The 115,343-nt window shown below is 36.8% G+C and carries 117 protein-coding genes (1 of these 117 running past the window's edge); 50 read left to right on the forward strand and 67 right to left on the reverse strand.

Annotated features, from left to right (window positions below; genetic code table 11):
* The first annotated feature begins 204 nt into the window (after positions 1-204).
* From IO90_RS04255 to IO90_RS04265, 3 genes are all read left to right on the forward strand, one after another.
* Positions 205-1,074, forward strand: coding sequence for a sugar phosphate isomerase/epimerase family protein (locus IO90_RS04255; RefSeq protein ID WP_228374645.1), 870 nt, complete (start codon positions 205-207; stop codon positions 1,072-1,074).
* A gap of 165 nt (positions 1,075-1,239) precedes the next feature.
* Positions 1,240-2,124 (forward strand): FkbM family methyltransferase, encoded by an 885-nt coding sequence (locus IO90_RS04260; RefSeq protein WP_051878274.1) that lies wholly within the window; start codon positions 1,240-1,242, stop codon positions 2,122-2,124.
* A 3-nt stretch (positions 2,125-2,127) separates the two neighbouring features.
* The gene (locus IO90_RS04265) at positions 2,128-3,606 is read left to right on the forward strand and encodes a lipopolysaccharide biosynthesis protein (RefSeq protein ID WP_034964324.1); all 1,479 of its coding nucleotides are present in this window, start codon (positions 2,128-2,130) and stop codon (positions 3,604-3,606) included.
* Between the two features lie 9 nt (positions 3,607-3,615).
* Here the strand turns inward: IO90_RS04265 and IO90_RS04270 are convergent, their stop codons facing one another.
* From IO90_RS04270 to IO90_RS04340, 15 genes are all read right to left on the reverse strand, one after another.
* Positions 3,616-4,236, reverse strand: coding sequence for a hypothetical protein (locus tag IO90_RS04270; protein ID WP_131450817.1), 621 nt, complete (start codon positions 4,234-4,236; stop codon positions 3,616-3,618).
* Between the two features lie 134 nt (positions 4,237-4,370).
* Positions 4,371-5,090, reverse strand: a complete 720-nt coding sequence (locus tag IO90_RS04275) for a hypothetical protein (RefSeq protein ID WP_034964329.1) — start codon at positions 5,088-5,090, stop codon at positions 4,371-4,373.
* 345 nt (positions 5,091-5,435) lie between these two features.
* On the reverse strand, positions 5,436-6,050 hold the full coding sequence (locus IO90_RS04280; protein WP_034964331.1) for a hypothetical protein: 615 nt from the start codon (positions 6,048-6,050) through the stop codon (positions 5,436-5,438).
* Between the two features lie 715 nt (positions 6,051-6,765).
* Entirely contained in the window at positions 6,766-7,167 is a 402-nt protein-coding gene (locus IO90_RS04285; protein WP_034964334.1) for an SMI1/KNR4 family protein, read from the reverse strand.
* A gap of 427 nt (positions 7,168-7,594) precedes the next feature.
* Positions 7,595-8,569: an aldo/keto reductase gene (locus IO90_RS04290; protein WP_034964337.1), complete on the reverse strand. Its 975-nt coding sequence runs from the start codon at positions 8,567-8,569 to the stop codon at positions 7,595-7,597.
* A 79-nt stretch (positions 8,570-8,648) separates the two neighbouring features.
* Positions 8,649-9,218: a Crp/Fnr family transcriptional regulator gene (locus IO90_RS04295; protein ID WP_034964341.1), complete on the reverse strand. Its 570-nt coding sequence runs from the start codon at positions 9,216-9,218 to the stop codon at positions 8,649-8,651.
* A 210-nt stretch (positions 9,219-9,428) separates the two neighbouring features.
* Entirely contained in the window at positions 9,429-9,875 is a 447-nt protein-coding gene (locus IO90_RS04300; protein ID WP_034964343.1) for an SMI1/KNR4 family protein, read from the reverse strand.
* A 218-nt stretch (positions 9,876-10,093) separates the two neighbouring features.
* The gene (locus IO90_RS18280; protein WP_051878275.1) at positions 10,094-10,684 is read right to left on the reverse strand and encodes a DUF6624 domain-containing protein; all 591 of its coding nucleotides are present in this window, start codon (positions 10,682-10,684) and stop codon (positions 10,094-10,096) included.
* A 173-nt stretch (positions 10,685-10,857) separates the two neighbouring features.
* Positions 10,858-11,457: a hypothetical protein gene (locus tag IO90_RS18745; protein ID WP_051878279.1), complete on the reverse strand. Its 600-nt coding sequence runs from the start codon at positions 11,455-11,457 to the stop codon at positions 10,858-10,860.
* A 161-nt stretch (positions 11,458-11,618) separates the two neighbouring features.
* Positions 11,619-12,476 carry a hypothetical protein gene (locus IO90_RS04315; RefSeq protein WP_165570237.1) on the reverse strand — a complete coding sequence of 286 codons (858 nt, stop codon included), beginning with the start codon at positions 12,474-12,476 and terminating at the stop codon, positions 11,619-11,621.
* Positions 12,442-13,095 (reverse strand): formylglycine-generating enzyme family protein, encoded by a 654-nt coding sequence (locus IO90_RS04320; RefSeq protein ID WP_228374646.1) that lies wholly within the window; start codon positions 13,093-13,095, stop codon positions 12,442-12,444. Before IO90_RS04320 ends, IO90_RS04315 begins: the two co-directional genes overlap by 35 nt.
* A gap of 62 nt (positions 13,096-13,157) precedes the next feature.
* Positions 13,158-13,493, reverse strand: a complete 336-nt coding sequence (locus IO90_RS04325) for a DUF4180 domain-containing protein (RefSeq protein WP_034964350.1) — start codon at positions 13,491-13,493, stop codon at positions 13,158-13,160.
* A 622-nt stretch (positions 13,494-14,115) separates the two neighbouring features.
* On the reverse strand, positions 14,116-14,820 hold the full coding sequence (locus IO90_RS04330) for a DUF6966 domain-containing protein (protein ID WP_131450818.1): 705 nt from the start codon (positions 14,818-14,820) through the stop codon (positions 14,116-14,118).
* 151 nt (positions 14,821-14,971) lie between these two features.
* Positions 14,972-15,850, reverse strand: coding sequence for a leucine-rich repeat domain-containing protein (locus IO90_RS04335; RefSeq protein ID WP_034964355.1), 879 nt, complete (start codon positions 15,848-15,850; stop codon positions 14,972-14,974).
* A 163-nt stretch (positions 15,851-16,013) separates the two neighbouring features.
* Positions 16,014-16,568, reverse strand: coding sequence for a DUF6985 domain-containing protein (locus IO90_RS04340; RefSeq protein ID WP_034964357.1), 555 nt, complete (start codon positions 16,566-16,568; stop codon positions 16,014-16,016).
* Positions 16,569-16,770: 202 nt separating this feature from the next.
* On the opposite strand from IO90_RS04340, the gene IO90_RS04345 reads away from it, so the two are divergent.
* The 13 genes from IO90_RS04345 (at position 16,771) to IO90_RS04400 (ending at position 28,088) form a co-directional block, all read left to right on the forward strand.
* Positions 16,771-17,838 (forward strand): tyrosine-type recombinase/integrase, encoded by a 1,068-nt coding sequence (locus IO90_RS04345; protein ID WP_034964361.1) that lies wholly within the window; start codon positions 16,771-16,773, stop codon positions 17,836-17,838.
* Positions 17,839-17,970: 132 nt separating this feature from the next.
* Positions 17,971-18,129, forward strand: coding sequence for a hypothetical protein (locus IO90_RS18945; protein ID WP_165570238.1), 159 nt, complete (start codon positions 17,971-17,973; stop codon positions 18,127-18,129).
* A gap of 235 nt (positions 18,130-18,364) precedes the next feature.
* On the forward strand, positions 18,365-20,314 hold the full coding sequence (gene glgB, locus IO90_RS04350; RefSeq protein WP_034964363.1) for a 1,4-alpha-glucan branching protein GlgB: 1,950 nt from the start codon (positions 18,365-18,367) through the stop codon (positions 20,312-20,314).
* Between the two features lie 130 nt (positions 20,315-20,444).
* A complete protein-coding gene (locus tag IO90_RS04355; protein WP_051878282.1) occupies positions 20,445-21,851 on the forward strand; it encodes a glycogen synthase in 1,407 nt (468 codons plus the stop codon).
* Positions 21,852-21,938: 87 nt separating this feature from the next.
* Positions 21,939-23,207, forward strand: a complete 1,269-nt coding sequence (locus IO90_RS04360; protein ID WP_034964366.1) for a glucose-1-phosphate adenylyltransferase — start codon at positions 21,939-21,941, stop codon at positions 23,205-23,207.
* 96 nt (positions 23,208-23,303) lie between these two features.
* On the forward strand, positions 23,304-24,065 hold the full coding sequence (locus IO90_RS04365; RefSeq protein WP_034964367.1) for a DUF3108 domain-containing protein: 762 nt from the start codon (positions 23,304-23,306) through the stop codon (positions 24,063-24,065).
* A 124-nt stretch (positions 24,066-24,189) separates the two neighbouring features.
* Positions 24,190-24,603: an SRPBCC domain-containing protein gene (locus IO90_RS04370; protein ID WP_034964368.1), complete on the forward strand. Its 414-nt coding sequence runs from the start codon at positions 24,190-24,192 to the stop codon at positions 24,601-24,603.
* A gap of 53 nt (positions 24,604-24,656) precedes the next feature.
* Positions 24,657-25,508 carry a VOC family protein gene (locus IO90_RS04375; protein WP_034964370.1) on the forward strand — a complete coding sequence of 284 codons (852 nt, stop codon included), beginning with the start codon at positions 24,657-24,659 and terminating at the stop codon, positions 25,506-25,508.
* Positions 25,509-25,519: 11 nt separating this feature from the next.
* Positions 25,520-25,960 (forward strand): SRPBCC family protein, encoded by a 441-nt coding sequence (locus IO90_RS04380; protein WP_034964372.1) that lies wholly within the window; start codon positions 25,520-25,522, stop codon positions 25,958-25,960.
* Positions 25,961-25,965: 5 nt separating this feature from the next.
* On the forward strand, positions 25,966-26,490 hold the full coding sequence (locus tag IO90_RS04385; protein ID WP_034964374.1) for a hypothetical protein: 525 nt from the start codon (positions 25,966-25,968) through the stop codon (positions 26,488-26,490).
* 38 nt (positions 26,491-26,528) lie between these two features.
* Positions 26,529-26,975, forward strand: a complete 447-nt coding sequence (locus tag IO90_RS04390) for a VOC family protein (protein ID WP_034964375.1) — start codon at positions 26,529-26,531, stop codon at positions 26,973-26,975.
* A 159-nt stretch (positions 26,976-27,134) separates the two neighbouring features.
* Complete coding sequence (locus tag IO90_RS04395) at positions 27,135-27,572, forward strand: VOC family protein (protein WP_034964376.1); 438 nt, start codon at positions 27,135-27,137, stop codon at positions 27,570-27,572.
* Positions 27,573-27,644: 72 nt separating this feature from the next.
* Complete coding sequence (locus tag IO90_RS04400; RefSeq protein WP_034964377.1) at positions 27,645-28,088, forward strand: SRPBCC domain-containing protein; 444 nt, start codon at positions 27,645-27,647, stop codon at positions 28,086-28,088.
* A gap of 274 nt (positions 28,089-28,362) precedes the next feature.
* On the opposite strand, the gene IO90_RS04405 is transcribed toward IO90_RS04400, so the two are convergent.
* Together IO90_RS04405 and IO90_RS04410 are read right to left on the reverse strand one after the other, a co-directional pair.
* A complete protein-coding gene (locus tag IO90_RS04405; RefSeq protein WP_034964378.1) occupies positions 28,363-28,644 on the reverse strand; it encodes a hypothetical protein in 282 nt (93 codons plus the stop codon).
* Between the two features lie 205 nt (positions 28,645-28,849).
* A complete protein-coding gene (locus IO90_RS04410) occupies positions 28,850-30,457 on the reverse strand; it encodes a S8/S53 family peptidase (RefSeq protein WP_034964380.1) in 1,608 nt (535 codons plus the stop codon).
* Positions 30,458-30,601: 144 nt separating this feature from the next.
* On the opposite strand from IO90_RS04410, the gene IO90_RS04415 reads away from it, so the two are divergent.
* The 3 genes from IO90_RS04415 to galE are packed head-to-tail and all read left to right on the forward strand — an operon-like array spanning position 30,602 to position 33,309.
* Positions 30,602-31,738 carry a DegT/DnrJ/EryC1/StrS family aminotransferase gene (locus tag IO90_RS04415; RefSeq protein WP_034964382.1) on the forward strand — a complete coding sequence of 379 codons (1,137 nt, stop codon included), beginning with the start codon at positions 30,602-30,604 and terminating at the stop codon, positions 31,736-31,738.
* 29 nt (positions 31,739-31,767) lie between these two features.
* Complete coding sequence (locus tag IO90_RS04420) at positions 31,768-32,289, forward strand: hypothetical protein (RefSeq protein WP_034964384.1); 522 nt, start codon at positions 31,768-31,770, stop codon at positions 32,287-32,289.
* On the forward strand, positions 32,290-33,309 hold the full coding sequence (gene galE / locus IO90_RS04425) for a UDP-glucose 4-epimerase GalE (protein WP_034964385.1): 1,020 nt from the start codon (positions 32,290-32,292) through the stop codon (positions 33,307-33,309).
* Between the two features lie 95 nt (positions 33,310-33,404).
* On the opposite strand, the gene IO90_RS04430 is transcribed toward galE, so the two are convergent.
* From IO90_RS04430 to IO90_RS04455, 6 genes are all read right to left on the reverse strand, one after another.
* The gene (locus IO90_RS04430; RefSeq protein ID WP_034964387.1) at positions 33,405-34,058 is read right to left on the reverse strand and encodes an NAD(P)H-binding protein; all 654 of its coding nucleotides are present in this window, start codon (positions 34,056-34,058) and stop codon (positions 33,405-33,407) included.
* A 42-nt stretch (positions 34,059-34,100) separates the two neighbouring features.
* Positions 34,101-34,610: an isopentenyl-diphosphate Delta-isomerase gene (gene idi / locus IO90_RS04435; protein ID WP_034964389.1), complete on the reverse strand. Its 510-nt coding sequence runs from the start codon at positions 34,608-34,610 to the stop codon at positions 34,101-34,103.
* 293 nt (positions 34,611-34,903) lie between these two features.
* Entirely contained in the window at positions 34,904-35,677 is a 774-nt protein-coding gene (gene rsmA / locus IO90_RS04440) for a 16S rRNA (adenine(1518)-N(6)/adenine(1519)-N(6))-dimethyltransferase RsmA (RefSeq protein WP_034964390.1), read from the reverse strand.
* A gap of 175 nt (positions 35,678-35,852) precedes the next feature.
* Positions 35,853-36,977: a lactonase family protein gene (locus IO90_RS04445; RefSeq protein WP_034964392.1), complete on the reverse strand. Its 1,125-nt coding sequence runs from the start codon at positions 36,975-36,977 to the stop codon at positions 35,853-35,855.
* Between the two features lie 64 nt (positions 36,978-37,041).
* A complete protein-coding gene (locus IO90_RS04450) occupies positions 37,042-39,357 on the reverse strand; it encodes a DUF5686 family protein (RefSeq protein ID WP_051878284.1) in 2,316 nt (771 codons plus the stop codon).
* Positions 39,358-39,414: 57 nt separating this feature from the next.
* Positions 39,415-40,527, reverse strand: a complete 1,113-nt coding sequence (locus IO90_RS04455; RefSeq protein WP_034964394.1) for a lactonase family protein — start codon at positions 40,525-40,527, stop codon at positions 39,415-39,417.
* A gap of 156 nt (positions 40,528-40,683) precedes the next feature.
* Between IO90_RS04455 and IO90_RS04460 the strand changes: the two genes are divergently transcribed.
* Complete coding sequence (locus IO90_RS04460; protein ID WP_034964746.1) at positions 40,684-41,328, forward strand: uracil-DNA glycosylase; 645 nt, start codon at positions 40,684-40,686, stop codon at positions 41,326-41,328.
* 190 nt (positions 41,329-41,518) lie between these two features.
* On the opposite strand, the gene IO90_RS04465 is transcribed toward IO90_RS04460, so the two are convergent.
* On the reverse strand, positions 41,519-41,941 hold the full coding sequence (locus IO90_RS04465; RefSeq protein WP_131450819.1) for a hypothetical protein: 423 nt from the start codon (positions 41,939-41,941) through the stop codon (positions 41,519-41,521).
* Positions 41,942-41,949: 8 nt separating this feature from the next.
* Positions 41,950-42,438, reverse strand: coding sequence for a DUF456 domain-containing protein (locus IO90_RS04470; protein WP_034964400.1), 489 nt, complete (start codon positions 42,436-42,438; stop codon positions 41,950-41,952).
* A gap of 83 nt (positions 42,439-42,521) precedes the next feature.
* Between IO90_RS04470 and IO90_RS04475 the strand changes: the two genes are divergently transcribed.
* The 9 genes from IO90_RS04475 (at position 42,522) to IO90_RS04515 (ending at position 54,505) form a co-directional block, all read left to right on the forward strand.
* Positions 42,522-43,781 carry a mechanosensitive ion channel family protein gene (locus IO90_RS04475; RefSeq protein ID WP_034964402.1) on the forward strand — a complete coding sequence of 420 codons (1,260 nt, stop codon included), beginning with the start codon at positions 42,522-42,524 and terminating at the stop codon, positions 43,779-43,781.
* A 29-nt stretch (positions 43,782-43,810) separates the two neighbouring features.
* Positions 43,811-44,530, forward strand: coding sequence for a pyridoxine 5'-phosphate synthase (locus IO90_RS04480; protein WP_034964403.1), 720 nt, complete (start codon positions 43,811-43,813; stop codon positions 44,528-44,530).
* A gap of 338 nt (positions 44,531-44,868) precedes the next feature.
* Complete coding sequence (locus tag IO90_RS04485) at positions 44,869-45,645, forward strand: alpha/beta fold hydrolase (protein ID WP_034964404.1); 777 nt, start codon at positions 44,869-44,871, stop codon at positions 45,643-45,645.
* Positions 45,646-45,718: 73 nt separating this feature from the next.
* On the forward strand, positions 45,719-46,660 hold the full coding sequence (locus IO90_RS18290) for an alpha/beta hydrolase (RefSeq protein ID WP_051878286.1): 942 nt from the start codon (positions 45,719-45,721) through the stop codon (positions 46,658-46,660).
* A 71-nt stretch (positions 46,661-46,731) separates the two neighbouring features.
* Positions 46,732-46,992 carry a hypothetical protein gene (locus IO90_RS04495; protein WP_034964407.1) on the forward strand — a complete coding sequence of 87 codons (261 nt, stop codon included), beginning with the start codon at positions 46,732-46,734 and terminating at the stop codon, positions 46,990-46,992.
* Positions 46,989-47,999 carry an NAD-dependent epimerase/dehydratase family protein gene (locus IO90_RS04500; RefSeq protein WP_034964409.1) on the forward strand — a complete coding sequence of 337 codons (1,011 nt, stop codon included), beginning with the start codon at positions 46,989-46,991 and terminating at the stop codon, positions 47,997-47,999. The genes IO90_RS04495 and IO90_RS04500 overlap by 4 nt, the downstream gene beginning before the upstream one ends.
* The gene (locus tag IO90_RS04505; RefSeq protein WP_034964411.1) at positions 47,999-49,759 is read left to right on the forward strand and encodes an AMP-dependent synthetase/ligase; all 1,761 of its coding nucleotides are present in this window, start codon (positions 47,999-48,001) and stop codon (positions 49,757-49,759) included. Before IO90_RS04500 ends, IO90_RS04505 begins: the two co-directional genes overlap by 1 nt.
* Positions 49,760-49,893: 134 nt before the next feature.
* A complete protein-coding gene (gene gcvP / locus IO90_RS04510; RefSeq protein ID WP_034964412.1) occupies positions 49,894-52,752 on the forward strand; it encodes an aminomethyl-transferring glycine dehydrogenase in 2,859 nt (952 codons plus the stop codon).
* 331 nt (positions 52,753-53,083) lie between these two features.
* Positions 53,084-54,505, forward strand: a complete 1,422-nt coding sequence (locus IO90_RS04515; RefSeq protein WP_034964414.1) for an OmpA family protein — start codon at positions 53,084-53,086, stop codon at positions 54,503-54,505.
* A 67-nt stretch (positions 54,506-54,572) separates the two neighbouring features.
* On the opposite strand, the gene IO90_RS04520 is transcribed toward IO90_RS04515, so the two are convergent.
* From IO90_RS04520 to IO90_RS04585, 14 genes are all read right to left on the reverse strand, one after another.
* Positions 54,573-55,691 (reverse strand): prolyl oligopeptidase family serine peptidase, encoded by a 1,119-nt coding sequence (locus IO90_RS04520; protein WP_034964416.1) that lies wholly within the window; start codon positions 55,689-55,691, stop codon positions 54,573-54,575.
* A 62-nt stretch (positions 55,692-55,753) separates the two neighbouring features.
* Entirely contained in the window at positions 55,754-56,566 is an 813-nt protein-coding gene (locus tag IO90_RS04525; protein WP_034964418.1) for a helix-turn-helix domain-containing protein, read from the reverse strand.
* 148 nt (positions 56,567-56,714) lie between these two features.
* The gene (locus IO90_RS04530) at positions 56,715-57,143 is read right to left on the reverse strand and encodes a YdeI/OmpD-associated family protein (protein WP_316931168.1); all 429 of its coding nucleotides are present in this window, start codon (positions 57,141-57,143) and stop codon (positions 56,715-56,717) included.
* Between the two features lie 170 nt (positions 57,144-57,313).
* Positions 57,314-57,643, reverse strand: coding sequence for a DMT family transporter (locus IO90_RS04535; RefSeq protein WP_034964422.1), 330 nt, complete (start codon positions 57,641-57,643; stop codon positions 57,314-57,316).
* Positions 57,644-57,650: 7 nt separating this feature from the next.
* Positions 57,651-58,307, reverse strand: a complete 657-nt coding sequence (locus IO90_RS04540; protein ID WP_034964424.1) for a hypothetical protein — start codon at positions 58,305-58,307, stop codon at positions 57,651-57,653.
* A 91-nt stretch (positions 58,308-58,398) separates the two neighbouring features.
* Complete coding sequence (locus IO90_RS04545) at positions 58,399-58,710, reverse strand: putative quinol monooxygenase (protein ID WP_034964426.1); 312 nt, start codon at positions 58,708-58,710, stop codon at positions 58,399-58,401.
* Positions 58,711-58,712: 2 nt separating this feature from the next.
* The gene (locus tag IO90_RS04550) at positions 58,713-59,390 is read right to left on the reverse strand and encodes a type 1 glutamine amidotransferase domain-containing protein (RefSeq protein WP_034964428.1); all 678 of its coding nucleotides are present in this window, start codon (positions 59,388-59,390) and stop codon (positions 58,713-58,715) included.
* A 128-nt stretch (positions 59,391-59,518) separates the two neighbouring features.
* Positions 59,519-60,082: a Crp/Fnr family transcriptional regulator gene (locus tag IO90_RS04555; RefSeq protein ID WP_034964430.1), complete on the reverse strand. Its 564-nt coding sequence runs from the start codon at positions 60,080-60,082 to the stop codon at positions 59,519-59,521.
* 12 nt (positions 60,083-60,094) lie between these two features.
* Entirely contained in the window at positions 60,095-60,676 is a 582-nt protein-coding gene (locus tag IO90_RS04560; protein WP_034964431.1) for a TIGR00730 family Rossman fold protein, read from the reverse strand.
* A gap of 13 nt (positions 60,677-60,689) precedes the next feature.
* Positions 60,690-61,289 carry a DUF6624 domain-containing protein gene (locus IO90_RS04565; protein ID WP_034964434.1) on the reverse strand — a complete coding sequence of 200 codons (600 nt, stop codon included), beginning with the start codon at positions 61,287-61,289 and terminating at the stop codon, positions 60,690-60,692.
* Positions 61,290-61,401: 112 nt separating this feature from the next.
* On the reverse strand, positions 61,402-61,728 hold the full coding sequence (locus IO90_RS04570; protein WP_034964438.1) for a DMT family transporter: 327 nt from the start codon (positions 61,726-61,728) through the stop codon (positions 61,402-61,404).
* A 6-nt stretch (positions 61,729-61,734) separates the two neighbouring features.
* Complete coding sequence (locus tag IO90_RS04575) at positions 61,735-62,598, reverse strand: SDR family oxidoreductase (RefSeq protein ID WP_034964441.1); 864 nt, start codon at positions 62,596-62,598, stop codon at positions 61,735-61,737.
* Between the two features lie 71 nt (positions 62,599-62,669).
* Positions 62,670-63,230 (reverse strand): Crp/Fnr family transcriptional regulator, encoded by a 561-nt coding sequence (locus IO90_RS04580; protein ID WP_034964445.1) that lies wholly within the window; start codon positions 63,228-63,230, stop codon positions 62,670-62,672.
* 89 nt (positions 63,231-63,319) lie between these two features.
* Entirely contained in the window at positions 63,320-64,645 is a 1,326-nt protein-coding gene (locus IO90_RS04585; RefSeq protein ID WP_034964448.1) for an alpha-amylase family glycosyl hydrolase, read from the reverse strand.
* A gap of 256 nt (positions 64,646-64,901) precedes the next feature.
* On the opposite strand from IO90_RS04585, the gene IO90_RS04590 reads away from it, so the two are divergent.
* Positions 64,902-65,672, forward strand: a complete 771-nt coding sequence (locus IO90_RS04590) for a glycosyltransferase family 32 protein (RefSeq protein WP_034964450.1) — start codon at positions 64,902-64,904, stop codon at positions 65,670-65,672.
* Between the two features lie 43 nt (positions 65,673-65,715).
* Here IO90_RS04590 and IO90_RS04595 read toward each other — a convergent pair whose 3' ends face one another.
* The 14 genes from IO90_RS04595 to IO90_RS04655 all read right to left on the reverse strand — a co-directional run bounded on the left by IO90_RS04595 (position 65,716) and on the right by IO90_RS04655 (position 77,578).
* Positions 65,716-66,261, reverse strand: a complete 546-nt coding sequence (locus IO90_RS04595; RefSeq protein ID WP_117596577.1) for an FG-GAP repeat protein — start codon at positions 66,259-66,261, stop codon at positions 65,716-65,718.
* A 13-nt stretch (positions 66,262-66,274) separates the two neighbouring features.
* A complete protein-coding gene (locus IO90_RS04600) occupies positions 66,275-66,838 on the reverse strand; it encodes a hypothetical protein (RefSeq protein WP_034964452.1) in 564 nt (187 codons plus the stop codon).
* A gap of 136 nt (positions 66,839-66,974) precedes the next feature.
* Complete coding sequence (locus tag IO90_RS18295; protein ID WP_131450820.1) at positions 66,975-68,027, reverse strand: T9SS type A sorting domain-containing protein; 1,053 nt, start codon at positions 68,025-68,027, stop codon at positions 66,975-66,977.
* A 231-nt stretch (positions 68,028-68,258) separates the two neighbouring features.
* Positions 68,259-69,794: a tetratricopeptide repeat protein gene (locus tag IO90_RS04610; RefSeq protein WP_034964453.1), complete on the reverse strand. Its 1,536-nt coding sequence runs from the start codon at positions 69,792-69,794 to the stop codon at positions 68,259-68,261.
* Between the two features lie 144 nt (positions 69,795-69,938).
* Entirely contained in the window at positions 69,939-70,538 is a 600-nt protein-coding gene (locus tag IO90_RS04615) for a hypothetical protein (protein ID WP_034964455.1), read from the reverse strand.
* On the reverse strand, positions 70,535-70,702 hold the full coding sequence (locus IO90_RS18950) for a hypothetical protein (protein ID WP_165570239.1): 168 nt from the start codon (positions 70,700-70,702) through the stop codon (positions 70,535-70,537). The genes IO90_RS04615 and IO90_RS18950 overlap by 4 nt, the downstream gene beginning before the upstream one ends.
* Positions 70,703-70,744: 42 nt before the next feature.
* Positions 70,745-71,551 (reverse strand): hypothetical protein, encoded by an 807-nt coding sequence (locus IO90_RS04620; protein ID WP_034964456.1) that lies wholly within the window; start codon positions 71,549-71,551, stop codon positions 70,745-70,747.
* A 28-nt stretch (positions 71,552-71,579) separates the two neighbouring features.
* The gene (locus tag IO90_RS04625; RefSeq protein ID WP_034964457.1) at positions 71,580-72,245 is read right to left on the reverse strand and encodes a hypothetical protein; all 666 of its coding nucleotides are present in this window, start codon (positions 72,243-72,245) and stop codon (positions 71,580-71,582) included.
* A 90-nt stretch (positions 72,246-72,335) separates the two neighbouring features.
* The gene (locus IO90_RS04630; protein WP_034964458.1) at positions 72,336-73,265 is read right to left on the reverse strand and encodes a hypothetical protein; all 930 of its coding nucleotides are present in this window, start codon (positions 73,263-73,265) and stop codon (positions 72,336-72,338) included.
* A 9-nt stretch (positions 73,266-73,274) separates the two neighbouring features.
* The gene (locus IO90_RS04635) at positions 73,275-74,072 is read right to left on the reverse strand and encodes a hypothetical protein (protein ID WP_131450821.1); all 798 of its coding nucleotides are present in this window, start codon (positions 74,070-74,072) and stop codon (positions 73,275-73,277) included.
* A 15-nt stretch (positions 74,073-74,087) separates the two neighbouring features.
* Positions 74,088-74,675 carry a hypothetical protein gene (locus tag IO90_RS04640; protein ID WP_131450822.1) on the reverse strand — a complete coding sequence of 196 codons (588 nt, stop codon included), beginning with the start codon at positions 74,673-74,675 and terminating at the stop codon, positions 74,088-74,090.
* 97 nt (positions 74,676-74,772) lie between these two features.
* On the reverse strand, positions 74,773-75,441 hold the full coding sequence (locus tag IO90_RS04645) for a DUF2461 domain-containing protein (RefSeq protein ID WP_034964465.1): 669 nt from the start codon (positions 75,439-75,441) through the stop codon (positions 74,773-74,775).
* A gap of 353 nt (positions 75,442-75,794) precedes the next feature.
* On the reverse strand, positions 75,795-76,715 hold the full coding sequence (locus tag IO90_RS04650; protein ID WP_034964467.1) for a T9SS type A sorting domain-containing protein: 921 nt from the start codon (positions 76,713-76,715) through the stop codon (positions 75,795-75,797).
* A gap of 128 nt (positions 76,716-76,843) precedes the next feature.
* On the reverse strand, positions 76,844-77,578 hold the full coding sequence (locus IO90_RS04655; protein WP_034964469.1) for a DNA-formamidopyrimidine glycosylase family protein: 735 nt from the start codon (positions 77,576-77,578) through the stop codon (positions 76,844-76,846).
* 71 nt (positions 77,579-77,649) lie between these two features.
* Between IO90_RS04655 and dgt the strand changes: the two genes are divergently transcribed.
* The 3 genes from dgt to IO90_RS04670 all read left to right on the forward strand — a co-directional run bounded on the left by dgt (position 77,650) and on the right by IO90_RS04670 (position 79,566).
* Positions 77,650-79,008 (forward strand): dGTP triphosphohydrolase, encoded by a 1,359-nt coding sequence (gene dgt, locus IO90_RS04660; protein WP_034964471.1) that lies wholly within the window; start codon positions 77,650-77,652, stop codon positions 79,006-79,008.
* An 88-nt stretch (positions 79,009-79,096) separates the two neighbouring features.
* Positions 79,097-79,315 (forward strand): DUF2683 family protein, encoded by a 219-nt coding sequence (locus IO90_RS04665; protein ID WP_034964474.1) that lies wholly within the window; start codon positions 79,097-79,099, stop codon positions 79,313-79,315.
* Entirely contained in the window at positions 79,306-79,566 is a 261-nt protein-coding gene (locus IO90_RS04670) for a Txe/YoeB family addiction module toxin (RefSeq protein ID WP_034964477.1), read from the forward strand. Before IO90_RS04665 ends, IO90_RS04670 begins: the two co-directional genes overlap by 10 nt.
* A gap of 46 nt (positions 79,567-79,612) precedes the next feature.
* Here the strand turns inward: IO90_RS04670 and lipB are convergent, their stop codons facing one another.
* From lipB to IO90_RS04690, 4 genes are all read right to left on the reverse strand, one after another.
* Positions 79,613-80,326, reverse strand: coding sequence for a lipoyl(octanoyl) transferase LipB (gene lipB, locus IO90_RS04675; protein WP_034964478.1), 714 nt, complete (start codon positions 80,324-80,326; stop codon positions 79,613-79,615).
* Positions 80,327-80,435: 109 nt separating this feature from the next.
* A complete protein-coding gene (locus IO90_RS04680; protein ID WP_034964481.1) occupies positions 80,436-81,716 on the reverse strand; it encodes a T9SS type A sorting domain-containing protein in 1,281 nt (426 codons plus the stop codon).
* Between the two features lie 221 nt (positions 81,717-81,937).
* Entirely contained in the window at positions 81,938-82,723 is a 786-nt protein-coding gene (locus tag IO90_RS04685) for a T9SS type A sorting domain-containing protein (RefSeq protein ID WP_034964483.1), read from the reverse strand.
* A 224-nt stretch (positions 82,724-82,947) separates the two neighbouring features.
* The gene (locus IO90_RS04690) at positions 82,948-83,733 is read right to left on the reverse strand and encodes a T9SS type A sorting domain-containing protein (protein ID WP_034964485.1); all 786 of its coding nucleotides are present in this window, start codon (positions 83,731-83,733) and stop codon (positions 82,948-82,950) included.
* A gap of 109 nt (positions 83,734-83,842) precedes the next feature.
* On the opposite strand from IO90_RS04690, the gene IO90_RS04695 reads away from it, so the two are divergent.
* The 8 genes from IO90_RS04695 to IO90_RS04730 all read left to right on the forward strand — a co-directional run bounded on the left by IO90_RS04695 (position 83,843) and on the right by IO90_RS04730 (position 92,918).
* Entirely contained in the window at positions 83,843-85,975 is a 2,133-nt protein-coding gene (locus IO90_RS04695) for a TonB-dependent receptor plug domain-containing protein (protein WP_034964488.1), read from the forward strand.
* Positions 85,976-85,980: 5 nt separating this feature from the next.
* Positions 85,981-87,066: an HmuY family protein gene (locus IO90_RS04700; protein ID WP_034964490.1), complete on the forward strand. Its 1,086-nt coding sequence runs from the start codon at positions 85,981-85,983 to the stop codon at positions 87,064-87,066.
* Between the two features lie 137 nt (positions 87,067-87,203).
* Positions 87,204-88,085, forward strand: a complete 882-nt coding sequence (locus IO90_RS04705) for a hemin ABC transporter substrate-binding protein (protein ID WP_034964492.1) — start codon at positions 87,204-87,206, stop codon at positions 88,083-88,085.
* Between the two features lie 85 nt (positions 88,086-88,170).
* Complete coding sequence (locus IO90_RS04710) at positions 88,171-89,211, forward strand: FecCD family ABC transporter permease (protein WP_034964495.1); 1,041 nt, start codon at positions 88,171-88,173, stop codon at positions 89,209-89,211.
* Positions 89,208-89,984 (forward strand): heme ABC transporter ATP-binding protein, encoded by a 777-nt coding sequence (locus tag IO90_RS04715; protein ID WP_034964498.1) that lies wholly within the window; start codon positions 89,208-89,210, stop codon positions 89,982-89,984. Before IO90_RS04710 ends, IO90_RS04715 begins: the two co-directional genes overlap by 4 nt.
* Before the next feature lie 199 nt (positions 89,985-90,183).
* A complete protein-coding gene (locus IO90_RS04720; protein ID WP_034964500.1) occupies positions 90,184-90,828 on the forward strand; it encodes a class I SAM-dependent methyltransferase in 645 nt (214 codons plus the stop codon).
* Positions 90,829-90,945: 117 nt separating this feature from the next.
* Positions 90,946-91,968: a hemin-degrading factor gene (locus IO90_RS04725; protein ID WP_034964501.1), complete on the forward strand. Its 1,023-nt coding sequence runs from the start codon at positions 90,946-90,948 to the stop codon at positions 91,966-91,968.
* A gap of 77 nt (positions 91,969-92,045) precedes the next feature.
* The gene (locus IO90_RS04730; protein ID WP_034964504.1) at positions 92,046-92,918 is read left to right on the forward strand and encodes a ChaN family lipoprotein; all 873 of its coding nucleotides are present in this window, start codon (positions 92,046-92,048) and stop codon (positions 92,916-92,918) included.
* Here IO90_RS04730 and IO90_RS04735 read toward each other — a convergent pair.
* Entirely contained in the window at positions 92,915-93,493 is a 579-nt protein-coding gene (locus IO90_RS04735; protein ID WP_034964506.1) for a hypothetical protein, read from the reverse strand. The genes IO90_RS04730 and IO90_RS04735 overlap by 4 nt on opposite strands.
* Before the next feature lie 111 nt (positions 93,494-93,604).
* Between IO90_RS04735 and IO90_RS04740 the strand changes: the two genes are divergently transcribed.
* The 3 genes from IO90_RS04740 to kbl all read left to right on the forward strand — a co-directional run bounded on the left by IO90_RS04740 (position 93,605) and on the right by kbl (position 97,063).
* Positions 93,605-94,282: a response regulator transcription factor gene (locus tag IO90_RS04740; RefSeq protein ID WP_034964508.1), complete on the forward strand. Its 678-nt coding sequence runs from the start codon at positions 93,605-93,607 to the stop codon at positions 94,280-94,282.
* Between the two features lie 126 nt (positions 94,283-94,408).
* Positions 94,409-95,773, forward strand: coding sequence for an ATP-binding protein (locus tag IO90_RS04745; protein ID WP_034964511.1), 1,365 nt, complete (start codon positions 94,409-94,411; stop codon positions 95,771-95,773).
* A 93-nt stretch (positions 95,774-95,866) separates the two neighbouring features.
* A complete protein-coding gene (gene kbl, locus IO90_RS04750; protein WP_034964514.1) occupies positions 95,867-97,063 on the forward strand; it encodes a glycine C-acetyltransferase in 1,197 nt (398 codons plus the stop codon).
* 188 nt (positions 97,064-97,251) lie between these two features.
* Here the strand turns inward: kbl and rplS are convergent, their stop codons facing one another.
* Both rplS and IO90_RS04760 read right to left on the reverse strand, forming a co-directional pair.
* The gene (gene rplS, locus IO90_RS04755) at positions 97,252-97,611 is read right to left on the reverse strand and encodes a 50S ribosomal protein L19 (protein WP_028123220.1); all 360 of its coding nucleotides are present in this window, start codon (positions 97,609-97,611) and stop codon (positions 97,252-97,254) included.
* Positions 97,612-97,830: 219 nt separating this feature from the next.
* On the reverse strand, positions 97,831-98,265 hold the full coding sequence (locus IO90_RS04760; RefSeq protein WP_051878291.1) for an FKBP-type peptidyl-prolyl cis-trans isomerase: 435 nt from the start codon (positions 98,263-98,265) through the stop codon (positions 97,831-97,833).
* Between the two features lie 601 nt (positions 98,266-98,866).
* Between IO90_RS04760 and IO90_RS04765 the strand changes: the two genes are divergently transcribed.
* From IO90_RS04765 to IO90_RS04780, 4 genes are all read left to right on the forward strand, one after another.
* Complete coding sequence (locus IO90_RS04765) at positions 98,867-99,295, forward strand: Fur family transcriptional regulator (RefSeq protein WP_410492584.1); 429 nt, start codon at positions 98,867-98,869, stop codon at positions 99,293-99,295.
* 149 nt (positions 99,296-99,444) lie between these two features.
* Positions 99,445-101,382 carry a heavy metal translocating P-type ATPase gene (locus IO90_RS04770; RefSeq protein ID WP_034964516.1) on the forward strand — a complete coding sequence of 646 codons (1,938 nt, stop codon included), beginning with the start codon at positions 99,445-99,447 and terminating at the stop codon, positions 101,380-101,382.
* An 81-nt stretch (positions 101,383-101,463) separates the two neighbouring features.
* Positions 101,464-103,932, forward strand: coding sequence for a hypothetical protein (locus IO90_RS04775; RefSeq protein WP_051878294.1), 2,469 nt, complete (start codon positions 101,464-101,466; stop codon positions 103,930-103,932).
* Between the two features lie 101 nt (positions 103,933-104,033).
* A complete protein-coding gene (locus IO90_RS04780) occupies positions 104,034-104,333 on the forward strand; it encodes an MGMT family protein (RefSeq protein WP_034964518.1) in 300 nt (99 codons plus the stop codon).
* Between the two features lie 114 nt (positions 104,334-104,447).
* Here IO90_RS04780 and IO90_RS04785 read toward each other — a convergent pair whose 3' ends face one another.
* The 7 genes from IO90_RS04785 to IO90_RS04815 all read right to left on the reverse strand — a co-directional run bounded on the left by IO90_RS04785 (position 104,448) and on the right by IO90_RS04815 (position 111,426).
* Positions 104,448-106,958: a M1 family metallopeptidase gene (locus IO90_RS04785; RefSeq protein WP_034964519.1), complete on the reverse strand. Its 2,511-nt coding sequence runs from the start codon at positions 106,956-106,958 to the stop codon at positions 104,448-104,450.
* Between the two features lie 94 nt (positions 106,959-107,052).
* Positions 107,053-107,847 carry a thymidylate synthase gene (locus tag IO90_RS04790; protein WP_034964521.1) on the reverse strand — a complete coding sequence of 265 codons (795 nt, stop codon included), beginning with the start codon at positions 107,845-107,847 and terminating at the stop codon, positions 107,053-107,055.
* 62 nt (positions 107,848-107,909) lie between these two features.
* Positions 107,910-108,350 (reverse strand): hypothetical protein, encoded by a 441-nt coding sequence (locus tag IO90_RS04795; protein WP_034964522.1) that lies wholly within the window; start codon positions 108,348-108,350, stop codon positions 107,910-107,912.
* Positions 108,351-108,474: 124 nt separating this feature from the next.
* Entirely contained in the window at positions 108,475-109,899 is a 1,425-nt protein-coding gene (locus tag IO90_RS04800; RefSeq protein ID WP_034964523.1) for a CCA tRNA nucleotidyltransferase, read from the reverse strand.
* A gap of 74 nt (positions 109,900-109,973) precedes the next feature.
* Positions 109,974-110,381 carry a type II toxin-antitoxin system VapC family toxin gene (locus IO90_RS04805; protein ID WP_034964525.1) on the reverse strand — a complete coding sequence of 136 codons (408 nt, stop codon included), beginning with the start codon at positions 110,379-110,381 and terminating at the stop codon, positions 109,974-109,976.
* Positions 110,381-110,620 carry a DUF6364 family protein gene (locus tag IO90_RS04810; RefSeq protein WP_034964526.1) on the reverse strand — a complete coding sequence of 80 codons (240 nt, stop codon included), beginning with the start codon at positions 110,618-110,620 and terminating at the stop codon, positions 110,381-110,383. Before IO90_RS04810 ends, IO90_RS04805 begins: the two co-directional genes overlap by 1 nt.
* Positions 110,621-110,871: 251 nt before the next feature.
* Positions 110,872-111,426, reverse strand: coding sequence for an L-threonylcarbamoyladenylate synthase (locus IO90_RS04815; protein ID WP_034964527.1), 555 nt, complete (start codon positions 111,424-111,426; stop codon positions 110,872-110,874).
* A gap of 285 nt (positions 111,427-111,711) precedes the next feature.
* Between IO90_RS04815 and IO90_RS04820 the strand changes: the two genes are divergently transcribed.
* Together IO90_RS04820 and IO90_RS04825 are read left to right on the forward strand one after the other, a co-directional pair.
* Entirely contained in the window at positions 111,712-114,276 is a 2,565-nt protein-coding gene (locus IO90_RS04820; protein WP_081871774.1) for a TonB-dependent receptor domain-containing protein, read from the forward strand.
* Between the two features lie 39 nt (positions 114,277-114,315).
* On the forward strand, positions 114,316-115,343 hold the 5' portion of the coding sequence (locus IO90_RS04825) for a hypothetical protein (RefSeq protein ID WP_034964528.1). The gene runs 142 nt beyond the window's last position; the window shows 1,028 of its 1,170 coding nt (coding positions 1-1,028); its start codon is at positions 114,316-114,318; its stop codon lies off the right edge, out of view.

Here is a 115,343-nt window from a genome sequence, read left to right on the forward strand (position 1 = left end):
AGAGCCTGTTTAAAAATGATTAAAAAATAAAATTTTCAAAGCATTTTTCTTTTCCCCAACCCTAAAGGGTGGAAAAACGCCTTGAAAATTTCATCAAAATTACTCCCTTTAGGGTCGGGGAAATAATTTTGATGAAATTTAAACAGGTTCTAAGTTGATTAATACTTCGAAAAATATAAATACCTTTAATCAAATTTAAAATCGATGATGAACCGAAAAGATTTTATCGCCTTATCTTCGTTGGGATTTTTAGGATTGTATGCTTGTGGAACTTCAAATATGATGAACATTAGAAAACCTTTAGCTATCCAATTGTACACGGTTCGGGATGCGATTTCTGATAACTTGGAAAAAGCGTTGGAAAAGTTAGCCGAGTTGGGATTTAATCAAGTCGAAATTTATGGTTACGACGGAACTTTCTTCGGGAAAACCAGAACGGAATTTCAATCGATTTTGAAAAATGTCGGTTTGGAAGTCATCAGCTCGCATCACACGACGGGAATTGTTCATAGTACTAAAGGAACTTTGCTAAACGATTGGGAAAAATCTGTGGAGGATTTGCATTTCATCGGGTCAAAATATATGGTTTGCTCTTATCTTTTCGAGGAAGAAAGGACTTTGGAACATTATAAAAAACTGCCCAAATTGCTCAATCAATCTGGCGAAATAACCAAGAAAGCAGGAATCGAGTTTGCGTATCACAACCACGATTTTGAATTTGAAAAGTTTGATGAAATAACTTTTTATGATTTCATTTTAGATAATACGTCTCCTGATTTGGTCAAAATGGAACTCGACCTTTATTGGATAGCGAAAGCGGGTTTGAATCCGCTTACATATTTTGAAAAATATCCCAAAAGATTTCCACTGTGGCACGTGAAGGATTTGAAAGCTGGAACCAAAGATTTTACCGAAATTGGAAACGGAACGATTGATTTCAAAACAATTTTTGAAGTGAGAGAAAAAGCTGGACTGAAACATTGGTTTTTAGAACAGGATTCCAGCGATAAGGATATGTTTGAAAGCTTGAAAATCAGTACAGATTACATTGCAAAAAATAATTTTTTTAAATAAACCTTTTGCTGAGCGAAAGCGCCCTTGCGAACTTTAAAATGTTTTCAATATTGACAAAAAAATCTTAGCGCCTTTGCGTTTAAAAATACATTATTTTAACAAAATTTTATGATTTGTAAAATAAATCCCTTTTCTTTGCCGTTCATTTCTTTATGAAACAACTTTATGAGCGTTTACAGTAAGCTTGCTGAGAATCTACAATACATTTCGCCAACCTTCTACAAAAGCCGATTTTTCAAAAAACTGAAAGGTCTGGATGCTCATAATCTGTTGGCAAGAAGAGTGGAACCTGAGTTTCTTTGGATTAAAAATATTCTTTCGAAAGATGCTGTTTTTATGGATGTTGGAGCCAATGTCGGCGCCTATCTTTTCACTTTGGAAAACCACTTGAAACCAGAAAATATTTACGCTTTCGAACCCAATCCGCAGTTGTTCAAAAGATTGGGGAGATTGTTCCCGAAAGTGAATTTGTCGTCGGTTGCCTTGTCTGATATTTCAACAATCGCAGAGTTCAAAATTCCTGTCATCGATGGTGAAAAAATCCATACGAGAGGGACTTTGCAGACTTCCATCAAAGAGAAAAATGAAGAACAGATGATTCTTCAAAAAGTAGAGGTGAAGCCTTTGGATGACTTGGTCTTCGACGAAGTTTATATTGAGCGAAGTCGAAATGCTCAGACTGACAAATTGAATTTTCAACAACTCGATTTTATTAAAATTGATGTGGAAGGCAATGAGATGCAAACCTTGCGTGGCGCGAAAAAAACGATTGAGAAGTTCAAACCGATTTTGATGGTGGAAATGGAACAACGCCATCACGACGACAATCTATGGACTTTGATTTCCGAAATTGCAGAGTGGGGATATTCAGTCAGTTATCTCGACAGAGAATCTCTGAAGCTGAAAACTTTGACAGAAGAATTCCTGAATCAGCAAAATCCTGACAATGTGAAGAATTACAAAGATTACATCAATAATATTATATTCCTGCCTAATCTTCGAAAGCCTCAGACTGACAATCAATCATCATTTATCAACCATCAATTATAACAAATGAGCGTCGTTGCAAGACAAGGTATAAAATATTCCATCATTGGTTATCTCGGTTTTTTGCTGGGAACGTTTTCGGCGATTTTCATTTTTCCGTACGATATGGAGTTTTATGGAAAGCTCCGTTACATTTTGCCAACTGCCGAAATGATAGTTCCAATCGTAGTTTTTGGACTCAGTTTTTCCAACGTCAAATTCTTCAGCAAAGTGAATGCTGATGGGAAACACCATAATATGTTGTCGCTCAGTTTGCTGGCGATTTTTATCAATTTTGCGATTTTTATCGGTGCTTATTTTCTACTCAATTATCTCTTTCCCAGTCTCAAGGAAAGCCGACTCTGGGAAATGAAACGACTGATTTTGCCAATGGTTCTGGTTTTGGCCTTGTCTTCGGTTTTCAATAAATTCTTGACCAATTACAAACGAATTGTAGTTCCGAATATCTTCGAAAATTTCGTCCCGAAGATTGCCAATCTTGGCGCGTTTTGCCTTTTCTTTTTTATGGGATTCGCAGAAAAATCGGCTTATGGATTTTTCTTTATGATGTTCGTGATTTCGCTACTTGGATACGGATTTTACACCAATCGTTTGGAGAAAATCAAACCGGATTTTAATTTGGATTATTTCAAAAAAGACAAGTTTTACAGTGAGATTTTCACTTACAGTTTATTCGGATTTCTTGGGAATATCGGGAACTACATCGCTATCAGAATTGATAATTTTATGATTGGCGAATATATCAGTTTTGAGGAAAACGGGATTTACAGCAATATTTTTTCAATCATCTCCATTATCGTGGTTCCGCAGATGGGACTTTTCAATATTTCTGCGCCTATCATCAACAAAGTTCTTGCGAATGGCGATTACGACGAGCTGGACAGATTTCATAAGAAAACCTCGCTTAGTCTTTTTTTCTTAGGCTTGGTTTTGTTCTGTTGCATCGTTGTAGGATTTCCTTACCTGGCAGATTTTATGAAGAATGGCGAAGATTTGAGAAGTGCTGAGCCAGTTCTTTGGATTCTCGGATTTGCGATGTTGTTTGACTTGGCGACAGGTTTCAACGGTCATATTATTTCGTTGTCCAAGTTTTACAAATTCAATATTGTGGTGATGTTGATTTTGGCGGTTCTCACGATTAGCCTTAATATGATTTTCCTGACTTACACAGACTTGGGAATTCTCGGGATTGCCGTGGCTTATGCGATTTCGCTGTCATTGTTTAATATCATCAAAATCGTTTTCAACTACGTTAAGTTCAAAGTTTTTCCGTTGGGAATCGAGATGATGTACGCTTTGATTTTGGGATTTCTGTCAATCAATGTGGCAATTCTGTTACCAGATTTTGAACATAATATTTTGAATCTTTTCTACAAACCCAGCGTCGTTTTGATTCTGCTTTTCATTGGAAATTACTTCCTGAAAATCTATCCGTTGGACAAATTTTTGAACAAGGATTTTATCAAGAGTTTGTTTAAATTTTAATAATTAGGCTTAATCATATTTCGGATTAATCAAAATTTCTTCCTTTTTATCTGATTTCATAGAAGTTCTGGTTTGTTTCAGGCAAGTTCCTTTTTCGTCTTTTGAGATGCATTTTATTGTTAATTCATCAATCTTTTGATTGTCTTTTCCTGTGACGACAATCTTGGAAAGTTCATCATTAGCATAATGAAATTGACGCGTATGGAAGGTGTCGAAATTATCAACTATCTTGTCGATGCTTCCATTTTTGTTGTAATGGTAGATGCTTTCGTTCTGTTTGTATTGCTTTTGCGTGTAACAACTGATGCGTTCCCGCTGATTCGGTTTCCATCGCGTTTTGCAATAGTAGGAATCTTTGTCGGGATATCTTTCCACCGTGAACCAAAGTTTTTTTTCGGTGGTTTGCAAAAGCTTTCCGCCAGAATCAACGGTTTTGGAAGATTTGATTCTGCCATTTTTGGTAAAGACCATTTCCTTTTTCTGGAGAAGTTTTCTTTGACCATTTGAAACGTCATAGACTTCTTCCGTTGCAGATTTTATGCCTTTTGGAAGTAAGTTGGCTTTGGTGTATTTTTTCGTCGCACAAGAGGTGATTGCTAAAAATAGAATTGAAAAACAAAGGATTCTCATAACTTTCATTTTGGGAAAGGAACAGCAAAATGCTTTCCAAGAATGTTAATGTAAGTTGTGGTAATATGAGAATAACATTATCCTTGTTTTTCAGCAATTGAGATAGCTTTGCTTTTACCAAGATTTTGAAGAGTTTATCTTTTCAAAAGTCTTTTAAAATAACTCAATAAAGTTGGCAAGAAAATAATTATCGCTAAAAAAGACAGAAATTTTAGAATGATGATAAGAAACTGAAAATTAAACGAGTAAGAATTCGAAAAATAATCCATTGGAATGAATAATTTGCTCTGGTTTTCATCCTTTATCAAGATTTTGTACTCTTTGTTCTTAATGTAGCTTTGCAATGCTTTGTCCAGCAAATTTTGATAGTTGCTTTTATTGCTTTCGGTATTCCAAATCTGGTTTGAATAGTGGGCAATTGCATCTCTAGTATAGTATTCATATTGTTTTCCGTTCACAGTGTAGGCATAGCTGATGATGGCCGTTGCCGAAGAAGCGGAGTTTTTGGTTGTGGGCGTCCAATCTGTTTTGTAACTTGTTATTTTTCCATCTACTTCTTGCCAATTGGGATGGAAAAATTTGAAACTTTCCAGTTGAAGTCTTGGTGAAAGCGACAGAATAAGAGACATCATCAAATAAACACCAAAAGAAACTAGGAAAAACCTTTTGTTAATTTTGATTTTTCTGTAAACAAGTAAAGAAAAAATAGGCGTAAGAACAACGGTAGCAACGATGACAAAGAGTGAACTCGTCAGAAAAAATATCAAATATAAAATAGGCATAAGATATCTGGACGTGAAATTCTCAGTGGCTTTTTTGGATTCTTGGAGCCAGTCATTGTTATTATTTATCATTGATATTAAAGTAAAGATTGAGCGTTATTCTTTGTTTTTGTTATCTTTTAGTTTTTTATTTAGAATCATAACAATTCATTTCGTTTGATGTCAATCATATCGCTGTCAATCCACAAAAGTTCTGGCTTGGAAGTGAAGTAAAGTCCAAAATATTTTTTCCGTGGATAATTATCAATAAATAGTGGCTTTGTATAGATTTGACGGATTCTAAAAAGCCCAATTTCAAAGGTGTTCTTTGTAGATTAACTATGAACAAATAAGAATCGCGCCAACACAAAGAATAATGCTGGTGTTGAAAGCGCTTCTTTTAAAATTGATTTGTGTCATTGGGTCTGGACAAGATGATTAAATAGTTAACCGTATGTGTCTCGTCACACTGCGAATATCCCGTTTACTATGAATGCAACCTGAACAGACATAGATTGTTCCGTTTTTATCACAAACGATGTTAATCATCCTTATTTCATCTTCAGTCAATTTTGAGTCAGCGGTTTTTAATTGTTGAAGTCCTTCAACTGCGTACACTTGTTTTTCTGCATTTGCTGATTTCAACCACTTGAGTATTTCTGTTTTATTATTAGATTTGACCCATTCGTCCATTTGCGCTCTGCCTTCTGGACTTGTGCCAGCAATACCACATTGTGAACCGTACATAAAATCTGTTATAAACAAATCATTTTCATTTAAATCTAACTGATAAATGGTCTTAAAAGAACTTTTTAATTCACCAAAAGCACTATCATTTTTAAAACTATCAATGGTCTCATAGTACGGTTGCCAATCGTTACCAACACTATTGTGTTTCTTTTCACTGAGTTCATAATACACAATATTGGTTTTGGTCGTAACGAGGTTCACACGATAAGTGTAAATCGAACTTGTCTCGGGATTATCTTCTTCCGGAACTGATTTCTCAAAAATAAAAACACCTTCCTGAAAATCACTTGTCAGGTCACGCAAAAATGCCCAATGCAAGCTTGTTTGCTTTTCATTTTTTGATAGATTGTCGGTATAGTTTTTTAACGCAACGAAGTCCTTTGTAGCGAGAACCTTTTTAACGTCATTTTGAACTTGTCCAAAGTATTCCGATGAAAATTGATAGTAGTTTTTTATTCATAAGTTAATGATGGTTTAATCCGTCTGCAAAGTCCCTTCGCTTCTCCAAAAAGTCCAAGTTTTTGGTAATAATTTTGAAAATACATTATCATAAGCATTCCAATGTACCAATTTATTTCAAGCCAAAATACATCTATTTTTTCACCTGTTTTAAAAAGGTTTTCTTAGACTGATATTTTTTTGATAATATGCTTGCCTTACAAACTGAATTTTTGTATAAATCTTAAGGAACAGAAGAAGAAAGATAAATGAAAATAAAATCAAAATTTGACATCATATTTATTTGTATTTATTTTGTCGTTAAACTAAAAATAATCATTTAAAATATTTCAAAGTATTACTATTTAAATAGATAATTCCACAGTCGCTATCACGCAGTTATTAGATTTTTGAAATTTCAATGTTTTTAGTTTGTCTTTTTAATAAAACTACACCTAGGGTTTCTGGGTATTTCTAAGTCGAAACTTTCAACTAAAATACAAATTTTAATCGAAGCAAAAAACGTGAATTTTAGACGTTCCGCCCGCTACTGCCAAACCCTTGTTGGCAGGAGTTGTTTTTAGTTGTCAATTAGTTCGTCAATTTTATCAGCGACTTTTTCTGTCTTTCCTGTTTCGTGATGCCAAGTAAAAATTTCATCACTTAGTTTTCCGTTATTTTCCTTTGTCGGTAATAATACTAAATGGTCGCCACCTCCATTTGAAGCGATTGCAATCCCATTTGAGGGAAAATTACCCCAATTTTTTGTTTGTTTAGTTTCTAAACCGATATGATTACAAGTTCTACTAATTCTTTTCTTATCTGATTTGTCAAAAAATGGATATAGATTCCAATCGTCGTCCTCCGTCGTTAATTCTCCGCCATTTTCTTGCATCATTTTAGACTTGAAGTTATCAGGAAAAAGAAATCCAAGTTCGTTTTCAGTTTCAATAATGTATTTTTTATCTATTGGGAATGGCATTCTTTTATTTTTTTTAGATGTTAGTCAATAAACCTAAAAGGAATTTATTTTTTGAAAGTTAGAATACTTTCTTCAAGTAAGTCTAACGAAATATCTTGCTGAAAAAAGGTTAAGTTCTTTTTCCGTTTTGTGTCATCACGAAATATTTCCATAATTATTTTGTCGTCACAGTAAATTTCAACGCCAATACATTTCGGTCTTCACTAATATCGCTTGCAATAATTACTTTTTCCTTCGGTAGTTCCATTTGTTAATTGCTTTGGTTTTGAGTCGTTGTTTATAATTACCGCCAATGTTTTGGAGCTTTGAGATAGCGGGGGCAACCGAAGTGCAAAAGTTCAGCCTTAAACCGAGCCTAAATTAATGAAAAAAAGCTGAAGTTCACACTTCAGCCTCCATAAAGCAAAACCCTTGTTAAAGGCTGTGTTTATTTCCTTCCCGTCGCTTCTTGAATTTGTGATGGATAGCGTTCGCCAACGATTTTGATTGTCGTCAATGTCAAATTTATTTTTTCTAACTCGTCAGTTGTCAAAGTAATGCTGTCCGCACCAATGTTTTCTTGCAAACGGTGCAATTTTGATGTTCCCGGAATTGGGACGATGAAAGGTTTTTGAGCCAACAACCAACCTAATGCGATTTGGGCAGGTGTTGCGTTTTTGTCTGTCGCAATGGAAACAACTAAATCAACTAACGCTTGGTTAGCTTTTCTGTTTTCTTTGCTGAAACGTGGCGAATAATTTCTTATGTCGTCTTTATCAAGTTCAATGCTTCCATTGATTGTGCCTGTTAAAAAACCTTTGCCTAACGGACTGAATGAAACAAAACCAATTCCCAATTCTTCCAGTGTTGGAATGATGTCGTTTTCGGGTTCACGGTAAAACATTGAATACTCACTTTGCAAAGCTGTGATAGGCAAAACAGCGTGAGCCTTGCGAATGATTTCGACAGGTGCTTCCGACAAACCAAAATGTTTAACTTTTCCTTGCTCAATTAGATCTTTTACTGTTCCGGCAACATCTTCGATTGGCACATTTGGGTCAAAACGATGTTGATAAAACAAATCAATTACATCGGTTCCTAATCGCTTCAAAGATGCTTCTGCAGTGGCAATTATGTTTTCGGGACGACTATCTAAACCTAATCTTACATTTCCGTCTTTGAAACCGAATTTCGTTGCAATTACAACTTCGTTTTTAAATGGTTCAAGTGCTTCGCCAACCAACAATTCGTTTTCGCCATAGCCTTGTGCTGTGTCAAAAAACGTTATCCCGCGTTCAACAGCCGAACGAATTAATTTTATGCTTTCCTCTTTTGTTGGTGCATTTGGAAAGCTCAAACCCATTGCGCCGAAACCCAATGCAGAAACTTCTAATCCGCTATTTCCTAATTTTTTTTTGTTCATTTTTATTGATTTTAAATTTGACACTGCAAAGTTTGCTCAATAAAAAATGAAACCATTTGCCAAATGGCAAAAAGTGATTTTAGTGGATGTTTTTTCTAATTCTGCTTAATGAAGATTGCGTAATTCCCAAATACGAAGCAATAAATGATAACGGCACACGATTTACCAATGTTGGGAATTTTTCCATAAAATCAAGATAACGTTCTTTAGCATCTTGGGAAATCAATTCACTTCTTCTCGAAATTTTTTCGCTGTGATGTTTGGTAATTATTTTTTGAACAATGTTGTCCCACCCAATAATGGTATTGGCAATTTCTTTCCAATCTTGTTTTGAGAAAACAAGCATTTTGCAATCAGTGATTGCTGATAGATATTCTGAAGGTGTATAAACTTCGTCAACCGTATTGCCCGATAAAATCAAATGGTTTTCGTCAATAAAGTAGCGTGTGATTTCTTCGCCTTTGTTGTTATAGTAATAAACACGAAGAACACCGTCCGTAAGAAATCCGATTTGTCTAACTGTTTTTCCTGCTTCCCAATAAAACTCGTCTTTGCGAAGCTCAATTTCTTTCGCTTTGCTTTTTATGAGGTCAATTTGTTGCTTGTTCAAATTGCCGAATTGTAGCACATATTCAATAAATTCTTTCATTTAGCAAAGTTAGAAATTGTTGCCTGTCGGTTATTTGTCATTTGGCAAAAACGTCTGATTGCTCGGTCGTTCTAATATGGTCTGTTACGGTTTGGGAATTTTCGATGGTGGGGCAATCGAAGCACAAATCTTCAATTTTGCACAAAACTTCAATCGAAGAAATACCGATGAACTTTGCACTTTCTATTGCCAAACCCTTGTTAGTGGAGGTTATTTTATCCCTATTTCGTCATGCCATTCATACAATCCACCAGTTTCAAATACATTTCCCGTTAGAAATCTTTGGAGAAATTCGGTTAGAGAGGACGTTATGGTTTTGTCGGGATAACTTCCATTAAATATTTCAAACTTTCCTGTTTTTGTTCGTCTAAGTCCCCACATGTCAGAGTAAATCATATACTCCGAAAAATAAAACCAGTTGTCTCCATAGTCTTGCTGATATTGCTTAATGTCTTGAAGTGCAACCATATTAAATATGTCGTCATTACAACCAAAGCCATTGCAGGTCAAATAGAACTCTCTAAAGTCTATCGGCAATGAAAAACCTATTTTTCTTTCAAAGTCAGCGATGTCAAAAAGTGACGCTGGAGGGTTGACGTCAATACCATTGTTATTATGCTTATGCCTTATTAAATTGACTAAGTCTCCTATGTTCATTCTCGTCTGTTTAATTTCCACTAACGGAAAAAGTATTGGCGAAGTGCGGTGATTTCGAAGAGCTGAAAGTTCAAGAAAGACCAAATGTAGACGATATTTTTTCGTGTGACTAAGTTATAAAAATGTCGAAACGAAAAATAGTGGCGACAAAAAAAGGTGAAAATTTTCAACTTTGATGAAAACACGCATTTTGCCAATACAATGTTATGTGTAGTATTTTAATTCGGATTGAACTGAATATTAAAATACTTTAAATAATCCTCTATTGGCTCCAGTCCCATTTCTTTTCTTCTTTCATTCACAGTTTCAGGATTTTCTAATTTATACAATTTACCATTTTCTATTTGTGAACCATATATTTGGGGTTTTCCTTCGTCCATTAAAATCCTGTCTTTCATCAATGCGTACTGTTGTTTAGATAAGTCTCCATTTTCAACCGCTTTCTCTATTTGTGGAAAATACTTTTTTCTGATTTCTTCAGTACTATGTTGCAGGCCCAACCAGATTGCATCCATTTGTCTTTGACCCACCTCCTTTAATGTTGGCATACCACATTTTTCAATAATGCTAATCACTAATTCTTGATTCCTATGATCTTCTTTAGCGTATTTGATGAGTTCATTTGATTTTCTAATCCTTTGGTCACTTTCTAAAACTTCGCTCAAGATTTGACGTTTTTTGCTGCAATCGACTTCAATAATATCTACTGAACCTACATAGACAAATTTATCTCTATTCATATAAAGGAATATTGATATTGTTAAAACAATTGCGGTTAATATGCTGAACAATATTTTTTTTATTTTCATTTCTATTTTTGGTTTATATTGCAGACAACGTTTCGGGGCTTTGCGATGGTGGGGCAATCGAAGCGCAAAACTTCAATTTTGCACAAAAGTTGAACCGAAGAACAACCGTTGAACTTTGCAGTTTTGCCCCACTATTGCAAAACCCTTGTTGGCAGTAGTTTTTTTATTCGTTTCTATATGTTTTTAAGTTTTTCGTCAAACCAAATGTCTTCATAACCTTTACTGTCAATTAAAAATCTGAAGCCAATGTCAAGTCCTAAATATTTAATTATTTCTGGTCTTTGTTGTAGCAAATGTTCTGCACAAATTGGTTTGAAAAAGTCGTCTGCTTCTGAATATTCACCCGTCCATATAAACCAACCCGTTGTTCCTTTTTCTGCTGGATGTCTTAGTCCATTAATTGGGTCTTTTTCAAGGTTTGTGGAAACACCGATATTTAATTTCTTGTTGATTGGTTTCCAAGTTGAGTTACTTTTTTCGCAAATTTCTTTTTGTGTGTCAATGTGTATATTCCAATTATTATGAATTAGCAAATCATCTTTTTCAGTCAATAAACGTTTTTTCCACAGTGAAACATTTGTTTTGTTAATTTCAAAATTAATATCCTCGTTATCCCACTCAAAAATTGTATCTGAAATAATTTCGTCTTCGTCCCATTCGAAATCCTCATCGCTAATTGCAGTCCAAGCAAAATTTTGAATTACGATTTTGTCAATTTTATCGTCTAAAAAATTGTCGCAAAGTTCTATTAAATTTTGTCTGGTTACTTTCATTTCGAGTTGTTTCTAAAATTACTGACAACGTTTCGGGGCTTTGCGATGGTGGGGCAATCGAAGCACAAATCTTTAATTTTGCACTAAATTTCAATCGAAGAACTACCGTTTAACTTTGCGGTTTCGCCCTACTATCGCAAAACCCTTGTTATCTGCTGTGCTTATTTTTCAGTAGTTCTTAGTGGTTGAAATTTTTCTAATTTATTAAAATCAAAATTATTTTTTGGTATTAGTTTGTGTGCATCAAAAGACAAACCTCTATTGTTGTCAAATTTATTCTTTTCAAAGTTTTTAATTTCAAGATAATTTGAGCCCATAATTATTTGTGAGTTTTCATTATTATAGACTAAAGAATCATTTTCATTTTTAAAAATTAATTTTCCATTTTTTTCATAAAATTTTGAGAATTTAAATTCCGACATTGCCATTGATGAAAACATAGTGAAAACATTGTTTTTGATACTAATTCCTTTATAGTTTTGTGTTTCAGTTTTAAAAGGTTGTTTAGTTACAATACTATGATTTTGTGATATAGTATTAATTATCAAGTTGTTATTTTTCCATTCTATCTTAAAAGGTCGAGAATTTTGAACTCTAAAAAAATCGCCATTATAAAGGTCAGGTTTTTCTTGATATTTCACGACTTGTAAAGCATTTACAGTTGAGCCAAATGACATTCCACTTTCAATGTTGTACAAATAAACATCGTATTGATTATTTGGTGATGATAATTTTTCAACATTAGTTATTTGACTTTTTTCATATTTGGAGCAACTCCAAAATAGAGAAAAAATAATTAAAAATATGAAAATATTATTGTTAGAAGTGGTTTTCATAGCATGGCAGATAACGGTTCGGGTATTGCCGAAGGCGGGGATTTTAGTACAAAAGTTCAATCGAAGAACGAATGTTGAACCTTGCACAAATATCCAATCGAAGCCGTTCAGCCCCGCTTTTGGCAATACCTTGTTAGCGGTTCGTTGTTTATTCATTTTTGTTTCTTGCAATTCTAAATCCAAGGTCGTCAATTTTAAATTTTAGAGGATGACTTCTTCGTCTGGTAGTCGCCATTACGCTACGTTCTTCGTCACACCAACCTCCACCTCTGAAAATCCGATATGAGCCATACACTTCCGTGTCGTATAAGTCTGAACACCATTCCCAAACGTTACCCAACATATCGTAAAGTCCCCAAGCGTTTGGTTTTTTCTGTCCTACGTTATGAGTTGTTTGTTCCGAATTATCTTTATACCAAGCTATCAAATCTAATTTATCGTATCTGATTTCGGTTGTTTCTGCTTTACAAGCATATTCCCATTCTGCCTCTGTCGGCAAACGAAAACCATTTGCTGTTTGGTCAAAAGAAATTTCTCCATTTTGCTCACTCAATATGTAGCAGGATTTTAGTTCTAACTTTTCAGACAATAGATTACAAAAAATAATAGCTTCTTTCCAAGTAACAGTTTCAACAGGTAGTTTGTCACCTTTAAAAGTGCTTGGTGTTTCATTTATAATGTCAAAATAAATGTCTTGTGTTACGGGAAATTTTGCGAGTAAAAAGGGTTTTATGTTTACAGACCATTTTTGTTTTATTCTGTCATCACGCAATTCAATTTCTCCGCTCGGTATTTCTACCAAAAGGTTCTTTAAGGTCGTAGCTAAAACATCTATATTCATTTGTCTGCCAATACTTTTATTGCTTATGATTGAGAAGCTACAAAGTTAATCTGTCTGCCTTTGTTGCTTTCATAAATGAAATCGTTAATACTTTTGCTCGTGTGTTTTGAGAAGTCGCCAATGATTGCCAACCGAACACGATAATTAGAAAATTTTTGAAGTATTTCGCCTGCCATTCCATTCTTTAAGTCAAAAAAGTCGGGCGTAATATTTTGTTCGTGAATTATGATTTTGTCGAAGTCCTGATAATACAAATTTCCCAACAAGTCTAAACCGTCCGAAGTGTTATTTATGATGTTGTCTGCTGAAATTACTTCTGCAATTTTTATGTCGTCTATATTGTGAATTTCAATGTTCATTTTGCTTGTCTTTCGTTTGTTGCACGGTGTCTGTTACAATGACCGCTAACGTCCCACGGCTTGGCGATAGCGGGGCAACCGAAGCAGGAAAGTTTCAACTAAAATACAAAATAAAATAGAAATAGAAAGCGTGGCTTGGTTAGATTCAGCCCCGCTATTGCCAAACCGATGTTGTCTGCAGTATTTTTTATTACGTCGAATCGGAATTTCGTGCGTTCATTTCGATTTTGAGAAGCAGAAATTTTCAGCAATTTATTCTTCACCTAAATTTCATTTTTCGTCAGTTTATTTTTTCAAAGTTGTTTTTTATTGAATGTTTTCACGCAAAAAATTCCTTTTAATTTTCCGTTTTCCCTGTCATTGTCTTTCCGTTAAATTCAATTTGTCAGTTTTCAAGAATGTTTAGATTTTCAAATTTAAGAAAGTTCATTTTTCAGAACTTCAGTTAATTCAATTTCAGGAAATTTGATAGATTAGGCTTGCGTAAAAATATTGCAGACAACGTTTCGGGGCTTTGCGATGGTGGGGCAATCGAAGCACAAAACCTCAATTTTGCACAAAAGTTCAATCGAAGAACAACTGTTGAACTTTGCAGTTTCGCCCCACTATTGCAAAACCCTTGTTATCTGTAGCCCAATATTTTGTTTATCCAATTTTTAGATTTTTTAGTTCTTACTTCCTTTTCAAGTTTAATATTATTTGAACTTCTTGTTATAGAAAATTCACTTCCATTATCCAAGAGTTCCCATCTATAAACACAGGAATTTTCTCCGTCACATTTTGGACATCTTGGATAAACTGTATAAAATTGTTTTTGAATTATTAATGAATTTGCTAAAGCAATTCTCAGTTTATCACTTTCGTTTTCAATTATTGTTTCCTTTGTAATATCTTCGATTTTAAGTAGACTTTCAAAATTTTCAGTAGGAAGTAACCTTTTTATCAAACTTGGTAAATTTCTTTTTGCAAGAATATCATTAAATGAGTATTCGGATATTTCAGAATATTCACACTTTCTGCAAATCTTTCCTTCAAATTGATGAATATTTACATTTGGAAATTCAATTTTATTTTTTATAACAAATGTCCAACTCATTGATTTTAGCAATTGGAATAGGTTTTCTTTCCAAGCTCCATTTTTATTATTTTCTCCAATTGCAATATCATTGATAGAGCCCATTCCTCCAAATGCTCCTCTATGATGTTTTGTTGATTGATTTATCTTCCAATCCTCAATATCTTTTTCAATCCATTTTGCCCAATGTGAATTATCAGATTCCTCCAAAATCTGTTTTTCTAACATCAATATTTTTAGATAGTTGTTCATTTTGGGTTACAGATAACGTTTTGGGGCTTGGCTATGGCGGGCAAATCGAAGCCGAAACCTTCAACTAAAATACAAATTTCAACCGAAGCACAAAACGTGAACTTTTGACATTCCGCCCGCTATTGCCAAACCCTTGTTAGCCGTAGTCTTTTTAGTAGATGATTTTAGTTTTAGGCATTCTTTTTTCTATTTCTCTAATTTTAAATTCATCAATTGGATTATCAATTAGAGATATTTCTTTTAGTTTTTTTAATTCGGTTATTTCAATGGGTAGATTTTGAATATTATTTTCAAATAGATTTAGTTCTTCTAAATTTTCTAATAGTTTTATGTTATTGGGAAGTTGAGAAATTTTATTTCCACTAAAATGTATAATTCTTAGTTTATTACAATTAGATAAGCTGTCAACTATTGAATTAGCATTAAATTTCTCTTGATGTATATAACCTAACTCTTCTAAATTTGTTAAATATTTATATTTTAAAGTTAGTTCTGGAATTTGGTTTGCTCCTAAATTTAATCTTTTTAAATATTTGAATTTATGTACTTCGGCAAGATTTTTCCTGAAATCAAAGTTGTATAAACTTGTTATATCAAGAGCTTCTAATTTTGTATTTCCTGAATAGAATTCATTTGGAAAATCTTTAAAATCATTCCACCAAAGTCCAATTTCTTTTAAGTTATGTAATTTTGTAATTTCTAATGGGAAATCATTTAATCTATTCATTCCCAAATTAAGATATTGTAAATTTTTCAATACTTCAATTCCTTTTACATCTTTAAAAGCATTTTTAGATAAATCCAACTCTTGTAAATTTTGCATTTTAAAAACAACCTCAGGAATTTTGTCAATTCCTTTTCCTGATAGGTCTAATCTTAGAACTTCTTCCAAATTTTTTGGTAAACTATCAAGTTTAAAAAGAAACTTATTTTCTTCTAATTCTTTTATGGAATATAACTTTGTTTCAGTTTTTTTTGAACAAGAAATAAATGCAAATATTGAAAATGTTATTATTAGGAGAGTTTTCATAAGATTACGGCTAACGTTTTAGGGCTTTGCGATGGTGGGGCAATCGAAGCACAAATCTTCAATTTTGTACAAATGTTGAACCGAAGAACTACAGTTGAAATTTGCAATTACGCCCCACTATCGCAAAACCCTTGTTAGCGGTTCGGCTTTTTTTGGTTCATTTTTAAAACTTTGATAAAAGTTCATCTTGTTCGTCTGGTTTGTCATAGGCATCGGCTTCTGTTAGATGTCCATCTTGGTCGCTTATTCTTGTAAGCTTTTTTCCTTGTCTAAATACTAATTGAAGTCCGTGTTCTTGTTCCCAGTCACATTCACAAGCAATGAAAACATATATATCTTGGTCTTTATAATGTCGTCTTGTTACATAAATTTCACTGGGGTGGATAAAGTTCCAAATTTCGTTTTTGTTATTTATTTGTCTTAATGGCTCGTCATCTTCGTCATATTCTACTGCTTCCAAAAAGTCCATACAGTTTTTGTATGCTAATTCTGAAATTGAATTTCGGTCATCTGTTTTTAGTGCAAGAAAATTTCTCAAAGCTTGGTCAGCTTCTTCGATAAAAGTCTTGTCGTGTTCAGGTTCAAAATCCATAAAAGTTATCGTCAACTTCTCATTTTCGAAAAACGGAATGGATATTTCTTCACTTTTCCACCAATCAGGGAAATTGTCATCTTGTTTTAGTTGTCCAATTATTTGGGATATAATTTCTTTTTTCATTTTTGTCGGTGTCGTTATTTAAGCTGACCGCTAACACTCAAATATACGAAAGTTTGTTAAAAAGAAAAGAAGAATTTATTTTTTTAATAACATCGCAGTGTCATTAGTTTTTTTTACTAATTTTATCTTTCGCATTATTAATAGATAATATTGATTGTTCTGTGAGCAAATATTTAAAATGCGAATGCAAAACACATTTAGGATGGACTTAGATTTATACAATTTCAGTTTTGGTACGCACAGAGATAAAAACGTTATTTGGATTCGTTTTGAGAAAAACTACACGTTGATTCAAGAACTTAGAAAAGCTTTTCCATCGGCCAAATGGAGCAATACATACCGAGCCTGGCATTTGCCAGATCTTCCAACCGTGAGAGATGCGCTGGGGCTGGAGAGAAAAGAATGGGGAAGCCACATCAAATCCGAGATAGATCCAGTGAACCAAAAGGCTTTTTCGGATTTTATAGATCAACTCAAGCTAAAAGCCTATAGTAAAAATACCATCCGGACATATGTTACAGAGTTTGGACACCTGCTTAGGATTCTTAAGGCTTTTCCAGTAGACAATCTCTCAGAAGATCGGCTGAAAGATTACTTTCTTTACTGCTTAGAGAAAGAAAAAATCAAGGAAAACCATTTGAACAGCAGGATCAATGCTGTGAAGTTCTATTTTGAGCAGGTACGTAGAAAATCGAGAATGTTATATGATATCCCGCGTCCCAAAATACCTCAGCTATTGCCAAAAATGCTGTCGCAAGCAGAAGTCCGAAAGATTTTTGACCATACAACAAACCAAAAACACCTGTTGATGTTGCAACTTTGCTACGGGATGGGACTGCGTGTAAGCGAGATTGTAAACCTGAAAGTAGAACATATCAACAGTGGCAATATGCTGGTTCTCATTGCAGGGGCCAAAGGAAAAAAAGATAGATATACCAATTTGCCAGAGTCCGTTCTGGTGCTTCTAAGGAGTTATTACAAAACCTATCGCCCGAAGGATTACCTCTTCGAAGGGCAGTACGGCGGAGCATATACTGTTAGAAGTGTGCAAAGTGTCTTCAAGCAGGCAATGGGAAAAGCAAAAGTCAACAAAAACATTGGCGTCCACGGTTTGCGCCATTCCTATGCCACACACCTGATGGAGAGTGGTGCAGATATTCGGTTTTTGCAACAGCTTCTGGGACATAATTCTATCAAAACGACGCAGATTTACACGCACATCACAGATATTTCCAAAGCCAAGGTAAAGAGTCCATTGGATTTTTTGTAAAAAAAGATAAAAAGAATTTATCATGGGGCGAGCAGATGAAAGCACCCAAAAAAGCACCCATGGCAAAACAGAAAATACTTAGGTTGTATACATTTCGACTAAAGATTGATAGATGTGGAGGTGTCGGCAAGTATGAGAAAGTTAGCAGCACAAGATTGGATTTTCTATGTGCCACAAGATACAAAATGGCTCTTCATCAGCCCAATGCTAGATTTTGAGTCCACCAAAAGACAGCTTGAAAAAACAGAAAAATTTGCTGTCAACCTTTGGGCGCAATCCGTAGATCCTTAAAAACAAATAGAGGAATTTTCTCCCTTTAGGATTGGGACAAAAACAAAATTAAATATAAAAAATTCACCTCCTTTGGAGGGTTTTCCGTCGGTGGAAGGAGGGTGGCTTTCTAAAAGGGTAAAACTTTAATATTTATTAACAAAAACTTTTTTGTTATGTATCGATTAATATGGCTATCTTGGTAAAGGTATTATAATTGATTGCAATTCATCATTTATAACACATAACTAAAACTATGATTGTTCAGCCATATTCTCTTTTTACCGATTTCGACATTTACCTTTTCCGCTCGGGAAAGCACACGAGACTCTACGAGAAGTTTGGCTCGCATAAACTAGAGGTAGATGGCGTTTCTGGGATCTATTTTTCAGTTTGGGCACCTACAGCAACAGAGGTTTCGGTGATCGGGAATTTCAACCAATGGAATTCTTTTTCACACAAGCTGGCAGGGCGTTGGGACCAATCCGGTATCTGGGAAGGCTTCATTCCCCATTTAGATTTGGGCGAAGTTTATAAATACGGCATAAGAACCACAGAAGGGATTTTGCTGGAAAAAGCCGACCCGTATGCGCTCTGTTTTGAAGATGCTTTGCAGGCAGGCTCTGTTGTTTGCACCACGTGGTACGAGTGGGAAGACCACGATTGGATGAAAAATCGAGCAAAGCACAACAGCTTGGATTCTCCAATATCTGTCTATGAGATGCATCTTGGCTCTTGGATGAGAGATCCGGGAAATCCAGAGAGGTTCTTGAGTTATGGCGAAATAGCGGACAAATTGGTACCTTATCTCAAAGCAATGAATTTTACCCACGTAGAATTTATGCCCGTGATGGAGTATCCTTATGACCCGAGTTGGGGCTATCAGATTACTGGATTTTATGCCGCTACCAATAGGTTTGGTTCGCCACAGGAGTTGATGTATCTCATTTCCGAGCTTCATAAAAACAATATCGGTGTTTTCTTAGATTGGGTTCCGTCCCATTTTCCGGGCGATGCTAATGGCTTGCATAGATTTGATGGTTCGTTTTTGTATGAACACGAAGATCCGAGAAAAGGTTTTCACCCAGATTGGAAGTCCTATATTTTTAATTATGGAAGACCAGAGGTTAAATCATTTCTAATTTCAAATGCTATTTTCTGGTTAGACCGTTATCACGCCGATGGATTGCGCGTAGATGCGGTGACATCCATGTTGCATTTAGACTATTCCAGAAACGAAGGCGAATGGGAACCGAATATCTACGGAACCAACGTCAATCTGGAGGCGAAACAATTCCTTCAGGATTTTAATGTCGCTGTCTATGGAGAGTTTCCCGATGTGCAGACGATTGCCGAAGAAAGTTCAGACTTTCCTAGACTCACCAAACCTGTGCACGAAGACGGAATCGGTTTCGGAATGAAATGGATGATGGGCTGGATGCACGATACGCTAGATTATTTCAAAGAAGATTCGATTCATAGAAAACACCATCATAATAAAATCACCTTCACGAGTGTGTATATGTATAATGAAAATTATATGATGCCACTTTCGCACGATGAGGTTGTTCATGGAAAGAGTAGCCTGATCTACAAGATGCCTGGCGATGAGTGGCAGAAGTTTGCAAATCTGCGGGCAATGTACGTTTATATGTTTACCAATCCAGGAGCGAAATTGCTATTTATGGGAGACGAAATCGCTCAAACCAACGAGTGGAATTTCACAACTTCCTTGGATTGGCATTTGTTAGAATATCCGATTCATAAAAACCTGCAGGATTTTGTTAAAGATCTTAATTTGCTTTATAAAACTTATCCTGCACTATACGAGCAGCAGTTTTCACCAAAAGGATATGAATGGGTGAATGCAGATGACAAAGATAACTCCATCTTCATCTATCTTCGAAAAAGCAAAGAAGACAAGGAAGTTGTAATGACTGTTTTGAATCTGACACCAAATACTTTCGATTATAGAATTGGGGTTGAGAAAGATTCAAAATGGGAAGTGATCCTCAATTCCGATGATACAAAATATAGCGGAAGCGGAGTAGAAGCGGTCATCTCCCAAGAATTGGACGAAGGTTGGAACAATCGTGAGAATTCTATAATTCTAAGATTGCCGCCATTGTCTGGTTTGATCTTGAAACAATCAAAAGTTGAAAAGCCCAAGTCAAAAAAATTGGAGATTATTAAAAATAAAAAATAACCTGAAAAAAAGGAATGAAATTATAATGATTTGAAAAATATAATTCAAACAGTTGATTGTTTTATTTCTCAAATGTCAGTCTGAGCAAAGTCGAAGACTATAAAACTAATAAAAATAATAGAGGATTTATATGAAAATATTTCACCTTTCTATGGAATGTTACCCAGTGGCGAAAGTCGGTGGTTTGGCAGATGTAGTAGGAGCTTTGCCAAAATACCAAAACAAAATGGGCTTGGATGCCAGCGTCATCATGCCTTGGTACAACAAGCCGTTTTTTTACAGCCACGAGTTTGATATTGTCTTTGATGGCTTTATCCATCAGTCTTTCAATATGTATCAGGTGCAGGTGTTCAAAGAGAAAAGCAATGCGCTTGGCTTTGACCTTTATTTGGTCAAGATTCCGGGGCTTTTGGATCGGGAAAGTGTTTATGGTTATTGGGATGAGAGTCAGCAGTTCATTGCGTTTCAGCACGCGGTGTTGCATTGGTTGAGTGCGATGCAGATTCGTCCGGATATTTTCCATTGTCATGATTATCACACAGGATTGGTGCCTTTTATGATTGACAATTGCTATGAATTTAGCTTTCTGAAAGGTGTAAAAACCATTGGGACCATACACAACGGCGAATATCAAGGGAGTATGGATTGGAAGATGTCCAGCTTTCTCCCACATTTCGACGGTTGGAAATCCGGGCTTCTGGATTGGAATGGCAGAATCAACCCAATGGCAACGATGATTAAAACTTCTAATGCCTTCAATGCCGTTTCGGGTGGTTATTTGGAAGAGTTGTTTTACAGCTTCCAAGGCTTGGAACCTTTGATGAATCAGGAACGTCAAAAAGCCTTCGGGATCATCAACGGAATAGACAACGAAGTTTGGGATCCCGAGACCGACGATATGCTGAAATTTAATTATAATAAAGATTACGCAGAGGAAGGCAAATGGGAAAACAAACGAGTGATTTGCGCAGAATATGGCCTTAATCCTAATCTTCCGCTTTTCGGGTTCATTGGTAGATTTGCGGGCGAAAAAGGCGCCGACCTTCTTCCTGAGATTATTGAAAGAAGTATTCAGGAAACCAATGGTTCTTTGAATATTATAGTTTTAGGTTCTGGTAACCAGCAAATTGAAAATCAATTAAAAGAATTGCAATACAAATTTAATATAAACCTTGCGATAGATTTGGGATATAAAGAATATCTTTCCCATCAGATCTATGCATCGTCAGATTTCTTGTTGATGCCGAGCAGGGTAGAGCCTTGCGGACTGAATCAGATGTACGCCATGCGCTACGGAACTATTCCAATTGTTAGATACACGGGCGGTTTGAGAGACACGGTGCAGGATATTTCTTCCGGCGGAAGTGGACTGAACTTCACAAACCCTGGCGCAGAAGATGCGGCTCATGCCATCAAAAGAGCTTTGCACATCTACAGCCAAAAGGATTTGATGAAAGGATTGATCTATAATAATATGTCTTTTGATTTCTCTTGGGAAAGGTCCGCTAAAAATTATACAGATCTTTACAATTATTAATAAAATCCCAGTGATATTGGCTTAATATTGGTAAGAAAAGAGTAACTTTAATCAAATAACTAAATCATAAAATAACCAAACGCATTTATGAAAGAAAGTGTAATCTCCATCGTTTTAGGGGGCGGAAGAGGAAGCCGATTATTTCCATTGACCAATACAAGATCAAAGCCTGCAGTTCCGATTGCGGGTAAATACCGTTTGGTAGATATTCCAATTTCAAATTGCCTTAATTCAGGACTGAACAGGATTTTGGTTCTGACGCAGTTCAACTCGGCATCATTAAATTCACACATCAAAAACTCATATCACTTTGATATTTTCAGCAAAGGATTTGTGGATATCTTGGCCGCTGAGCAAAATGTTGAAAACGAAAATTGGTATCAGGGAACAGCAGATGCGGTTCGCCAGACGATGAAGCATTTGGAAAAATACGAGTACGAATACATTTTGATTCTCTCCGGTGACCAACTTTATCAGATGGACTTCAAGGAGATGATCAATTTTCATAAAAAAAACGGCGGCGATATTACCATTGCAACCATTCCAGTGAATGCCAAAGATGCGACAGGATTTGGAATTATGAAAGCCGATGAAGGTAGCAATATCACTTCTTTTACAGAGAAACCAAGTCTTGATATTTTAGGCGATTGGAAATCTGAAGTTAGCGATGAAAGCAGATCTCAAGGTAAAGAATATTTGGCGTCTATGGGAATCTACGTTTTCAGCAAAAATGTCTTGAGAAAATTGTTTGACGAGCACGAAGGTGATGATTTCGGTAAAGATTTTATTCCAGCTTCTATCGGCGAATACAAAGTACTGAGTTATCAATATGATGGCTATTGGACAGACATCGGAACTATCGAATCTTTCTACGAAGCGAATTTGGATTTGGCGCAAGATTTACCTCAGTTTAACTTATTCAGTTCAAATCCTATTTATACCAGAGCGAGAATGCTTCCGCCATCCAAAGTTAATGGATCTTATGTTAGCAAAACTATTTTTGGAGATGGCTGTATTATTTTAGCCGACAAAGTTGAAAATTGCATCATTGGAAACAGAACCAGAATCGACCGTGGTTCTACTATCGTCAATTCTTATGTGATGGGCGCAGATTATTATCAAACGGCTCAGCAAGTTGCTCAAAATGAAGCGGATGGAATCACAAGCATGGGAATCGGAAAATACTGTTATATTGACAAAGCTATACTAGATAAAAACTGTTACATAGGGAACAATGTAAGGATTATTGGTGGAAAACACCATCCAGACGGCGATTACGACACACATTCTATCAAAGAAGGAATTGTGGTGGTGAAGAAAAACGCAGTCATTCCGGACGGAACCAATATTATGTAATATTAATATATAGATTCAAGACCCTTCACAGCAGAAGGGTTTTGTTTTTTAAATTTGGCAAATAATTTGTCTTACAAAATTCTATAAAATATTTTAATGAAGAATATATTTTTGTTTTTAGGTATTTTCATTTTTTCGTCGCTGTCTGCGCAGTATGATAATATCAATGCTGGGGAAAGTATTAGTTTCAGAGTTCATTACGGCTTTTTGACAGCTGGTAATGCAACGCTGACTACAACCAAAACGTCTTACAAAGGTCAGCCAGCATTTTACGTGAAAGGCGTTGGGAAAACAAGTGGTGCCGCGAAGGCTTTTTTCAAAGTGGAAGATGTGTACGAAAGTTATGTTAATGAAAAAAATCAACCGCTTTTCTATGTCCGAAATGTCTCCGAGGGAAGTTATACACAACATTTGCAAAGCACCTTCAATCCAGCTAATAATACCTTGGTACTAGTAGATAAAAAACACACCGACAGGCCGGCAAAAACAGTGAAAGTTCCAGACGATATTCAGGATATTTTGTCGTGCTTCTATTATTTGAGGAGTATGGACAACCTGAAAGTCGGAAGCGTTGTGAAAATGAATGTTTGGATTGATGACGAGCTTTTTCCTTTTCAATTAAAAGTGGTTGGAACAGAAAAGATCAATACCAAATTTGGTAAGGTCAATTGTCTTAAAATTATTCCTTCCGTGATTAGCGGTCGGGTTTTCAAAGCCAAGGAAGGCGTGACAATGTGGGTGACGAATGACCAGAATCGAGTTCCAGTTCTAATAAAAGCTGAGTTGGCCGTCGGGTCGCTCAAAGCAAGTATAGACAGTTATGCGAACGTAAAGTATCCAATGAAATTTGAAAAATAATAAATTGAAAATCACTCTCTTAAGGGTGATTTTTTTGTTTGATTAAAAATATTGCCACAGGACAAGTTGAGATTTAAATAAGAAATTTAACTTTGAATTTAGACAAACTCAAAAACAATTACAAATGAAAAAACTGACAGTAACTTCGGAAATCAATAAACCTTTGAATGAAGTTTGGGATTTCTTCAACAATCCAGAACATATCGTGAATTGGAACTTTGCACACGAGAGCTGGGAATGTCCATCCGCAAAAAACGATTTAAAGGTCGGTGGAAAATTGGAAGTGAGAATGCAGGCAAAAGATGGTAGTTTCGGTTTCGATCTGGTGGGGATTTACGATGAGGTTGTAGAAAATGAACTTCTTAAATACCATTTCGAAGACCATAGAAACATCGAAATTATCTTTGAAAAGCTATCTGACAACAAAACCAAAATCACAGAAAACTTCGAACCAGAATATATGAATCCGCTGGATTTCCAAAAAGATGGCTGGCAAGCGATTTTGGATAATTTCAAAAAATATTCGGAAAGCAGATAATATTTCAGTACATCAATTATCATTTATCATTTATCAATTATCAATTATAAATTATGAACAACGATATTTTCCCCTGCATCTGGACCAACCACAATGGTAGTCAGATTGCAAAGTTCTACACATCGATTTTTAGAAATTCTAAAATCACACAGGAAACGTCTATGGTCATCAACATAGAAATCGAGGGTCAGAAATTGATGTTTCTGGACGCTGGTCCCATGTTCAAACCCAATCTCATAGTATCGTTGATGATGATGTGCGATTCCAAAGATGAGGTGGAAAATTACTACCAAAAATTGTCTGAAAATGGAAAGGTGATGATGGAATTAGATTCTTATCCGTGGAGCGAAAAGTACGCTTGGGTGGAAGACCAGTTCGGCATCTCGTGGCAACTGTATTACGGTGCGGAAAAAGCGAAACAGAAATTCTCGCCCGTGATGATGTTCACAGGAAGGAACAACGGAAAATGCAAAGAAGCTTTGAACTATTACACCTCAATTTTTCCAAATTCCGAAATCGAAGGCATTATGGAATATCCCGCTGGACAAGGCGAACCAGAAGGAAACATCGGACATTCGCAATTCATAATTGATGGCTACACGATGATGGCGATGGACAGCTCGCATCAACATCAATTCAATTTTTCGGAAGGAACATCGATGGTAGTTATGACGGACAGTCAAGAAGAAACTGATTTTTTTTGGAACAAGCTCACGGCTGATGGCGAAGAAAGTATGTGCGGATGGCTGAAGGACAAATATGGCTTCAGCTGGCAGATCACGCCGAAAAAATTAATCGAACTCACAAACACAGACAATCCCGAGAAAAACAAAAAAGCTTTCGACGCAATGCTGAAGATGAAAAAAATCAATATCAAAGATATTGAAGACGCTTTTAATTCTTAAATCAAAAAGTTATGGAAACATTTAAGTATCAAACAGAAATCGATGCTCCAGCAGAGAAAGTCTGGGACATCCTTTGGAAGGAAGACACGTATTCCAAATGGACCCATTTTTTCAGCCCAGGTTCCCAGATGGTGACCGATTGGAAAGTGGGCGGTAAAACTTATTTTACAGATGTGAGCAAGAAGAATGGAATGGTAAGCACGATTGATAAAATTGAAAAAAACAAATATTTGATTTTCAAACATTTGGGAGAAATAACCGACGGCGTGGAAGACACCGAAAGTGAAAAGGTGAAAGTCTGGAGCGGAAGCAAAGAGGCTTATTACCTGGAAGAAAACAATGGCAAAACAACTTTGAAAGTGGAAGTGGATTCCGATGAAAACTACAAAGAGATGTTTGACAACGGATTCACGAAAGGTCTGCAAATCATCAAAGAATTATCGGAAAAATAAAAACGATGGACACACCAAAATCAAAAAGATTAGACATCATCATTCCCGCTTTCCGTGGTCATTCTCAGAATTTTCTGCTCGTTTTGCATGGGATTTCTGAAGACGATGCGAAAAAGAGAATCGAAGGCAGAACCAATCACATCGTTTGGATGGCCGGAAATTTTCTGGATATGCGCTTTGCGTTGGGAAATGTACTAGGATTAGATTTGAAAAACCCGCACAACGATTTGTTTTTCCAAGGAAAAGCGCTCGATGAAAATCTGAATTATCCAACTTTGAAAGAATTGAAAGAAAACTTTCATCAAATCTCACCATTGATTTACAACAAACTTTTGGAGATTTCGGACGAAGATTTGGACAAGGATTTTCCGATGGGAATGAACATCGATTTCTTTCCGGAGAATATTCTCAATTTCATCGGAATGTGCATCGGTAGGGAAGATTATCTCTGCGGACAGATTGGATTGATGCGCAGGATTCTCGGTTATGAAGGAATGAAATATGATTTCGATAAAGACTTGAAATATTAATCAACTATCATTTATAATTAATCATTTATTAAAAAACTATGGCAACAGTCAATCCTTATCTCACATTCCATGGACAGTGTGAGGAAGCATTTAAATTCTACGAATCCGCATTTGGTACCAAAGTCCCATTTTGGGGAAGATTTGGCGATATGCCACCAACAGAAGGAATGCCACCGTTGGCGGACGAATACAAAAACCAGATCATGCACGTCTCGCTCCCGATTTCCAAAGAGACGACGCTGATGGGAAGCGACTCTCTGCCAGGCATGGGCGAGTACAAAAACGGAAATGATTTTTCGATTTCCATCAACACAGATTCAAGAGAAGAAGCGCAGAATCTTTTTAGCAAACTCTCCGAAGGTGGAAAAGTGACAATGGAACTTCAGGACACGTTTTGGGGCGCTTATTTCGGGATGTGGCAAGACAAATTCGGAATCCAATGGATGGTGAATTATGACGACCCATCGAAAGTACAGGCGCACTAATTACTAGATTTGTCTCGCAGATTTGGCAGATGTAGCAGATCCTACAAAGTAACTTGCAAAAGGTTAATTGCGACAGATTTCAATTATTAATCAATTATCAATTATCATTCAGCATTCAGCATTTATCATTCATCAATTATCATTAATAAAAATTATCTTATGCCAAAATTAAATCCTTACCTCAATTTTGATGGAACAGCAGAAGAGGCTTTCAAATTTTACCAATCCGTTTTTGGTGGAGAATTTGTCGGTGGAGTGATGAAAATGGGCAATGCGCCTGGAACTGAGAATCTCTCGGAAGACGAGAAAAACCGAGTGATGCACATTGCGTTACCAATCGGTAAAGACCTTTTGATGGCGTCGGACATCGTTCCATCGATGGGACAAAGCCTAAACCAAGGCAACGGAAATTATATTTCAATTTTTCCGGAAAGTAGAGAAGAAGCGGATAGGATTTTCAATACATTATCTACCGACGGTGAAGTGGAAATGCCGATGGAAGACCAATTCTGGGGTGACTATTTCGGTAGTTTCAAAGATAAGTTCGGGGTTTACTGGATGGTGAACTTCAGTAAAGATTCTGGATACGAAGGATAGAATTGGCAGAGACACAATTATTTTAGATGTTGATGTAATTGTGTCTTTGTAATTAATAAAAAAATAAAATCTATGGAAAAGCTAAGCGCAAAAGCATCCATTGGCATTCAGAAATCGATTTTTGAGGTTTTTGAAGCGATTGTCAATCCAGAACAGATGCAGAATTATTTTATTTCCAAAGGTTCTGGAAAAATGGAAGTGGGGAAAGAAATCCTTTGGTCATTTCCAGAATTTGATGGTTCATATCCTTTGACAACAAAAGAAATCATTCCAAATGAAAAGATTGTTTTCATCTGGGATCCAAAATCGATGGTGACCATAGAATTGCTGAAATTTTCTGAAAATGAAACCGTTGTGAAAGTATCAGAAGAGGGTTACGAAATGGATGAGAAGGGGGTCAAATGGACAATCGGACAAACCGAAGGCTGGGCAAATTTCCTTGCCTGTATGAAAGCTTGGCTGGAATACGGAATCCATTTGCGAAAAGGTGCTTTTGATTTTATGAAGACCAATTAGAATAAAAAGCTTTGCAATCGCAAAGCTTTTTTGTTTGTTTATTTTATTGAAAATCGATTAAGTTCAGAACGCCATAACCTTTGAAACCATAAATATCTGAATAATTAAATTTTAATATAATGTAGTTTTTCTCTTTTTGTAAAATCTCAATAGAATTAATTCTTTGAAAGTGACTAGGAAAATTACCACTCGTTGGAGAAATTTTAAATTCATTATTTGTGCTCTGAGTTATTCTAAAATATTTAAAAATGCCAAAATAATTTTCTTCAGTTTCTCACTGAGAATTTAGATTGATGAAAGGTTTGAAAGTCTCTGATTTTTTATCATAGATTTCGATTATTTGAGATTTGGAATTATATCTCAAGTACTCTTTATCCATCTTTTTAAAATCGGGATTGTAAAAGTCGGCAATTACTCTATTGATTTTATTTCCATTGATGATGGTATCTTTTGCATTGGCAATTAATATTGGTTGAAAAAGCCTTAAATTTTGTGAGAAAAAATTGTTACTTAAAATTGAGAAAAATAGAATTAGTAATGATTTTATTATTTTCATTTGAGCAAAATTGAGTTAAATTTAAAAATAAGTTAATAACGTAATTTGTTAAAGAATATCTCACCTCTTCGAAGCGCCCCGACCTGAATGGAGCTCTTTTTTGTGGCTGGTAACGCGATGGCAAAAAAAGCGGGAATGGAGGGCGGAAAAAGGCGCCCAGATAATCATGAAAAAAGAGCCAAATAAATCTGACTCTTAATTTGCTTTATTCTTTGATGAATTTCTCTATCAATTCCTGATCACGGGTTTTTATCTTGAGGAAGTAATTTCCTTTTGCCAGTTGAGAAACATTGATGTTATTTTTTGTTTCTGTTTTTATCAATCTTCCCAAAACATCGTAGATTTCTATGGATTGGATTGGTTTCTCAGTTGAGATGTTGATGAAGTTCTTTGCTGGATTTGGGTATATTTTGACCTGCGTTTTCTTTACGTCTGTGACACTAAGTGTCTGATAGGTTTTATAAAAATTGAGAATGCCATAGCCTTTTTGATCATTGTAATTTGGATACAGTGATGCATTTTGTCTTAGTCTGGTTTTGATGTCTTCTCTTGAAATATTCTTTGAAACCGACTGCAGAAGACAAGCTACGCCACCAGCTGCCAAAGGATTTGCAAGAGATGTACCGCTGGCTTGCGTGACCTGGTTGTTGTAAACGGTGAAAGTCTCGGATCCCCTTGTCACGCCATCTGGTTTCACTACGCCGTCAGCATTTGGACCATAAGAAGAAAAAGAAGAACTGTTTCCCTGCGCAGTCACAGAACCGATGGTGAAAACTTTTTCGTTATCTGCCGGAGTAGCAACAAAGTGCCAAGGATTATTCCCGTCATTTCCTGCTGCAAATGTTACAAAAATTCCTTTCTCAGTCGCGAGTTGTGCACCTCTAGCAATGAAGGATGTTTTACCATTCATATCTGCATAGACATAGTCGTATCTGCTATCATCAAATTCATTGTACCCCAAAGAAGTTGAGATCACATCAACGCCTTTTCTATCGGCTTCTTCTGCAGCTTCTATCCAGTAGAGTTGTTCTTCTGGGATTTCAATTCCGGCATTTTCACTGGCGTACAAGTAAAAATCAGCATCTGGTGCAGTTCCTACAAATTGATTATCTAGATAGCCACCAATTGTCCCTAGGCAAACGGTTCCGTGAGAGTTGAGTGATTGATTGTAAATATCATCGGTTTTATTGATGAAATTATAACCACCTTTTATCTTCCCATTGTCGCGCAGTCTTTTGAATGCACTTCCAGTATTTACAGAAGGGAAACCAGTGTCAATGACTGCAATCGTCATTCCAGTTCCGGTGAAACCAGCAACGTGAAGTGCGCGGATATTGACTTGGTCGATCTGAGCCAATCCAACTCCGTAGTTGAAAGTAGCCAGTGCATTTCGATTGGCAGATTCTTGACTGAATTCCTTGAACTTTTCAATTTTATCTTTTCGTTTTCCGCCGTTTGGATTTCGGACAAAACTTTCCACGTGGTCCACGTAGCTCTGTTGGGACAAAGTTTGGATTTGAGCTGGAGTCGCATTTACAGCAACGCCATTCAGCCATTTTGAGTAATCATCAACTGTAAATCCAAGATTCTGAATATTCGTGATGTAAGTTGGTTCTATCGGTGCATCCTGATCCGAGAGGGTGATTCCCAAATTGGTTCGTCTGTCCAAAGATTTTTGGCTAAGTTCTGATAACGGATTGGAATAAAATGCGGCCTTGTTGGGTTTGTCTTTGAAGAAAACAAAAACTAATTCGGTTTGAGCCGTTGCTATCAAAGAAAAGCTAACCGACAAAATTGTAAAGATTTTTCTCACGTTTTGGTGATTTGGATTTTTTAAACTGATAAATAAATGTAAATTTACAAAATAATGTTTTTGTATTTGAAATAGGTTTCAATAATTGTTTAGACCGATATTCCTTAAGATTTCAAATACATTTAATCATAAAATATTTGCAATATGAAGAAAATCCAGATGGTTGATTTACAAAGCCAGTATTATAAAATAAAAAGTGAAGTTGACAATGCAGTGCTAAACGTGATGGATTCTGCGGCTTTTATAAACGGTCCGGAAGTCAAATCTTTCCAGGCAGATCTGGAAAATTATTTGGATGTAAAACACGTGATTCCTTGTGCCAACGGAACAGACGCGCTACAAATCGCTTTGATGGCTTTGGATCTTCAGGAAGGTGATGAGGTAATAACGGCTGATTTTACATTTGCTGCAACTGTAGAAGTGATTCATTTATTAAAATTGAAATCAGTTTTGGTGGATGTAGATTATGACACGTTTACAATTGATACAGAAGCAATCAAAAAAGCAATCACGCCGAAAACGAAAGCAATCATTCCAGTTCATATTTTTGGACAATGCGCGAATATGGAAGAAATTCTGAAAATCGCAAAAGAACATCATCTTTTCGTTGTAGAAGATAATGCGCAGGCAATTGGCTCCGATTTTATTTTTTCAGATGGAACGGAGAAAAAATCCGGCACGATGGGAACAATCGGAACAACATCATTTTTTCCTTCCAAAAATCTTGGTTGCTACGGTGATGGAGGCGCAATTTTTACCAATGATGATGAGTTGGCTCACAGACTGAGAGGCATCGTAAACCACGGAATGTATGAGCGTTATTACCACGATGAGGTGGGCGTAAATTCCAGATTGGACAGTATTCAAGCGGCAGTTTTAAGAAAGAAACTTCCAAATCTTGATTCTTACAACGAAGCGAGAAGAAAAGCGGCCGATTATTATGACGAAGCTTTTGCAGAAAACGAAAATATCCTGACGCCGAAAAGAGCAGAAAACTCGACACACGTTTTTCATCAATATACATTGAGAATTACCAACGGAAAACGCAACGAGTTACAGCAATATCTTACCGAAAAAGAAATTCCTGCGATGATCTATTATCCTGTGGCGCTGAGAAAACAGAAAGCCTATTTTCAGAAAAGTGATCCCGCAGATTTTGTTAATACAGATAAATTACTGGACGAAGTAATTTCTTTGCCAATGCACACAGAATTGGATGAAGAGCAGTTGAAGTATATTACAGATTCTGTTTTGGAGTTTTTCACTTTGTCGAAGGAGTAAAATAGATTTAGTTTTAATCTAATTATTTTATGAGAAAGGTACTCTTGATTTTAGGCGTTTTCATTTCGATTGTAAGTTTTGCACAAAAAAATAGTTTTGCAGTTCTAAATGATTTTATGATTGAACTACCTGGAAAATGGATACGTACAAAAGATTATAAAGGCTCTCAGTTTGGTTTTGAGAATAAAAAATTGGGTGGCTTTTTTACAATTTCAATTAGGGAAACACAAAAAATAGAATTCTATAAAACTGAATTTTCCAACTATTCAGAATTTGAACTTTTGAATGAATTTTTTAAATGGGATTTTGATTATTGGAAGGAAAACCCAAAAAATGAAGTTTATGAAGTTAGCAAAAATGAAAGTAATAAAACAATTATTTGGAAAGTAATGCCTCAACAAGTTGTAAAAAGTTCATTTAATTATAGATTAGATGGTATCCAAAATGGTTATATAATTTCAATAAGTTATATTAATGAAAAAATGGAGGAACAACAAAAAATTGATTTACTTAAAAATATTTATTCAAATATAAAATATACTAAAAACTAAATGTCCATACTCGTAACAGGCGGTCTCGGCTACATCGGTTCTCACACAGTTGTAGAATTGATCAATAATAATTTTGAAGTCATCATTGTGGATGATCTTTCAAATTCGGAAAAATTTATTCTGAACAACATCGAAGAGATCACAGGCAAACGTCCGATTTTCTATCCTTTCGATCTCAGAAGAAAAGAATTGTTGACTCAGGTTTTCGATGCTCACAATATCGAAGGTTGCATCAATTTTGCCGCTTCAAAAGCAGTGGGAGAGAGTATGGTGAAGCCTCTGGATTATTATGAGAACAATCTTTTTTCTTTGATTAATGTGCTTCAGGAATTCAGAGAAAGAAATATTTCCAATTTTATATTCAGTTCTTCTTGCACCGTTTACGGTCAAGCAGATGAAATGCCGATTGACGAAAATACACCGCTCAAAGAAGCAGAATCTTCCTACGGAAAAACCAAGCAAATGGGCGAGGATATCCTCAAAGACTTCTCAAGAGCTTATCAGAAAAGAGTCACTTTACTCAGATATTTCAATCCAATTGGTGCGCATCCGTCGGCTTTGTTAGGAGAATTACCAGCTGGAATTCCGAATAATCTCGTTCCGTATGTCACGCAAACTGCCGCAGGAATCCGAGAAAAATTAAGCATTTGGGGCGACGATTATCCAACAGAAGATGGAACTGCAGTTCGTGATTACATCTATGTTGTGGATTTGGCAAAAGCACACGTTGCTGCACTTAAGAAATTATTGAACTCCGAAGAAGAAACCGTTCTTGATATTTATAATTTGGGAACAGGAAAAGGTTCGTCAGTTTTGGAAGTCGTAAAAGCGTTCGAATTAGCAAATGACGTAGCCGTTCCATACCAGATCTGTCCAAGAAGGGAAGGTGATATCACCATCGCTTACGCCAATGCAGACAAGGCCGAAAAAGAATTAGGCTGGAAATCAGAAACCACTTTGGAAGAAGCGCTCAGAACCACTTGGGAATGGCAAAAATATTTGAAAGAAAGAACACATTAATTTATTTTTTTACTAAAACTAAAACTTCTCCCTCTCCTTTGGAGAGGGTTGGGGTGAGGATATACAAGCAAAACCAATCAATCCGATTGGTTTTTTTATTTACATTTCTCAGCAAAGCTGAAAATACTGTGCAAACTCACTTCCGAAAAACTCTTGGATTTGATCTTTGAAGCATTGATCATCGCTTTTGCCAAAACCGACGTTGGCAAAGGCTGTTGACTTTTGAAAAGTCCCAATTTGTTGACAAACTTCAAAGCCTTCAACCCGAAAACCTCACCACTTCTGTCAGAGTTTTTACGCTCCAGCATTCCGGGTTTGAAGAAGGTCGTTTTCTCGAATTTCAGATTTTTGATGGCTTCTTCCAATTCACCTTTCATTCTGGAATAAAAGATCTTAGAATCAGGACTTGCGCCATAAGAAGACACCAAAACAAAATCCTCCACTTGATTTTCCTTCGCCGCTTTCGCAAAATTATATTGATAGTCGTAGTCGATTTTCCACTGATTATCCTTGCTTCCTGCAGACTTCAAAGTCGTTCCGAGACAGGCAAACGCCACATCACCTTTCACAAGATGTTTCCATTCTTCCGGTCGGTCAAAATCTACGATGTGTGCAGTGATTTTATCATTATGAAAATCAGAACGGCGTCGAACGAAAATATCGATCTGCTCAAATTCCGGGTCGTGCGAAAGTTGATCCACAAGATCTTTCCCCGTTGCGCCAGTTGCGCCAATTACCAAAGCCTTCATAATTCTAAGATTTGATAATAAAGTTAAGTAATTTTTTCGGGATTAGTTCAACTGATTGCGATATTCCGCCCAAATGATCTTGAACCATTCCGTAAAATGCTCAGGATTTTCGGTAATTTCCTTTTCAAGGTCTTGGATAGAAACATAGCGGATCTCAGAAACTTCATCCAAATTCAAATCAAATTTTCCCGAAAAATTCCCCGTGAAAACGTGATCCAACTCGTGTTCCCAAAGTCCTTCGCCAACATCCGCCTTGTAGATAAAATGGAATTTTTCCGTCAACTCACAATCGATTCCCAATTCCTCTTTCGTGCGTCTTTTGGCACCGTCCAGATAAGATTCATTTAGGCGTGGATGCGAGCAACAAGCGTTCGTCCATTGGTTTGGCGAGTGGTATTTTTGGTTGGCGCGTTTCTGCAAAAGCATTTCGCCTTGGTCATTGAACAGAAATACAGAAAATGCACGATGCAAAAGTCCATTTTCGTGTGCCTGCATTTTTTCCATTTGCCCCAAAACATCATCGTTCGGATTTACCAATACCACTTTTTCCATAGCACAAAAATAAGGATTTTAAAATAAATTTTCAGAAGCTAAATCCCGCTTTCCACTATATCTTTTTTGTTTTTAGAAGTTTTGTCATCTAAATTTAAAATTTGCACCAAAAACAAAAAAGGATGCCGTTGCAATCGGGGCTAGTGGATTTGTAAATCAATTGAAATTTTGTCAGAAACATCATATTTGTCATTCCCGTAGGAATCTAAACTTAACTGTCGAGATTCATATGGAATGATAATATTGCGTTTGAATTATAGTTTTAGCTGAAACTGTAAATCTAGAATTCAAACCTACAAACTATTCTTCCATTCATTCGTAAAAGCAATAAAATCCGCAACAGACAATTCCTCCGCACGAATATCAAGAAAACGATGAGATTGCATATTTTCAGGAATGCCAAGAACTTTCAGAGAATTGCTCATTTTCTTCCGTCTCTGTCCAAATCCAGCTTTCACGATTTGTTTGAAGAGAACTTCATTTCCTTCCAATCCAGGTTTCAGATTTCGCTTCATTCGGATAACGCCGGATTTCACTTTTGGTGGCGGATTGAACACATTTTCGTGAACCGTGAAAAGATATTCCACATCATAATAAGCCTGGACCAAAACCGACAAAATTCCGTAATCTTTTGTTCTTGGAACGCCGGAAGTTCGCTCGGCAACTTCCTTTTGGAACATTCCGCTCATTTCCGGAACGTATTGGAAGTTGTCAATGATTTTAAATAAAATCTGAGACGAAATATTATAAGGGAAATTCCCAATCACTGCCAGTTCTTCGCCATCAAAAACCGCTGGAATATCAGTTTTTAGAAAGTCGCCAACAAAATGCTGTTCTTCTAATTTTGGGTAATGTTTTTTGAGATAATCGATGGACTCGTTATCGATTTCCGCAACGTAGGTTTCAACGTCTTTTTCCAGAAGGAATTTTGTGAGAACGCCCATTCCTGGTCCCACTTCCAAAACTTTTTTATAACCTTCCAAAGAAAGCGAATCTACAATGTCACGTGCGATATTCTGGTCTGTAAGAAAATGCTGACCAAGGTGTTTTTTTGCTCTAACGTCCAATTCCGATTTTTTGCAAAGATAAGGTAATTATCGTCAATGTTCGAACTTGAGAAAAATGGAATCATACTCTAAAAAGTCTTCGACTCCGCTCAGACTGACATTCTTAAAATATTTAGTATTAGAGATGTCACACTGAGCGGAGTCGAAGTGCTTTACTATTAAGATTATTTTAAAATTAATACATCTTAATTTTCACACAAGTTGGATGATTAATTTTTACCGGTTTTCCCACTTTTTTCAACAATCCTGTTTGCAGATTTCTTTTGAAAACCGTTACGTTTTGAGAGTTAACATTCGTCACAATAATGAATTTCCCAGTTTCATCTATCGCAAAAGTTCTTGGATGTTTTCCTTTCACAGATTGATATCCGACAGATTCCAAAGTTCCATCTTCCTTGATTTTGAAGATTGCAATATTGTTTTCTTTGCCTCTGTTGCTCGCGTATAGGAATTTTCCGTCTGGCGAAATGTGAACGTCGGAACTTTCAAAACCTTCTTTGATTTTGTCTGTATGCGTCGCAATTCTCTGGATTTCTTTCAGTTTGTTTTCCGAGAAATCGTAAACAGAAATCATTCCAGCCAATTCTTCAATCGAATAGACCAATTTACCGTCTTTGCTGAACGTGATATGTCTTGGTCCGCTTCCAGGTTTTGTGTTGATGAATGTACTCTGACTGTCTATCAAAGGTTGTTTCTGAGTGGCATCAAATGGATATTGTAGAATTTTATCAGCGCCCAAATCTGCAACAAGCACAGTCTTGTAATCTGGCGAGAAAACCGCAGAATGTGTGTGCGCTTTGTCCTGTCGTTTCGGGTCAACACCGCTTCCTTCTGTGAATGTAAAATGTTGCGCTATCGAATCGATTTTTCCATTTTCAAGAATTGGGAAAACTGAAATCGTTGGAATGTTGTAAGTCGCATTAATGAGCCATTTTCCACTTTTATCAACATTCACATAGACTGGATTTTCGCCTCCAGTTTTTTGTTGATTTAGGAAAGTCAATGATTTTTTGTCCGCATCAAAAGCGAAAGCGCTTACTGTTCCGCTTGGCATTTTGGCGTCGGATGAGGCGTAAACATATTTTCCATCATTGGAGACCGTGATGTAGCCTGGATTGATGACCTCGGAAGATGAAGTGACCTTCGTTAATTTTCCGCTTTCTGTATCGAGTTCATAAACATAAACCGCTTCCGAACTTTTGTCCCAATTATAAGAACCGAAAAAAACAAATTCTCTCTGAGAATAAAGACTTGTGAAAATTAAAAAACTTAGAAATAGACTGACTTTTTTGAAATTCATTGGGATGGATTTAGAGGATTTTTGTCACAGATATTTTTTTCAAATCTGATACTCAACAAATTTCCTAAAAATTCGCCTGAAAACCAAACTGAACGCCAAATTTTCTAACCTCGGAAGTCGCAGAAGTATTGTTATTAAGGTAATTTCCTCTCCAGTTGAAATCCAATCTCAACAATCTGAAATTCCCCCAACCGATATTCTCAATCCCGAAACCATATTCGTAGTAAGGTTTTTCTGGTGCGGTTAGTTTGATATTTCCAGCATTCATATTGATAGAGCCTTGTTTCAAACTTCCAACGCCGGAGCGGAAAAAGGCAACTTCACGCAGTTTCAATTTTTTGATTAATGGAATCTGAGACAAAATCTTGCCGTTGAAATGATGCTCCAAAAACAAAACCGCGTAAGAATCTGCGACAAATTCATAATAATTCATCAAAGAAAAAACACCTCGCACCAAACCGTACGATTGGTTGGCAGGCAAAACATTTTGCAAAGCCAAAGGCAAAGATTCAAAGTTTTTACCAGCTTCTACATTGGCAAACATTCGTCCCCAATTTCCGAAAAGAATCGGCTGAGCATAGTAAAATTGAAGTTTGTTGTAGTTGAAATCTGAATTAAAAATATCTTTGAAACCTTTGGTATATTTCAAAATGAAAGTTGGATTCGTAGCCAAAGCCGTCATCTCATAACGTTCGACACCGTAAGTCGAGAATTTCGCGCCAGGTCTAGCCATAATGCTGAAAACCACTCTCGTATCATCCAATCTGGAAAGCACATTTCCATTTTTGATATAATCGATATTAAATAAACTAGAATCTGCGGAAACAATCGTTTGCTGAGTTGCATCTACTCTAAGTTGGATGTTTTTCCAAGGTTCGATGCTCGTGTAGAAATTACTTTGATTCACGGAACTCATACTCGTTGTTTCGCCACTGTTCAAAACAGAGGACGAAGCGAATGAACGTGTCATAATCCCCTCATCAGTCGTCAGTTGCACGCCCAATTGTAAAACATCTTTTCTGTATCCAGCACCGATTTGGAAACGGTCGTTTTTGTTGAACATATATTTTGCCTCGCCACCATATTTCCATTTTTGGTCTCGGAAACCATAAGCAGTGTATGCTTGGATTCTCCACATATCGTGCTTTCCTCGGTAAGTTCGTAAACCGCCTCTCAGTCTCACGCCTTCTATATCATTATAACCAAAAGACTGAAAAATATTCCCGAAATCTATACCGCTATTTCCAATGTGAATAAAACCGGAATTTCCAATTTCAACGATTTTTACAATTTTTTTATACTTCGGATTATCAGCTAATTCGTCGTACATTTTATAGATGTTGCGGTCGTTTTCGGTAAGTGCTTCGGTTCTGTTGTTTTCCCAAAAATTTTCGTCTTTTGCAACGGCTTCATCTTCTGGGATAACAATTTTGTTGATGAAATCATCAGCAATGCCTTTGTCAAATTCATATTCCGAATAATCTGCAATCCGCCGTGCAATCACAGATTTTGCTTCTTCCTTGTTATTGGTGACGAGATGAAGGATAGTTTCATTTCTGGTCGGAATAAACGTCGAGTCGTCTGGATTGTCAAATTCCAAATCCGTTGAAATATTTTTAACGAAGTTGATGTTAATTTTTTTGTTCGTCTGCATTTCCACTTTCATCACGTTGTATTTGTCCATCGAAATGTACAATCTACCTTTCAAAGCTAATGCGTCGGGATTTTTTGGCGTAAATCTGATTTCGTAACTTCTTACGGTATTGATTTCAATCGTATCCGTGATATTATAATCGAAAACACCGAAACCATCGGTGGAAACAGGACTCACGAAGCCAATATTCAGATAATTGATGGTATTATCATAAATATTGATATCACGATACATATTCTGAATCGTCTTAGAAACGATTTGATTATTCTTCAAGCCAGATAGTCTTGTGGCAATCAAGTCTTTACGTTCTTTTTTTGGGTCGTTTTTTCCGTAGGTCTGGAAAATACTTTCGGTGATGAAAATTGGCAGAACCGCTTTGCCAGCTATTTCCGAAGAGTCATTGTACTTGAATAGAATAGAATCCATTCCTTTGAAAGCTCTTTTTTTAGTAAAAGCGCTGTCGATATTATCCAGTCGGAAATCGATTTTCTCGTAAGTTTTGTATTTGTAATCCTTATGAAGAAGCAATCCGTTGGATTTTTTCTTTTTCCAAACTTCGCGCATAATGGCGTAAGCAGGATTCTCTTTTTTGTTTTTATATTTCTTAACGCCTTGGATGACAACGTTTTCGATTTCGTTTTCTTTTTCAGTCTGCGAAAAAAGCAAACCAGTCACAAAAATCAAGAAAAAAGAGAGAATAAATTTTTTATCAAGCATCGATTTCATCTGGCATTAACCTTTTAATAACTTTTTTTTATTTTAAATATTGTATCGATGTAAAAATTATTTTCCTTTTTCATAAAATACGACATTCACAGGACTGCAAACAGGAATCGACTTTTTCGTAGGTGTCAACATTCCGGTTTTCAAATCGCGAGCAAAAATATTAATTCTATTTGTATCCTGATTCGCAATCAAGACTAATTTGTTATTCGGACTGATAGCGAAATTTCTAGGATTTCTGCCTGTCGTTTTTATTTGCTGAATTTTCTCGACTTTTCCATCTTTTAAAATCTTAAATGTAGTGATGTCATCCGCATCATCTCGGTTGGTGACGTAAGCAAATTCTTCATTGTCAGTCAAATGGATATCTGCCACTCGAAATTTGAATTTCACTTTTCTGGACAATAAAGTCTCTTCCTGAATCAAATCAATTTTCCCGGCATCAAAACTCAAAACAGAAAGGTCGCCACTCAATTCGTGAACCAGATAAATGAGATTTCCTGATTTGTTGAATGTAAGGTGTCTTGGTCCAGAGCCTTTTTTCGCATCAAATTCACCAATTTTGTCAAGAACTTTTTCTTCGTTTGGATGATATTTGAAAACGTAAACTTTGTCCAATCCCAAATCGGTCGCCAATAGAAATTGATGATCTGGCGAAAACTGAACTTGATGGATGTGCGATTTTTCCTGACGTTTCGGATTCACGCCAACGCCTTCGAATTCGATGTTCTGAAAAACCTCAGACAATTTTCCATCTGCCAAACGTTTGAAAACATTGATGCTTCCGCCAGAATAATTCGCAACAATCACATTGTCTTCATCGGAAATCAGGAAACAAGGATCTTCGCCTTGGGTTTTTCTTTCGTCAATTTTAGTTAGGGTTCCTTTAGTTTCGTCAACAGAAAAAGAAGTGATTGTACTTTTTTCTCCATTTTCATTAACGGAAAAAAGGAATTTTTTGTCTGGACTCAAGCTTACAAAACTAGGATTGATAATTTCTTGGGTCTGAAATTTCAATTGGTGTTCATATGTATTTTCATCAAAATCGAAAATGTGTATCCCACCGCTGTTGCACTTTTCACTGTTGGTGTAAGTGCCTATAATTATCGTGTTTTGTGCTGAGGAATTGATCATAAATACGATTGAAAAGATAAAACTGCTCCAGATTTTCATTACTATTGTTACAAAGAAAATTGTATATTTTGCGCGAATTTATCACATAAAAAATTAAGCCAAACGATATTTGTGATTAATTAACTTTATTTGAAGGAAAAGTCAGCAGATTTGCATGAGTCGATTTCTAAATTTAATTTTGCTCAAAATCTTGTTATGACTTGGACGGAAGTTTTGAAACCTATTAAGGAAAGTGCTTATTTCATCAATCTTTGGGAGAATGTAAAATCGGAATTTAATTCTAAAAAATGTTTTCCGCCAACGAAGCAGATTTTCCGTGCTTTGGAACTCACGGAATTTGAAGATGTGAAAGTGGTGATCATTGGGCAAGATCCATATCATAATGATGGTCAGGCAAATGGACTATGTTTTTCCGTCTCAGAAAATGTGAAAGTACCGCCATCTCTCAAAAATATTTTCATCGAATTAAAAGATGATGTCGGTGTCGATAGAAAAAACAACGATTTGCAGGATTGGGCAAAACAAGGCGTTCTCCTTCTGAATGCGACTTTGACCGTCCAAGCACACGAACCGAATTCCCATAAAAACATCGGCTGGGAAACTTTCACAGATTTTATCATCAAGCAAATTTCTGATGAGAAGGAAAATGTGGTCTTCGTGCTTTGGGGCGCATTTGCACAGAAAAAAGCGTCATTGATTGATCAGAACAAACATTTTATAATTCAATCCGCACATCCATCGCCGTTTTCTGTTTACAGAGGGTTTTTTGGAAGTCGTCCGTTTTCCAAGATCAATAATTATCTGTTGGAAAAAGGAAAAAATCCAATTGTTTGGGGATGATTTTGGGTTTGAGAGTGGGAGAGTTTGAGTATTTAAGAGCCTGTTTAAATTTCATCAAAATTATTTTCCCCGACCCTAGAGGGAGTAATTTTGATGAAATTTTCAAGGCGTTTTTCCACCCTTTAGGGTTGGGGAAAAGAAAAATGCTTTGAAAATTTTATTTTTTAATCATTTTTAAACAGGCTCTAAATTAATTTTCTTTTTCGTATTTCAAAGTTACGGACTGCGTTTCTGGTTTTGCACCAGGTTGCGGTCTTAGACTTTCCAAAGAAAATTTGTAGCCTGAAAAACTGAAACTATTCACAATGTTGTTTTGAAGAAAATCTCTGGTTCCAATTTTAAAATTGGCCTTTTCAGTTCCAGAAGTAGCTTCCATTTCTACAACGGCAATTCCTTCCCAAACACAGGTCACATCAACAGGACAACGACTATCTTCAATGACTTCATAAAACTTCAAAGTGATTTTCGAATTCGGAATTTTAACCTGTTTCTGATGATTGATTGTAACCATATTATTTGTTGAAACAGTTGTGTCAGCTTGTTGTGATTGCGTTTTGCAGTTGCTCATCAAAAGCAAAAGTGGAAGTAGGAAAAGTGTTTTGTAATTCATCATTTTTGTTTTTAAAAGAAAATATAATAGCCAACCACCAAAAACATTGCCAGCCCAACCATCAAGTTAAATCCAGTTCCGTAAACGAAGCCAATAAAAGCACCTTTCATAGAGTTGAAAGCCTTTTTTCGATCGCTGAAATCGTGAAGCAATTCACCAACTAAGACGCCTAGTAGCATTCCAATCAAAAATCCAAACGGAATCGGGATGAAAATCAATCCCAAGATTGTTCCCACAAAAGAACCGACACTTCCGTAGCGCGTTCCGCCATATTTTTGGTTTGTTTTTGCTGGGATGACGTAATTTAAAACCGTGGAAACGATGGTGAGCAATGCAAATATCCAGACGTAGATCATCGGCATTTCGTTTTCTGTCCCGAATTTGAAGATCAAAAGTCCGCAGATACTAAGCAGTAATCCTGGCAAAATAGGTAAGAATGTTCCCAAAAGCCCTACGAAAAGGAGAGCTAATGATATGATGTTGATTAAAGTAGAATCCAATTTTATAATTTTATTAAAAATACAGTTTTCAAATCTAAGCAGAAAATTTATTATCCTTAAATTTGTTGAAATATTTTGTCTTAATGAAAAATGAACTAAAAGATTACAAAGATTTTCTGCAACTCATCAGCGATGAGATTCATTTTTTCTGCAAAGATTTCTTTCCTGATGAGTTTGTTCTTACAACCCAAATTACCTTCAAGTTTTTATTCTTGATAATTCTCCTTTTTGTAGTTTCATTTATCTTGAGAAATGGTATCAATCTCACATTCAAATTCTTTTTTGATAAAGAAAAATATCCTGTGATGAAGTCCATTTACAAAGCAAAAGTGACCAATTCCGTGGCTAATATTTTATCATTGGGCTTCGGTAGTTTTGCCTATGTTTCAATCTTTTACAGACATCCAAAAAGTATGACTTTTTTAGAGAGATTGGTGGGTATTTTACTTGTGCTCGTAATTGCCAATATGGCTTTTCGTTTTATTAAGGTTTTACAAAATTATTATCTGATTCAAAAAGATTATTATAAAATAATTGCTATCAACTCGATATCTCAAACTGTTAGAATCTTTGGGACATTTATATTTAGTGTCATTGCAATTTGTGTTCTGTTTGGAATTAGTGGCAGTACAGTTTTAGGAAGTTTGGGAGCGATCACGGCTGTTATGGTTTTAGTCTTTCGAGATACGATTCTTGGTTTCGTAACAGGAATTCACGTAGCAACTTCAAAAAATCTAAAGGTTGGCGATTGGGTCGCAATTCCTAAATATACGATCGAAGGTAATATTGAAGATATAGATTTGCTCACAACTAAGATTAGAAACTTCGACAAAACACTTTCCACGATTCCAACCTACGATCTGCTGACAACGGAAATCAAAAATATGCAGGTGATGTCCGAAACAAACACCCGAAGAATCAAGAAATCGATTGTCTTCAATATCAAATCATTTAAGTTTTTGGATGACCAATTGTTCGGAGAATTGCTGAAGATCAATTTGATTCACGATTATCTTTTGGAGAAGAAAAAAGAGATAGAGCAGGAGAAAGCAAACTTGATCAATTCGGACGAGATCATCAATGGACAACAGCTAACGAACATCGGAACTTTCAGAAAATACGCGATGAGCTATCTAAAAAACAATCCGAATATCGACCAAACAGGAACCGTAATGGTGAGGCAAATGGAAATCACGCCACAAGGGATGCCTTTGGAGATCTATTGTTTTGCAAACGATTCAAAGTGGGAACATTTTGAGCAGATCCAAGCAGATATTTTCGACCATCTTTTGGTAGCGTCCAAAGAGTTTGACCTCGAGATTATGCAGGTTCACAAAATTTAAAATTAATTATCATTCATCAATAATCAATTATGACAAAATTAAGTGTCAATATCAATAAAATCGCAACGCTCAGAAATGCCCGCGGTGGCGATGTGCCAAGTGTGACGCAGGTCGCTTTGGATTTGGAAAGATTCGGCGCGCAGGGAATCACCATCCATCCAAGACCAGACGAACGACATATCACCAGAAAAGATGTGTACGATTTGAAACCTTTGGTGAAAACGGAATTTAATATCGAAGGCAATCCGCACAGACCTTTCATCGATATGGTTTTGGAAGTAAAACCAGAACAGGTGACTTTGGTTCCGGATTCTGATAATGCGATAACGTCCAATGCTGGCTGGGATTGCGAGAAGAATCTTGATTTTTTGAAATCTGTTATTTCTGAATTTAAAGATGCCGGAATTAGAACTTCAATTTTTCTAGACCCAAATCCAGAAATGGTGAAATTCGCCTCCGAAACTGGCGCAGATAGAATCGAACTTTACACGGAAGCTTACGCGAAACATTATTTTCAAAATAAGGAATTTGCTGTAGAATCTTATTTTAAAACCGCCGTTGTGGCGAGTGAATATGGTTTGGGAATCAACGCCGGACACGATTTAAGTTTGGAAAACCTGAAATATTTCGCAGACAACATTCCGAATCTTTTGGAAGTTTCCATCGGTCACGCTTTGATTTCTGAGGCTTTGTATTTGGGATTAGAAAATACGGTTCAGGCGTATTTGAAGCGGTTGGCGGTTTGGTAAAATAAATGGACGAATTAAAGCATTTTCTTAAGTCAAGAAAAGTAGAATTAATAATTTCAGCAATATATTTTGGAATGGAACTTTGGCAGTTTGTTCAATTTATCCTAGGGATTTGTTTTATGGAGAATGGTCTTTATCGGTATTAATTTGGACGATGCCCGTTACAATATTGAGTTTTAGATATAGATATGCAGAAGCAGATTATCTGATTCCTGTTTTAATAATTCAGTTTGTAATGTTTGTTTTAACATTTCTATTTTTATGCTTAATATCGTCTTTATTCAAATCTATTTTTACAATTAAAAAATCGAAATAAGTTTTACTTATCTAAAAATTAAATGAAAATATTACACTCAAAAATATACGGAGAAGAAAGAACAGAAACGCCACTTTTGGTTTTTCACGGGTTGTTCGGAATGTTGGATAATTGGGCTGGTTTTGCGAAGGAATTCGGGGAATTTATGCCAACGCACATTCTGGACCTTCGGAATCACGGGCGCAGTTTTCATTCAGAATCGATGTCGCACGATGATTTGGCCAATGACATCCTCAATTATATGGAATCTCATAACATCGAAAAAGCCAATCTTCTAGGCCATTCGCTCGGTGGAAAAGCGGTGATGCAATTCGCTATCAAATTTCCAGAAAGAATAAATAAATTGATCGTTGTCGATATTTCTCCAAAAGCATATCCGCCACATCATCAAGGAATTATCAAAGCTTTGCAATCTGTAGATTTCACGAAAGTTGAGTCCAGACAAGATGTAGAGAAAGTTTTAGGCGAATATATTCCTGAGAAATTTGTAATCCAATTTTTGATGAAAAATCTCTATTGGACAGAAGATAAAAAACTGAATTGGCGATTTAATCTTGAAACTTTAGCCGAAAAATATACAGAATTTGTTTCCAACGCCATCAAGTTTGGGATTTTCAAAGGACCAACTTTATTTGTTGTAGGAGCCAATTCGAATTACATTTTGCCTCAGGACGAGTTACTCATCAGACAACAATTTCCGGATTCAAAAATCATCAAGATCGCCAACGCGGAACATTGGGTTCAGGCAAATAATCCTGTCGACTTCAATTCTGCGGTGAAAGATTTTATTTTATCATAAATAATTGCATTTTAATTCAGATTTGATAATGGTATAAGCCTTGTATTACCGGATCTGAATTAAAATTATTTTTATGAAATGGAAGTTGTCCATCATCCTGATTTTGTGTTTAACGTTTTTCAAATCTCAGAACACGATTTCCGAGGTTATGAAAATTCCGGATGTTGCGTACACAACTTCTGATTCCATCGCCCACAAACTGGATATTTATCTACCTCAAAAATCTGATAAAAAATTTCCCGTTCTTATTTTTCTCCACGGCGGAGGCTGGATTGGGGGCGACAAAGCGTTTCCCGAAAAATATTATATGAATGATTTCGTGCTGAGATTTGTTCAAAATGGTTACGCCGTCGTGAGTGTCAATTACACTTTGCTGGACAAAAACACAAATTTTCCATTGCCTGTCGAGGATTCCAAAGAAGCGGTGAGATGGATTCGGGCAAATTCGGCACAGTACAATTTTGATGACAAAAACATAGGGATTTTGGGCGCTTCTGCTGGCGCGCAGATTGGAATGCTCGTGGCTTATTCTAATGATGATCAATTTTCCGCCAATAGCCGTTTTCCCAATTATTCCTCCAAAGTCAATTACTTTATAGACTATTTCGGACCGTCAGATCTCAACAAACTATTGCGCACAGAAGAGGCGGGTTTCAAAATTTTTCTTTTCAAACTCATATTTCCGAAAATCTATACAATGCGAAACGATATGATTCGTGGTTTTACAACCAAAGATATCAAAGAACAGAAACAAGACGCCATCGACGGTTTGAAAGTTTATTCTCCTGTAACTTACATCAATGAAAATTCGGTTCCTACTTTGGTGATCCACGGAACCAAAGATAGAATCGTTCCCTTTTCCCAGTCCGAAATATTGAAGAAAAAACTCGACGAAAATAATGTGAGAAATGAATTAGTTCCTGTTGATAAAGGAGATCACGGACTGAATGAAGAATCTGGACACGAATTGATGTTGGAGAAAACATTGGAGTTTATGAAGCAAAACACGCATTAATTTCCTGATAGATTTCAACGTCCGGATACGAGATTTTTTACTGAATTAAATTATCTTTGTAAAAATCTTTAATGAAAAAATATCAGGAGACTGTTTACAAGGTCATTTTGTTTTTTTCGGCGCTTGTCAACCTATTTTTGATAGGGCTTTTGTTCTTTGTTCTCAGAGATTCACTTTCCGGACGGGGTAATTATTTTTTGATTTTGGAAGGCAGAAGTTTGTGGTATTTTGTAGGAATCATAGTGGTTTACTCGATTGCCAATTCTTATCTATTAGTTAAGTTTTTCAAAAGACCGATAGAACTTGAACCTGAAAAATCCATAGAAGAATGATATTAATTACAGGTGCAACCGGCATTTTGGGACGCGTGATCACTTTGGAACTTTTGAAAAAAGGAAAGAAAGTCCGCGCGACAAAACGAAAGACCAGCAATCTGGAAGATGTTCGGAAATCCTATCAATTTTACACAGATCAGCCAGATTTTTACTTTGATCAGATCGAGTGGGTCTATATTGATTTTGAAGATCAAGATTCTTTGGAAACAGCTTTGAAAGATGTGGACGAAGTTTATCACTGCTCGGCAAAAGTAAGTTTCAACCCGAAAGAAGAAAAAAGTCTTTATAAAAATAATTCTGAAGCAACAGAAAAGTTGTTGTTTTCAATCGATCCTTCGAAAGTTAAAAAGTTCCTTTTCGTAAGTTCCATCGCAGTTTTGGATGGTCTTAATGACGCTGGCGAGATGGACGAGAATTCTGATTTCAATTCGAAGCTCGATCATTCCAATTACGCCATTACAAAATATCTTTCCGAGATGGAAGTTTGGCGCGCATCGGCAGAAGGTCTGAACACGGTCATCATCAATCCGGGCTTGATCATCGGTTCCGGAAACTGGAATCACAGCAGTGGAAAACTTTTCAAAGAAATGTCGAACGGTTTCACTTTTCCAGGATCTACAGCTTATGTTGATGTAAGAGATGTGGCGAAAATTGCTGTCGAATTAATGGAAAGATCCGTCTTCGGACAACGTTTTGTTTTGACATCCGAGGTTGTAAAATACAAACATATCGCGGACAAAGTTCGAAAGTATTTCGGCAAAAAACCTGCGACGATGATCTCGAATTCCATTCTAGATGTGCTTCCATTTTTCTCATCGATTTTCGGTTGGTTCATTCCAATTCTAAAATTGGGCAACAAGACCAACGTCGAAACCATTAAATCCGATTCTAAGGTCAGCAACCAAAAAGTCCGTGAAACTTTGAATTACGAATTCATTCCAATTGATGAAAGTGTGGATTTTCATCTGAAAAATTATGCGCAAAGCATTTCAAAATCAAATTAATGAACATTGCAGAATTTCTGAACAAGAACACCAAACGATTTCCACAGAAAGCCTCTGTAGGATTCAAAAAAAATAACGAGTGGAAGGAACTGACTTGGGCACGTTTCAAGCAAATGGTTTTCAAAACCGCAAACGCCCTTGTGGAAGCTGGTGTCAAAGAAAATGACAAAGTCGCCATCTACTCAGACAATTCTCCGGAATGGATGATTATGGATCTAGCAGTTTTGTCCGTTGGTGCAATTACAGTTCCAATTTATTCTACAAACGGAACGGATCAGGTGGAATATATCATCAACCACGCAGAACCAAAAATCATTTTGACTGGCGACCAAGAGCAATACGAAACTTGTCATCAATTACTCGATAAAACCACTGGCGTTGAGAAAATAATCTCTGCAAAAAAGACATTTACGCTAAAAGATCGCTCCATATTTTTAGAAGATTTCATAGCTAATACTTCAGAAAAATTTCAAATCGTTTCGAAGACGGAAGACGATTTGGCGACAATCATTTACACGTCTGGAACTTCAGGAGTTCCGAAAGGTGTAATGTTGACGCACGGCAATTTCCAGAAAGCATTTGATGCACACGTGGAATTTTTCGATTTTAAGGATTTTGAGAAAGAACAATCGATGGCGTTTTTGCCACTCAGCCACGTTTTCGAAAGATGCTGGACTTTGTTTTGTTTTTCTCAAGGTGCCAAAGTTAGTTTCCTCGAGAATCCAAAACTGATTGCAAACGCCCTTCAGGAAGTGAAACCGACGACAATGTGTTCCGTTCCGAGATTCTATCAAAAAATTTACGCTGGCATCAACGAAATGCTTGTCACAGCGTCTCCAACCAAGAAAAAAATCTTTGCTTGGGCGATTGAAACGGGAACGCAAGTTTCGGAAAGAAAAAGAAATCAGCAAAACGTTCCTTTTTTATTAAATCAAAAATATAAGATTGCGAACGCCTTGGTCTTTAATAAAATCAAAACAAAATTGGGCGGACGACTTTGGTTTATGCCTTGTGGTGGTGCGTCTATTTCTAAGGAAGTGACTCAGTTTTTCGATGCGATGGGAATTCATATTACCGTTGGTTACGGGATGACGGAAACCACTGCGACCATCACAGCTTTTCCTTTTACAAGATACAAATATGGAACGGCTGGAAAGCTGATCGGTGATTCTCAAATCAAGATCGGGGCGAATGACGAAATTCTCGTGAAAGGTAGTGGCATAATGAAAGGCTACTACAAAAATCCTGAAGAAACAGCAAAGATTTTTACCGAAGATGGCTGGATGAAAACTGGCGATGCGGGGATTTTGGATAATGAAGGAAATCTGACCATCACGGATAGAATCAAGGATTTGATGAAAACTTCAAACGGAAAATACATCGCGCCTCAACCGATTGAAAATATGTTTTCCAACAACAGTTACATCAACCAAATTTTGTTGATTGCGGATGACAAACCGTTCGTTTCTGCTTTGATCGTCCCAAATTTTGAAACGCTCGAGGAAAAATTGAAAACAATGAATATTCCTTTCACAAGTTGGGAAGACATCGTAGAAAATGAAAAAATAAAATCGTTCTACCAAGAATTGATTGACGGCATTCAAACCCATCTCTCTGGTTTTGAGAAAATAAAGAAATTTATCCTGATGCCAGCGGATTTTGAAATCCAAAGTGGAGAGATCACACCGACCTTAAAAATCAAGCGAAATATTGTAATCGAAAAATATGCAGACAAAATCAATTTGATTTATAACAAATAGCTTTTGGAAATATGTTTTCGGTAACGAATGATATGGTAGCGATAGATTTTATCAAATTTTGGAGCCAATAGATATTTCTAAAATTGATTAAATTTACAAACCTTATAATAAGAATCTAATTTGAAGTTTTATAAATGAATACACAACAATTCGTAAATCGTCACATCAGCCTTAATGAGTCTGATAAAGCGGAAATGCTGAAGAAAGTAGGAGCAGGAAGTATAGAAGAATTAATCTCACAAACCATTCCCGATGCCATCCGATTGGAGAAGGACTTGGACATCTCCGAGCCACTTTCTGAGTACGAGATGCTTTTGCATTCCAAAGAATTGGCATCTAAAAACCTGAACTTCGACAACTACATCGGTTTTGGTTATCACAACACGATCTTGCCTTCTCCGATCCAGAGAAATATCTTGGAAAATCCGAGTTGGTACACAGCTTACACGCCTTACCAAGCGGAGATTGCACAGGGAAGATTGGAAGCTTTGCTTAATTTCCAGACTGTCGTTTCGGATTTGACTGGTTTTCCTTTGGCAAATGCTTCATTGCTTGATGAATCTACGGCGGCGGCAGAAGCGATGCACATGTTCTTCAACAACAGAACGAAAGACCAAAAGAAAAATAACGCTTCGAAGTTTTTCATTTCGGATTTGGTTTTGCCACAAACGATTTCTGTTCTTAAGACAAAGGCAGAAGGTCTTGGCATCGATGTGATCGTAGGAAATCATATCAATCACCAGTTCAACGATTCTTATTTCGGTGTTCTACTGCAATATCCAGGGAAAAACGGAATTGTTTTAGATTACACAGACAATATTACTTATTATAAAGAATTCAATCTTCAAGTGGTTGTAGCTTGTGATCCGATGGCTTTGGTAAAGCTGAAATCTCCTGCTGATATGGGCGCAGATTGTGCGGTCGGAACTTCCCAAAGATTCGGGATTCCGATGGGTTACGGTGGTCCTCACGCGGCGTTCTTCACTTGTAAAGAAGATTATAAAAGAGATATTCCGGGAAGAATTATCGGGGTTTCGCAAGATATGTACGGAAAACGTGCGTTGAGAATGGCGCTTCAAACCAGAGAACAGCACATCAAAAGAGAAAGAGCAACTTCCAATATCTGTACAGCTCAGGTTTTACTTGCTGTTATGGCTGGAATGTATGCGGTTTATCACGGACCAAAAGGTTTGGAATTCATCGCCGATCAAATCCATTATAAAACCAATGCTTTGGGCGATGCGCTGAAAGTTTTGGGTTATGATATCGTGGATGAGCCAGTTTTTGACACAGTGAAATTCAGATTGCACGAGGAGGAAAAATCTTCTTTGAGAATGAAAATGAGAGATCAGAAGATCAATCTTAATTATTTCTCTCAAGGTATCATCAGTATTTCATTAAACGAAACAACAACAGTTGACAAACTAAACCAATTGATCGAGGCATTTGCCCAATTCAAAGGGAAACAAGGTTACAAAGTGACTTTGAAAGAAGAATATTCTATCCCAGCAGAATTGTTGAGAGAAGATAAGATCCTTGAGGAAGAAGTTTTCAACAAATACCATACTGAGACGGAGTTGATGCGTTACATCAAACGTCTGGAAAGAAAAGATCTGTCTTTGACACATTCTATGATCTCGCTTGGATCTTGTACAATGAAACTGAACGCGGCAACTCAAATGATCCCGCTATCTTGGGGAGAATGGGGAAGTGTTCATCCATTTGTGCCAACTGAGCAAGCAGGAGGTTATCAGGAAATGATCAAAGAATTGGAGAAAGATTTAGCAGAAATTACTGGTTTCGCTGGAACTTCTCTTCAGCCAAACTCTGGTGCGCAAGGCGAATATGCCGGACTAATGGTCATCAGGGAATATCATAAAAACAGAGGCGAAGGTCACAGAAATATCGTTTTGATTCCACAATCTGCACACGGAACCAATCCGGCTTCTGCGGCAATGGCAGGAATGAAAATCGTAGTGGTGAAGAATCTTGAAAATGGAGAAATCGATTTTGAAGATTTCAAAGCGAAAACAGAGCTTCATTCTGAGAACTTGTCTTGTGTGATGATCACTTATCCTTCAACTTACGGATTCTTCGATGCGAATATAAAAGAAATTACCAAACTGACGCACGAGCACGGCGGACAAGTCTATATGGACGGTGCGAATATGAATGCGCAAGTTGGATTCACAAGTCCTGGGAATATCGGGGCAGACGTTTGTCACCTGAATCTTCACAAGACTTTCGCGATTCCTCACGGTGGCGGTGGCCCTGGAGTTGGCCCGATCTGTGTGGCGGAGCATTTGGTTCCATTCTTACCAACCAATGCAAATATCCAAATCGGTGGAAAAGAAGCCATTGAAGGGATTTCTGCAGCACCTTATGGTTCTGGATTGATTTTGAATATTTCTTACGCTTACATCAAAATGTTGGGAACTTCTGGTTTGAAGAAAGCAACTGAGCACGCAATTCTAAATGCTAATTATCTGAAAGAAATCTTAGCTGAGCATTTCCCAATCCTTTATGCAAATGACAAAGGTAGAGTAGCACACGAATGTATCGTAGATTTCCGTCAGTTCAAATCTTTGGGAATTGAAGTGGCTGATATTGCAAAACGTTTGATGGATTACGGTTTCCACGCACCAACAGTGAGTTTCCCTGTAGCTGGAACATTGATGATAGAACCAACCGAGTCTGAAAACAAAGACGAGATCGATAGATTTGCGGAAGCATTGATCAGCATCAAAAAAGAAATTGATGAGATTGCAAACGGTGATGCAGACAGAGAAAACAATGTCTTGAAAAACGCACCTCACACCGAGCAGTTGGTGATCTCGGATTCTTGGGACAAGCCTTATGGAAGAGAGAAGGCCGCTTATCCATTGGATTGGGTGAGAACTCACAAATTCTTTGCTACAGTTGCTAGAATCGATGAAGCTTATGGCGACAGAAATCTGGTTTGTACTTGTGAGCCGATTGAAGCTTATATGTAATTAGGCTATTGATAATAGACAAGAGATGAAAGATATTTGATTCTCTTAAAGTTTTATAAAATTATAAACCCCTCAACTGATTGAGGGGTTTTTTGTTGCTTCTTGATTTCTCGCAAGTCAAACATTGGTTTTTATCAATGTTTATCAAAGAAAAGGGTTAAATATCTATTTTGAATAATTAAAAATAATAGATATTTATTTTTATTGGTATGGTAATTGGATAAACGTTCGCACATCAAGTAGTAACCCTTTATTAATCGTGGAATAATAACATTTATTTCCATACTACTATTTGTGAATAAAACGTAAATAAACAATTAAAATTATTTTTATGAAATCAAAATTAGCTATTTTGTCGTTGGCCTTGGCGTGCCCGGCAGTGATGTTCTCGCAAGAAATGATGCAGACGACTTCAACTACAGAAGTGGTAGAAACTACTCCACTTAATTCTGATCCAAGATTCAACAGCTGGTCTGTTTCATTTGGTGGAGGTGTTCCGTTAATGCAAAATGCCGATCTAAAATCTGTGAGCAATGGTAATACACTCGTAGGTTATTCGGCTTACTTCAGTATCGACAAAGCCATTTCTCATGCATTCGGATTGAAATTACAATACGACCGTGGTGAAACAAGACAAGGTTATTTCAACACGAAAGATGCAGCGCCTGCAAATGCGGCGGCTAATCTTCAAGCTGGAGCAAGAACTCAATATGATGCGATCTCATTATTAGGTGACGTTAATTTCTCAAACCTTTTGAGAAGAGTTGATAGCAAAGCAGATTACAGATGGGCAATCCACGGATATGCTGGTGTAGGGGTTTTAGCTTACAGAGCTTATCAGAAAGACGAATTTGGACAAAGAATGATGACTGAGGTTAAACCATTCAAATTCAATTCATTGTTTGGACAAGCTGGTGCAGGTTTGAAATACAAAATTACGAACAGAGTAGATATCGAAGGTAGATTGATGTATGTTGTGACTGGAGATGATGCATTCGACGGTGGCGGTAGCGATCAGTACAGTGCTATCAACAGAATCAGTGCTAAGACTTCTGACAATTTCTTCAATGGAACTTTGGGTCTTACAGTTCATTTAGGTAAACACAGCTCAAGCCTAATGTGGCATGATCCTTTGGAAGAGGTTTACAACAAAGTGGATGAATTGGAAACTAAAATCGATAACATCAAATTGTGTAAAACAGGTGATGCTGACAATGATGGGGTTTGTGATGATTGGGACAGACAACTTGATACGCCAGCAGGTGCAAGGGTTGACGGTTCTGGTGTAGCATTGGACGTTGATTTGGATGGCGTGATCGATCTTTATGACAAATGTGTGACGGTTCCAGGACCAGTTGAAAACGAAGGTTGTCCAGTGGTAAGCAACAGTGCTGTCTCTACTGACGAAACTATCGCAAACGGTGTTGAATTTGATTTGAATTCTGATAGAATCCTACCAAACAATACACCTATCTTGAACAGTGCTATCAGCTACATCAACTCTACTGGTGGAACTTACACTGTAATCGGTGCGACGGATACAAGAGGAACTGAAGGTTACAACCAAGCGTTGTCTGAAAGAAGAGCAAACAACGTAAAACAATATTTGATCACCAATGGTGCAGATGCATCAAAATTGGAAGCTCAAGGAAACGGTAAATTGGATTTGAAATATCCAGAGTGCGACCCAGCATCAAAATGTCCTGAGTGGAAAAACAAAGCTAATAGAAGAGTGTATTTTAAAGCAAAATAAATTTTACAATTCTATCACCCGAGACTGCCATTTTTTTGGCAGTCTTTTTTTTGTGTTCCAATTGCGATCATTTTTCTTTGATTAATTTTCCTAAGATGTCAGATAAAATTTCTTGACCATTCTCATTGTAGATCAGACCATGGCTTCCTTCATCAATGGTTTCGAAATGCCAGTTTTTATTTTGATTTTTTAAGTAGATGCTGTTCACGTCTTCATATTTGAAAACGTCATCATCTTTTGCATTGATTGAATATAAAGGCTCTGAAATGTTTTTAAAATCAATGGCTCCAATGTTTAATTTTGGCATTGCAGAAATAGAGAAGTAGCCTTTGTACGGCATTTTTTTCTGTGTAGCAAACCAAAAGGTTGCCGTTCCTCCGTTTGACATTCCTCCAAGGAATAGATTGTTCTTATCGATGTTGTATTTCTTCTGAACTTCTTTGGTGATTTCCACTACATTTTTAAACGCTTCTAATTGGTCGACCCATCCAAAATCTTTTTTTGCAAAAGGATAGATGATGATGGTATTGTGATTTTCTCCGTATTGGAAAATTGGCTCTTTTACAATGTCCGGATTTTCGTGGTAATAATTTGGAATACTATTTACGCCACCATGCAAATAAACAATGGCTTTCGTTGCTGTTTTTTCTAAATATTGTGAAGGGATATAGACCAGATAAGGAACTTTTTCGACACCTACTTCGGAAAAATATAGTGAGTAACCTTTATTTGCTTTGATTGATTTTGAGGAAACTGCATTGTTTTTGATCGTGTCGACCCATTCCTTGCTTTTTGCTTTTGCTATATTTTCTTTTTCTATCAATGCTGTCTTCATGGAAGAGATCAGCTGTTCCCATTTTTCTGTATTGTGTAGGATCACCAGATTTTCATCTTGTAGCAAGTAATCTATTTCTCCATTTTTTAAACCTAGACCCTTGTTTTTAGCCTCCGTCAGCCAACTAAAGGCTTTCTCTTTATTTCCACACTTTACGGCAGAAACGGAACCATAGTAATAATCGAAGTAGGAACTGTTTTCAGGACTTAGATTTTTCTCCAAAATCTTAAATGCACTACAATAATCCTTCTTCTGTATAAAAGATGCAGCACTTTCAAGTTCATTTTGATAAGATTGGGCAAAGCTGAAAGTTGTAATGGATAGCATTGCAAGCGTGAAGAGTTGTTTCATTGGTCATTTTTCAGCAAACATAACCTATTTTGAAGTTCAAAACTTGTAAAAATGGGACATCTTTACTTTTTAAAATGCCAAAAAAGATCCTCCTTACCAATCATAGAACCTTTGTTGAAAAAATCTCTGGGCGTATTGTCTGTAAAGTTTTTGTAAACTTTGTTGAGATGCGACTGGTCTGAGTATTGGAACTCGGAAGCGATCTGTGTAAAGTTCTCTGTGGTATTTTTGGACAATTTTTGTTCGATGGTCTTCCGGAACAATATGATCTGATGAAATCTTTTGATAGAAACCCCAATATTTTGTTTGAATACTCTATTGATGTGTTTTCTACTGATATTAATCGTTTGCGATAGCTTTTCAACATGGAAGTGGTGCGGTTCTCCAAAGATAGCATCAAGACTTTTTTCAACGATAGGATTTGAAATCTCTTTCAATCTAAGGTATAGGAAATTATCTAGTAGATCAATCAGTTCCGAAATATCTTGGGTAGCAAATAAGTTATCCATCTCTTTTTGTGAGAAGAATTCATAGTTTGTTATCCAATTAGAAAAGTGAATGTCTCTGTAAAACTGATTAATCCCAAATGGTCTGAAAACAATGACGATGCGATGGACTTTGCCAATTTGTTTTACATTGAGAGTCTTTTCACGCACCGGCACAAAGATCTGGAGCGGAGCAGCATTCTCGTTGAAGACAATGGCCTCTTTGTTTGTATAGATGTTTGATTTGTATAAGGAGATTGTGTTGTTATAATGGGGGAAGCATTCATATTCCGTGACCGTATTATTTTCTTTGATGTCCAAATAGTAATAGTCAATATACCTTTTTACTAAAGCATGTTTTGGTTTGAAGGTCTGGAATATGTTTTTCATTTGTGTTTTGCGATTAGTTTTTAAGTCAGCTAAAAATAATGAAACTTTTCAAAAAATAAAACTTTTTTGCTATTGCAAATATTGTTTGCTAATGATCATTATTATATCACAAAAAGTAAAAATGGGAATCTGATTGGTTTAATTACTATCAAAACTGCTTTGGCTTCACCTTCCTCCCCGCACATTCCGCAATCTCCAAAATCCTTTTCTGTCTGGTTTCAGGCCTTTTCGCACTGATGACCCAGTAAAGCATCATTTTCTTGACGGATTTGCTGAGGCTGTGGAAAAACTCGGTGGCGTTTGTTCTCCTGGAAAGTTCGAGCATTAAATCTTCGGGGATTAGGAGTTCTTCCACGCTATCCAGAATTTCCCACGAGCCGTTTTCTTTGGCAATGGTAATGCAGTCCAATCCGGCTTGGAACATTCGGTTTTCGGCGGTGAGTTTTTCTATTTTTTGTTTGTTGATTTTGGACCAGGTACTTTTCGGTTTTCGCTTTCCGAAATATTGGATGGAAGATTTATCGTCCAGTTTTTTCTTGAGGCTATCAATCCAACCAAAACAAAGCGCTTCATCCACAGCATCGCTCCAACTGACAGATGGTTTGTCCGATTTCTTGTTGTATTGAACCAGCCAAATTCCATTATCGCGCGTGTGATTTTTGATGAGCCAATTACGCCATTGCTCGGGCGTTTCGGGGTAGAAAGTTTCTTGAGTTTTATTTAGATTTGTTGGCCATTGATGAGATATTAGTGCGTCGCCGATTTTGAAAATAAATTAATGACCAACACGCCGACGATGATGATTGCTATTCCTAAGATGGCTGGCAAATCCAATTTCTGTTTGAAAAAGAAAACGGAGACCAAAGCCGTCAAAACAATTCCCAATCCCGTCCAAATCGCGTAAGCCACACCCAGCGGAATCTCCTTGATGGCGTGGGAAAAGAAATAAAAGCACCCGGTGAATGCAATGATTGTAATCAGACTTGGCCACAGTTTCGTGAAGTTTTCCGACCGTGCCAGACAACTTGTTCCTAAGACTTCCAGACAAATTGCCAATCCTAAAAATAGATATTTCATTTTTGATTTATTGTTTGATTTGATTGATTTGCTCCTGCAATTCCAAAAACATAAAGTAAACGATCGGAATATAGATCACGAGCGCAACAATTAGTGGTACTACAAATGATCTGCCTTTGTATTTCAGTTCTTTTGGTTGAGATTTATCCCTGATGAAAATCAAAATTGCGGAGCCAATGGCAGATAGAAAAAGTGGTAAAAATCTACTTTTGCCAAAATGATAATCTAATGTTTCGATGTAATTCAATAATAAAACCTGACCTGCGGAAAACAAGATTCCGAATGAAGCGGAGATCACAGCCACTTTGTTGTTCTTCAATCTAACAAAATTGATAGCCTGCAAAAATCCACCAAAGAAAACACCGAAAAGAATACTGAAAATCCAAATCACTTTGTTGGAATACAACTCGATCGCAGATGGATTTTCCGTCATATTTTCATCCCACGCTTTGTAGTATTTATGTTTTTCATCGGTTTCCGCTTGGGTTTTCTCGCTGATCATTTGTTCGATCTGAAGTTTTTCGCTCTCTTCAAAAACCCTCCCTCGCGATTGTAGAACTTCGTAAGCATAAGTGATGGCTGGCGCAACGAATTTACTGTCCGATTTGATATAATTTTCTAATTCTCTATCACTGAGTTTTTCAATGACTTTTTTGTTGACCATCTTTATCTATTGTTGAAAATTTTCCCAAACGAAAGTAATCAAAAAAAGCTGAAGTTTTCACCCCAGCTTGTCATCTAAAAAATGTTTTTTCTTATCCTAAATCCAACTCAGAAGCCAAAATAACTTCTCTGTTTTCCAACAACGGAATGATTTGTTTCACTGCAATTTCCTGATAATGATTCGAATTTTTATGAACTTCGATGCTCGCCATATCTTTATAGCTTTCGTTTAATATCAAAGTATTGCTGTCAGAATTGTCTTGATAGATTTTATAAAATATATTGCCTTCTTCATTTGTACTTTTTTCAATCAATGATGGAAGTAAATCCAAAACGGTTTGTAGTTCTCCATTCTTAACTTGCCATTTGGCGAAGATGAAAATAGGTTGACTTTGATTTTCCATAATTAATTTTTTTGATTTAATGAAGCCACAATTTTCTCTCCAACACCTCTCGCAGATTCAGGGTTTTGACCTGTCACAAGATTTCCGTCTGCAATGCTGTGTGCTGACCAAGCGGTTTCTGCGTGGAAGATGGCACCTTGTTTTGACAGTTCGGTTTGAAGGTCAAAAGGAACATCGGCAATCGCGTACATTGATTCTTCTTCCGTGGTGAATGAGGTGATGTTTTTTCCATCAACCAAATATTTTCCGTTGCTCAATTTTACATTTAATAATGAAACTGGACCGTGACAAACGGCGCCTACAACTGCACCGCGTTCGTAAGTTTCGGCAAGTACTTTTTTCAAAGTCTGATGTTCCGGCATATCGACCATCGGAGCCAATCCGCCTGGCGTGAAAACAGCGTCATAAACGGTCGTGTCCACATAGCTTAGTTTGGTCGCTTTCTGCATTTCTGCCCAGCCATCACCAGTTAAAAATTTCAAATTGCCCGGGTCGCCGGCAAGATCCAATCCGTCAAGGTAAGGTGTTTCACCAGTCAATGAAGCGAAATCGATTTGGAATCCTGCCTTGTCAAAATCTGCGTATGGATGCGCTACTTCTGGTAAGAATGTCCCGGTTCTTCTGTTGTTTGGTCCAATTGAATTTGCGTTGGAAACAATGATTAAGATTTTCTTTTTCATATCTTATAATTTTAATTGTTATTGATTTTGTTTAAAATTAATAAGACAAAAGTAGCTTCAACACCGCCTTGAAGAGAAGGACACAAGTCACAAAAAAAGTGTGACCGTAATCACACTTTCTGTATTTTTTATTTGGAATAAAGTCTGCTGAGCGTCTCCCTACTGACACCGAGATATTCTGCAATCAGCTTTTTTGGAATGCTTTGAAGTAAGTCGGGGTACAATTTAGAGAATTCTTCATACCGCTGTTGTGGCGTGCTGGAAAGCAAAAGTTTGACACGTTGTTGGAGCGCGATGTAGCCGTTGGTCAATTTCATTCTGTAGAAATGTTCCATTTTATGGAGTTCCGATGACAGTTTTTCCCTGCCTTCCAAAGTGGAGACCAAGACTTCGCCAGCTTCGATGCATTCGATGTACATTGTTGCTTTCTTATTCTGAAAAAATGCCTGATAATCGGACATCCACCAATTTTCTTTGGCAAATTGAAGAATGAATTCCTTGCCCTGCTCATCTAAGTAAAACACTTTGAAGATGCCTGACAGCACCAAAAATTCATACTGAACATCGTCACCTTCATTGATTAGAAACTGATTCTTCAACGTTCGTTTCGGTGTGAAGAATGGTTTTATCAAATCAAATTCATCATTTGTCAATGAGACGATTTCTCCAATATGCGTGCGCAGTTTTTCCATTGGATTTGCTTTCTAAACCTCTTCTTTTGTAATCCATTTTCCGACTGTTGGTGCTTCGTAATTCTTCATTTTGTCCAACAGTTCTTCAATATTATCGCTCACAATGAGCATATCTTGGTTCACTTGTTTGAGGAAACCTTTGTCAACGGTCGTTTGTATGAATGTAATCAATGAATCATAAAATCCATCGATATTCAGGATGGCGATTGGTTTTTTGTGAAGTCCCAATTGCGCCCAGGTCAGCATTTCGAAAAATTCTTCCAAGGTTCCAAAACCGCCTGGCAAAGCAATCACGCCGTCGCAAAGGTCGTTCATTTTGGTTTTTCGTTCGTGCATTGTTTCCACCAAAAATAATTCGGTCAAGTGGTCGTGGGCAATTTCTTTTGACCTGAGGAAGTTGGGCAAAACACCAAAAACTTCGCCACCTTTTTCCAAAACGCCATCTGCTACAGCGCCCATCAATCCGACGTTTGCACCGCCATAGACCAATCCGATATTCTCTTCCGCCAGTTTGTTTCCTAATAAAATGGCTTGTGTTTTATAAATCTCATCAGTTCCGAAGCTGGAACCGCAAAATACTGTTACTCGTCTCATAATTTCTTAAATTCTATTTAATCCAGCCCACCAATTTTTTCCAATTTTCCATCTCCGTTTTTCTCTTAAACAAATCTTTTGGTGGCGAATGATTTTCGTTTTTTGCCTGTGTTCTGATGATTTCCGCTTGTTCCTCAAGTGTATTCAAACCAATCGATTTTCTTCTTTGATCGACTTTCTTGATGTCATCAAAAGCATTCGGGCTCAATTCTCCATTTTCGTCCCAGTCAAATTGGGTTCCGTAAAATTGCGGTTTATTTTCAAAAGTCGCAATTCGGTCTGTGAGATAGGCGAGATTTCTTGGATCAGCTTTCATCTTTTTGACTTCAATTTCCAAAAGTTCAGCACATTTTTTCATAAACTCAGGTTTTCCAATCGAGTGTTGAATCACCAACCAAGCTGAATAAGCGGAATGATTTCCCACTTTTTCAACTGTTGGAAATCCAATGATATCGATGATTTGATTTAAAACTTCCGCATTTTGATTGTGAAGATTTTCCATTTCTTTATTGTAACCTTCACCCAATTTTCCTTCTGAAATCAATTTTTCCCGAAGCTCCAAATCTGCATTTTGAAGTCCAATGATGATTTCGGGAATGTCTTTTTGGTTCATATTTATTGGGATCTATAATTAATGAAATATAGCTTTAATCATTAATAATTCGGTGCAAAATTAATTAAAAAAAACTCTCAAATGCTGAGGGGTTTTTAAGTTTATGATTGAATCAATGCGAAGTTTTGGAAAAAAAATTCATAATCACGACACCAATTACGATTAACAAAATTCCAATGATTGCTGGAGAATCCAATTTCTGTTTGAAGATAAAAACAGAAACCATTGCAGTGAGAACAATGCCCAAACCTGCCCAAATCGCATAAGCTACGCCCAATGGAATTGTCTTCAAGGCTAATGATAGAAAATAAAAACAAATCAGATAAGCCACAATCACGACGATGGAAGGTAGCCATTTGGTAAAACCTTCTGAAGCTTTCATAAAACTGGAGCCGACCACTTCAAAGATAATGGCCAAACCAAGAAATAAGTATTTCATAATCTGTTAATAAATAAAAGTATCTTCCAAGTAGATTTCCAAATCGATACTTCTGTGTCCCAACAATTCGTCCAAATCTGAAGAAACAACATTGTACTCATCATTCCTTATGATGGAAGCTAATAATGTGGAGTACAAAACGTCCATTTTGCTAACGCCATATTCTTTTAGTTTCGTTTCATAATCTTTTGGGTCAGGACTTTCATAAGCTACATTTTTCCCAGAAAATTCGGAAAGTAATTCTGCAATCTCAGCAAAAGAATAGGATAGAGAGCCCGTTAATTTATAGATTTTGTCGATATGTCCGTCGTCGGCCAATACATTGGCAATCGCCTTTCCCATTTCATCACGTTTGGCAAAAGATGCTTTTCCGTTCTCGGCTGGAAAGGAGATTCCAGTGTTCACTACATCATAACCTATGAAGAATGGAAGCGTTTCTGCGTACAAACCGTTTTGAAAAATGGTGTAAGGCAGGCCACTTGTGATAATGTAATTTTCAGTCGTGCTGTAAGCGTCTGTCAAAGAACCTAATTTGGATTCCGAAACATTTTCATTCCGTGCGCCACTGGTGTAGTAGATTTGTGAAATGCCAGCATCTTTGGCAGAATCTATCACGTTTTTGTGTTCTTTTAATGCATCATTGCTGTTCGAACTTACAAGTAAGACTTTTGAAACGCCCTCAACTGCTTTTTCAATCGAGGCTTTGTCTGCATAAGCGCCGATTCGAACTTCGAGTCCCTTTGCTTTTAATGCTTTTCCTTTTTCTGCATTTCTTACCAATGCAACTATTTTGTCAGCTGAAATTTTTGTTAAAAGATGATTGATGACCGCAGTTCCCAAATGTCCTGATGCGCCTGTAATTAAAATCATAACTCATTAAATTTATGATGCAAAGGAACAGGATAATTTAACTGGATTTTTTGACAAAAGTCAAATTAAGTTTACTTCTTTCGTATGCGACTAAGTGTCTCCTGACTGATGCCAAGATACGATGCAATGTGACCTAATGAAACACGTTGCGAAACTTCCGGTTGTTCGCTCAGTAAGGTTTGATAGCGCTGTTCCGCCGATTGTGTGTGCAGAGATATTATGCGTTCTTCCAGAATTTTACAATATTCCTCGGCCATTATTCTGCCGATGGTTTCTATCTGATGGTACTTTTTATAAAGCTCATTGAGGTCGTCGGAGGTAATGTAATAAATGTTGGATTGCTCCAAAAACTGAATGTTTTCAAAAGAGGGAAGTTTGTAGAACAAAGGCAAAATGGAACCTAAAATGAGGTTCTCAAAACCAAACCAAGCATTGACTTCTTTGTCATCCTTAATGAAAAAAGAGCGCACCAATCCTTTCTCAATAATGAACAAACTGGAAACAATTTGGCCTTGCTTAAGGAAAAAATCACCTTTTTGTTTTGTCTGGGTTTTAATTCTTTTGGATAATTCTGCTTCTATTTCTGGATTTAAATTTCCGTATTCCTTGAATTTTTTGATTAATGGATTCATATCGCGTGGAGACAATGCAACTTCAAAGATAATTAAATCAAGATTTACATTAATTGAAACCTCACATCAATCATAAGAAAAACAAGAAATTATTTAGATTGATGCAAAACTAGATATTCCCAAGGCTCCATCGTGATGATGAAGGTTTCGGAAACTGTTTTTTCTTCGCCGATAAAAAGATTTTTATAAATTCCCTTGTCAAATGACGTATCAAATTGCACCATAATCAGTTCCTTGCTGAGATTGACAAATGCTAGAACTTTGTCGTCGTTTTTTTCTCGCACAAACGAAATCACTTGGTCCATTCGGTCATTCATAATTCTCACCATTTCTCCGCCCCAATCGCCGTTCCAGAGCGCTTGGTTTTGATGTTTTAATGAAAATAGAGTGGTGTAGAGCTTTTCGAATTTATGAGGCGTCCAGTCAATCGGGTCTTTTTCAAAAAACTCCAAAGAGCGGTCGAGTCCGGCTTCCTGTCCGCTGTAAACCAACGGAATGCCGTCCATCAAAAAGGTGAAAACTGTGGTCGCTTCCAACGCTTCTCCAAAATTATCGTATTGATTGCCTTCCCAGGAATTCTTGTCGTGATTGTCGATGAAGTTCATTCGGATTCCGGCTTTTGGGAAAATGGAAACGTGCTCGGCAATGTACGCTTCGGTAAGGGTTTTCACGCTCAGGTCATTCTGAACAATCTGATGCAGAATATTCCAAAGCGTCCAGTTGTACGTGGAATCAAAGGCCTTGCGGTGAAGTTCCTTATCTTCGGCTTCTGCGAGCATAAAAATCGGTTTTATTTTGTCAAGTTCTGCTCGTGCATTTTCCCAAAAATCAATCGGGACAAAACTCGCGATGTCGCAACGGAAGCCATCGATATTATATTCTTCGACCCAATATTTCATTGCATCGGTCATATATTTTCTGAGTTCCGGCTCTTTGTAATTTAATTCGATGATATCATCATAATCCCGCCAGCGCGTGGATTGGAAGGTTCCTTTTCTGGATTTCATATACCATTCCGGATGTACATCAACCAATTGATTATCCCAACTCGTATGATTCGCAACCCAATCCAAAATCACGTACATTCCTTGATTGTGAATCGCTTCAACCAAACTTCGAAAATCATCTTCCGTCCCAAACTCCGCATTGATTCCCAAGTAATCTTTCACGGAATAATAACTTCCCAGACTACCTTTCCGGTGCAATTCTCCAATCGGATTGATGGGCATCAACCAAATGATATCGATTCCCATTTTCTTGAGTCGTGGAAGTTGTTTTTCGATGGCTTGAAAATTACCTTCTTCGGAAAACTGCCGGACATTCAGTTCATAAAGCGTCGCATTTTTAACCCAATCGGGCGTGGAAAGTTCTACGTATTTCTTTGGCTGGTAATTGTTCTCAGGCTGATTTTCCATAGTTTTTAATTAAAGAAATTTAAAAATATCATTGCAACGAATATCATACCCAATAATAATGTTACCATTAAATATAACATTAATTGATGTGAAAATTTGATTATATTAATGAAAACTCAATCATATTAAGACTTCTTTCAATTATTTTTATTGATAAAATTTCCCTCGAGATGGCATAAAGGTTTGATGTTTGCAAGGAATAAACGAGTTGCAGAGATTTCTGCTTTCTTTATTAACATTCAAAAAATAAAAATTTATGATTCCAAAAAAAATACATTATTGTTGGTTTGGCGGACAGGCAAAAACCGAATTGGCAGAACATTGCATCGCCACTTGGAAAAAAGTACATCCGGATTTTGAAATTGTGGAATGGAACGAAAGCAATGCACCTCTGGAAGACAACAACTATGTGAAAGAAGCATTTGCTCAGAAAAAATGGGCCTTTGTTTCAGATTACGTTCGCTCCAAAGTAATGCTGGACCACGGTGGAATCTATATGGACACGGATATGGAACTGAAACTTCCGCTGGATGAATTTCTGGATGAGAAGGCTGTTTGCGGTTTCGAAGTGAAAGGTGTTCCTTATTCTGCATTTTGGATGGCAGAGCCGAATCATCAGCTTTCTAAGGATTTTGTAGATTATTACGACAAGCAAGATGGTTTTGTGGAGCGCATCAACACGGATATTTTTTCCGAAATGCTCGAGAAGGAATATGGCGCAGACCGCTACAGCGACACGATTCAAAAACTGAAACATGATGTGACGCTTTATCCGTCCATCTATTTCTCTCAGGACTTACCGAAGAATTATGTGAGTCACCATTTCAACGGTTCCTGGTTTGGTGGTGATGAGGAAAATACACACAAAAAAATGGTCAATACTTACGGACTTTTGGAACAATTGGTCAATCAGCCCGATGCGAAAAAAGCGGTGGAAAGTATCATCAATGAACATAAAATCATCGATGTGAATTCTATCTTGGACTTGATTCCGCAAGAACAGATTGAAGCTTATTTGAAAGCTTAATATATTTTAAATCTCTACTGATTCATTTTAGTAGAGATTTTTTTTAATATGCCTTATCTCCAGAAATTTTCAAAACGTGTTCTGTCTTGATGGAAGGACAGCATCTGCCGTCGGTTTCCGCATATTCCATTTTCTCGACGTAGATTTTGCCTTGATTTATTTTTTTGAAATTAAATAAATAATCGGGTTCATAGCCAGCAATCACTTTCACAGAAGTTCCCGTGTTTTGGTACAATGCGATTCCTTGTCCCACGATAACGTTTCCGCCATCATTGGAACCGAGTGAAAAATAAATGGCAACATCGGCAACGCCGTCTCCAGTAAAGTCGCCCGTGAAAGTATCCTGACTGTCGATGTAGCCATTGTGCGCTTCGAGAATCGTTTGGAGATATTTTTTGAATTGTTTTTCCGCGATTTTTACGGCTTCCTCTGTCGAAATGGTTTTTTGTTTTGTTTCAGTTTTTGTTGAAAGCAGAGTTTTGCTTTCCAGAGATGATTGTGTGGTTTGTGGCATTTCGTTTTTATCATTACAATTTGAAAAGCAAAAAGGCAAAATCAGTAATGCGAAAAATTGATATTTAAATTTCATAGTTCAATCGTTTTTATTCCTGCTGAATCCATTCGTATTTTCCGTTTTTCAGATAGATGACGCCACCGCCACAGGATTCTGCCTGATGGATGAAAATCCCGTCGTTCGGAAGTTTGATTTTGTCTGATTCTTTCACTTGGTCTTCCGTGAGGATTTCTCCATCATCGCTGACATTGTTGTAATAGATTTCGTTCTTCGGAGCAACTTCGAAGATGCCAACCCAATCGATGTCGTCAAATCCTTGACCTACAACATCTTTTCCCATTCCGAGATAATCCAGTTTTTTGTTGCCGAACAGAATTTCCAATCCATATTTTTGATTTTCAAGATTCTGAACGATATTCACAACGTCCTTCAATCCATCGCCATCCAAATCCAAAGAAATAGAATTTGGCTTGTGCTTTTTGGAAATGACAATTTTGTCATTTACTTCTGGTGTCGGTTTTGGATTTGAAATTTGAAGCCTGTCTTTTGCAGTTTCAGCTGAATTATAAGTGGTAACTTTTTGAGTCTTTTCCTTTTGACAGCTGAGAATCATTAGACAGGAAATGAAAAGTGTGGTTATTGTTTTTGTCATTGGTTTTTGTTTTTAAAAATGATTCAGCAAAATTACCGCCAATGTCCTTTTGGATTAAAACAAAAATAGCAGGAAAAAACTTTTTTTACTAAGTTCATTCCCGCTATTCAGATATATAGAGAGCGTGTTTTGTAGTCTACTTTTTAATAAACTTAATTGTTTGTCCGTTTTCTAATTTGATTAAGTATAGACCAGATTTCAAATTTTCTGTATTGATTTTCTGATTGTTATCAATAACGCCTTTGCTCAACTGCATTCCAGAAATGTTGAAAATGTTATAGTTTTCCGGCTTGGTCAAACCTGATATTTGAAGAAAATCGGAAACAGGATTTGGATAAGCCTGGAAATTAACTTTAGAAAAATCGTTCACAGCTAAAGTTGGCAATTGCAATTTGGAGATTTTGTTTCCGATGAAATCTGAGATGTACAAGTAATTATCCTTGATTGCCATTCCTCGGGACAACGCGATTCCAGTGACAACGTCCGTTGCGGTTGGGTTGGTTGCCGAAAGGTCTACCTTCACAATTTTTCCTACCGAAGCTAGCAAAACGTACAAATCACTGCCATAAAGAATGCTTGTGTAAGGCTCATCCTCTAATCCTGTCACAACAGTGGAGGCAGTTTGCACTGCGTCGGTAATATTGATTTTTGAAATTTTTTTGCCGACAGATTCAGAGATGTAGAGCACATCGCCATCGAAAAATAGTCCGCTTGGCGTGCCAATTCCAGTGACAACATTGGTAGGCGTGGCTGTAGGATTGCTTAGGTCTATTTTTGAAATTTTGTTTTCGAAATATTGTGCGTAGTAAAGGTCATTGCCTTTGATTTGTAAAGAGTACGCTTCGCCTGTGATTCCTGTCAAAACATCTACTGGCGTTGGTGTCGCATCTGTAATATTTATTTTGGAAATTTTCTTGGCATCAAATTCATTAATGTAAAGCTCATCATCTTTGAATGCAAGTTCGATGGCTGTGCTCAATCCGCTCACAACAAGAGTTGGCGTAGGCGATGCATCGTTGACATTGATTTTGGAAATGCTTCCGGTCAACGCTTCTGTGATGTACAAATCATTTCCTTTGAAGGCGATTCCCCAAGGATAGTTGATTCCAGTTGCCACGTCTGTGGTTTGCGCAGTTAGACTTTGCGCGCCTATCAACGCGATGAATGATAAAGTAAAAATTCTCTTCATTTCTTTCTTTTTTCTTGTTAATATTTTGGTTTTAAATCGTGTCAACTGCAGTCGGTACAAGTTTATTTTGATAAAACAAATCTGATACTGATGCAATATTAGAAAACAAATATTACAAACGAATAGAGCAATGAAGTAAATTGAAACGAGGCATAAAGATTGAGCCTCAAGGGTCACCGACTGTTAGGGGTCAAAATTTATAACTAGATGATTATCATTGATTTAATAAATTCATCGATTTGAGAGTTCTTTGAAAAGGTCGACTTCTTTGTTGTACAGAATGATAGCTTTTGGCTTGGTGTAGTGCTTGTCGGTTTCCTCCACCGAGTTTAATTTGGCGTACAATTGTCGTCTCCATCGGTTGATGGTTTCGGCAGATTTGAAAAAGCTGACAGCAATCTGAACTTCCTCTACGCCTTCCACAATTTTCAACCAAAGTTCAAGTTGCTGTTGCGTCAAATCGTATTTGGTTTTCAAATATTCATTAAAACCATCTTTGAATTTTAAAGAAAGCAAATCCAATCGTTTTCTTTTTTCGCGCTTCAGATAAATTGAAAATGCAAAAATGACAAGACAAATTATTGCAACGGATGAAATGATGATTGTAAGAATTATATTGTTTTTCAGTTTGATTGCCTGTTTGCCGAGTTCGGTTTTTTGGGCAAGAATGGTGTTTTGGTCTTTTTCAAAGTTGTATTGGTCTTTCAATTGTGAAATTCCAATCGTATTGTTGACAGAAATGATGGAATCGTTGTACTGTTTCAAACGTTTCTGAGAATACAAAGCGTCTTTGTAATTGCCAAGTCCTTCTTGAATCAAAGAATTGTTTTGATAATATTGAACTTTGAACGTCGGGACAAAGTAATATTTTGCTGTATCTTTTGAAATTTCGATGATGAATGTTGAGGCTTTATCAAATTTCTTAAGACCAACCAATGCAGTAATTGCGTTCATTTTCGCTTCCAGAATAACCGCTTCATCATTGATTTTATTTGCTTCGATTAATCCTTTTTCGCTGTATTTGAAGGCGTTGTCAAAATCCTTCATCTGTGCATAACTGGACGAAAGCGCACTTAGATTTTCAAAAGTGCCAACAATGTCTTTTTTGGAATTTGAAATGTTCAAGGCCTGATTCAGATAATGGATTGATGATTTGAAATCTCCTTTCATCGAAGCATTGATTCCCAATCCACGGTAAACTTTTCCTTTGTTCAGAACTTGAGCTGTATCTTTTTTCAGAATCTCCAGCTGTTTCAAAAAATAGTAAGACGCTTTGTCGTATTCTCCAACATATGCGTGGCTCCAACCCAACATATAAAGCGTGGAATTGACCTTCGCAACTTCCTTGCTTTCTTCGTAGCATTTTTTGGCTTGCAGACAGGCTTGGATAGATTCGTAGCCTTTTCCAAGATTGAATTTGCAAACCCCAAGATTATTGAAAATCTCACAGTTTTTGTTGGATGATGGAAGTTTGATTGCCGATTCAAAAACCTTCACAGCTTCACCAAATTCCCTGAAAGCCATATGGACTTTTCCTTTTTGATTCAAGGCGAGGATTTGTTGGTCGGCGTTTTTTTTGGTTTTACTAAGGTTAATCGCTTTGTTTACAGAGAGAAGCGCATTCAGTTTATTTCGCTGTTCCAAAAAACGTTTGGATTGGTCGATTAATTTTTGGATTTCGTCTTTGTCTTGAGCTGGCTTATTAATAGAAAAATAATTCTGTGAAAATCCTAAAAATAGTAACAGGAAAAAACCGATTTTTTGCATTGATATGACGATTACCGTCAAAAATAAATAAAAATAATGAAGAAAAAGTCATTATTGTTAACTAAAATTCAATAGAGCTGTTTCTTATTGAGGACTGAATTTTATCAAGGTCTCTTGTTTTCATTTAGTTTAAAAAATAATTTCTTACTCATACTTATGCTCCGTAATATCAATCAATATTTTGTCGCCTTCTTTCCATTGCGTCCAGCCGTCAAAGTTTTTGGATGCATCGAAGTTGGATTCTCTGCCCATTCCTTTTTTTAATTTAATCCAATCGCCGTTGACCTCTGTGATGTTGAAGGGCAAAAATGTGTTTTGTTTGTCTTCGAAAATCACTTTTACATTTGGCTGGTCGTAGATTTTCAGGTTCTGTTTGGAGATGTATTCTGCTCTTTTTAGATATCTTTCCCAAGTTTCAAAAATGTTCCAATTGGGATTGTAATTGGAATCAGGACAACCGATGCAGTTGTTATCAAAATGCTGTTGTTCTGTCGTGTAATAAGCGCTTTTCGCATCTCGTTTGATGTAAAAAGATTCGTTTAAATTTTCATTGGTTACGACCTTGAAACTCGTTTTGGTAGAATCCACCACGCGAAATTTCAAAATCGGCGGAAATCTCACCAATCCCATACTTCGATTTTTTTCGCCAGACTTGTGAGAGTCACCTTCATAGATTTCGTAAGGTTTCAATTTGAGATTGGTAATGAATTTTGTAACACCGGATTTACTTGTTTTGAATTTCAAAATTTCGGCTGGAACGGTATCGTTTTCATTTTATAAAGCGAAATTGGAAATTCTGTATTCGTTTCCAGCAGTCCAATTCCGATAGGCGCATTCGAAATTTCTTCTTGACCATTGCAGGCAAAAAGTACAAAATATGAGAGAAGAATTAGGATTTTTGATTTCATATTTTATCTAGATTTTATTAAAATTATTAAATAGTCAATTTACTATTTGCGTTTGATTTTGATAATCAAAAAGATATAACAAAAAATTGTCACCGCAATCGAAGTGTAGGTTACCAGATGATTTCTGCCATTATCACCAAAAAAATAGATAACGATAAAAGCCAAAATGAGAGGCAAAACCAGCAACAGTTTTGAAATGTACATTTCACTTTCGTTCTTCAAAGCTCTGTGATGTTCACTTTCTAGATTTAATTTGTTAGGGAAGTTTTCCTCTACGAAGGATTTAATTTTTTCAATATTTTGAATATTCAATTCTCTTGGTCTGATGATGAATTTGCTTGTCAGAATCAACAAATTTTTATCTTGAAAAACAAAAGAATTGATGTCTTTGACACTAAAAGTTTTCAGGAATTGCTTCGGATTCAAAGCGTAGGATTTGTAGTCGTTATCTTCTGTATGAAGGCATTTTAATCGAGAAGAATCCAAATAAAAAACTTCGAAGGAATCTTCTTTCTGATAATCTTTAATGCTTTCTAAACTGGACTCATAGAAAAACAATGGCGAGAAAAGTATGGAAGTGGCGAGGATTTCTACAAATTCAATTTCAGGTATTTGTGAAATTAGAATAATCGAAACAACATAAATTATAATCAAAATTGAAAACTTTGCCCTGAATTTTTTATTGAGAAATATTAGAACAAAAATCAGAATAATGGCCATCACATTTCGCCAATTCAAAAATAAACTCAGCAATCCCAAAACCAGAAAAACACCAGTGAAAAACAAAAGCACCAAGTCGTTCTTTTTGCCAAAGTTTTTGATGGTGATGCTAATGTTTTTCTGCCTCATAGTTTTTTCTGAAAATTAAAATAAAAAATTAATCCGTGTAATAATCAGATAAAAATCGAGCATTTTCGGGAATTATTGTGACCATTGGAAATTTATCACCTTCTTCTCTGATTTTCTCGTTGACGGTTTTTGGACTTGCTACGAATGAAACTTGTTTGCGCCAAACCACAATGTTTTCGGTGAAAGCCAAAGGCAGTTTTTTGGCAAATTCGTTAGGTTTTATAAAATCTGGACGGAACAAAATTGCAATTTCCTTGTCCATCGGTGTTTGAGGATTTTCCGTAGCGATGTCGATTTTCTCTGCAATTCTGTCGATGAAACTTTCGTCATGGCGGTTTTCATCGGTGGTGTAGATGCAATAGAATACTCGTTCGGTCGCATTTCCTACAATGATTTTTGCCACGGAAATTGGAGCAATATTGGTGGTCGCCAATAATTTTTTCTTCGTCGAATCCGCAATGATTTTGACAAGTCCAAAGCACAGAAGCCCAACTGCAACTAGGACGATAAGCATTGTCATTCCAACGGTTTCCGTCAAGTCGCTGAAAAAAGCCATTGCGACAAACATTAAAAGTCCGATTCCGATGACCAAGGGAAGATAAATAATTCTGTTGTGCCCAAATGAGGAAACGCCGATATATTTGTTGATAATCGTAGAATCAGTTTCAAGTTTTTTTAGTTTTTCAATGTTCATTTCTTTGTGTTTTTAGTGATTTGTTTGTGAATTTGATTACAATCTGTCAAAAATGCTGTAACAAATTGCAATCCAAAATTTCGTTAAAAATTAAATTTTCTCATTCTTCAACCCAACATAAAGCCGATACTTAAAAGCAAATTGCTCAATGCCACTCAAGGAAACGCTGACTTTTCCATTGCTCCATTCGATATTACCTAAATCGAGGTTGTCGTATTTTTCCAGTTCGATGGAAGTTGGTTCGCCTAGCAAATCCGTCAGTTTTACTTTTAGTTCTAAGAATTTTTGATAACCATTTTTTTCGGCACCTAGGAATTCGTCGGTTTGGGCAAATGGTTTTTTGCTGTCGATATCAAGCCATTTCATTACGCCAACGTAAGACTCAAAACCGTCTAAAATCTTGTGTTTTCCCAGAAACCAATTGGTTCTGTCGCCACTGTCTTTTCTGTCTTCCGCGTATTTATCCAGCTCGGAATAAGGCGTAAGCCAAGGAATGAAAACCTGAGTGTCCTCAAACAAAAGTCCAGTTTGCAGATTTTCCCAGATTTGTTTGCGCTTGATTTCTTTATTGGTGGAGTAGGGAAATATGAAATGAGGATTCATTTGTTGCGATTTTTTCTTCATATAAATAAGACAAACAAAATTCACAATTGCCAGCGGAATCCAAAACGGCGAAGCAAATACAATTGAAAATATGAACAACGGAAGGATGCCTTTCAGTCCAGCCGTAATCACATTATCCATTGGCAAACGCGTTCCAATCGAAGTGAAAATACACGCCACCAACATTCCAAAAAGACTTAACAAAATTGAAATACCAGCCAATTTCCATTTGCCATAATTTTGATTTTCATTGTTATTTAAATGAAAAAATGCCGTTCCATAAGCGATAAAAATAATCAATGAAATAATAATCCGATACAGAAAATCCAACTCTGGAAACATCATCAAAGCTAAATTACCAACCAGCAGATTGATAAAAACACAAACGACAAACAGAATGAGACTTCGGCTTTTCATAGGTTGAATTTACTTGAATTCAGTTTTGTAGAATTGATATTTTTTCACCCATTTTTCATTCTCATAAACTTCTTCGTAACCTTTTACAACAAAGCTATTGTCGGTTTTCCAAACTATTTTTTCTATGGCGAAATCTTTGGAATTGTAGCTCGCATATTCGGTGAGGAAATTTTTCGGATTGGATTTGTCATTAATTTTCAAAATACCGATGTCGCAATTTTTATGTTCGTAAACGCTGTTGTAATAATAAACAAAATATTTGTTGTTGACCGATGGAATGGGCAATTCCACACTGCCGTCGCCGAAGGAAACGATGTTGTATTCATAATCGTTGGTACTGTCCAATAAGAACAATTCTCCAAATCCCAAGCTTTCCGCCGTTGAATTATCTGTGATTGCAAATAATTTCAAATCAGGATAATAACCCAAATATTCAAATCCGCTCCAACTTTTTTCTCCGCCGTAATCTCGATATTTTTTAAACTGATGTTTCTTCACAGCGGTTTCAACAAAGAAATAATCATCATTCTGTTGTGGTTTCGAAGTGTCAATATATTTTTTTTCAGCTACGGACAAAAATTCTTGTTCAGTGATATTTTCAAAAGTCAACTTGGGCAATTTTTCAAATCTGTCAGAAAAGCCGACGTCCACTTTTTTCGTGCTGTCTTTTTTCAACTCTGGCTTTTCAGAACTTGAAACCGTTTGATGAATCGAATCTGTCTTCTTTGAATTTTCAACTTTTGCAAGTTTGTTTTCTTTGCAGGACAGCGTTGAGATTGTCAATATTAAAAATAGAATGCTTTTCATTTGTGGTTTTTTGTTTTATGAATTAATTTTCCTCTGAATCATTTCCCAAGCTTTCACTTCAAATTCAAATGCAATGTCCTGTTTTGTCGTCATTTTTCCGTGCGTTAGCAATTGTCCGCCTAAGGAAAGAGATTCGGGGATTTGGTAATTTTTTTTCGAAATGATAATAAAAGTTTTCACTCTCACGCCATTGTTGGTCATCGCATTATTATTCGTTTCTGGTTCTTTGGTGATTTCAAAAATGACCGAAGCTTTCGAAAAAGAACTTACGCCAGCACGTCTGTTAGAAGATTTCAAAAGTTTGACGGTTTTTATTTCTTCCCATTTGATATGCCTTTGCCAAAAAAGTGAATAGGCGGAAATTCCATCATTATCAATTTTAATAATTGGCAAAAATGTCGCTGTCAAAATCCAAATATCCAAACATAAATAAATGAAAAAGAAGATGATATAAATGAAATTTGAACCCACAAAATGGTAAAACCCAACTTCATTGATGCCAAGAATTCCCACGATAAACATTTGCAACGTAAAAAGCAACATTATAATCGCTACAATGTTCAAAAATAAAACGTTTGTGAAAATACTATAAGTCGCTTTCAATCGAAGTTTTTAAATATTAATTAGTTAAAGTATAAATTTCTAATTCCCATAATTTGAGTTTTAAGCTAATCACCAAAAGCTAATTGCGATTAGCCCTTCAATTTCCAATCGCCTCATTCAAAAACCGATTGAATGGATAGATTTCCTTCAAAACCTTTACCGTATTTTTGACAAAGTTCTTATCCAAAACTTCCTTGTCTGACAAAGGATGGAACACGATAAACTGCTTGAACTTGAGATAATCACCCATTGGATTTTCCTTATCAAAACCTTGTGGAACTTTCACCAATTTTGTGCCTTGCAATTCCAAAACATCTTTGAAGGATTTTTTATTGAGGATTTTCAGGAATGTATCGCCGTCAGAACTGATGGCTTCACGAATGGCTTTCAGATTTTTTGGTTCTGTCATATAGACGCCACCTGCGAGAAAAGATTTTCCATTTTCCAGATGAATGTAATAACCAGCGTGGTTCAGCGTTTTTGGACCTTTTTCTACAAACGATGCGCCGATGTTGGTTTTGTAAGGCGTTTTGTCCTTGGAAAATCGCGTGTCTTTGTAAATCCTGAAAATACAATTCTTAGCTTCCAATCGTTCCACGCTTTCATCAAACTCGGAAACTTCGGCGATGATTTCGTTCACCACATTTTCAAAGTTCGCTTTGGCTTCCAGATAGAGCGGTTTGTTTTCGTTGAACCATTCTCTGTTGTTATTGATTTCGAGCGTTGAAAGGAACTTGAGCGTTTCTGGATTGATGGCTGTTGACATTTCTATTTTAATTTTTTATTAAAGATATTTATTTTTAAAACACTTAGAGCCTATTAAAAGATGATTCAAAAATAAAATTTTCAAAACATTTTTCTTCTCCCAACCCTAAAGGGTGGAAAAACCTTGAAAATTTCATCAAAATAGCTCCCTTTAGAGTTGGGGAAAGAATTTTGATGAAATTTAAACAGGCTCTTAAGTCACTTGAGATTTAAAGTTGAAAATATTTAAAGTTCACTTTAGATAAAATCTTTGATTATTTAAACTAATGCGTTCTAATGTGAGCTATGATTTAATAGTTAAAATAACCTTTTAAAAAAAATCCCACTCATAGAACGGGATTTCAAAGTTTTCAATTATTGTTTTACAATTTTGGAAGAGTAAGTTTTTCCTTTGTTGTTTTTCAAATTAATGATGTAAACGCCAGCTTTCAATTGTTTCAGATTGATTTCCTCCACATTGCCAAAGTCGGAAACCTTCTGTCCAAGCGTGTTGTAAACTTCGATGGTTGATATTTTTTCACCATTTGGAAGATTTAATTTTAAAATATCTTTTACTGGATTTGGATAGAGTTTGATGTTTCCTTTGGTTGCATCATTCACTGCCATGACTTCATCATTAATTTTAATATTATCATAATAGGCATCTCCGCCATAGTTATTGTGAAGGAAATTCATTCCATCCAGATTCACTTTGCTGGTGTTGGCAACATCTAAAATCAAGTTGTTGTCCAAGTAATATTTGATAGTCGCTTCGGTGAATTCAATTTTCAAATTGTACCATCTGTTTACTTGCCAGCTTGCATTTGTAATGGTGTAGCCACCAAGATTTAGCTCAGGATAAATGTAGAGATTTCCTCTGTTTTCAAATCCAACTGCTGTCACGATATCAAAAACCTCTTCTTCCAAATTCTCGTGATACAGCGCAAACTCAAAGTCAGAACCGTTTTGGTCAGACGAGTAGAAGTCGTATGAAATGGTTGTGTTTTGGTAGTCCAAAGCTGGCGAAAAAGATTTCTCGATTCCAAAAATAGGAAACCATTGGTCGCCAAATTGTGGGACGTGAGCATTTTTAAAAGAATAAGTTCCAGAATTTGCTCGTTCGCTGGTGATGATTTGATTGGTCAATGGACCATCGCTGGATTCCGTCACGGTCCAACCATTTTGTCCGTTGATGTCGCCTAAAATGTAACCTTCCGAAGCTTCAAATGAAATCGTCTGTTGTGCAAATGCAAATGAGGAAACTAAGGAAAGAATGAATAAGTATTTATTTTTCATATATAAGAATTAATTATTTTTTATTAATACGTAGTGGTTTCATCAACCAAAATTTTGCCAAATGATAAGTAAAATTAAGTTAAAATAAAATAACAAAAATTAAGTTTTTATACTAATATCGTTTATAATTAAGACAGTTTCTGGTCTTTTTCGCAATAAAAACTAGAACGCTTTCCTTTGCCTATATTTTTCGTGATGACGGTTTCGCCACATTTAGGACATTTCTTTTTGTGGTAGATTTGCCAATGTTTTTTCAATTCATCAGTTCTTTTCCATTTCAAAAAATCAAAACTATAATTTCTGGCTTCTGTCAAAAGTTCGTTCAATTTCTTCAAAGGCAGATTTCCAACTTGACTTTCCGGATGAACACCGATTCTGAAAAGGACTTCATTTTTAATGATATTCCCAACACCAGAGAAGATTTCCTGATTCATCAAGGCGTCGCAAACCATCATTTTTGGGTTAGCTTTAAGTTTCTTTTTTGTGTTTTTTGGATTCCAATCGTCGCTCATCACATCGGCTTCCCAATCGATGGTTTTCAGAAAATCGTCATCCACCATTTTTACAGAGCAAGTGTAGAAAAGTGCTTTCCCATTTTTGAAATTTAAACCAAGTCTCAAAGATTTGTCTGGCTTTGTCTGCTCGTCGATTTCATACGAACCAAACATTAGCAAATGAATTTTGACGCTCACTTTTTCGAATATCAGATACGTCTGTTTTCCGTAGAGTCGGATTTGTTTAAGTTTTTTGTTAATGAGCAATTCATTGTCGATGCCGGAGTTTCCAACAGCAGAAACGACTTTTTCTCCCACAAATTTCTGGAGATTTTCTTTCATCAACACAATAGTTGGACCTTCTGGCATAATGACTTTTTTGATAAAATCTCAAATATTATTCCGTTAAAAATAAAATATCCCTTATTTTTGAATCCAATATGGACCTCAATTCAATTTTCACCAATCAGCGAACCGGAAATCACCAACAGAACGTAGTTTCCAGAACAGACTTCCAAAGAGATTTCGATAGAATTATTTTCTCATCCGCTTTCCGAAGACTTCAAAATAAAACTCAGGTTTTCCCTTTGCCGGGAAGTGTTTTTGTGCACAATCGTTTGACGCATTCTCTGGAAGTGGCTTCTGTTGGCCGTAGTTTGGGAAGTTTGGCAGGCGAATTTATCTTCAAAAATTATCAAAATGATATTAATGATTTGTCCAAGGATTTTTATCAGCATCAGTTGCACAATGTAATTGCATCGGCCTGTCTTTGTCACGACATTGGGAATCCGGCTTTCGGACATTCTGGCGAAGATGCGATTGCGAGTTACTTTGAGAAAAATGAAAGTCATTTAAAATCGAAATTTAGTGAAAAAGAGTGGGCAGACCTTGTCAATTTTGAAGGAAACGCCAATGCCATCCGGGTTCTCACGCATCAGCAACAAGGCAAAGATGAAGGTGGCGCGCAACTGACTTACACCACATTGGCAAGCATCGCCAAATATCCGTGCGAATCTGTGGCAAAGAAAAAAGGAATTATTAATCGTAAGAAATTTGGCTTTTTCCAAAATGAAAAGCAACAGTTTCTGGACATCGCAAAATCGACAGGAATGATTATGGATAATGATGAACCTGTGATTTTCAAAAGACATCCATTTGTTTGGCTCGTGGAAGCTTCTGATGATATTTGCTATAATATTATCGATATGGAAGATGCGCACCGACTTGGGATTGTAAATTCTAACGATTGTGAAAATCTGTTTTTGGATTTGATAAAGTCTGTGAATCCAGACGACATCAAAAGAGTAGGAGACAAGTTGGGAATTATCACCAATAAGAATGAAAGAATCTCGTATTTACGAGCGAAAGTCATCAATTCTCTCATCAATAAAACCATTGAGCTTTATAAAAGTAATTTCATTAAGATCTTGGACGGAAGTCTGGACAAAGGCATTCTTGATATCTTCAAAACAGAAAGTTCATCGCTCACAGAAATCGAACGTTTTTCCATCGAGAAAATCTACAATCACAAAGCCGTCATCGAAATAGAAAATGCGGGCTACAACGTAATGTATGAACTTTTGAATCATTTCGTTCCATCCATCATCAAAGAAAAATCCGAAAGAAAATCTTATGATAAAATGGCGCTGAAGCTGATTCCGCAACAGTTCATCTACGACGATTCTACCATCTACCAAAAAACTTTGGGCGTTCTGGATTTCGTTTCCGGAATGACGGACAATTTCGCTACGGACCTTTACAGAAAAATCAAGGGGATTGATATTGGGATGACGATGTAATTATAAATGATAGTTGATTTAAAATCGTTTATCGATCACATTTTATCATTTATAAAAATCTTATCTTTGTTTAGGAAAAAGTTTTAAAATGGAGACAATCAACATCATAGCTCATACCAATGATGCTTCTCAAATTGAAGCATTAAAAGCATTTATGAAAGCTTTAAAGATAAAATTTGAACTTTCAGAAGGGCAAAATGCCTACAATCCTGAATTTGTTAAGAAGATTCAAGAAGGAGATGAAGATTTAAAAAACGGAAAGGGAAGAAGTGTGACAGTGGAAGAACTTGAAAAGTTATGGAAATAGTTTTTCTTCCTAAAGCTGACGAAGATCTTGCGTATTGGATAAAAACTGGTAATAAAACCATTCTTAAGAAAATATCAGAACTGACGAAATCTATCTTGGAAAATCCCTACCAAGGAATTGGAAAACCGGAAGCCTTAAAATACAATCTTGCTCCAAAATGGTCTCGGAGAATTAATCAAGAACATCGTTTCGTTTATCTTGTGCAAGAAGATAAATTCTACGTTTATTCATTGCGAGGACATTATAATTAAAACAATTGATGAAAATTAAAATCGTTTATCAATCATCATTTATCATTTATTCAATCGGTTCACATCCAAAAACATCCACAAAATGTTTTTTGATTTTCTCCTTCACTTCCTCGTAATCCACTTCTTTTTCAAGTTCTCTTTGCATCGAAGTGACTTGCTTATCGGAAATGCCACAGGGAATGATGTAATCGAAATATTTCATATCGGTGTTGACATTCAACGCAAAACCGTGGATGGTGACCCAACGTGACGCTTTCACGCCTAAAGCACAGATTTTTCTTGCATACGGTTTCCCAACATCAAACCAAACACCGGTTTCACCAGGAGAACGTTCGCCAATCAAACCATACTCTGCAATTGTTCGGATGATGACTTCTTCAAGATCGCGCATATAGCGGTGGATGTCTGTGTAGAAATTTTCGAGATCCAATATCGGATAACCAACAACTTGCCCAAAACCGTGATACGTAATATCGCCACCACGATTGACTTTGACATAAGTAGCTTCAATCTCTTTCAGTTTGTTTTCGTTGGCGAGAAGATTGGATTCGTGCCCGCTTTTTCCCAAAGTGTAAACGTGCGGATGTTCTACAAAAAGCAAATGATTGTCGGTCGGTTTCAGATTCTCCGGATTTTCGCGATTGTGGATTTTGATGTCCAGATTTTGCTTAAGTAATTCTTCCTGATAGTCCCAAGTCGGCTGATAATCTTTGACACCGAGGTCTTGGAACTTTACTTTTTTGTTGATGAGAGAATTCACGTTTGATTGGAATTATTTATACAAATTTACTCATTATTTTAACAAACGACAAGCCACAAAAAAACCACCCGAAGGTGGTTTAAATAAAGAATAAAATCTGAAATATGACTTATTTTACAATAAGCTTTTTTGTTTCTGACTTCCCACCGTAAGTAATCTTTACGAGGTAAGTTCCAGAGTTGAGTCTGCTAAGGTCCACTTCTTTTGTTGAGAATCCAGATTGGTTTGCAATAGCTGTTTCGTAAACTTTTTTGCCAGAGAAGTCATAGATTTCAACATTTCCGTTTTTGGAAGCTGTTTCTTTGACATCAAACAAGATGTTCACTTTTTTGTCTTCTTTCGTTGGATTTGGATAGATTCCAAAAGTTCCTTTTTTACCGAAATCAGTCACTGACATTAGGTCTGTAATGTTTTTGTATTTGAAGAACATATTACCATTTGCCGTTCCACCGTTTGTTGTGAAGTACATTCTGTAATAGCTGTCTCCTTTTTTGATGTAATAAACTGCATCCGCATAAGGCGCTCCAGAAGTTGGCTTCCAAGAATGTCCGATGGTCGCAATACTTTTGGAATAAGCTGTTGGCGCTGTAAAAGTAGAAGTTGCCTGAGTTTCTGGTCTCACGTAAGCTACAGATACATTTGGCGACTGTAAAATCCCTGCCATTTTGTACATCATTATTCCGTTGAAGAATGTGTAATATCTGGTGAACATCAGATCCCAAGCCGATCTGGAAGGTTCTAAGTTTGCAACTTTTTCGCCAGTGTCAAATGAGAAATAATTGAAGAATGCATCATCTGTTCCGTTTGCAATCGTTCTTGTTTGCGTCGCATCCCACGATGTTCCATTCCATTTGGCATATTTGAAAGTGTAACCAGATGCATACTCGTTGATGAAAAACTTATAGTAAGTCGTTCCATATTCCAAAACGAAAACTACTTTCCCTATTACTTTGTGCGTTACGATATCATAAGAACCCCAACCGAAGTTAAGACCTGTTGCTGGTAACAAAGTAGCTTCATCAAAAGCACCGTCCTGAAGTCTTTCAGTTTGATCTGGATTGTAAAGAGGTTCGCCCCAATTTGCCTTATCAGCTGGCGTTACAGTGTCAAAAGATGCAGGATCTGCGGAAACTTGATAAGTAAGAACGTTTTTTGCATCATTTACTTTGACACCAAAATCCATTGCGCTGTTTCTGAAGAAAGCAATATCCCAAGTGCTTGCGTTTTGTGAGACGGTATTGTTAGAAGCAAAATCAAAGAAAAGGCGATTTTGATAAGCATTTCCCATAGAGGCTTCAACAGTCGTGTAGCCATTTTCGTCGGTTTGTGCAAGAACGGTTTGATTTACAGTAAAAGCAAGAAGACTTGCCAAAAGTAGTTTTGTTTTCATTTGAATTAAATTTAATTATTCAGTTATTTAGAATTATTCTACAAAACTAAATATTAATTTTTAATTATTCTAAATAAGATTAAAAATAAAAGTTGATAAATATCATATTGATAAAAAAGATTTATTATGGTCAAATTTTAATCAAAAAAAACTTCTTGAGATTTACACAAAAGAAGTTTTATAAAAGGTTAGGATCGAGTTTAATCACTCAAATTGAAATCTTATTTCTTAATGAATTTTGATTTTACAGACTGTCCGTTTGCGTTTTCAATCACGATGAAGTAAACACCAGTTTTCAATCTTGTAATGTCCAAAGCATTGTTTGTGATTTTTCCTTCTGTAGCCAATTGTCCTGTAGCAGAATAAACTTTTGCATTGGTAAGTTGGTCGTTGGAAATGAATCTCAATGAATTGTTGTCAGCAGAAACTGCAAACTTCACATCGTTTTTGAATGCGCTGTCGTTAACAGATAAAGTAGCGTCATACTTTACATTGTCTATATGAATAGGAGTGTGCATCGTATTTGATGTGGTTCTGATCACCAAATATGTTGCAGAAGATGCAGGAATATTCACCTTTACATTCTGAACAGTTGTACTAGTTAAATCTATTCTGTTGCCTACAGCTACGAAAGTAGCCATATCATTCGGGTCTGTTGCAAGTCCAACTTGTACAGATCCAGTAGTTCCTAAGCCACCTGCAACCATTCCTGTATCGAAAGACAGCGTTTTGTCTCCGGTTGGAGCTGCAATTTGAGGCGTGATCAGGTGCATTGGTTGTGCAACTGTACTTCCAGGGTAAGCTTGGATATATTTGTTCTCTCCTCCCGCTACGATCATCATTGGTTGCGGAGGATATGGTCCTGTAGGTAATTTCACAGACCATCCTTTTTGTGGAAAAGTAGTATTCCCAATTTCAAATCCATCAAATGTTTCGTCGATGGAAGTTAGTTGTGCATTTGCTACAACAGCAAATAAAGAAGTGACCAAAAATAGTTTTGCTTTCATAATTGATTATTAAATTATCTCATTCAGTTATTTAGAATGATTCTACAAAAGTAAATATTAATTTTTAATTATTCTAAATAAGATTAATGTTAAAACTTGATAAATATCATATTTGTAAAAAGTAAGGGTGATAGTCAAATTTTAATCAAAAAAAAACTTCTTATGATTTGCATCAAAAGAAGTTTTATGAAAGTAATGATTGAGTTTAACCAATCAATTGAAATCTATTTCTTGATGAATTTTGATTTTACAGATTGTCCGTTTGCGTTTTCAATCACGATGAAGTAAACGCCAGTCTTCAATCTTGTGATGTCCAAAGCATTGTTTGTAATTTTTCCTTCTGTTGCCAATTGTCCTGCAGCAGAGTAAACTTTTGCATTTGTAAGTTGATCGTTTGAAGTGAATCTCAATGAATTGTTGTCAGAAGAAACTGCTAACTTCAAATTGTTGTTGAAAGTGCTGTCATTCACTGCCAGGTTAGTATCATATTTCACATTGTCAATACGGATCGGCGTATGCATTGTGTTAGATGTTGTTCTGATGACAAGATATGTCCCAGCAGAGGCAGGGATGTTCACTTTTACGTTCTGAAGAGTTGTTGTGGACAAATCAATTTTTTCTCCTATTGCCACGAAAGTAGCCATATCATTAGGGTCTGTTGCGATACCAACTTGAACGGAACCTGTAGTCCCCAAACCTCCAACTTCCATTGAAGTGTCAAAGGAAAGTGCTTTATCTCCCGCAGGTGCGACGATTTGAGGTGTTATTAGGTACATTGGTTGTGCCACAGTACTTCCTGGATAAGCTTGGATATATTTGTTAGCCTCTCCGAATACGATCATCATTGGCTGAGGTGGAAATGGGCCTACAGGTAATTTGATAGACCATCCGTTTTGAGGAAAAGTGTTATTCCCAGCTAAGAAACCATCAAATGTTTCGTTGATAGTCGTTAATTGTGCATTTGCTACAACGGCAAATAAAGAAGCTGCCAAAAATAGTTTTGCTTTCATAATTGATATTATTAAATTTCAGATTGTTATTTAGAATTATTCCACAAAAGTACGAAATTGTTTTTAATCATTCTAAATAAAATCTTATCTTCGCAAAAATTATTTTTAGATGAAGAAGAGAACGATGAGCCTTTTGTCATTAGCAATTTTAAATTTTGCCTATTCACAAAAAGACTCACTTAGTCAAAAAAATATAGAAGAAGTTGTCGTTACGGGACAATTCACGCCACAATCTATCAACAAGTCCATTTACAAAGTAGAGGTGATAGATGCCACTCAAATCAAGAATATGGCAGTTACAAACGCTGCCGAGGTTCTAAATCAAAATCTTAATATCCTTATTGTTCCAAGTGCCAGCTCTGGAGATTCTAGAGCAAATATCATGGGATTACCAGGAGCATATACAAAGATCCTGATCGACAATATCCCTGTAGTGAGTGATGAAGGAATGGGGAATTTGGTGGATCTAACAAAAATCAATGTCAACAATATAGAGCGTATTGAGATCGTGAAAGGATCTATGGGCGTGGAGTATGGTAGCAATGCAGTTGCTGGTGTTATCAACATCATTACCAAAAAAGGCTACGGTAAAAAATTCACTGCCAATCTTTCCTTGCAAGAAGAAACAGTTGGGAAAGAGTATGATCTTTATAAAAAAGGAAACGGAAGACATATCCAAAGTTTGAATCTGGGTTATAAAATCAATGACAATTGGCAATTGACTGCTGATATCAATCATAATGATTTTCAAGGTTTCCAAGGCAGACAAAATGGGTACAAATATTTCACAGAAGGTAATGATGGAAAGCGCGGTTACGAGTGGCAACCAAAAGATATGATTGTTGCAAATGCGGCCATTCGCTATTCCAAAAATAAAACGTCATTGTTCTATAAAGTTAATTTCCTGAATGAGGAGATCAATTATAGAGATTATCTGGTTGAGGAACTTTATCTGGGCGGAGGAAACAGAACGTACGTTGCAAAAGATGCCGATTATTTTACCAAAAGATGGATCCACCAATTGAATGTTCAGACACAGATTGGAAGCAGAATCAACTATTCTGGAGATTTTTCATATCAGGTTCAAGAACGTAATCGACAGAATTATGACTATGATGTTGCAAACAGACAAATTCTTTCCCAGGATAACAAATTGACTAATTTCAAGTCGGAAGTTTTGTATTCACGTGGGATGTTCAGTAATTTTCTGGATAGCGAAAAATTCAATTTTCAAATTGGATATGAGCTAGACAGAACCAACGGAACAGCAGATGCTTCTCTCTTTATTTATGATCACAACGAACCTACTATAGCGAAAAATATCTTCAACTATGCGAATTTTATTTCTGCAGAATGGCAGATTTCTGATAAGTTCGCAGTAAGACCAGGTGCGCGTTTGGCATTGAGCGATAAGTTTGATAGTCAGTTTAATTATTCATTGACAGGTAGATACAGCGTTGGACAAGACTCTAATTTGAGAGCAATCTTTGGCTCGTCAAACAGATTTCCGACTTATGATGAGTTGTACACATACATGGTGGACAGCAATCACGACATCCGTGGCAACGCAAACTTAACACCCGAAACAGGATTTTCTTTAGGCGTTTTTACAGATCATAAATTCTATTCCGGAAACGGTTGGAGATTTGACGCCTCGTTAAATTGGTTGTATTTGGATGTAAAAGATAGAATCGAATCAGTTATAATCAGCAACAGTCCATTGAGATACACATATTTGAATGTTGATAATTATAAATCAAATATGTTTTCAGGATCATTAAATGTTAGAAAGAACTCTTTTTCCATCAATTCTGGAGTTTCTGTGTTAGGAATTTCTCAAGTTCTGAATACTGGAAATATTACTTCGCCAGATTCTTACAATTATTTTGTTGAAGCTAATCTCGCCGCCAATTATACGTTGTCATCAACCAATACTTTGTTCGCAGTGTATTATAAATATTCTGGGAAAAGAAAGGCGTTTACATACCAACCAGGTGCTACAGTTGCAGAAAGTGGACAATATGTTCTTGGAGATGTGCAGGATTTCAGTATGCTGAATTTCACGTTAAGTCAGCCATTTTTCAAAAACCATTTCGAAGTCGCTTTGGGAATCAAAAATATTTTTGATGTCACAACCATTAGAAACACGACACTTTCCGGGGGAAATCACAATGCGGCGGAGTCCAATCAAAATCTTTTCTACGGCAGAAGTTATTTCGCTCGTTTAAACTACAATTTCTAAAAATTATGAAAAAATTATTTCTTTATATTTCGATAGTTTCAGGATTTTTATTTCAATCTTGTATCAGTGATAATGAGGATCCAATCGCAGTTTCTCCTGTGGAAGGTTCCATTGTGAATCCCTCTGTTGGAGGCGCAACGCAACCCAATCAGATTTGGTTTGACCTAAGTTCTGGAACGGAAACTAAGACAAATAGGACAGATTGGGATTTGGCATTTCATTCAGGAAGTCAATTCAAAGTTGTTCTCAACAGTTCTATTATGATGGCGGCGGGCAAAATCCCAAACGCTACAAATATCGATCTGGTGAAAGAATCTGATCTTGCATCTCTTAAAGAAAAAGTTCAAGTTGCCAACTTTGATCCGACAAACGAAAGTTATATTGACACGGTAACAGGCAATTATTTGTCAGGTTACACAGCTATTTCGGAAATCACAGCAAATGATTCTGATAACAGCGTTTATCTTGTAAATTTAGGAAGAGATGTTTACAAAGGCAATGTGGCTGTAGGTTCTGTAACTACTGGAGGTGATCTCAGAGGTTGGATGAAAGTTCAGATCGTGAGAAACGGAAGTGGCTATAAGCTCAAATATGCCGAGGTGAATAGTTCAACACACAAAGAAGTCAATATCGACAAAAATTCAGATTACAACTTCACATTTTTCAGTTTGAAGAATGACAAGGAATTGTTGATTCAGCCAGAGAAAAAGCATTGGGATCTTTGCTTCACAGTCTTTACCAATATCATCGAAGGTGCAGGAAGTTACATCTACGCAGATTTTGTTTTGAGTAATTTGCTTGGCGGTGTTGGAGCCTACGAAGTTGTAGTAACTGCGCCAGCAACAGGATCTGAGGCCTATAACAATTTCAAGTTGGAAAATGTTGAGGCTTCCAAATTCATTTTTAATGATCACCGCGCCATTGGTGGAAACTGGAGAAATCCTGTAGGAGTCAACGGATTGGAAACTTATGGTGACAGATTCTACGTCATCCGTGATGCAGAAGGTTATTTCTTCAAATTAAGATTTACCAGAATGACAAGCCCAGAAGGCATCCGAGGTTATCCTCAATTTGAATATCAGCCACTTTAATCCCATTTTATATCCTATAATTACTAGGAATAGTTTTATCATACATTTAAAGCAATTATCCAAGAGGCTTCGGAATTGGTTTTAGAGCCAGTAGCAAAAAGCTAATTGCCATCAGCAAATTATTAATATAATTAACTATGAAGAATATTAAAATAGCAATACTTTCAGCCATCCTTTTAGCAGGAATTTCTTGTAAAAAAGAAGATTCCAAAGTTGCAGTCAACGAAGAGGCAAAAACCGAAACGCCTGTTTCTAATCATAGAATTGTTAGCATCAGTGGAGGAGTTACAGAGATTGTAGCAGCGTTGGGTCACGAGAAGGAAATTGTAGGGACAGATGTCACCAGCACTTATCCAGAAACGCTTGAAGCAACTGCGGAAAATCTTGGCCACGTCCGTTCAATGACCATAGAGCCACTTATGGCGCTCAATCCAACTTTGATCTTAGCTTCTGACAAAGATGTGAATCCAGATTTGTTAGATAAGATCAAAGCTTCTGGAATCAAAACAGAATTGTTCAAACAAGAGTTCACGATCGATGGAACCAAAAATTTGATCAATCAAGTTGCAAAAGCACTAGGAAATACAAATCAACAGGCATTATTGGAACAGATTGATACAGATGTAAAACAAATCCAGCCAATTGCTAAAAAACCAAAAGTCCTTTTCATCTACGCAAGAGGAAATATGATGATGGTAGGTGGCAAAAACACACCGATGGCAAGCATTATCGAGATTGCTGGCGGACAAAACGCAGCCAACGATTTCGAAGATTTCAAACCACTGACGCCGGAAGCTGTGGTGCAGTCAAATCCAGATGTTCTATTGTTCTTCACAACCGGTTTGCAAGGTTCTGGTGGTGTAGAAGGTGCGCTTAAAATGCCAGGCGTTCCACAGACCAATGCTGGTAAAAACAAAAAAGTAATCGCTTTAGATGGCGGGTTGATCTCGTCTTTCGGACCAAGAGTTGGCGAAGCGGCATTAAGCCTCAACAAACTTCTAATCGAATCCACAAAATAATTTTATTTGCTCCCTTTAGGGTTGGGGAAATCGAATAAAATTTTGTCTATCATCTATTTGTCTATATTCTCTAAGTCTAATTAATTTGAAATCAAAAAGTCTTACATTTTACGCCATCATCGGTATTATTTTATTACTGCTGATGATGGCTTTATCTTTGAATATCGGCGTCTATGATTTCGGGAAATCCAGTTCTTTCGAGGTTTTTTGGAAATTTGTGACAGGTGACACTTCACTTTCCCTCAGCGAAAAATACATCATTTGGGAAGTTCGCGCCGCCAGAATCGTGATGGGCGTTTTGATTGGAAGTATGCTCGCCGTTTCCGGAACCACTTTGCAAGGAATGTTCAAAAATCCTTTGGCAACGGGCGAAGCGATTGGATTGACGTCCGGAGCAACTTTGCTCGCTGCAATCGCCATTGTTTTGGGACACACGTTCGAAGAGTATTTGCCTGAGATTGTTCGAAATTCACTAGTTGGTGTTTCTGCCTTTGTTGGCGCATTAGTAGCGATGATCATCGTTTACAGGATTTCAACGTCCGATGGGAAAACCAATGTTGTAATGATGTTATTAAGTGGTGTCGCTATCACATCCATTGGATTTTCGATCACTGGATTTCTGATTTACATTTCCAAAGACGAACAATTAAGAGACTTGACTTTCTGGAATCTCGGAAGTCTCGCTGCCGCAACTTGGACGAAAAATACCATTTTGACCATCGTTTTAATATTGTCTTATCTAATAATCTTACCAAAAGGAAAAGCTTTGAATGCAATGATGTTGGGCGAGAAAGATGCAGAACATTTGGGAATCAATGTTGAGACTTTGAAGAAGCAAATCGTGGTGATCACCGCTTTGATGGTTGGAACTTGCGTCGCATTTTCTGGAACCATCGGCTTTGTCGGATTGATTGTACCTTATATTTTGAGGTTACTTTTCCGTTCAGATTATCACTTCATTTTGCCATTGTCAGCCATTTGTGGAAGTATTCTATTATTGTTTGCAGACACGATCAGCAGGACGATTGTCGCGCCTTCCGAATTGCCGATTGGTATTTTGACATCACTTATTGGAGGTCCTATTTTTATCGCCATTTTAATTAAATTTAAAAATACACTGAGATGATAAAAGGTCATCAGATTAATTATAAAAGTCAGAATGTCAGCATTATAAAAGATGTTGAGGTTTCTGTCGGCTTCGGTGAGTTTTTGGCGATTGTCGGTCCAAACGGCGCCGGAAAATCCAGCCTTCTGAATATTCTTGCCAACGAAATCAAAACCGATAACAAAAAAAATATCCACTTCAAAGACAAGATTCTTGCAGACTGGAATTTGGAAGAATTATCAAAGCACAAAGCCAAGTTTTCCCAGCACAATGCGCAAGATATTCCGCTGTTGGTAGCAGATGTCGTGATGATGGGAAGATATCCTTACTTCAGCTCACAGCCACATCAGGAAGATTTCAAATCGGTTGAAAAAGCAATGGCTGAGACCGATGTTTCACATTTTCAAAAGAGAGAGTACAACTCACTTTCCGGTGGCGAGAAACAGCGCGTTCATTTGGCTAGAGTTCTGGCTCAGCTGGACAATGAGATAGAAAATACTTTAATTTTCCTAGACGAACCATTAAATAATCTGGATATTAAGCATCAATATAAAACTTTGGAATTGATTAAGAGATTCACGCAGAACAGCAATACAGCGATTGTCGTTTTGCACGATCTTAATCTTGCAGCGCAATTTGCAGATCATATTTTATTGATGGAAAAAGGACAGGTTTTGTCTTATGGAACGCCCGAAAAAGTTTTCACAGCAGAGACCATTTCCAAGGCTTACAATTTTCCCTGCACCATTTGCAAGCATCCAGTCAATGACAACACGATGATTTTGTTTGGATAGAATTTTTTTAAAAATATTAATAATTATGGCAGCTATTTCCGCTTTCCGGTCCCTCCCGATTTTGCATCGGGATCTACTCAAGTCGGGTTGCAGATTTAGCATCCAAACAAAGTTTTGCCTTTGTTGAGCGTTGGCACAATTGTGAACTGACAACATTGAAAAAAAAACTTGTATTCTTTGTGTTCAAAAAACTAAAAAAATGACAGAACAAGAACTCAAAATATTAGCCCAACAATTATCAAATCCGGAAGGAGAAATTGGAAAAGACGTTGCCAAAATGATGAACGAGACCAATATTTCGATGACCAAAGAAACCATCAAAGCTTTGCATTTGATGGACAATGACAAGGTTTTGGAATTCGGTCACGGCAACGCTGGACATTTGTCCTATCTTTTGGATTTTGCTGAGAACATCAATTATACAGGTTTGGAAATTTCCGAAACAATGAAAGTTGAGGCTGAGGACAACAATCCAAAATATCTTTCTAAAGCCAAATTCCAATTGTACGATGGGAACAAAATTCCTTTCGGAAATGAAAGTTTTGACAAGATAATGACGGTCAACACAATCTATTTCTGGAAAAATCCAGTGGAATTTTTAAACGAAGTTTATCGCGTTTTAAACGAACACGGAAGTTTTGTCCTCACATTTGCCACGAAGGACTTCATGAAAACCTTGCCTTTCACCACAGATTTCAAGCTGTACAATTATGAAGATGTCGAGTTGCTGATTTCTCAAACCAACTTCAAAAGGATGATAAAATCTGACAAAGAAGAATTAATCGCAAGCAAAACCGGCGAACAGGTCAAAAGAGAATATATAGTTTTAACAATCAAAAAATAATCTTTGATCGGCCCTTACGTCTTTGTGAAGATTAAAATGTTTTCAATTGTACATTAAAAAAAATCTTGACGCACACTGCGTTCAAAAAATACTAAACACTCAAAAAAATAAATTAATATGAGTACATTAATTAATGAATTAAAAGAAAAATGGGAAGCACTGAAAGCAGAAAACCCACATTTGAGAATTAGAAATGCGGCCGAGCAATTAGGTGTTAGCGAAGCTGAATTGTTGGCAACAAACGTAGGAAATGGCGTTGCAGTTTTGAAACCACAATTTGCAGACCTTCTTCAGGAAATTGTAAAATTGGACAAAGTAATGGCCCTCACAAGAAACGACGAATGTGTTCACGAGAGAAAAGGCGTTTATTTGAATCCAGATTTCAGCAATCCACATGGGCAGGTTTTCGTTGGAGAAGATATTGATTTGAGGATTTTCATCAACTCTTGGAAATTCGGATTTTCTGTGGTGGAAGGTGATAGAAAAAGTTTTCAATTCTTCGGGAAAGACGGCTTGGCGCTTCACAAAATCTATTTGACCAACAAAAGTAACGAGGCGGAATTTGATGCGTTGACAGAGAAATACAAAGCAGAGGATCAATCTCCAAACGTCGTAACCGAAGCTGTCCCTGCAAAACCTGCAGAGAAATCAGATTCTGAGATTGATGTGGCTGGTTTCCAACAAGCTTGGAAAGATTTGAAAGATACGCACGATTTCTTTATGATGCTCAAAAAATTCGGGGTTACAAGAACGCAGGCTTTGAGATTGGCGCCGGAAGGTTATGCTACAAAAATCGAGAATTCCAAAGTCGTGAATGTGCTGGAAGATGCGGCTGAAAAGCAAATACCAATTATGGTTTTCGTTGGAAATCGTGGGATTATTCAGATTCATACGGGCGAAGTGAAAAAGACGCTTTGGCACCAACAATGGTTCAATGTGATGGATCCAGATTTCAATCTTCACCTTGACACAACGAAAATTGCAGAGACGTGGATTACCAAAAAACCAACCGAAGATGGCGAAGTAACTTCTGTTGAAATCTTCAACAAAGAAGGTGAATTTATCGTTCAACTTTTCGGAAAAAGAAAGCCAGGAATTCCAGAACTTCAGGAATGGAAAGATCTGGTAGCCGGACTATAAGTTAAAAATAAAATTAGTATTAATTAAGTCGTTTTAAAGTTATAATTGACTTTAGAACGACTTTTATATTTGTTTATATGAAAAAGTTATTTCTGTTTATATTTGTTTTTACTTTAAGTTTTTTAAATGCCCAGAAGTTTGATGCTTACCAATTTTTTGATAAGAAGTCAAAAAAAATTTCGGCAGAAAAAATGGTGAAAGAATTATCAAATTATGACGTCATTTTGATTGGCGAACACCACGACAATTCCATCAACCATTGGCTTCAAAAAAAGATCACAGAAGCAATCTTTGCAACGAAAAACGGACAGATAATTCTAGGAGCAGAAATGTTCGAACGTGATAATCAACAAGCTTTGAATTCATATCTCGCTGGAAAAATTGACCCAAAAATTCTGAAAGATTCTGTAAGGCTCTGGAAAAATTATGAAACCGATTACAGGCCTTTGGTAGATTTTGCAAAAGACAAAAAACTGAAATTCATCGCCACAAATGTCCCAAGAAAATACGCTTCCCAAACTTCCAAACAAGGGATCAAAACTTTGAATGAATTGCCAGAACAGGAAAAGAAGTTAATTGCCAAATTACCAATCGAAGTCACATTGGAAACACCTGGCTACAAAGAAATGAAATCCCTGATGGGCGACCACGTTGACGAACTGAAACTAATGAATTTCATCTCCGCACAAGCCATCAAAGACGCCACAATGGCGGAGTCGATTTTCGAAAATTTGCAAGCTGGAAAGACTTTTATACATTACAACGGCGACTATCACAGCAAGCAATATGGCGGAATCTATTGGTATTTGAAAAAGAGAAATCCGAATTTGAAAATCGCTGTTATCTCTGTTTTCGAATCTGAAAAACCAGAGTTGGTTTTGCCTGAAAAAGATTTTATCCCGACAGAGTTCAATCTTGTAATTCCGAGTGATATGACGAAGACTTACTAGAATTTATCTAATATTTTTTTTGGTAAAACTTTTACTAATTGAGGCTTGTAATCTTTTTCAATGATTACAAATTTCCAATTGATTCCATCGTGAGAAACTGCACAAGCTTTCATTTTAGCATTAATTACATAATAATCCTCTTTTGAAAAATAAGTTACATTTTCTTTCCCAAACTTCTTGTAAAGACCATCACTTATTTGTGTTTTTAACTGTTGACTGTTAGGGAAAGAAGTCCAGTCAATTTTTAGATTCATCTTGAATCCGTAATTCGCAAATGAGAAAAGTTCACTGTTAATTTTTTCGGGCTTATCAATATCAATAATTTTAAAGTCCAAAATTGTTGTCTTAAAAGCTGGATTATTGTAGGTGAAATTCAGAATTTGTTTCATTTGTTCTTTTGGAACAACCGTAAAATATTTAGGGTAAATATATTCTACAGCTTTGCCCATATCTTTGGATTTCATGTTTTGAACAAAAGAATTTAGATCCTTTTTTATAGTATTCTCATAATTATTTTGGCTAAATGCAAATGTGTAAAGAAGTGAAAATAAAAAAATCATTAGTTTTTTTCTCATAATCAAAAATATTCTCAAAGATATTATTCTTAAATTAGAGAAGCGAAATATTATTACCAATATTTTCCCACAACTTACTTTTCCCCATATTTGTAAAAAAAATCTAAACAAATGCAGGCATTACTTTTAGAGGACGATGCTGTTCTATCTTCCGAAATTGCACTTTTTCTGGAATCAAAATCGATCAAAACCGACAAAGCAGAAGACGGCGAAGTTTTCCTGAATCAATTTACGAACAAAGATTACGATGTTTTTTTGTTGGATATCAACGTTCCGAAAATCAGCGGTTTGGAGATTTGCAAAACCATCCGTGAAACCAATTCCGAAACGCCAATCATAATCATTTCCGCTTATGACGGAATTGAGGAGAAAAAAGAAGCATTCCTGCAAGCGGCCGACGATTATCTCGTGAAGCCATTTTTGTTGGAAGAATTATTGCTCAGAATTAATTCCCAAATGCGCCGAAGAACGCCAAAAACTGACGAAGTAGAAAAAATTGTAATTGAAGATTTGGAGATTTTCCCCGAGGACAGCAAGGTTTTCCGCTCTGGCGAAGAGATCAGTTTAACGGTGAAGGAATTTCAATTGTTGGTCTTACTGGCAAGAGCCAACGGTAGAACTCTTTCCAAACAATACATTTCGGATGAAGTCTGGAAAAACCAGTTTCAATCCACAAACAACGCGATAGAAGTTTACATCAATTTCCTTCGCAAAAAAATCGATAAAAACTTCAAAACCAAACTCATCCATACAAGACCAGGTTTTGGATATTACCTAAGTCCGCTTTAGGAGTGGGAGATTTTGAGGGTTTGGGAGTTTGAGATTAAATTTGTCATCCATCATCCATCGTCTATCATTCATCAATTATCACTCATCATTTATCACTCATCATTTATCACTCATCATTTATAACTTATGTCTCTAAAACGCAGAATCGCACTCAATCTAAGCATCGCATTTTCCCTGATTTTCGGGATTATGATGTTTGTGGTTTATGTTTCTTTCAACGATTTCAGACGAGACGAATTTAAGTTGCGTTTCCAGAAGCGATTGGTTTTTACGGTTAATTTTATCGAAAAATCCAGAGATTTCGAAAAAGAAGCACCCATTTTCTTTGATGAAAATTCCGACAATGTTTTGTTGAATGAGAATATTATGATTTTCAGTGGTGCTAAGAAATTGATTTATAGTACATTGAAAGATAAAAGTGTGAGTTGGGACAAAGCGCTTTTACATCAATTAGACATCGAAAAAACGGTTTATAATGAATTTTCCGTTCCCGAAATTTATGCTGCGCTCAGAAATATCAACGGCGAAAATTATTATATTCTCACTAGCGCTCAAGATGTTACAGGACAGTCAAAACTTGACTTTTTGAAATATATGTTGATTTTTTCTTATGTGGTCAGTATTCTTTTGATTTGGTTTTTCAGTTATTATATCGTTTCAAAATTTCTGCAACCTTTGGAAGTCCTTAAATCTGACATTTCCGAAATCAGCGCACATAAGTTGACAACGCCCGTCATTATCAAAAATCCAAAAGACGAAATTGGCGTTTTGGCAACCTCTTTCAACCTGATGACCAATCGTTTGAATGATGTTTTTCAGTCGCAAAAAGATTTCAATTCCAGTGCCGCGCACGAGATGCGAACGCCACTCACGAGGATGACTTTTCAGCTGGAAAATTTGATTCAATTGGAGAATCACTCTCCAAAAACCAAAGCAACTTTACAGCAGATGTTGCAAGACGTTCACCAACTTTCCGACCTTACCAAATCCTTACTTCTGCTTTCAAAGTTCGATAAAGAGGGCATTGCAAGTGTTTACGAAGAAGTGAGAATTGACGAAGTGGTCTTTGACGCTTTCGAAAAAGTGCACCGAAATTTCCCCGATTTCAAAATGGATTTCCAAATTGATGAAGAAAGCGTGGAAGATTCAATCTTGACAGTAAAAGGTGTGAAGTCGCTTCTCGAAATTACCTTTATTAATTTGTTCAAAAATGCCGCTTTGTATTCGGATAATCAGGAAGTTGATATTTCCATCAAGGAAACCGATTTCCGCATTCTTGTGAGCATTGTTTCAAAAGGTACGATCATCCCGATTTCCGAAAGAGAAAAACTCTTCGAAGCCTTTATGCGAGGCAGTAATTCCCAAAATAAAACAGGTTCTGGACTTGGTTTGCGCATCGTAAAACGCATTTTGGAATATCACAAAGCCGAGATTTCCTACAACTCAATTATAGATAATGAAAATCTTTTTACAGTAATTTTCAATAAGTAAAATCTAAGTTCCCCCAAAAACGTTAAAACATCACAAAAAAGCACGCAATTGAAGTGCTTTTTTTATTTTTGTTAAAATCGAAAATCAATAAAAATGATATCACAAAAATTCCTCGAAAACATTACTAACGAGCTAACTAATATAGAAAACGACGGACTTTACAAAAAAGAAAGAATCATCACTTCCCAGCAAAGTGCGGAGATAGAAGTTGGTGGCAAGCGATTGCTGAACTTTTGTGCGAACAATTATCTGGGATTATCCAACAATCCAGAAGTAATGAAAGCTTCCAAAGATGCAATCGATTCTCACGGTTATGGAATGTCGTCGGTTCGTTTTATCTGCGGAACTCAGGATATTCACAAAGATTTGGAAGCTAAGATTTCCAAGTTCTTAGGAATGGAAGATACCATTTTGTACGCGGCATGTTTCGATGCAAATGGCGGTGTTTTCGAACCATTGTTTTCAGATGAAGATGCCATCATTTCAGACGAGTTGAATCACGCTTCAATTATTGATGGTGTAAGATTGTGTAAATCTGCAAGATACCGTTACAAAAACAACAATATGGAAGATTTGGAAGCCCAATTAATTGCCGCTTCCGAAAAAAACCACCGTTTCAAAATCATCGTAACTGACGGCGTTTTCTCGATGGACGGAATCGTGGCCGACCTAAAAGGCGTTTGCGATCTGGCCGACAAGTATGATGCGTTGGTAATGGTTGATGATTCTCATGCAACCGGATTCATTGGAAAGACCGGACGTGGAACGCACGAAGCAAATGATGTGATTGGAAGAGTCGATATCATTACTTCAACATTAGGAAAAGCTTTAGGTGGCGCGTTAGGAGGATTTACTTCTGGGAAAAAAGAAATCATTGATATGCTAAGACAACGCTCTCGCCCATATTTATTCTCAAATTCATTAGCTCCCGGAATTGTTGGTGCCGCGTCCAAAGTTTTGGATATGATTTCCAAAGATACTTCGTTGAGAGACAAAGTAATGGAAAATGCCGAATACTTCCGAAAAGAAATGAAAGCCAAAGGTTTCGATATTCCGGACGGTGACGCGGCAATCGTTCCTGTGATGTTGTATGATGCAAAATTAGCTCAGGAAATGGCAGAAAAACTTTTATCAGAAGGAATTTATGTGATTGGATTCTTCTATCCGGTTGTTCCAAAAGGAAAAGCCAGAATTAGAGTTCAATTGTCCGCAGCACATTCCAGAGAAAATCTTGACAAAGCGATTGCAGGCTTCGAGAAAGTAGGGAAGGAGTTAGGTGTAATTTCTTAATTCAAAATAAGTTCTAAAAATTTCATCAAAATTATTTCCCCAACCCTAAAGGGAGTAATTTTGATGAAATTTTAAAGAAATTCTGCTCCCTTTAGGTTGGGGAAAACAAAATTTATTTAAAATGCAGTTAAACAAAAAGACCAGCAAAAAATGCTGGTCTTTTATATCTCAAGAAGAAAATCTCAGGATTATTTTTTACCTCCGTAAGACTTGTCTTTGATTCTTGCTTTTTTACCTCTAAGGTCTCTGAAGTAGTAGATTCTAGCTCTTCTAACTCTACCTTGTCTGTTAACTTCGATTTTTTGAAGTGCAGGCATATTGATAGGGAAAACTCTTTCTACACCTACATCACCAGACATTTTTCTGATAGTGAAAGTCTTAGTAAGACCAGTTCCTCTCAATTGGATTACAGTACCTTTGAAGAACTGAGTTCTTGTTTTAGCACCCTCTTTAATCTCGTAATACACAGTGATGGTGTCACCGGCTTTGAATTCTGGGAATTCTTTTTTCGTAATGTACTTATCTTGTACGTATTTTACTAAATCCATTTTTTGTAATAAAAAATTTGTTTTGTCAAGCCAAGCAACATTCACGTCCTTCGTCAGAGGTTGATTAACAGGTTGCAAAAATAAAAATAATTTTCAAAACCACAAAGATTTATTTGAATTAAATCATAACTTTTTCCAAGCCGAAAATCTTTCACTCAGAAATGCTATCACATTGACATTAAAGCAAATAGCCAAAAGCCAACCGCCAACCGCCAATTACTATTTGATTTCCAAAAGTTCCACATCAAAAACCAAAGTACTATTTGGTCCAATTTCTTTGCTCACTTCCTGCTCACCATAAGCCAAATGTGGCGGAATCGTAAATCTGAATTTACTCCCAACCGACATCAGTTGCAAACCTTCTGTCCAACCTTTGATGACTCTGTTCAATGGAAAAGAGGCTGGTTTTCCGCGCTTTACAGAGCTGTCAAAAACTTTGCTCGTAATCGTAGTTCCGTGATAATGGCATTTCACCGTACTTTTCGCTGTCGGTTTTGGACCTTCCGTTTCCACCAGGATTTCATATTGCAAACCACTTGGCAAAACCGTCACGCTTTCTCTTTTCCCGTTTTCAACCATATAATCCTGGCCACTTCTCAGGTTTTTTTCAGCCAGTTCTTTTTTTCTTTTGAACAACAGATCCGCTACACCCATATCAAATTTTTTTTCAAAGGTATTTATTATCCGCTAATTCATCAAAAATTCCGACTTATTTCCCTTAACTTTGATAGAATAAATTAATGTAAGATAATTGATTAGGAGCTTAATCCCGCTGTCCACTATATCTTTTTCTTTTCCGTTGCCTGAGCGAAGCCGAAGTTAACGGAAAAGAAAAAGGATGCCGTTCCCATCGGGGCTAGGGATTTCGTCAAAGATTCACGTTTTGTCATCAAAATTAGGATTTTGTCAAATTAATTACTGTCTAACGAAAAATGTAAACAAATTTACCAACAAAATGTTTAGAGAATAGATTTACAGGTCGCTCCGCTGGAGCTTTGTCTTTGGCGACTTTATTTTTTTCTATTAACTGTGCGTCCCAATGGGACTAAATATAGCTCCGATAGGAGCGAGCTGTTAATAGAAAATACAAATTGATGTATAATAATTAAAGCTCCAGCGGAGCGACCTGTTAAATGTTTTTTGGAATTTGCATCAAAATTTATTCTTTCTTATTTGATCGTAAGCTTCTTTGTGAACCTAAAAAAAAATTTCAATACTGTCAAAAAATACTTAGCGTACTTCGCATTAAAACAACATGATGAACAAAGAAATCGAAAACAAACTCATCCACAAAAACACCAAACCAACAAGTATGAGAATCTTGGTGTACGATTTCTTGAGCTCACAACAAGTCGCCACCTCCTTGTCCGAAATCGAAAACCACTTCGACAACGCCGACCGAACCACAATCTACCGAACCCTAAAAACCTTCGAAGAAAAAGGAATTGTCCACAGCATTCAGGAAAACACAACCACAAAATATAAATTGTGCTACGACGATTGCGACGAAAAAACACACAAAGACTGGCATCTCCATTTCTACTGCAAAATCTGCAAACAAACCACCTGCAAAGAAGATATCTCGTTCCCGGAAAGTATGAAAACCAATTTCAGAATCGATGAAATAAAACTTTTCGCCAAAGGAATCTGCGAAAACTGCCTTAAAGAAAATTTTAATAATTAAAATAATCACTTTTGTCAGTCTGAGGCTCTCGAAGACTTTAAACATTTAAGCCAATTGCCAATTGCAAAAAGCCAATTGCCATTAGCCAACATCACTTTGCAATAGCATTGCATTCCCAATACCGCTACATTTGTTAAAAATTATTCGATATGGAAGAATGTTGCGGTACAAAACCAAAAAAAGAGCACAACCACGAAGGTCACGACCACAGCGACCACGACCATTCGCACAGCAATTCCAAATTGGGATTGATTATAAGTCTGGTCATATTCTTTTCCGGTTTGATATTGGATTTTTGGATTAAGGCCGATTGGTTTACAGAAAATGTTTGGTTAAGATTCAGCTGGTATTTTGTGTCTTACGTTTTGGTGGCATTTTCCGTTTTCAAAGATGCGTTTCAGCTTGCCAAGAGTTTTGATTTCTTCAATGAGTTTTCTTTGATGGGAATTGCCACAATTGGTGCATTTGCAATCGGCGAATTTCCGGAAGGTGTTGCTGTGATGTTATTTTATACGATTGGCGAAATGTTTCAGGAATCCGCAGTGAACAAAGCCAAAAATAATATCAAAGCCTTATTGGATGTTCGTCCAAAAGAAGCCACCGTTTTCCGAAATAATAAATGGGAAACTATAGTTCCAAATGAAGTAAAAGTTGGCGAAAAGATTCAAATTAAAGTGGGCGAAAAAATACCATTGGATGGAATTTTAATCTCAGAAAAAGGAAGTCTCGACACATCAGCTTTAACGGGTGAAAGCAAACCTTCATCCATCAAAAAATCAGAAACTGTTCTTGCCGGAATGTTGAATCTCGACCAAGTGATTGAAGTTGAAACCACCAAATTATTTGAGAATAGTTCTATCGTCAGAATCTTGGAAATGGTTCAGGAAGCGAGTTCCAGAAAAGCAAAAACCGAGTTGTTCATTAGAAAATTTGCGAAAATTTATACGCCAATTGTTTTCGTTTTAGCTTTGTTGATTACGTTCATTCCGTACTTTTTTGTCAATGATTATATTTTCAGAGATTGGCTTTATCGAGGTCTGGTTTTCCTTGTGATTTCCTGTCCTTGTGCTTTGGTAATTTCCATTCCGTTAGGATATTTCGGTGGAATAGGCGCATCTTCCCGAAACGGAATTCTATTCAAAGGTTCCAATTTCCTGGATTTGATTGCAAACGTGACAACTGTTGTGATGGACAAAACTGGAACTTTGACAAAAGGTGTTTTCAAAGTTCAGAAAGTCGTCACCAATGATATTTCTGAATCCGAATTTCTATCAATTTTATCATCGGTCGAAAGTCATTCAACACATCCGATTGCAAAAGCGATTTCCCAATTTCATCCATCAAACCAAAATCCTGAATCTGTAGAAGAGATTTCTGGAAAAGGCATCAAAGCTGTCATTAGTCAAAAACAAATTCTTGCCGGAAACACGCAATTGCTGAAAAGTTTCAATATTAATTATCCTTCAGAATTAGACCAAATCGTGGAAACAACAGTTGTTTTGGCAATCGATAATCAATATAAAGGTTACGTCGTGATTTCGGATGAAGTGAAAGAAGATTCAGAATTAGCCATCAAAAATCTGAAAAATGCCGGCGTAAAAACAATGATGCTAAGTGGCGACAAAGATGCATTGACTCAAAACATCGCCCAAAAATTAGGAATCGATTCCGCATTTGGTGGTTTACTTCCGGAGGGGAAAGTGGGTAAATTACAAAACCTCAAAAATAATCCGAAGGAAGTCGTTGCATTCGTAGGCGACGGAATCAATGATGCGCCAGTTTTAGCCTTGAGTGATGTTGGAATTGCAATGGGCGGATTGGGTTCCGATGTCGCGATTGAAACCGCCGACGTCATCATCCAAACCGACCAACCTTCGAAGATTTCGACAGCGATTAAAATCGGAAAAGCGACGAAGAAAATTGTCTACCAAAATATTGCACTGGCTTTCGGTGTCAAAATCATCGTTTTAATCCTTGGTGCAGGCGGTTTAGCGAATATGTGGGAAGCGGTTTTTGCCGATGTTGGCGTTGCTTTATTGGCAATTTTGAACGCTGTCCGAATCCAGAATATGAAATTTGTAAATTGAAAGCTCGCGAATTAGATTATTGGCAGGCTTTTAGTAATGCAATTAAAAATTATCTTTACTAATCAAATATTTACAACCTCAATGATAAATAAAACCTTTACGGGATTACTTTTATTTTGCTTTTCAATTTTCTATTCGCAAAGTACACTCACCGTTACCAGATCTGACAACCAAAAACCAATACGAGGCGCAAAGGTCTTGTGCAACAACAGAGTTCTGGGACAAACCAATGAGAAAGGTGTCGTCACATTCACCACCAAATGTGCCAAGGTGGATGTTGAAATCAATAATTACATCGGTGACGAGGTCGTGGTGGACAAAGTGATGGAAATTGCTTTGGACAGAGACAATGTGAAAAGTACCCAAATCGAAGGTGTAGTTTTGACCAATGAAAGTGATCCGCGCGCTTTGGCAATCATCGATCAATCTTTCCGAAGATTCAAAGATAATTCACCGAACGCATTGGATTCTTATTCATATAAATCTTATGAAAAAATGTCTTTTGATGTAGATCAGGACAGTATTCAGGATTATTCCAGATTTGTGGAGGCAAGAAAAGATTCGCTTAAAAGCCTTACTAACCGCGAGCTTCCAACTAAAGATAAAGCGAAAAAAGATTCTATAGAGGGCGAGCAAATGATGGAGGTTGTAAAAGACAGCAAGTTGTTTCTTTGGGAACGCGCAATGGAATTTCTTTATTCCAAAAAGTATGGCGAGAAAGTCAATATTTTGGACAACAGAATCTCTGGTTTGAAAAATCCGGTTTACGAAATGCTGGCTTTACGTTCCAACAGAGATAAAATTCCAAGAGAGATCTTACCCGAAAACAGAAGTCTTTACCGATATTTCCTAACAGATTCTTTGGAAATCGATGGCAGAATGAATTACGTCATCAGATTTCGACAAGTGGATTACAAAGTTCCGATCAACAGAAGAAAATACAACGGATATCTCTACATCGACAAAGATTCTTACGCCATCAAAAAAATTGAAAGCAACAGCAAAGTAAGGTCAGATGGAAACATTACTTCGGTTTGGATTCCTATCAATGATAAATGGTTCCTGAAAACAGAAAACTTAAAAATAAAAATGGGTGTTTCCGAATTCGCAACGGTTGCGAAAAAACCAAATGAAACTTCCGAAGAGAAAAAAGCGAGATTGGACCAAGTGAAAAAGTTTGGTAATTATGCTTATTTGAAAGCCGATTATTTTGATTTTAAAACGCCGGTCGAACTCAAATCGTTACAGTTTAACGGTTACACGATGAGTGTGAAAAATGCTGATGGAACGCTTCTTAACCAATACCGAACCGACAGCCTGACAAGCAGAGAAAAACTGACTTACACGAAGATCGACAGTCTTGGAAAGAAATATACGCTGGACAGAAAAGTTCAAGTGATCACAGCCTTGATGCGAGTGAAATTCACTGTGGGAATGGTTGACATCAGTCCGCTTCAAACCAAATATAACAAGTATGAAGGTTTCCGTTTGGGAGCAGGTTTCAAATTGAATGAAAGATTTAACAAATACATTTCGCCCGATGTTTATTTGGCTTATGGTTTCAAAGACAGAGGCTTCAAATATGGTGCAGGTTTGGACATCAAAACTACTTTGGAGAGAAACTCCTTTTTCCGTTTCGAATATTTTAATGACGTGATGGCCTCCGGAAGATTCAGCCAGAATCTTTGGAATGCGAAAATGCAGATCAATAATAATGGAAGCAATATCCAGAATGACAAGTATTATAAATTTGAAGGTTTCAAGTTTGGATATGAAGTGGATCTAAGTAATTCCTTGACCCTTAATGTTTCCGGGAAAAGACAAAATGAAGAAGCAGGTTACTATTATTTGTTTATGAATGAAGCCAGAAAATTCGAGAACTTCAGCTCGTTGGCGACTGTGAAATTCTCGCCTAACAGCAGAAATATCATGACGCCTTACGGGAAATATACCTACGATCAAAACTTTCCCGAGGTTTTTCTTAATTACGAGCAAGGTTACAAAAGTTTAGGAGGGGAGTTCAATTACAGCAGATTTGATTTCCTTTACACGCATCAATTCCGCACAGTATTGGGCGTTACACAAACCAGAGCGCACGGCGGATTGTACTTTGGGAAAGCACCAATTTGGCATTTGTTTGAGATGGGCGGTCTGGATGGCAATAGCAACACAGGCATCTTGTCCAATTTCTCTTTGACGAGTTATCTCGGATTTGCGACCATGACAGCTGGGAAATATTTCAATGACAAGTTTGCGGGATATTACATTTCGCACAGAATTCCGTGGTATTTCAAAAGTTTTGGCAAAAGTACCTCCAGTTTCGATTTCGTCTACCGAGGTATTATCGGAGATATGAAAAATCCAGAATACCATCAGTTGGAGAACTTCTCACCATTGGATCATCTTTATCAGGAAGTCGGATTTGAGTATAATAATTTCTTGAGTTCAAGATTCAATTTGGGATTGTTTTACAGAGTTGGACATTATGCGACTAGCAATTTCAAAGATAATTTTGGTGTTCAGTTGAAACTAAAGTTGCTTGAATTTTAATGATGATAATTCTTGTAGATTTTGCAGATTGCTCAAATTTTAAATCAGCCAGATCAGCTCAATTTGCGAGAAGATTATTTTTAAATTTAATTTAAAAAACAATGAACGACCTATTCAAACAGCAAGTTTATGAAGTCACCAAGCTCATCCCGAAAGGACGCGTTTCTACTTACGGTGCCATTGCAAAAGCCGTAGGTTACCCGAATCATTCCCGCCACGTTGGCAATGCGATGGGCGGTTGTCCGAAAGATGTTCCTGCACACAGAGTCATCAGCAGTTCTGGGAAGTTGTCGGTTGCTTCATTTAAAGAAAGATTAGAAAAAGAAAATGTCGAAGTCCAAGACAATTGGAAAATCAAAGATTTCAAAAAGTTGTTTTGGAATCCTTTGGAGGAGTTATGATATGAATTTAAAATGTCAAATAAATCAATAAACTAAGAAAGCCATCTCAATCGAGATGGCTTTCTTGTATTGTTAAAACGATATTCAATCAATTATCATATTGATTATCATTCATTATTTATACGCTTCAATCGTTTTATTAATCGCGTCAATTTGCTGATTGATCGTTGGGCTGTTCGGGTTGCTTTTCAGAACTTCCATCTTTTTGTTGAGTCCGTCTTTCAGCATTTGAACAATCATCATTTTTACTTGAGGATTATCTGGAATTTGAGATTTGGCCTGAATCAAAACTTTGGTCACTTTCTCAGTCGCTTTCAAGTTGTCAGAGCTCATAATCCAGTTGTAACCTTCCTCCGCAGATTTACCCAGAACAGGATCTTGGAATTTGATGAAAGGGTAGAAGGCAACCGTAGTTCCTATCGCTGGCATTTGTTTCTCAATCTTATTTTTCACAATGATTGGAAGCATTTTGGAAATCAAATCTTCTGATGCGTTCTCCAGATCAATCTTGTCTGCAAGCGTCGCCACTTTGGACGGATCCAAATCTGCAATTCCTGCTAATGATGAACCTTTCACGGCATTGGAAACCGCGTTCATTCCTTTTTCAAAAAGAGAAGTGTATTTTGCATTTTTGGTTTTTGCCAAAGCAGAAATCGCTGAAGCCTGAACCAAAGTTTTAGGATCGTTGGATGCCAATTTTTCCACTTCTGCAGTCAGTGCTTTTGCTTGGTCTGCGTTGGTCAAATCTATTTGTTTCAAAGCTTGCTCTCTTAGTCGGAAGAAAGGATCTTTCAATGCTGTTGCCAACAATTTGATGACCGCAGGATTCTTTGCGTCAGCGCCTTTGATGGCTGACAATGCCTTATATCTGCTCACATACTCTTTAGAATTAGTGAATTGCAAAAGACTTTGCTCTGGTGTTTTGGTTTCCGTAATCTCGGCAAGCAAAATTCCGTCCGCATTGATATTGATCAAATCTGGTGCTTTGGATGCGTCAAAAGTGAAGGTGTTTTTCGCTTTTGCATCGACCCAAACGTTGCTTCTTTTTGGTTTTCCATTATCATAAACATCGATGGCAAGTGGGAACTCAAAAGGTTTTTCCTGAGATTGATTGATGACCACTGTCACTTGTTTCTTCACAGGTTCGTAAGTTGAAGTGTAGCTCAACTTTGGATTTCCGCTTCCAAAATACCACTGGTTGAAGAACCAATTCAAATCCTTCCCAGAGATTTTCTCAAAAGAAAGTCTTAATTGATGCGCTTCTGCGTTTCCATATTCGTAAGTTTTCAAATAGTCGTTTATCCCAGCGAAGAAGGCATCGTCTCCAAGATAATTTCTCAGCATATGCAAAATTCCGCCACCTTTTTGATAAGTCACCAAATCAAAAACATCTTCACGAGAAGCATAATCAAACCTTACCAGATCTTTGTTGAAATCTTTCGGATTGTGAATGTACATATTGACATCGCTCATCAAATGCTCATCCGCCGCGTCTTTTCCATATTTATGTTCTTGCCAAAGATATTCGGAATAGTTGGCAAAAGATTCGTTGACGGTCAAGTTGCTCCAGCTTTCTGCCGTTACGAGGTCGCCAAACCAATGGTGGAAAAGCTCGTGGGCAATGGTGTTTTCCCATTTGTTTTCGTCTATCAGGTCACCAGGTTTTTGCTGAGCTGTTTCGCCGTGAAGCGTTGCAGTTGTATTTTCCATCGCACCGGAAACGTAATCTCTTCCGGTGATCTGAGCATATTTTGACCAAGGATAATCGTAGCCTAATTTCTTGGAATAGAACTCCATCATCTCCGGCGTCAATCCGAAGATTTGTTTTGCGTAAGGCTCGTATTCTTTTTCTACATAGTAATCAACATCAATATTTCTCCATTTGTCCTTCACCACCGCAAAATCTCCAACGCCCATAAAGAAAAGGTAAGTGGAGTGTTTTTTGTCCATCACCCAATGGTCAGTTCTCAGATTGTTCGCTTCTTTTTTGGAATCTTTCAGAAGTCCGTTGGAAAGCGTTACATACTTGTCAGGAACCGTCATATAGATTTCCTGTGTGGTTTTTTGGTTGGATTTATCAATAGTTGGAAACCAAGCTGAGGAAGATTCTGTTTCGCCTTGTGTCCAGATCTGTGTTGGCTTGTCTGGATCTTTTCCTTGAGCATTGATGAAATAAAGTCCCTTTGCATCATTGATGGCCGCACTTCCTTCTTGTTTTACCTCGTTCGGACGGGCTGTATATTTGATGTAAACCGTGTAATCTTGATTTTTTTGATAAGTTTTGTCAAGCGTTATTTTCAGAACATCATTTTTATAATCAAACTTCAAAGGTGACTTGGAACCGTTTTTGTCCAAAGCCACTTCGTGAATCAACATACCTTTCGCATCAAGAACCAGCTCGTTGGTTGAATAGAAGAATGGACTTGCGGTCAACCATTCTTCACCATTCATTTGTTCTTTCTGATAATCGAAATTGACTTTTAGCTTGGTGTGTTTCAGTTCTGTAACCTTGGTATGGGTTGCTCTGTAGACAGGATTTCTGCCAGAAGTTTCTGTTTGAGCAAAGATGGTATTTGAATTAAATATCGCACCGAGAAAAAGTGCAGCGATTAAGATCTTGTTCATTATTATGAAATTATATCGTTGATTTATTTTAAATGGAATAAGTGTTTATTTTTTTAAAATTGTTACAAAAAAAAGCGGGAATTCCCGCCTAATTTTATATCGCCACCGGCGCTTTGATTCCCGGATGTGGGTCATAATTTTCCAAAGTAAAATCTTCAAAATCAAAATCGAAAATATCTTTGATATCGGGATTCAGTTTCATTGTTGGTAAAGGTCTTGTTTCTCGGGAAAGCTGTCTGTTGACTTGCTCAAAGTGATTGTTATAAATATGTACATCACCAAAAGTGTGAACATAATCTCCAACTTCCAAATCACAAACCTGTGCAACCATCATTAATAGAAGCGCATAACTCGCAATGTTGAACGGAACGCCCAAGAAAACATCGGCACTTCTTTGGTACAACTGAAGAGACAATTTCCCATCCGCCACATAAAACTGAAACAAAGCGTGACAAGGTGCCAAAGCCATATTCGGGATTTCCGCTGCGTTCCAAGCAGAAACAATCAACCTGCGGGAATCTGGATTTTTTTTGATTTGCTCAATCACTTCAGAAAACTGGTCAACTACTTTTCCGTCGGCTCCGTTCCAACTTCTCCATTGTGCGCCGTAAACTGGACCCAGATCCCCATTTTCATCCGCCCATTCATTCCAGATGGAAACGCCATTGTCTGTCAGATATTTAGTATTTGTATCGCCTTTGATAAACCAAAGCAATTCATAAATAATAGATTTCAAATGAACTTTCTTTGTCGTCACCAAAGGAAAACCTTTCGACAAATCGTAACGCAATTGGTAGCCGAAAACGCTTCTGGTTCCAGTTCCGGTTCTGTCGGTTTTGTCGGTTCCATTGTCGATGATATGTTGAAGAAGATCTAGATAGTTTTGCATTTTTTGGTTCAGGGTTTAAGGTTCGAAAATTTGAGGTTGAGAATTGCAAAATACGGTATTTTTTACCAGATATTTTCAATTTTTTGATTGATGTTGTTTATCGAAAAGACTTCATTTTTAATTTTCCCATTCATTGCTTTTGCCAATGGAGATTCTGGTGAAATACAAATGATTTTCTCATTTTCAATTTTAATTTCGCCCAAAGAAACCGAAATGAAAAACAAACCTTTTTCAGTTTTTACAATCGCGCCTTTTTCTGCTTTGTCAGATGGTTTTGTTAAAACAGTTTTGAGGAAATCCTTTTGTTTCAAAATCTCATTCAGCTGAACTTGCAGATTGTTGATTTCCTGCTGAAGCATTTCTCTTCCCGTTTCATATTTGTCGCCCATAGAGCTTTTTGTATCGTTGCTTGATGCTCGGGTTTCTGCAATCAGTTTCTCGAAATTCTCGATTTTTTCGGAGAGTTTCGTTTTGATAATTTGTAATAAGTTTGATTTCTCCATAGAGATTCTAGTTGTCAAACTCTCGCCGATTTGGCAGATTGAGCAGATTTTTAATTAATTAAATCTGCAAAATTTGCTTAATCGACGAGATGATTATTTTTTTAAGATGAAAAATTCACAAAGATTATTTTACCAAAGTCAATCCCAATTTTTCAGCTTCATTGATCACAAATTCTCTAGCTTCAATCTTGTCATTTTGAATTTCGCCTTCCAAAATTGCTTCCTTCACTTTTTCTTTCAGGATTCCGATTTCTCTGCCAGGATTTAAACCAAAAAGTTCCATAATTTCTTCACCCGAAATTGGAGGTTGAAAGTTTCGAACCTGGTCTTTTTCCTCAACTTCCTTAATTTTCTGCGCAACGTATTCAAAATTCTTTTTGAACTTAGTTTGCTTAGAATAATTCTTGGTCGTGATGTCCGACTTACAAAGTGTAAAAAGGTCTTCCAAATCTTCACCGGAATCAAAAAGCAACCGTCGCAGAGCCGAATCCGAAGCATCATCAGTAATCAACGCAATTGGTCGCGCGTGCATTCTGACCAATTTTTCAACATATTTTTGTTCCGCTCCAAGTGGAAGTTTCAGACGTTTGAAAATCGATTTTGTCATCTTCGAGCCTAGAAATTCGTGTCCGTGGAAAGTCCAGCCGATTCCTTCTACAAACTTTTTCGTTGGCGCTTTCCCGATGTCGTGGAGTAGCGCTGACCAACGAAGCCAAAGTTTATCGGTGCTCTCAGAAATATTATCAACAACAGCCAAAGTGTGATAGAAATTGTCTTTGTGTGTTTGTCCGTCGATGTCCTCGATGCCTTTTAGTGCGGTGAGTTCTGGGAGAATGTATTTTAAAAGTGAAGTTTCTTCCAACAATTTCAAACCTTTTGAAGGCCTTTCAGAAAGCATTATTTTGTTAAACTCAACCATTATTCTTTCCATTGATACGATTTTCATTCTTTCTGCCTCGTCTTTGATGGCTTTCAAAGAATTTTCTTCAATCTTGAAATCCAAAGTCGTTGCAAAACGAATTGCACGCATCATCCTCAATGGGTCATCCGAATAAGTTTGATGCGGTTCAAGTGGCGTTCGCAGGATTTTTTTGTTCAAATCCTGAAGTCCGTCAAAAGGGTCAATGAGTTCTCCGAAATTTTCTTTGTTTAATGAAATCGCCATTGCGTTGATAGTGAAATCTCTGCGCTTCTGATCATCTTCCAAAGTTCCGATTTCCACAGACGGTTTTCTGGAATCCTCGCTGTAGCTTTCTTTTCTGGCGCCAACAAATTCCAGTTCCAAGTCTTTGTATTTGAACATCGCGGTTCCATAGGTTTTGAAAACCGCAACCTTTGTTTTTGGGTCGATTTCTCTGGCGATGCTTTCCGCCAATGCTATTCCGCTGGATTCTGTCACGAAATCAATATCGGTTGGCACTTTTCTTTTCATAATCAAATCACGAACGAATCCGCCAACGGCGTACACAGTCTGTCCGTTTCTGGAAGCGACTTCAGAAATGATCTTGAAAAGTTTGAGGTTTTTATTTTGGTTGAGGTTGATTAGCATTAAATAAATAAAGATTAATATAATTGGTCTTGTTTAAAAAATTTTGATAGCAAGAACAATTATTGTGAGTCGTTTTACTTTTTCAGATATTCTCCCGCTGTTAAAACCGGAATTTTTGAGTTTTTGAAATCCTTTTTATTCCTTGTAATGATGATGTCTGAGTCGTTGTCCATTGCTGTGAAATATTGCAATCCATCTTCAAAATCATTGAAATCCGAAGCCAATGCCAATTCGATAGATTTGTCTTCCAAAGGTAAGACTGTAACCAGAACTTTAAATTTCGCCAAGTACTTCCTTGCATCTACTTCCTTATGGTGTTTTGCAATGGAGTAGTAGGCATTAGCAAATGATAAAGCGGAAATACATAAGTTAATCTCTTTTTTATCACTTAATGTGAAGAGATCTTGGGCGTCTTTATAAAAAGGTTCGCGTTTGGCTAAGAGATCGATGATGATATTGGTGTCAACAAAAACTTTTTCCACTACTGATATTTTTTATCGATGTAATTTCTATAATCTTTCTTCTCATCATAATCATTCGGGATTATTCCTGTGAGACTATCAACCAAAGAACTTACGGATGGCTGTTTTTTTGTCTCCCTGGTCAATGAATTAAGATAATTTTCTATGAGTTTGGAAAGACTGACTTGATGGTTCTTAGCGTAAGATTTGGCTTCGTCTATAATTGCTTTGTCAAGGTTTAATGTGAGTTTCGTATTCATAATAAACTTATTTACGTGTAAAAATAATAAATTATCACGTAATTTTCCTCTTGAATAATAAAATTTATAAGAAAGTTCTGGTTTTCAAGACATTTTGACTTTTAATTTGACTTCGTAACTGAAATCAAGAAATTCTGTCCGCAAAAATCTTTCGGTATTTCTTTTGCGATAAGAGTAAATACAAAAAGTAGTTTTTTTTCATAGTTTATTTTCCGGCGGATGATCTTGCAAAAGGTCATCCGCCGGTTTTTTTATTCGCGAAGGATTTTGATCTGGCTGTTGTTCCAGATCTTGATAACCGACGAGCCGGGATATTCCGAAACCTTGTCGTGAAATTCCTCTACAATATAATCCACCGAATTTTTGATCTCGTCGGAAATATCAGAAAACTTCAAAGGGGATTTTTGTCCGCTCAGGTTTGCCGATGTTGAGACCAAAGGATTGTTGAGTTTTGTGATGAGTTTTTTACAGAAATCATTTTTCACCAAACGAATTCCGATGCTTCCATCTTCTGCCAATAATTCTTTCGGGAGATTTTTTGGATTTTCATAGACGATGGTCACGGGTTTTTCGCTGACGTCCATAATTTGCCAAGCCATTTCGGGAACATCTACGAGATCTTGCAGTCGTTTCTCGGACTCTACTAATATAATGAGTGATTTGTTGGGTTCACGTTTTTTGACATCAAAGATTTTTTGGATGGCATCTATGTTAGTAGCGTCGCAACCGATTCCCCAGATGGTGTCTGTCGGGTAAAGGATGGTTCCGCCGGAGCGTAAAATTTCTAAGGCTTGGGTAAAATCCATTTTCAGGGTGATTTTTGGGAGTTTTTTAATGTTAATAGATATTTAAAACAGTAATGTGTTGATATCAGGAGGTTTGACCGGTTTCTGATATTTTCGCAGTTAAAATTATCTGGTGCAAATTTAACAAATAATGAACAGACTTTTAAAAAGTCTTAACCTGTTCACTTTGATTTAACATAATCTTGATTTTCGTAACAGGATGTTAAAAAATAGTTGTTAATTCTTATACATTCGGATTGCTTTCCAAAGTATTTCTTTGGCAACGAAGAAAAAAGGAAAGTTAAAATGAAAGCAAAAACAATAAGCATCAGTGCTTTGTTTCTTTGTATGTCAACCACGATGTTGTTGGCACAAAATTCAACCGATACGTTGAAAACTGAAAAGAAAATCGATGAGGTGAAAATCATCGGAACTTCTAAGAAAGGTGCAGAAGCCAACATCATCTCGACTCAGAGAAAATCTGTGGAAGTGATCGAAAGAGTGGGTTCTGTCCAATTGGAAAAACAAGGTATTGGAGATGTTTCTGTAGCAGTTACCAAAGCAACAGGTTCTCAAAAGCAAGAAGGAAGCGGACAAATCTTTATCCGTGGACTTGGAGACAGAAACAATTCCACGACCATCAACGGCCTTCCAATTCCGTCCAACGATCCGATGTACAAAAATCTGGATCTATCCATCATCAAAACGGATATGATTGATTTTATAGGTCTGGAAAAAGTGTATCAACCAAAACTTTGGGGCGATATTTCAGGAGCAAACGTGGACATCGTTACAAAAGTTTACACTGGAAAACCTTATTTTAAAGTCAACTTAGGATCATCTGTGAACACAAACGCAATCCGAAAAAATAATTTTTATCTTCAGGACGGTCCTGATTATTTCGGATTCAAACAGATCAACAGACCTTCCAACGCAAAATTGGCAACGCAAGGCTATGCATTTTCAACATCTTGGAACAATAAGGAAAGATTGACGCCGATCAATTCTAATTTAGGCGTTGACTTCGGAACCAATTTTAGAATTGGAAGCCAAGGTAAATTAAGTATTTTCGGATACGGGAATTTTGACAATGAATATTCTTTCGTAGAAGGAAATATAGGCTCATCATACAACAATATTGGTTCTGCATTGAAAGAACTTTACGGTCAAGAGTTCAGATATCTTACCAACACAACAGGATTGTTGAACGTGAATTATAGAATTAATCCAAATCATTCTATCAATTACAGTTCTAATTACATCCATACAACCGAGCAAAAATTAGGAAATTACAGCGGATACATTCGTGATGTCAACGAACTTTTAAACGAAAATCAGGAAAGAATCGAAGTGGCAAATCTAAGAAGAGCCTTGTACAAGACCAATGATCTTTTCATCAATCAACTTCGTGGCGAGCACAAATTATCTGATCCTTTGAAAGTCGTTTGGAATGTTGGTTACAACAGATTGGACAGCAGAAGACCAGACAGGCAGCAGAATATCTCAGTCTTCAATACAGAAACTGGAAACAATTATTTCTCTAATAGTAACCCTGGCGCCAATCACAGATACTTCGACAAATTGATAGAGAACGACTATGTTGGCGATCTTCACGCAGACTATGCTTTTTCTGACAATCTAAAAGTAAGTTTGGGATACAGTGGAAGAATGAAAGACAGCGATTTCCGTGCGTATCAATATAATTTTAGAATTCTTCAGCCACAGGGAAACTATTATCTGGATCCGCAAAATTATGATGGATTCTTTAATTTGAATAATTACACAACGGGCAACTTATTTCAGATCTCAACATTCTGGGGCGATATCAAAGATCCTCAGCAAGCTTTGAAACCACAGTTTTACCAGTCCAAATTATTCAACAACGCAGGATATGCTAATATCGAGTACAAGCTAAGCGATAGATTTACAGGGCAGTTGGGCGTTCGTTATGACAACTTGGATCAAGAGATCACTTATATGACAGCGATCTTTTCGAATGGCGGAATCATCAACAAAAATTATTCGAAACTCCTTCCTTCATTGAATTTGAAATATGCTGTAAACGACAATAATAACTTGAGATTCTCAGCTTCTAAAACTTACACAACGCCACTTTTGATAGAATTGGCACCGTACGAATACGAGGAAATTGATGAGTTAAGCTTTGGAAACGTAGACCTGAATCCTGCCGACAACTACAACGTGGATTTGAAATGGGAATGGTTCCCAAACAAAACGGAGGTGATCTCCTTGACTGCTTTCGGAAAATACATCATAGATCCAATTGCAAGAGTCACGGTTAACTCTTCTTCCAACTCGGTATCTTTTGTGAACACGGGCGACAGCGGAAGGATTTTCGGATTGGAGGCAGAGGTGAGAAAGGATTTGTATCAAGTTAACAACACGCGTTTTTACACATTTCTGAACGCGACGTACATTAATTCTCAACAGGATTTGAGTAATGATAAAGTGGCTTCAGAAAATCCAAACTCCAGAGTTTCTGTGGATTTCATCAAAGACAAAGACAAGATGCAGGGTGCATCAGATTTTTTGGCCAATGTCAATTTAGGCTGGGAGCAAAAATGGGGAGATGGAAACGCTTTGGACTTTGTGCTTTCCTATTCTTACATCTCAGACAACATCTACGCATTGGGATATCAAACCAAAGGAAATATAGTAGACAAATCCATAAATACCTTGGACGCCATCGTAAAAATGAGATTTGCCGGCGGATTAGAAATCTCATTGACAGGAAGAAACTTGATCAATCCAGAATACAGAAGAGTTCAGGCCAATGACAATGGCGATGTAACCGTAAGAAGCTTCAAAAAGGGAATGAACTACGGAATCGGATTCTCTTATGAATTTTAAAAATAAAAAATAAACATATAATAAATTAAAAAAAAGAAAATGAAAAAGTCTTATTTAAAATTGATTGCAGCAGCATTCATTATTTCAACAACAGCAGTATCATTTGTAGCTTGTAGCGATAACGATGATGATGAGATCCCAGTAGTATCACCAGTGGGAATCGCTTCTAATCCAAACGATTTCAAAGGAGAAGTGAAATCAGGAGAGACTGTAACACTAGACGCAACAAAAGTTTACAAAATCACAGGTTCGGTGATCGTTCGTGATGGTGGTAAATTGGTAATTCCTGCAGGAACAAAATTAGAAGCTTCAGGCGGTACTTCTGCTTTCGTGGTAGTAGAGCAGGGCGGACAAATCTTTGCAAACGGAACAGCCGCTTCACCAGTAGTTTTCACGTCACCAGCAGCAACGCCAGGAAGTTGGGGTGGTGTAGTACTTTGCGGTAGAGCACCTATCAACAAAGGGACTACAGCCACATCAGAAGTTGGAAATGCAACTTATGGAGGAACAGTGGTTGGAGATAATTCAGGATCTATGACTTTCGTAAGAATAGAGTATGCTGGAGCAATCTTCACAGGTGAAAAAGAATTCAACGGACTTTCTCTTTTCGGAGTTGGTAACGGAACAAAAATCGACAACGTTTCTTTGGTAAACGGATCTGATGACGGAATTGAATTCTTCGGAGGAACTGTGAATGTATCAAACATTGTATCTATCGGTAATGAAGATGACGCTTTTGACTGGACAGAAGGTTGGAACGGAACTGCAACAAACATCTATACAAAAAGAAGAGCAAACGGTGTTGGAAACAGAGGTATCGAGGCAGATAACAACTCAAACAACAGAGATGCATCTCCAAGATCAAACCCTACTATCAAGAATGCAACGTTCATAGGATCTACTTCTGGAGAGTCAGACGGGATGAAATTGAGAGAAGGAACTCACGCTACAATAGATAATGTTGTTCTTTCCAACTGGACTACAGGGATCAACGTAGAACACGATCAATCCGTGGTTTTCTTCAACGGAGCAAACAAAATCACAAGAGTGAAATTTGATAATATAAC

It is taken from the genome of Chryseobacterium sp. FH1 (genome assembly GCF_000735135.1).
Lineage (GTDB): Bacteria > Bacteroidota > Bacteroidia > Flavobacteriales > Weeksellaceae > Epilithonimonas.

Bases quoted from the DNA above. Each gene is read 5' to 3' on its own strand.
- IO90_RS04255 (WP_228374645.1), top strand. From the start codon at position 205: ATGATGAACCGAAAAGATTTTATCGCCTTATCTTCGTTGGGATTTTTA.
- IO90_RS04260 (WP_051878274.1), top strand. From the start codon at position 1,240: ATGAGCGTTTACAGTAAGCTTGCTGAGAATCTACAATACATTTCGCCA.
- IO90_RS04265 (WP_034964324.1), top strand. From the start codon at position 2,128: ATGAGCGTCGTTGCAAGACAAGGTATAAAATATTCCATCATTGGTTAT.
- IO90_RS04270 (WP_131450817.1), bottom strand. From the start codon at position 4,236: ATGAGAATCCTTTGTTTTTCAATTCTATTTTTAGCAATCACCTCTTGT.
- IO90_RS04275 (WP_034964329.1), bottom strand. From the start codon at position 5,090: ATGATAAATAATAACAATGACTGGCTCCAAGAATCCAAAAAAGCCACT.
- IO90_RS04285 (WP_034964334.1), bottom strand. From the start codon at position 7,167: ATGCCATTCCCAATAGATAAAAAATACATTATTGAAACTGAAAACGAA.
- IO90_RS04290 (WP_034964337.1), bottom strand. From the start codon at position 8,569: ATGAACAAAAAAAAATTAGGAAATAGCGGATTAGAAGTTTCTGCATTG.
- IO90_RS04295 (WP_034964341.1), bottom strand. From the start codon at position 9,218: ATGAAAGAATTTATTGAATATGTGCTACAATTCGGCAATTTGAACAAG.
- IO90_RS04300 (WP_034964343.1), bottom strand. From the start codon at position 9,875: ATGAACATAGGAGACTTAGTCAATTTAATAAGGCATAAGCATAATAAC.
- IO90_RS18280 (WP_051878275.1), bottom strand. From the start codon at position 10,684: ATGAAAATAAAAAAAATATTGTTCAGCATATTAACCGCAATTGTTTTA.
- IO90_RS18745 (WP_051878279.1), bottom strand. From the start codon at position 11,457: ATGAAAGTAACCAGACAAAATTTAATAGAACTTTGCGACAATTTTTTA.
- IO90_RS04325 (WP_034964350.1), bottom strand. From the start codon at position 13,493: ATGAACATTGAAATTCACAATATAGACGACATAAAAATTGCAGAAGTA.
- IO90_RS04330 (WP_131450818.1), bottom strand. From the start codon at position 14,820: ATGAACAACTATCTAAAAATATTGATGTTAGAAAAACAGATTTTGGAG.
- IO90_RS04335 (WP_034964355.1), bottom strand. From the start codon at position 15,850: ATGAAAACTCTCCTAATAATAACATTTTCAATATTTGCATTTATTTCT.
- IO90_RS04340 (WP_034964357.1), bottom strand. From the start codon at position 16,568: ATGAAAAAAGAAATTATATCCCAAATAATTGGACAACTAAAACAAGAT.
- IO90_RS04345 (WP_034964361.1), top strand. From the start codon at position 16,771: ATGGACTTAGATTTATACAATTTCAGTTTTGGTACGCACAGAGATAAA.
- IO90_RS18945 (WP_165570238.1), top strand. From the start codon at position 17,971: ATGAGAAAGTTAGCAGCACAAGATTGGATTTTCTATGTGCCACAAGAT.
- glgB (WP_034964363.1), top strand. From the start codon at position 18,365: ATGATTGTTCAGCCATATTCTCTTTTTACCGATTTCGACATTTACCTT.
- IO90_RS04355 (WP_051878282.1), top strand. From the start codon at position 20,445: ATGAAAATATTTCACCTTTCTATGGAATGTTACCCAGTGGCGAAAGTC.
- IO90_RS04360 (WP_034964366.1), top strand. From the start codon at position 21,939: ATGAAAGAAAGTGTAATCTCCATCGTTTTAGGGGGCGGAAGAGGAAGC.
- IO90_RS04365 (WP_034964367.1), top strand. From the start codon at position 23,304: ATGAAGAATATATTTTTGTTTTTAGGTATTTTCATTTTTTCGTCGCTG.
- IO90_RS04370 (WP_034964368.1), top strand. From the start codon at position 24,190: ATGAAAAAACTGACAGTAACTTCGGAAATCAATAAACCTTTGAATGAA.
- IO90_RS04375 (WP_034964370.1), top strand. From the start codon at position 24,657: ATGAACAACGATATTTTCCCCTGCATCTGGACCAACCACAATGGTAGT.
- IO90_RS04380 (WP_034964372.1), top strand. From the start codon at position 25,520: ATGGAAACATTTAAGTATCAAACAGAAATCGATGCTCCAGCAGAGAAA.
- IO90_RS04385 (WP_034964374.1), top strand. From the start codon at position 25,966: ATGGACACACCAAAATCAAAAAGATTAGACATCATCATTCCCGCTTTC.
- IO90_RS04390 (WP_034964375.1), top strand. From the start codon at position 26,529: ATGGCAACAGTCAATCCTTATCTCACATTCCATGGACAGTGTGAGGAA.
- IO90_RS04395 (WP_034964376.1), top strand. From the start codon at position 27,135: ATGCCAAAATTAAATCCTTACCTCAATTTTGATGGAACAGCAGAAGAG.
- IO90_RS04400 (WP_034964377.1), top strand. From the start codon at position 27,645: ATGGAAAAGCTAAGCGCAAAAGCATCCATTGGCATTCAGAAATCGATT.
- IO90_RS04405 (WP_034964378.1), bottom strand. From the start codon at position 28,644: ATGAAAATAATAAAATCATTACTAATTCTATTTTTCTCAATTTTAAGT.
- IO90_RS04415 (WP_034964382.1), top strand. From the start codon at position 30,602: ATGAAGAAAATCCAGATGGTTGATTTACAAAGCCAGTATTATAAAATA.
- IO90_RS04420 (WP_034964384.1), top strand. From the start codon at position 31,768: ATGAGAAAGGTACTCTTGATTTTAGGCGTTTTCATTTCGATTGTAAGT.
- galE (WP_034964385.1), top strand. From the start codon at position 32,290: ATGTCCATACTCGTAACAGGCGGTCTCGGCTACATCGGTTCTCACACA.
- IO90_RS04430 (WP_034964387.1), bottom strand. From the start codon at position 34,058: ATGAAGGCTTTGGTAATTGGCGCAACTGGCGCAACGGGGAAAGATCTT.
- idi (WP_034964389.1), bottom strand. From the start codon at position 34,610: ATGGAAAAAGTGGTATTGGTAAATCCGAACGATGATGTTTTGGGGCAA.
- IO90_RS04445 (WP_034964392.1), bottom strand. From the start codon at position 36,977: ATGAATTTCAAAAAAGTCAGTCTATTTCTAAGTTTTTTAATTTTCACA.
- IO90_RS04450 (WP_051878284.1), bottom strand. From the start codon at position 39,357: ATGAAATCGATGCTTGATAAAAAATTTATTCTCTCTTTTTTCTTGATT.
- IO90_RS04455 (WP_034964394.1), bottom strand. From the start codon at position 40,527: ATGAAAATCTGGAGCAGTTTTATCTTTTCAATCGTATTTATGATCAAT.
- IO90_RS04460 (WP_034964746.1), top strand. From the start codon at position 40,684: ATGACTTGGACGGAAGTTTTGAAACCTATTAAGGAAAGTGCTTATTTC.
- IO90_RS04465 (WP_131450819.1), bottom strand. From the start codon at position 41,941: ATGATGAATTACAAAACACTTTTCCTACTTCCACTTTTGCTTTTGATG.
- IO90_RS04475 (WP_034964402.1), top strand. From the start codon at position 42,522: ATGAAAAATGAACTAAAAGATTACAAAGATTTTCTGCAACTCATCAGC.
- IO90_RS04480 (WP_034964403.1), top strand. From the start codon at position 43,811: ATGACAAAATTAAGTGTCAATATCAATAAAATCGCAACGCTCAGAAAT.
- IO90_RS04485 (WP_034964404.1), top strand. From the start codon at position 44,869: ATGAAAATATTACACTCAAAAATATACGGAGAAGAAAGAACAGAAACG.
- IO90_RS18290 (WP_051878286.1), top strand. From the start codon at position 45,719: ATGAAATGGAAGTTGTCCATCATCCTGATTTTGTGTTTAACGTTTTTC.
- IO90_RS04495 (WP_034964407.1), top strand. From the start codon at position 46,732: ATGAAAAAATATCAGGAGACTGTTTACAAGGTCATTTTGTTTTTTTCG.
- IO90_RS04500 (WP_034964409.1), top strand. From the start codon at position 46,989: ATGATATTAATTACAGGTGCAACCGGCATTTTGGGACGCGTGATCACT.
- IO90_RS04505 (WP_034964411.1), top strand. From the start codon at position 47,999: ATGAACATTGCAGAATTTCTGAACAAGAACACCAAACGATTTCCACAG.
- gcvP (WP_034964412.1), top strand. From the start codon at position 49,894: ATGAATACACAACAATTCGTAAATCGTCACATCAGCCTTAATGAGTCT.
- IO90_RS04515 (WP_034964414.1), top strand. From the start codon at position 53,084: ATGAAATCAAAATTAGCTATTTTGTCGTTGGCCTTGGCGTGCCCGGCA.
- IO90_RS04520 (WP_034964416.1), bottom strand. From the start codon at position 55,691: ATGAAACAACTCTTCACGCTTGCAATGCTATCCATTACAACTTTCAGC.
- IO90_RS04525 (WP_034964418.1), bottom strand. From the start codon at position 56,566: ATGAAAAACATATTCCAGACCTTCAAACCAAAACATGCTTTAGTAAAA.
- IO90_RS04535 (WP_034964422.1), bottom strand. From the start codon at position 57,643: ATGAAATATCTATTTTTAGGATTGGCAATTTGTCTGGAAGTCTTAGGA.
- IO90_RS04540 (WP_034964424.1), bottom strand. From the start codon at position 58,307: ATGGTCAACAAAAAAGTCATTGAAAAACTCAGTGATAGAGAATTAGAA.
- IO90_RS04545 (WP_034964426.1), bottom strand. From the start codon at position 58,710: ATGGAAAATCAAAGTCAACCTATTTTCATCTTCGCCAAATGGCAAGTT.
- IO90_RS04550 (WP_034964428.1), bottom strand. From the start codon at position 59,390: ATGAAAAAGAAAATCTTAATCATTGTTTCCAACGCAAATTCAATTGGA.
- IO90_RS04555 (WP_034964430.1), bottom strand. From the start codon at position 60,082: ATGGAAAAACTGCGCACGCATATTGGAGAAATCGTCTCATTGACAAAT.
- IO90_RS04560 (WP_034964431.1), bottom strand. From the start codon at position 60,676: ATGAGACGAGTAACAGTATTTTGCGGTTCCAGCTTCGGAACTGATGAG.
- IO90_RS04565 (WP_034964434.1), bottom strand. From the start codon at position 61,289: ATGAACCAAAAAGACATTCCCGAAATCATCATTGGACTTCAAAATGCA.
- IO90_RS04570 (WP_034964438.1), bottom strand. From the start codon at position 61,728: ATGAAATACTTATTTCTTGGTTTGGCCATTATCTTTGAAGTGGTCGGC.
- IO90_RS04575 (WP_034964441.1), bottom strand. From the start codon at position 62,598: ATGATTTTAATTACAGGCGCATCAGGACATTTGGGAACTGCGGTCATC.
- IO90_RS04580 (WP_034964445.1), bottom strand. From the start codon at position 63,230: ATGAATCCATTAATCAAAAAATTCAAGGAATACGGAAATTTAAATCCA.
- IO90_RS04585 (WP_034964448.1), bottom strand. From the start codon at position 64,645: ATGGAAAATCAGCCTGAGAACAATTACCAGCCAAAGAAATACGTAGAA.
- IO90_RS04590 (WP_034964450.1), top strand. From the start codon at position 64,902: ATGATTCCAAAAAAAATACATTATTGTTGGTTTGGCGGACAGGCAAAA.
- IO90_RS04595 (WP_117596577.1), bottom strand. From the start codon at position 66,261: ATGAAATTTAAATATCAATTTTTCGCATTACTGATTTTGCCTTTTTGC.
- IO90_RS04600 (WP_034964452.1), bottom strand. From the start codon at position 66,838: ATGACAAAAACAATAACCACACTTTTCATTTCCTGTCTAATGATTCTC.
- IO90_RS18295 (WP_131450820.1), bottom strand. From the start codon at position 68,027: ATGAAGAGAATTTTTACTTTATCATTCATCGCGTTGATAGGCGCGCAA.
- IO90_RS04610 (WP_034964453.1), bottom strand. From the start codon at position 69,794: ATGCAAAAAATCGGTTTTTTCCTGTTACTATTTTTAGGATTTTCACAG.
- IO90_RS18950 (WP_165570239.1), bottom strand. From the start codon at position 70,702: ATGAAATCAAAAATCCTAATTCTTCTCTCATATTTTGTACTTTTTGCC.
- IO90_RS04620 (WP_034964456.1), bottom strand. From the start codon at position 71,551: ATGAGGCAGAAAAACATTAGCATCACCATCAAAAACTTTGGCAAAAAG.
- IO90_RS04625 (WP_034964457.1), bottom strand. From the start codon at position 72,245: ATGAACATTGAAAAACTAAAAAAACTTGAAACTGATTCTACGATTATC.
- IO90_RS04630 (WP_034964458.1), bottom strand. From the start codon at position 73,265: ATGAAAAGCCGAAGTCTCATTCTGTTTGTCGTTTGTGTTTTTATCAAT.
- IO90_RS04635 (WP_131450821.1), bottom strand. From the start codon at position 74,072: ATGAAAAGCATTCTATTTTTAATATTGACAATCTCAACGCTGTCCTGC.
- IO90_RS04645 (WP_034964465.1), bottom strand. From the start codon at position 75,441: ATGTCAACAGCCATCAATCCAGAAACGCTCAAGTTCCTTTCAACGCTC.
- IO90_RS04650 (WP_034964467.1), bottom strand. From the start codon at position 76,715: ATGAAAAATAAATACTTATTCATTCTTTCCTTAGTTTCCTCATTTGCA.
- IO90_RS04655 (WP_034964469.1), bottom strand. From the start codon at position 77,578: ATGCCAGAAGGTCCAACTATTGTGTTGATGAAAGAAAATCTCCAGAAA.
- dgt (WP_034964471.1), top strand. From the start codon at position 77,650: ATGGACCTCAATTCAATTTTCACCAATCAGCGAACCGGAAATCACCAA.
- IO90_RS04665 (WP_034964474.1), top strand. From the start codon at position 79,097: ATGGAGACAATCAACATCATAGCTCATACCAATGATGCTTCTCAAATT.
- IO90_RS04670 (WP_034964477.1), top strand. From the start codon at position 79,306: ATGGAAATAGTTTTTCTTCCTAAAGCTGACGAAGATCTTGCGTATTGG.
- IO90_RS04680 (WP_034964481.1), bottom strand. From the start codon at position 81,716: ATGAAAACAAAACTACTTTTGGCAAGTCTTCTTGCTTTTACTGTAAAT.
- IO90_RS04685 (WP_034964483.1), bottom strand. From the start codon at position 82,723: ATGAAAGCAAAACTATTTTTGGTCACTTCTTTATTTGCTGTTGTAGCA.
- IO90_RS04690 (WP_034964485.1), bottom strand. From the start codon at position 83,733: ATGAAAGCAAAACTATTTTTGGCAGCTTCTTTATTTGCCGTTGTAGCA.
- IO90_RS04695 (WP_034964488.1), top strand. From the start codon at position 83,843: ATGAAGAAGAGAACGATGAGCCTTTTGTCATTAGCAATTTTAAATTTT.
- IO90_RS04700 (WP_034964490.1), top strand. From the start codon at position 85,981: ATGAAAAAATTATTTCTTTATATTTCGATAGTTTCAGGATTTTTATTT.
- IO90_RS04705 (WP_034964492.1), top strand. From the start codon at position 87,204: ATGAAGAATATTAAAATAGCAATACTTTCAGCCATCCTTTTAGCAGGA.
- IO90_RS04715 (WP_034964498.1), top strand. From the start codon at position 89,208: ATGATAAAAGGTCATCAGATTAATTATAAAAGTCAGAATGTCAGCATT.
- IO90_RS04720 (WP_034964500.1), top strand. From the start codon at position 90,184: ATGACAGAACAAGAACTCAAAATATTAGCCCAACAATTATCAAATCCG.
- IO90_RS04725 (WP_034964501.1), top strand. From the start codon at position 90,946: ATGAGTACATTAATTAATGAATTAAAAGAAAAATGGGAAGCACTGAAA.
- IO90_RS04730 (WP_034964504.1), top strand. From the start codon at position 92,046: ATGAAAAAGTTATTTCTGTTTATATTTGTTTTTACTTTAAGTTTTTTA.
- IO90_RS04735 (WP_034964506.1), bottom strand. From the start codon at position 93,493: ATGAGAAAAAAACTAATGATTTTTTTATTTTCACTTCTTTACACATTT.
- IO90_RS04740 (WP_034964508.1), top strand. From the start codon at position 93,605: ATGCAGGCATTACTTTTAGAGGACGATGCTGTTCTATCTTCCGAAATT.
- IO90_RS04745 (WP_034964511.1), top strand. From the start codon at position 94,409: ATGTCTCTAAAACGCAGAATCGCACTCAATCTAAGCATCGCATTTTCC.
- kbl (WP_034964514.1), top strand. From the start codon at position 95,867: ATGATATCACAAAAATTCCTCGAAAACATTACTAACGAGCTAACTAAT.
- rplS (WP_028123220.1), bottom strand. From the start codon at position 97,611: ATGGATTTAGTAAAATACGTACAAGATAAGTACATTACGAAAAAAGAA.
- IO90_RS04760 (WP_051878291.1), bottom strand. From the start codon at position 98,265: ATGGGTGTAGCGGATCTGTTGTTCAAAAGAAAAAAAGAACTGGCTGAA.
- IO90_RS04765 (WP_410492584.1), top strand. From the start codon at position 98,867: ATGATGAACAAAGAAATCGAAAACAAACTCATCCACAAAAACACCAAA.
- IO90_RS04770 (WP_034964516.1), top strand. From the start codon at position 99,445: ATGGAAGAATGTTGCGGTACAAAACCAAAAAAAGAGCACAACCACGAA.
- IO90_RS04775 (WP_051878294.1), top strand. From the start codon at position 101,464: ATGATAAATAAAACCTTTACGGGATTACTTTTATTTTGCTTTTCAATT.
- IO90_RS04780 (WP_034964518.1), top strand. From the start codon at position 104,034: ATGAACGACCTATTCAAACAGCAAGTTTATGAAGTCACCAAGCTCATC.
- IO90_RS04785 (WP_034964519.1), bottom strand. From the start codon at position 106,958: ATGAACAAGATCTTAATCGCTGCACTTTTTCTCGGTGCGATATTTAAT.
- IO90_RS04790 (WP_034964521.1), bottom strand. From the start codon at position 107,847: ATGCAAAACTATCTAGATCTTCTTCAACATATCATCGACAATGGAACC.
- IO90_RS04795 (WP_034964522.1), bottom strand. From the start codon at position 108,350: ATGGAGAAATCAAACTTATTACAAATTATCAAAACGAAACTCTCCGAA.
- IO90_RS04800 (WP_034964523.1), bottom strand. From the start codon at position 109,899: ATGCTAATCAACCTCAACCAAAATAAAAACCTCAAACTTTTCAAGATC.
- IO90_RS04810 (WP_034964526.1), bottom strand. From the start codon at position 110,620: ATGAATACGAAACTCACATTAAACCTTGACAAAGCAATTATAGACGAA.
- IO90_RS04815 (WP_034964527.1), bottom strand. From the start codon at position 111,426: ATGGATTTTACCCAAGCCTTAGAAATTTTACGCTCCGGCGGAACCATC.
- IO90_RS04820 (WP_081871774.1), top strand. From the start codon at position 111,712: ATGAAAGCAAAAACAATAAGCATCAGTGCTTTGTTTCTTTGTATGTCA.